Below are 115,343 nucleotides of genomic sequence, written 5' to 3'. Positions count from 1 at the left end.
ATCAGTGGCGATCAGGGGCTTTCTGTTGATCAAATCGCTGCCAATATTGCCACCAACCCTAAAACCTATTCAATGGCGTTTTTCGGCGCGATTATTTGGGCGGTCTACTGTAATTACACTCAGAAAGTGGCGAAAGGACAGAATGCGATCGTGCTGTTCTTTATCGCGACTGCAATCACCTTGTGGATCAAATACGCAGTGAGTAACGAAACCGGCATGGTGATGACAACCAGTGCTGCAATTGACTTAGTGTTAGCCGGTGTGTGTATGGGCGCAGGTTACGCACTTTGGAATACCGCGATACTTGGCGGCAATATGGTCTTCCTAGCGACCATGTCCTATTTCACGCCTATTTTTGCGACCTTACTGTCTTCTATGATTTTGGGGTTGTCACTGAGCATGACGTTTTGGCAAGGCGTTTGTATGGTGACGATTGGCTCTTTAGCTTGCTGGTGGGTAACCAGAGACAAAAAGCCGACGGTTACGGCGTCGGCTTCTAAAAAGGTTCAATCAGAGTCTTAGTTAACCAGAGGTTGATGGGTTAACTCTTGTTTTTTTTAACTCTCGATTCTTAACTCGCGATATTGAGATTCAATTGAAGCTCATAAGGCATCTTCGATAAGCGTCGCTTAAGTTGGCGGCGCGTACGTTCAATATCATCAACCGTAATTGCATCTTGGTCATTGGTATGAATATCAACGTTGATTCTTAGCTCAGGACCAACCTTAGTCACGCCCATTAGCTCTAAATCTTGATCCGCTTCTTTGTCTACCGCGACAACGTTTTTATCTACCGCATCACAAATGTCTTTGGTTGCCGACATCATCAGTAGTTCACGCATCGCTTCTCGTAACATGTCGAATGGCACTTTGATGAAGTAGAAAGACATCAGCAACATCATCATTGGGTCGGCATATACTGCGTATGATGCAAGAGGTGAGAATGTCATTGCCCACGCTACGACGAAACCAGCCGTTACCGCGACACTCAATAGTGTATCCATCTGCCACTGTTTAGATTCCGCTTGAATAAGACCTGAAGAGATACGTTTGCTCTTGTTCGCGATGTACCACCAAGCATAACCACAGCCCAACACGTTGAAAATACCAAACAGAGTTGCAATAGAAGCATCGACCTCACGACCGCCTGTCATCAAGGCACCAATCGCAGAGTAAAGCGAATAACCAACCACAAGTAGAATCACCACGGCTTTAATCGCAATCACAATCGGTTCGATGATAGCTCGACCGAACGGAAACTCTCTATCTGAAGGGCGGTTAATGTATTTTGAAGCAGCTAGTGACAATAAAGTTAACAGTAAGCTGATAAGAGAATAGACACCGTCAAATACTATGACCAGAGAGCCAACGATAAGACCCAACACCAATCCGCCAATAGCGAAGCCTGATGCTAAAAGGGCTGAGAACAATAGTACTCGATTTTCGTTTTGGCTTTTCCTGTCACACATAATATTTTCCAGATGTTTTTGATAACTTCATTGTTCTAATAATGAGCTAACTTTACAAACCTTATCTGATGACGTTTATATGTACTATTTAATTAGTTCATTTAAATCATTGTAATTCAGTGGTTTAGGTTGATTTTTAGGTGTCAATAAAGTTGACGATGACTGTTTTCTAAGGGATGTGTGCAACTGAGAATAGATGGTTTATGATTAATGAAATATATCAGTCATCAGTGTCGCACAGCTTTGTGAGCTCAATGTTTACATAAACTTAAGCATATCGATAAAGGGAACGCTAGCATTCGAATACGTCGCGTAAATCGTTCAGTTGTAACTGTATGACATCTGGGTCAAGGAGTGGATAAATATGAAGTTTGATAACCTCAATGACAGCGAGTTATGGGAGATTGCTACGCCTATCATGGATAACTTGATGGAAGGTTCAACCAAGGTTGACCATGCTCAACACTGCCGAGATTTTACGCAGCGAATGAAGGATATCGTTACGCCAGAATATTTAGAAAAGGTGTGTCACCATTATCAGCACAGTAATGGTTTTTTTGCTGAACGGGAGCAAGTTGCGCTATTTAGACGCTCAGATTCCATCGCCTTTGTATGGAAACAAGCGTACGCCATTGCAAAAGGCGAGTTTGTAGCCGAAATGGTGTTGGTTGAAGAAGACGGGCGTTACTTGGTTGATCACGTGATGGTTTTCTAGAGCAAGACTTAGGTATGGAGTAAAAGTCGTCCGTCTAGAAATCAAACAAGTAATCACTAAGCTGGTCGGCCAACCAATTCATTCCAGGGTGTTCTGCCATGCCCGCTGCAGTGAACATACAGTAGTCTTCTTGCGTTAAGCCGTAGGTGTGTTTGATCACGGCTAGCTCTTGTTCACGCAATAAATGGCGAATCAATGGCTCTGGCATTACACCCCACGCCTCTTCACGTAAAATTGTATCCAACATAAAGTCGAAGCTAGAAAAGCCGATGTAACGGCGAGAGAAGGGCTCAAGCTCAGGGTTGTCCTTTTCATTGAGATAAACCATGGTAGCTTGCATAGAATTTCTTAACACCTCATCAGAGACACGTCGCATCGCGCTCAGATCATGCCCTTTTTTGCACACAGACATCATTCGAATCTTACCAAGAGGGTTGTAGATAATTCTAGGGTCATCGACACGTTCATAATCTACACCAAATGCAAAATCGACTTGCTGAGTTTCGACCAGGTTGGCTAAGTCACCACTAGATGCGAGAACAAAATTGAATGAGGTAGAAGGGTACTTGTTATTTAAGGTGTGAGATAAGTCCTGCCACATTTCGTCAGGTAGGGAGTCGTCTCGTGCAATCCAAATTTCCGCGTTAAACTCCCCCGAAACATGCAAGCAGGTTTGCTTAATACGAGCAGCAGTCACCAATAGGCCTTCGCAATCCTTGTAAATCGCTTTGCCTGCTTCAGAAAGTTCAACGTGGTTTCCGCTACGTACAAACAACTCGACATCTAACTCTTTCTCCAAGGCTTTAATCGACATGCTGAGTTTGGTTCGGTTGCATTCTAACTGGCGTGCGGCTTCAGAAACTGATCCTAAATCAGCAACGGAACAAAAGGCTTGGACTTGAGAAAGGTTCATTTCATTTCCATATTAAGCGGGGGTTGGTGCATATTATCTGAATATTGTGCTGACTATCTTAGAAATAGTCCATCTTTGCATGATAACTCTATGACGAATTGACTAATTTGGTTTACTCTGTGGGGGTTCCGAACCTACAAGAAGTAAAGATGGAGGCCATGATGGCGAAACAATGGGACGAGTACGCCGTTGATTGGGATAAAGATCCCGCGACCGCAGTATTCGCACAGTCCGTATTTGACCAGTTAACACAGCTCGTTGATTTAAACGGAACCCGTGTCCTTGATTTTGGTTGTGGTACAGGACTACTCAGCCAGAAGATATCTCCTTTAGCAAAAGAGATCATTGCACTTGATATCTCCGAAGGGATGATTGAAGAGTTAGATAAGAAAGAGCTACCTAACGTTGAACCGGTTGTTGATATTTTATCGCGCGGACTTGCAGCGCAGCATCCAGCATTCAGAAACCAGTTTGATCTAGTGGTAGCCTCTTCGGTGTGTGGTTTTATCCCTAATCTACAAGACACAGTCAGTCTTATTTACACGCTGCTTGAGAATGACGGCACGTTTGTACACTGGGATTGGTACTTAGAAAACGATAGTGAAGACTATGGCGTAAGCCGACAGCGCTCAGAGAATGTATTGAGTGCAGCGGGCTTTGCAGTGGTTGAAGTCTCTACACCGTTCTCGATTGACACTCCACAAGGAGCGTTAAAGGTGTTGATGGGTGTTGGACGCAAGCAAGCGCTTCCTCACCTGTAATCGTTCGTAGCTTGAGTTAGCATTTAGAATACTCATTTAAAAGACTAAACCCACATTAACGGCTTTAAGGTCAGTTATGTGGGTTTTGTCTTTTAGGCGGTATACTTTCCACTAATGCTAAATCTTTATTAACTCTTCTTGTCCTTTATTGTTTATCTTTCGTGTACATCCCGTGTATTTCCATTTTGGAAATATACCATTGCATACATTTCACTAGTGGAAATCTAATGGCCAGATATAGAATAAGCCCATAACAATATCAAGGGTTTAATCATGAGCCACCAATCTGCTTCTCCACAACTTTCAGAGCAACAACAACGCTTTAGCAATATCATTTCAGATGCCAACCTGTCACCAAAACAGAAGTCGAGCTATCTTGCTCTAGAAGCTGAAGCTAGCCTGCCGTATATGTCGGTAAGCAATGAAGTAGAGCAAGCCTTACAACAAGGTGTGCTGTGTGACATGTTCGAAGGCCATGCACCATTTAAGCCGCGCTATGTGCTTCCCGATTATTCTAAATACTTACATCAAGGCTCAAAGTATTTAGAGCTTAGCGCGGCAACTAATTTCGATGAAGCATTGAACATGCTCACCATCCTCTACCACCACGTGCCATCCGTAACATCAATTCCGGTTTATTTAGGTCAGTTGGATGATGTGTTGATGCCTTTCGTTGGCGAGTTAACGGAAGGTCAGCTTTATCAAAAGCTTAAGCTGTTCTGGATCATGCTGGACCGCACGCTGCCAGATGCGTTTATGCATGTGAATATCGGGCCAACAGACAATGTTATCTGCCGTACTATTTTACGTGTAGATGCTGAACTCAAGCAGATTGCCCCTAACTTGACCTTTATGTATGACCCAGCCGTGACGCCTGATGATCTGCTGCGTCATGCGGCGAGCAACATCTGTGAATGCAGTAAGCCACACATTGCCAACTACCCAGCGCATGCTGCGGCTTATGGTGATAAACGATTTGGTATTGTGAGTTGCTACAACTCACTGCCTTTAGCTGGTGGTTCTAACACTTTAGTACGTATGAACCTTAAGCAGGTAGCATTGAAGTCTGAAGACAGTGCTGATTTTTTGCAGCAAGTGCTACCAAACTACAGCGCTGTCATGGTTGAGCTTATGAATGCGCGTAGCCGATTCTTACATGAAGAATCTAACTTTTTTGAGGGTTTCTTAACCCAAGAAGGCTTGATTGAAGAAGACCGTTTTGCGCCAATGTTCGGCATCTACGGTATGGCTGAAGCCGTGAACATCTTGATGGAGAAAGAAGGCCAAGCAGGACGCTATGGTCACGATGAACAGGCTAATCAGCTTGGCCATCGTATCTCTGAAAAGCTGGCTGAGATCGTTGAAAGCTCTGAAGTGAAGTATGGGTTAGAAGGTAAAGCTCTGCTGCATGCTCAAGGCGGTATTAGCTTAGATGAAGATGTGACGCCGGGTGTTCGTATTCCTTATGGTACCGAACCGGATCCAGTCTCTTACGTTCGTGCTACCGCTGGTCACCATAAGTTCTACACCTCGGGCATCAGTGACATTCTGACCATCGACGAAACAGTGAAATCTAACCCTGAAGCGATGTTCAACTTGTGTAAAGGTGCGATTCAAGCGGGTTACCGTGAGTTCACGGCTAACGTGGCATCAAACGATTTGGTTCGTGTGACGGGTTACATGATTAAGCTGTCTGACATTGCAAAATACGACGAGCAAGGCTCACGCACCAATACCACCTTCTTAGGTGCTGAAGCTGCGAAGAACACGGGCATACTAGAGCGTAAACCACGCGTGGTGAGCTTAGAGATGTCGCCGACATACGAATAGCTTTAACGTGCGTGCGTTATGTGTATGGTGCGTTTCGAATGCGAACAATGTGAATTATGAAAATTTCTGATCTAACAACTCAAATGGCTAGGGTTAAAAATAATAAGACAGAAAAACAAGCGAAGGTCAGCCGTGTGCTGACCTTTTCTTGTGTTGATGGCCCGGGAAACCGCTTAGTGCTGTTTCTTCAGGGCTGTAACTTTGACTGTATTACTTGCCACAACCCCCACACAATCAATCACTGTAACCATTGTGGTGACTGCGTTAGCGGCTGTCCTAGTGGCGCTTTGAGCAGTGTTGAAGGCAAAGTAAAATGGGATCCAGTTGCTTGCACCAATTGCGACCAATGCATCGATATCTGCGATCATAAATCGAGCCCGAAAATTACCACAATGACAGTCTCAGAGGTGCTTGAACTCGTTAGACATAATCAGTTTTTCTTAAGTGGCATTACTGTTTCTGGCGGTGAAGCGACCATGCAGTTGCCGTTTATCATCGAACTGTTTCAAGCGATTAAACGTGATCCGCAGTTAGCGTATCTCACGTGCTTTATTGATAGTAATGGCTCGCTGTCACTTCAAGGGTGGGGCAAGGTATTGCCTTATCTTGATGGCGCGATGATAGACCTAAAATCATGGCAATCGGAAACACATCAATGGTTAGTAGGCAGAGGTAATCATAGGGTGTTTGAGACCATCAAATACTTAGCTGATAAAGGGAGGTTACACGAGGTTAGGTTGCTGCATATACCGAACAAAAGCGACCTTGAGGACGAAATTGAACAGGTGGGGCGTTATTTAAAGGTGCTGCCAAGTGATGTTCGAATTCGACTCAATGCGTTTCAACATCACGGCGTGATTGGCGAAGCGCTAGATTGGCCGAAGTGTACAGAGCAACAAATGCAGAGCTTTTACGATAAGCTCTACGCCATAGTTCAAAGACCGATGCAAACCCCTGAGGTTTATACCTAATATCTTTAGATAATCAATTATGAAAAGACTTAGGTTTCTACTAAGAGCATTCAGTTTCCAAAAACAGGTCACACAACCATTTGATCGCCTGATCATTCATGTTCGGCTTGTTCCACACTAAGCTATAAGCCACTTTACCGTAATCAAAGGGAAGTGGCTTGCTCACTAAACCGTGCGCTTGTTTTGCATGTTCGGCCCACTGTTTAGAGCAGGTGAATAGGAAAGGGGTGTGATGACACAACACTGCCGCTGCGCCGAAATCCGCTACTGATATTGCCATCTCTCTTGGCTTATGGCATTGAACCAAGTTTTGCTCAAAATAAGGCTGAGACAGTTCGTTATCTAGAATTCCAATGTGCTTGTAATCTAAGTAGCCTTCAATCGTCAGCTCTTGCTGAGCAAGAGGGTGGTGTGCACCCATTAAACAAACCATCTCATCTGGAAGAATCGTCTCCCAAACCAGCTCTTTATTATCGGTCGGCGGTTGAGATATATCATGGGGTAATAAGATCAAGTTGACCTTGCCGCTGAGCAAAGCATCGAAGCCGAGCTGTTGCTTTGAATAGATGTTGAGTTTGGCTTTTGGCGCGAGTTTAGTGGTGATTTTGCTTATCTTAGACGCGAACACCTCGAAGGTACTTTCACGCATCGAAAGTGAAAAGCTGCCTTGATACTCATCAGGAGCAAAACTCTTCTGATGAAGCAATCCATTCATACTAGAAAGAATTGCGTGAACCGTTGGAGCGACTTGCAGTGCAAAGGGCGTTGGGATGAGCTTAGTACCATCTCGATAGAACAGCTCATCGTTAAGGATCTCACGAAGTTGAGACAGAGTCTTACTCACACTTGAAGGACTGACACAGAGCTGCTCAGAGGTTTGAGTCACGCTATGAGTGTTCAGCATAATATGCAGCGCAGTGAGGTGCTTAAGGCTCACCCTCGATAAGTGTAAGTAATCCATTTATGACTCACGTATTGAGATTGGCTTGTGATTTTGCATGAACGACAAAACCGAACAAGCCAAATTGTATAAAGGTTATTTACGAGCTAGCTTATGGTGCGCTCGTGAAAAGTGGCCTGCGCAAAATGCGCCTACGATTGATAGCTCACCCGCCAAACACAGTGCAGCACAAACTTCAGCGAGAGCTTGTGATTTACCGTTGCCATGCAAGCCAAGTAAATCTAAACAGGCTTTTTGACTTGGTAAGCCGGTACCACCGCCGACAGTCCCTACCATTAAGTTAGGCAGTGTCACGCTAGCGTATAAACCGCCTTCTTTGTTGAGTTCCATACGCGTCATACCAATCGCTGACTCAGCGACACAGGCCGCGTCTTGGCCGCAAGCGATATAAAGTGCCGCCAGCGCATTCGCATAATGAGCATTGATACCGATAGTACCACTCAAAGCGCCACCGACTGTGGTCATTTGACCAAATTGGACCATCTTCTCTGGCGTCGTATGTAGGTATTTCGCGACAAGCTCTGCAGGAATATTCACTTCTGCCGTTACCTTTTTACCACGAACGCTGCGTAAGGTTTGGGTATTGGCTTTCTTATCGCCTGACAAGTTGCCATCAAGGAACGCATGGTCGGGCTTCACTGGAGTATTTTCTATGATGTACTCAAATACAGCATTGGTAGCAATGGTCACCATGTTCTGACCAGAAGCGTCTCCGGTTAGAAATTCAAACACCAAGTAAACGTGGTTACCTTCGATGTTGATGTTGATGTCGGTAAGTTTGCCGTGCGAAGTTGTCGATTCTGCCAAGATCTTGAACTGGTCATACTGGGTAACTGCCCAAGCCACAAACTGTCCGGCTTCAACTAAGCCTTGGAATGCAAACCCAGGAGTGCGTGTTACCCCTTCATTGAGCAACATTGCACTTGCCCCACCACATGCGGTGATCAGTTTTGAGCCGCGGTTATAAGATGCGACAAGCGCTGCTTCGGTGGTTGCAAGTGGTACGAGGTAATCACCCGTAGCAAACAGGCCATTAACTCTTAGTGGGCCAGATACACCAACAGGGACTTTAACCGTGCCAATAAAGTGCTCAATGTTTTTCTCATAAGCTTGGATCTGGCTTTGTGTATGAGGGTCGAGCAGTTCTTGCTGTGAATCTGCATTATCGAGAGCTGTCCAACGACGTGTGAGATTCTTTTCTGTCAGGTAGGGGCTAGGTGTCAGCTTATTTGCTGGCTTTTCAAAATGAGGCTGAAGCTTTTTTTCTAATTCGTCTGCGGAGATGTCGCCTCCTAAAATAGAAACATAGTCACGGCGATGCAGATTTAGTTTTGGCATAAATAGTATGAAGTAAAGTTTGTGCAGCAAATTGGTTTGCGCTGATTCTACCGAGTAATAAACCAGAAACAAGCGCCTGATATAATGAGTTACAGTTTGTGTGGTTGTTGAAGCAAAAAGCAGCGAAGTTTCACGAAATATAGGCTGTATTTGAGTGAAATTTAGATATGAATGTCGAGAAGGCTACCGATAGCTTCGTTTTGACGATCAACCACACTCGCACCAATGCGGTTATAACTTGCGCTTTGTGTCAGTTTTATTAGGGCATCAGTTGAGGATGAAGTAGGCTCAGGTTCTTTGTCTTTAAACGAAATGGATTGCTCTGGCTCTATTTGATTAAAGCTGAAATCGCTAGTTTGGAAAGCGTCGTCGGATTCTAAGGAGTGTTTAGAGGCTTGATTAAGCTCGATTGCGGCTTCTTCAGCCATGTTGGTTGACTGCTGAATAATGGCGTAACCAGATTGAATACCAGATATCGACATAACAGAACCTTTTATTGACGTATGAAATGAGTCTAGGTGGACGATATTTTGAGCGCAATGGTGAACAGATGAAATTTACGGTGAAAATGTGAACTTAAGCTAAAATAGTGACGTCTGTCTATTAACTGAACAGGTCATTTAGTGCGTTTAACTCTTCATCAGTTAGCACAGAAGGTTGGTCTGTTTCAAGATTACCGTCGATCTCGCCTTGAAGCGCTTTCAATTGCTGTGGACTAAGAAGCTGTATTTGTTGCTTAAATGCTTCAAATTGCTGTGTATTCATATTGTGACCTTAGTTCAAATTTATATGCTCTATAGAGCATAGCCTACTGATACAGGAAATCAAACAAGATTAAGTGAATATTAAATGATGTTTGAAGTTTCCTAAAACTAGGACAACTATAAATTTATGTGGTCGTTTTTTGTCCGAGAAATGTTAGGCAAAGTTATGGCTTGGTCAATCAAAGTCAGAAAATTCCTACAATGTAAAATCTCTTTAACCCTTATGGAGTAAGGCTAAGCAAGTAGTTGCTCTATCAAGGTTGGGGTTTTGATAGAGCAATATATAAAAACATCTAGCGATCAATATCTGAGCAGTTTCTCTATCTTTTTGTTTTTACGGTATTTTGTTTGTTACTCAAGATACTTCCGTTTCAAACGGTTTATCTATCTTAACCTTAACCGCAAATTTGGTCGCTAAGGTATGCAGTTCTGGTAGCATTCTATAGATCAAATGTAGCTGCTGTAGGACCATTCTGACAGAGCTCTCATCTTCTTCACGCCATTCACTCAAACGTTTATCAAGCTCAGGGTCGTAAGCATTTTTCACTTCACATTGTTCTTGGTGGGAGTAGAGCTGATCATTTAGAGCATCTAGGTGCTCGTGTATTACTCTGTGTGCATCAAGAACTAGCTTATGCGTGGCTTCGTCATCGATACGCGTTCTGTGTGCTCCCAAAGCTGAGATATAGCTAAGTAGGGCATGATTGAGTGTTAGGAATCGGAAGCTCTCATCTTCAGATGTACGGTACTTGCCTGGCTCAACCAACATGCTACTGATCGCGGCAGTCAGATTTGCATCGTTATTGTGTGCACTACGACGAGCGATACGATAGTTGAGGCTGTCTTTCTTGCCTACGCGGTATTGGCCAATGATCTGAGCGAGATAGTTTTTATTGGAATCGAGCGCATCCGCCATTACTTTGTGCAGTCGCTTCGATTGCCAATCCGGCAATACATAAATGACAGCAAGTACGGCGAGGGCACAGCCAATAAAGGTATCCGCTAGTCTTGGTAGAACGACTGCGTAGCCTTCTCCTAACTGGTTAAAGCAGAAGAGCACAAGCAGTGTGATAAAACCGGTCGCGAAGCCGTAGTTATTGATTCTGAACGCAAAGAACATCACGCCACTGATCACAATGAACACCAACTGGCTCTCTTGGGAAGGGAAGAAAGTCAGTAGCGGTACGCCAATCAATAGGCCTGCAACCGTGCCTATAACACGGGCAGTTAGCTTTTGGCGGGTAGCGCTATAGTTAGGTTGGCAAACAAACAGTGTTGTTAGCAGGATCCAATAACCACGCTCAATATTAAACCCTTGGATGATTCCGTAGCCGAGTGTCAGCGTGATCGCCATACGAATCGCATGACGAAACAGCATGGAGTCGGTATGCAGGTTGGCTTTGATTTTATGCCACATTGCCGTCAACGTGTGTGGGTTTGTGTCGTCTAATACACCTTCTTCAATCTTCTCTGCATCTGGGTTACTGATATTTGAGAGCTGTTTTTCAACCGTTGCCAGGTTATTGAATAAGTAATCCAATTGGTTTAACAGCGATTTCCACTCGGGCTTGTTCTGTTGGTGTAGATGGTTAAGTGAAGACATAAGCTCATCAAGTGCCAGTACAGATTTATCACCATGTTGGTATTCCGCACCAACCTTTAATGAGCTCGCCACTTCTTTACAGGCTGTGGCTTGGGCTTCGAGTAGGTATTTAAAACGGAACAACACGTCAGAGCGTTCAAAGTGTTTTGCCAGCTCTTGATAGCGATAATGGCTTGAGCTTACGCGTTCATGAATATCTTGTGCGATGAAGTAAGTATTTAGGAATCGGTCACTTGGTCCATCAATGTGCCCGCGTTTAGAGCGATTAAGCAGCGTCGCTTTACACATGTTGAGTGCGTTAACAGTACTAGCGTTGAGCTTGGCTTCAATGATTCGGTGTGGTTGAGGAATTAAATCTGAAACGGGATAAAATAGTTCCGCTTTTGAATCAATGTAATTGCCGATTTGATCAAATACCGTAGCTAGGTTTTGCTGCACGGGCTGCATTGGCCATACTATCTGCCAAATCATCGACATAAAGTAGTACCAAGCGGCGCCAGTTAACAGTAGAAGCGGTTGAAACCAAAGGTTGGTGCTCTCGTGGGCACCGAGCATGGTATAGATAGCAACTAAGAGAGAACCAAACGCGATACTCGCGTATTTAGGGCCAATTGCCCCGAGTATGATAAAAGAGAAGGTTGAAACGAAAAGCCCTAACGCGAATAACCAAGGCGTATCGAAGAGAATCTCGATAGAGAAAGCCGCAACGGCGAAACAGATAAAGGTCAGTGTGAGTGCTTTTAAACGCCCAGTAAAGCTGTCATCACTTTCAGCAAGAGCCGCAGCAATAACACCTAAAATCAAAGGAGTGATCAGTGTGTTTTGTTCATAATACCAAGCAGGAACCACAACACCGAGCAGAGTGATGAGAATTAATACGCTGTAATTTATGGTTTTGTTCGCCCAATAGAGGCGTAATTTGGCTGAGAAGTCCACAGTTGCTCGCTTGACACACTAAAAACCATAATCCTAACAGAAATCAAGCACAAGAATTTGATACTTATCCATAATTGCCCTTAGGTGGTCATGAATGCGTCGATAAGATGTGAGATATTATTAATTCTCATTGCATCATGATATAAATTCAATATTCCTAATTAAGAGCACACTCCAATGCAGCTAAGCGCTAACAAGACTGCACAATTTTTTATTCAAAATGAATATCATCAGGTTGAACTTGATGGCCCACGCTTGCTGTTATCTTCAGTAGGCAGTGAAGAGCGTATTCCGTTTACTATTTGGAGTGGCAAGATCGCGATCAAACGCGGATTGTTTTGGGGATCGCTGCAATTCTTTGCTAATCAACAAGATGGAAAACAGCGCAGTTGGTTGGTACAAGGCCTACCTTGGGATCAATGTCGTCAATTTGCACGTGCGTCAGTTGCCGCTTATCAGAAGTGGCATGACACCCAATGTGAACAATTGGCTGAACACGTTCCTCAATGGGAAGCTGAATTAACTCGTTTAGAGCAATTGCCAGCTTTCCTACCGCATTCTAAGGTCAACACTTGGGTCGATATGGTCAACGCTGGTTTAGAAAGCATGACTATGACTCTGGATGAAGCCGCGCAGCGTATGCCAAACCGTATCGCGAGAATGCAGCCATGGTTATCTGAAACGGAAATCAAGCAAGCTGAAAGAAACCAGCAATGGCTAGAGACCGAGCGAAAAAACTGGGAAGTGTTGTTTGCACAATGTGAATCGTCACCACTAAACTTATCACAGCAATATGCGGTGTTGATGAATGATGATCACAACCTTATTTTAGCAGGCGCAGGCTCGGGTAAAACCAGTGTTCTGACGGCTCGCGTCGCGTATTTACTGCAAAGCCATCAAGCTCAAGCTGAAGAGTTGTTATTGCTCGCCTTTGGTCGAGAAGCAGCTGAAGAGATGAAGCAGCGCCTCGATAGTAAAATTGGTTTATCAGCAGAGAAGGTACAAGTCAGCACCTTCCACCAGTTGGGTTTAAAGATCCTCAATCAGGTAGAGCCTGAACGCGTGGTTATTTCTCCGTTAGCACTTGATGATAACCAACGTCAGGCGTGGTGTATTGATTGGTTGAAAAAGCACTGGATGACGCCGACTAACTTCAAACGTTGGCAGAAGCACTTGTCTAAATGGCCAATTGCTTACTTAACCGGTGACGATGAGCTAGGTAGTCATGTTTCAAACCTCAAACTGATTGGTTGGCTTGAAAAGCAGCTTGAACAGTTGAATGCATCGGGTTTATCGAAGAAAGAAGTACAACAACAGCTGATTGATCACCGAGACTATACGCGCCTCAACAGCGAGCTTTCACTGTGTTGGCCATGTGTGACGGCTTGGCAAAAAGAACTGAAAGAACAGAATCATATCGACTTCTCAATCATGATCAGTCGAGCGACTCAGTATGTCGAGAAAGGCAAATTTATTTCTCCTTGGAAATTCATCATGATCGATGAGTACCAAGACATCTCTCCAGATCGCCTTGCCTTGGTTGAAGCACTTTGTAATCAGTCGAAAGCTGAGCATCAAGCCTCTATTTTTGCGGTAGGCGATGACTGGCAGTCTATTTATCAGTTTGCGGGGGCGGATGTTGATTTGACCACCGGCTTTAAAGGTCGATTTGAAAGCTCGACCATTCATCACCTCGATACCACTTACCGCTTTAACAATCAGTTAGGTGCGGTTGCCAATCGCTTTGTACAAGAAAACCCGATTCAGATTCCGAAAGAACTTAACAGCTTCAAGCAACAGAAACAGAAGGCGGTGTACAGTGCGCCAAGCAAAGAAGTTGAGAAGATCCTTGATCAATTGAACCGCCAAGCTAAAGGCAAAACCAACAAGTCTGTGCTGCTACTTGGACGTAACCATTACCACAAACCAGAGTTGTTGGAAGACTGGAAGAAGATCTTCACCTCCATTGATATCAAGTTCATGACTTGCCACGGCAGTAAAGGTAAAGAGGCGGACTTTGTCATTATTCTTTGTGTTGACGAAGGACAGTTCCCGACCAAGAAGAAACAGCTGCATATTGATGGCGCATTGACCGAATCATCAGACGCGTTCCCTTATGCGGAAGAGCGTCGTTTGTTTTACGTAGCAATGACGCGAGCGAAAGAGAAAGTGTGGATTACGCACAGTGGCGACGGGTCTGGCTTTGTGCAAGAGCTGCATGGTTCTGATTACCAAGTGGTTCGTAAGAAGTAACCGCTTAGATTAGGTGTCGACTAAGGGCTCAAGTTGCTTTCGCTGTATTTTATTCGCAGACATAAAGTAGAAGGACATACATATGGAACATGGCTCAATCAATTACATCGAATTTGCCGCGAAGGATATCGCAGCGACCAAGGCGTTTTTCAGCCAAGTGTTTGCTTGGAAATTTGAAGATTATGGGCCTGAGTATTCTGCTTTTGAAGGGAAAGGCTTAATGGGCGGCTTCTATTTAGCAGATCTGGCGTCGAATACAGATAACGGCGCTGCGCTGATGGTTTTCTATAGCGAAGATCTTGAGCAAACTGAGCGCGATGTGATCGATGCTGGTGGTCAGATAAACCGCGAGGTCTTTAGCTTTCCCGGTGGCAGACGTTTCCATTTTAGAGAGCCAAGTGGCAACGAAATGGCGGTGTGGAGTGACAAATAGCCTTTACTAAGAATTTCTATATTTAGATAAACAAAAGCCTGCGATTAAGCAGGCTTTTTAGTCTGTTCAGTAGAGATAACATTTAACGTGCGATTACGTGCGCTCAGCTAGGTACGCTTCGTAGTCAGGGATCTCAATGATCACTTCTTCTTCAAGCAGTGAAGAGTTAAACAGAAAGTTTGCTGTAGCGCGGTTAGTCGCTACAGGAATGTTCCAAACACTTGCGATACGAAGCAGTGCTTTTACGTCCGGGTCGTGTGGAACGGCATTCAGTGGATCCCAGAAGAAAATCAGCATATCGATTTTGCCTTCTGAAATAAGCGCGCCAAGCTGTTGGTCACCACCCATAGGGCCGCTGATCATGCTCTTAATCGCTAAGCCTGTCTCTTTACTCAGTAGAGAACCCGTAGTGCCCGTTGCATAAAGGAAATGTTTTTGTAGTTTTTCTTTGTTCTCTTTGACCCATCTTAGTAGCTCAGGTTTGAAATGGTCATGAGCGACCAAAGCGATATTCTTATGCGTTGGCATAGTACGCGTCGTTTTTTGCATGAATGTTCCCTAAATTATTGTTTCGTTTTTATTGTTTTGAGTTCTTCAGCCAATATAGCACTATGGATTCACACTGAATACCGGTCGAAACTCAGAAGGTGACAATGAGTCGGCGATAATTTGATCTTTGAGTGTTGCCGGTGTTAGCGTTTCGATAGTTGGTGCGTTATGTTCTTCATAAGGTTGTCCGCGCAAGTAATTCGCGGCTTGTTTTACCGATAGGCGACCTTGCTCAACCATTTTATCTGTTGGCGCAAAAAGAACCTTGTTACGAAGTAAGCCACGGTAAGTTCCGTGACTTAAGTAACTCGAAACCAATCCAATTTCTTTGGTTTTACCTGCCGCTCTCAGCTCACTTATCGCGGCTTCAATAGCAACAGCGCTTCCAACAATATATTGAATATCCGGTTGCTCAATGACTTGCTGTACTAAGTTTCTTTGTAGTTCTTTATCGTTATCTGCCCAATAGCTGATCGCGATTTTGATATCGCTCGACTTGATAGCATCATAAAAGCCAAGTGCAACAGGCTTAGTGCCACCACTTGCTTGTGGGCCAAGTAACAGGGCGATAGGTGTTTCTCCTGACCCTTTAGGGTGTCTCTTCGACAAAAATTCTCCGACTTTGAACCCCATTTGATACCAATCGACTCCGACTGTGCCTTTCAATACCTTCTGTTGCTCTTCATTGATGGTTAACTCATTAACGGTCGCAAACACAGGGGTAGAGCCAACCCAATCTGTAAGATTGTCGTGATAAGCATTAGGCGAAACTGTGCCTAAAATAATGGCATCTGCTCCCCATTGTGTGCAAAGCACCAGTTGTGAGGCTTGTTTGGCCACGTTAGGGTAACCACCAGCTTCCAAAACTCGGAGTTCGACTTGCTGCTTTGCTGCTTCTGAGACCATGCCGTAGTTGACAGATAACCAGTAAGAGTCTTTTAAGTGCGGATAAATGGCGCAAATTTTCTCTTTGTGTGATGTGGCCTCTGCGGGTTTGATTGGGCTTAAAGGCTCGCTAGCACTTGCAACAGTGGTCACTGAGGCCAGTAGTGAGACAAGAATTTTTGAAGTGAAAGGTCTAGATAGCATGAATTGCCGTTTTATTGGTTTTAGATAAGAAACACTGCAAAATATAGCGTATTCTGCAGGGGTAAAGAAGAACGTTTTAAGGTTTAGAGTTTATGTTGTTAGCTTCAGCGAGTATTGGACGCAAGCTGCTGGCCTCATTCTTAGTGATGGCACTGTTGGTTCTATTGTCTGCATTGATCGGTGTTTCTGGTTTTAGCTTTGTAGCAAAAACGGAAAGAAACGTCGTTGATTCGGCGCTTCCTGCCATGATCGAAGCTCGCCAGGTTTCTGAGTTGAGTAATCGTATTATTTCATCGGTACAAACGCTTTCTAATGCGAGAAACGAGGCTGAGCGAAAAGAGGCTGGAACGGTATTGTTCGACCAACTTGAGTCGCTTCTTCAGCACATCAAAGAGCTTGGCGTCGACAGCTTCGATTCTCAACTCCTCAATAAACTCGAAAACAATGTCCAAAGTGTTATTAATACACTGGCTGAGTTGGGGGTGTCGGTTGAACGTAAGCTTTGGTTAAGCAAAGAGTTGTCGTCTCGTGTTGAAGAGATGCGCCTACTTGCCGAAGAGCTAGAACAGCTGACGCGAACCCAAGTTTTGAACACGGCGACCATTGCAGTTGCTAACGTAACGCACATTTACGACCTGCTAGAAACCAAAGAAACGGATAAAGCCTACCAAGCCCTAGATGCGCTTGTTGAGGTTGACCTTGATTTGTCTGAACGCCTACACGAATTGCATTTGCTGGCGTTTAAAATGCTTAATCAAATTGAAGAAACACAGACAGTTACCAATGTTGAGCGTATTCATCAAATCCAATCTGAATTTGAATCCAACCTAAGAATCATGGCACGTCGCGTTAAAGCGGTCGAAGATCCTACTCGTTCAGCGCAGATGTCTCAGCTTCTTGAAGAGCTAAGAAAACGCCAAGTCGTGTTTGATATTTCGTTAGAACAATATGAGAACACCAAGAAGTCAGAGTTTCTGATGCAAAACACGCTGGAGTTGTTCTCTCAGCTGAATACAACGGTTAACCAACTGGTTGATGATTCAAACCGAAGCACCAAAGAAGCGGTTGATGAGTTGACCAGTACACTGAATCTGGCTCAATGGTCGCTGTCTGTGATTTCGGTTATTGGTTTGGTAATCGTCGCATTTATCGTGTGGCGAGTGGTGTATATCTCGGTTGTTAAACGTCTTACTGAATACTCATCGGCTTTGATGTCTATCGCACAAGGTCGCCTGAATATTGATATCTCGGTTAAGGGTAATGATGAGTTGGCTCATATGGGCGAGGCGATCATTACCGCCAGAAACACCGCGCAGGCACTGCAAGTGGTCGCGGTGGGCGAAGCAAAAGCGAAACGCGAGCTTGAAGAGCACAAAGAGCATCTCGAAGAGTTGATTACTGATCGAACTTATCAACTGCAAAAAACCAATGAAAAGTTGAATATCGAGGTGGGCAATCACGCTAAAGCCCGCAACGCGGCAGAACAAGCAAGCCGAGCGAAATCCGCTTTCCTTGCGACGATGAGTCATGAAATACGAACGCCGATGAACGGTGTGTTAGGGACCGCAAGATTGCTCAAAGATACAGGGTTAGACCCTCTGCAATCAGGCTATGCTGACATCATTAACCGCAGCGGTAAGAACTTACTGGCGATTTTGAATGACGTGTTGGATTACTCCAAGATAGAAGCGGGGCATTTAGAGATACGCACGGCTTCCTTTGACCTTCATCAGATGGTTCAAGACACCTACCAGCTAATGGAAGGACGAGCCGCCGAGAAGAAGCTAAATTTTGATTTCCATATCGAAAGTGACGTGCAACGTTATTGGCGAGGCGACGTAACACGAATTAGCCAAATCTTAAATAACTTGGTCGGCAATGCGATTAAGTTTACTGAAAGTGGCTCGGTCGATATCTTCATTAGCTTAGATGTCGAAGATCAAAATCGAGTGATGTTTGAAGTGTCTGATACTGGTGTCGGAATTGATGCAAGCGAGCAAGCTTGTCTGTTTGACGCTTTTACCCAAACCGATAGCGGTCGTAACAAAACGGGTGGTACTGGACTCGGGTTAGCGATCAGCAAAAGTATTATGCTGGCAATGAATGGGGATATTGGTGTTCATTCTGAAGAAGGCGAGGGAAGCCAGTTCTGGTTCTCACTGCCACTTGAAGCCGGTGAGATGATAGAAACGAAAGTACCGGTCATTGAAGCGTGTATTCGAGCGCAAGTACTTCTAATTGAAGACAATCCGGTGAACTGCATTGTTGCCGAAGGCTTTTTGAATAACTTAGGCCATGATGTTGTGATAGCGACAACCGGGCAAGAAGCGAGAGCCATATTCAGTGAACAAGAGTTTGATATTGCATTGGTAGACATTAACTTACCAGATTGCGATGGGGTTGAGTTAATTCAACAACTTAAAGATGATGCGCTCCAGCATGTGCAAAGTGCCACCCGCAAAGTTCCACCTATGATTGCAGTATCAGCTCACGTATTCAAAGAGGAAGTCGAGAGCTATTTAGCATCAGGATTTGATGGTTTCCTACCTAAGCCACTTGAAAAAGAAGCACTTTCTCAGCTCATCGTTGCTCAACTTGATGGTAAAACACTATTGTTGCCACAGCCCGATCCAAATGATGCTGTTTGTAAGCAAAACGGTAACCGTATTATTACGAGCAACTATGATGAACTGCATTCGGCACAGGTGGCTGATGTTTTGGCAAAACACGCGACGACAACTGACGCTCAAGATGAAGGGGATGCTCCGGTGAAACTGATTGATTCAAAAGTGATCGAGGGTGACCTATCGATCCTTGGGTTAGAGAAAATGAAGCAAATCGTTGTGCTTTTCGAGGAGAGCAGCAACCTTACCTTGAATGAATTAGTCGAGGCGAGTGAAGCCGATAATGGACGAGAAGTGAAGTCTTTAGCGCACAAGCTTAAAGGATCTGCGGGTAGCTTGGGTTTATCAGCACTGTACAGTTTGTGTCAGAGCATTGAAGCAAGCGAAGATCCATTATTGCAGTATAGAGATAACGACCAAGCTTTGTCTGAATTGGTAAAAGGCTCGTTGGAGGCTCTTCTCCCTTATGTTTCTGCGTAATGGTATGAGTTTGTTTTAAACAATACCTAAGCTGCACACCAACAAAAAATCCTCTGTACGAATACTCGTCAGAGGATTTTTTATACCGTGCAAGTTAGCCTTCTTTCAGAACGACTAGCCTTTCAAAACTAATCTCTCCCAGAGCTAGAACTAAAACCAAGGCTTACCACTTATTATCTATTTTCAAAGCGGTTGTAATCTAATAAACCAAACTCAATCGGTTGGTTTTGTTGATACCAACGATGCACTCGATCACTGAACGGCCAGAACTCACTAGAACTGCGTCGTACCGCAAACTTGTCTAGCATCGCCACGTAGTCCTCTTCTGTGTTTAAGTTTTGCAGCGTTTTAACCAGAGCAGGTATCTCGCTCTCGGTTAATGAAAGGTAAGCGGCAGGGTAGCTTCCCACAACGCCTCGTACGAGTGTTAAGTCGTCGTTGGCGTAATCACGGTTACCTTCTTCATTAAAAAGGCTAGAAATGTTGCTGTGGGCGTTATTGTGAATCATGGTGAACAGTTGCTCTTCGCCGTTTTCACCTTCAATCATGATCATCACTAACTGAGGAACATGACGTAGGCCCTCTCCCTTAATCAAATTCACTTGATTAAGCAGTGCTTCATTCTTTCTACCCAAACCGGTTTCGACAATATCAAAGCGATTATCAAGCACAGGTGCAAGCTTATCTTTTATCATATTAAGCAGTTCACGTTTAGGATCGGCCGTTTTGTAAACCACACTGGTTGGTTGTTCAAAAGGTGCAATATTACGCTGCAAGTAGTCGCTTAATTGTGTGCTTTGGTTTTTATACCAACTAGAGTGCTCAATATGCCGAACGTCTTTAGGAAGAAGGGTTAAGAAATTACTCTCACCTTCAAGGCGCAAGAAGTCCATGAACATGCGTGTAATCAGTTGGTGGCCAAAGTTACCGTAAACATCGAAGCCTGCAACGAGAAGGTAATGAATGCGTTCTAGAAGAGCGTAATCAAGAATCCACGCTGTCTTAGGTTGTGTGCCAACTAACCCTTGCACAACAGATGCGCTATCAAAATGTCTAAAGATGGTGAGGGCTGCATTTGGGTTGACGCCATCGCCATCCCAAATGATGCCAGTGTCTAGGTTCACGCCACTTTCGAACCATTGATTAGTGAAGTCTGATTTCGCATTTAGGTATCGTGCTTGTTGTTTCGCATATCTTACCCAGTTTGTGACAGGCACAGTGTTGCTCTTGAGCTCACTAGGTAGCTTTAAGTTTTTCTTTTGGCTCGCGTAGAAGGCATTTATTTCTGGTAAATCGGCTTTCTCGGGGTCAATGAAGAAAATCCAAAAGCGGTCGTTAATCACATTTAGGGCAAGTTGACCACGGCACACTGGCCCCTTGATAAAGGCCATGATGGTGTTTTGAGCGTTGTCTAACATGAAATGGAAACGCGAGTTTACTGGCAGCGCTTCAAACGAAGTCATTGGGTTAGCAGAAACATCAATGTTGTAACTAGGAAGTTGTTTTACAGCGTAGTTAGCATCGACAAACCAGGTATTCCAGTTTTGTAGTCGTTCCTTATTGAGTGCGAAAGGCATGTGCGTTTTGTCGACAATGGTGCCTTGCTCTGGAATGAGGCGGTAGTAAACACGGTCTACTTTTGGGTCGTCATAAGGGCGACGAGTTGTGATGCGTTGTACCGCTTCACCTGGAGGTGTTGCAGAACGAACAAGGGTGAAGAAACGCGTTGGTTGTGCTAGATCAGAAAAATAGACGTGAGATAAAAACAGGTGCTCGTAGATGTAACGAGCTGAAAGTTGGCTCTTATTATCACTTTTATTTAAAAAGCTTTCGTAGACATTAACGAGCTCTTGTTCAGCATCATTCAGTGGAATGTGGTCGTTCATTAATGCGCCATTTTCCAACCAACTCATTAAAGTCGCGTATTCTGTTTTATCTAAATTCGGCATCCCATAAGGCATCCCCCAAGTTGGGTAATCTCTCTCATATTGAGCATACTCTTCAATCGTTGGGCACTGTTGGTCGCGATCGGTTGAAAAGTCGAAACCTTCAAGCTGTGTTTGATCGGGCAGAGGGTGATTCTCTTTCTGAATCAACATGCGAGAAACAAGGCCAGCATCTAGGTTCGCCGTTGAGTTTTGCATGCGCTCGTTGAGAACCGGATGAAAACCCGCATCGCGCCACTCTTGTGTGGTTAAAGCATCTTCAAATAAGCGAGTAGGGGCTGATGCAGTTAAGCGGGTGCCTTGATAAACGAGTGCCTTGCTCGCGCCTCGGTCTATGCCTTCTACTGAAGACATTTTGAGTTGGCAAGGAGCGTCATAACAAGCGTGACAAACCACGCAACGGTTATCAATAATAGGCTTTACTTCGTCAATAAAGTGCTGTGCTTGAGCCGAAAGAATAGGAGCTTGGCGATCGCGTACTTGTTGTTCGCCAAACAGTTCGTCGAAGTTTAAACCCGCGTAGACGGCACAACCTGAGAAGACACTAACAAAAGCTAAAATGAAGAGTTTTTTCAAATTCATACGTATTTATATATTAAGCATTTTCTCTAATTATATCGAAAATGATTGAAAATGCTCATGTTCTAACAATCTTATAGATAAGATCTTGATGGGACAGAGTAACTTGTCGATGCATGTCACTCGCTTTTGCTCGGAAATTAAGGCTTAGACCTAGCTAGATTCAAGTGCCAAGAGCTCACAGCCATGAGCCAAAAGTAAGACTCATTGATTGACGTAACAAACAGAGAAAGGGACGGACAATCGCTCAAACTCTTTGATCCAGCGCCATTGGTTGTCTTGCAGTTTATCTCCTGGGCCTTTGACTTCAATCCAATGAAACCCTTCGTCTTTGAACGCAATCAAATCGGGCATCCCGGTTCTAAATAGCTTTAAGTCACTCAATAACACTTTGAAGAGTTCGATAATCAAGGCGCTAGAAATAGCTTCCATACTGTGTTTGATGAGTACTTTAGGGAAATGATTCCAATGAACAAAGGGATTGGCGATGCCTTGCTTTTCATCGTAAATATCGAGCAAATGGTTCAGCCCATGTTTGGATATCGTCTGAAAAACAGCTTCAACTTGCTCGGCTCGCTTGTCTACAAAGTCTGAGTGATACAAGTCCAATGGCCGATGCTGGTAACGATTGATAAAAGCACCTTCGACATCAGAGAAAATGACATCCCAGAAAGCCAAACCGAACAAACCACACAGAAAGCTGTTTTCGGAAAAGTAGACATCCCAACCTTGGCTTTCAAAATGTTGTTTTACCGCGAGCTCGACTCGCGTTTGGCTGAGATCCAATTCTAGTTTTATCTGCGCGCAACTTGGCTTTGAAGGGCGAGGGACCTTGTGGCCCTGTTTCCGTAATAACCTCTGTTCAAGCTTAACCGCGACCTCAAGCTCTGACACATCCGATGGAGTAGCTTGCATTTGCGTGACAATGTCACACATTAAGTCTAATTCATCTTGCTTCCCATAGAGGCGCGCAAGTCGCTCTCTGCTCGGAGGAAGTGCAGATTGCTTGAACCAAAAAACAGCTTGGTCATTTTGGTTGAGCCTTTCTAGGTCACGTGCGAGGTCATTGATCAATCGCGATCGTTTTCTAGCAATGCTTCTGTGTTCTGATTCTGCTGGTATCGACTGTAAAAGTTGCTCAAAAAACTCACCGTCTTTGCGGTCTCCTTCTGAATACAAGCGTTGAATATCGCGTATCTGGAGCAATTGTTTGAGTTGATCTCTGGAAGTGAAGAAGCGGCGCTGCTTGCTTAATGGATAGTTCTCGAAGGTGTTGAGTCCAAGGTCACTTAACACAAACTGGCTTAGGTCTTGGTAAGTATTGGCGAAGAAGAGAATCAGCAATACATCAATTACTTCGGATTCGACCACGTAAATACAGTCGAAGGGTAGAGTTTGGAACTGATCAAAAGCTTGTGGTTCAAGGAACGCTAACAGTTGGTCTTTTTTAGCAGTTTTGTTGTTCTTAAGAGACGGGAATACATATAGCAGTTCAGGCTTGGTGAGCAGGTGCAATCCAAGTTCGATCTGAGTGATTTCCAAGTCATGTTTGTTAGTAGGGTGACTTAACGTAATGAAGCCAGAGGTGTTTAACTCTCGTAGTGCACTATTTAAATCAGGAATCTCAACATAGCTGAGTTTATCACTTCGAAACCAGCAGCCCTTGCGAGAAAGTAAACGAACCATTAAGCATTGGCTTGCAACAGAAAGACGCTTGTATGCGGACAACCAACGACATTCTTCGTCACTCAAAAGCTCGGGATAGAGCGTTTGAGCGTGTTCAACCAACCGATTGAAGTTGTCGAGATAATAAGTAGGGGAGAGCTGAAGAGTGGTTTCGGTCGTCAATGGAGAAGTCGCTGATACAAAAAGAGCCTAACCCTAAGGTTAAGCTCTTCAGTAACAAATTCAATCTTTTCTGATGATTAAGCTTGTGATGCTTTTAGTTCAGCAACTTTAGCTTCAGAGATTGGCTTAGTGATGATTGCTAGAACAATACACACCGCCATCATAACTGCAGAGATTGTGTAAGCTAGGCCGTAACCTTCGCCGTTTGCCATAGAGAAACCAACAACTGCTGCACCGATAGCGCCGCCGATACCCCATGCCGTGTAAAGCACGCCGTAGTTAGTACCGTAGTTTTTCAGGCCGTAGAATTCAGCTGTAAGTGTTGGGAATACTGCTAGAAGCGTACCGTAACCAACAGCTGCGATAGCCGTACCAATGATTAGCGTGAATTCAGAGTTGAACGTAGCGAATAGAGCCATGTTCGCGCCTTGAAGGATGAACGCTAGAAGTAGAGTGCGTACGCCACCGATTTTATCTGCAAGCATACCCGCAGCAACACGGCCGCCTGAGTTGAATACTGCAAGGATAGACGCTAGGTAAACTGCGTTTGGCAGGTTAGCTTGAACGCTAGCAATCGTAGTGATGTTACCGATGATCATTAGGCCAACAGATGCAGCGAACGCGTACATGATCCATAGAGAGTAGAACTGAGGAGTTTTCAGCATTACTTTCCAAGTTAGGTCTTCAGTCTTCTTAACCGCTTTAGGAGCTTGGCCTGCTTTTACTTTAGGTTCAGCTGGCGTGTAATCCGCTGGTGGGTTGTTGATTGTTGCTGCTAGAGGTACTGCGATTGCAAGTACACCAACACCAAGAATCATAAAGCTAGTTTGGATACCCATGCTGTCGATTAGCGCAGAAGTTACTGGTGCTAGGTAGATAGCTGCAAGACCGAAGCCTGCTGCGATAAGACCGTTAACCATACCTTTCTTAGAAGAATGGAACCATTTCATTGCTGATGGAGAAAGACATGCGTAACCGAAGCCGATACCTGCACCTGTCATAACACCGAACGTGATGTTCAGCATCATAGGTGTTGTAGCGAAACCAGAAGCAATCATGCCTAGGCCTGTAAGCGCTGTACCTAGGATAAGGATCTTACGTGGACCCATACGGTCTTGTAGGATGCCCGCAACAAGAAGACAAACAGAGAATGTGATAGTTGCAATAGCGTAAGGAGAAGATGCTTCAGCAGCACTCCAACCAGCTTCAGTTACTAGCGCTTTGTTAAATACACTCCAAGCATACAGGATGCCAAGACAAAGGTTGATACAGAAGCCTGCTAGCAGGATACGTGTTGCTTTATCAATCTTGCTCATTTTTATTCTCAGTTTTGTCATCGGTTAGTGGAGAGCCACTTAACTAAAGACGGGTTATTGTGATTGTTTCTTCAAAATTAGTTTGCGTTTATCAACAGATGGCGCAAAAGAGCGCGGATTATAACCAATAAAAATGTGATTGGAATCTCTTTTTCCATTTTTGGTAAATTAAATTCAGTTTGTTAATGGGTTGTTTTTCATTGGTTTTCAAAATGTTTTTAACACCTTTCTATTTTGTTCTTTTTCGCCCTGTCACCCAATTATTCCTGGGATTTCGAGGTGATCACTTTTTAGTAGACTCGTATTCCGTGCGGATATCACAGAGTTGCAAATAATTTTAATTAATTTCTAAGGTTAAATTTGTGTAACAAAATAAATCGAAGTAGTGCTTTTTTCATATGAGACAAGGAGTAACGGAGTTCTATTTGAAATGGGATGTTAACCAGTTGTTAATGGTGGTTTTTGTGGGTGCTTTTGCTTACATTTTGTTCGATCTGAGGGGTTGTGTTGTTGGGAAAAAGTGGGAAAATAGTACGTAAACTGAGATTCCAAAAATGAAAGGATGCGTTTCTAGTCTATTACGAGGCGAGTATTATGAAACTATTTTTAATTCTATTGATGTCGATTACTGGTGGTGTAGCAGCTGCTGATCATATTCATTCTTTCTTGTTCGGCTTCTACGTTGCGGCATTGGCTGTAGGCAGTTGTTACTGGCTTGCATTCCGCAGCACGCGTTTCCCACAGTTGGCATTAGTGCTATTGATGTGTGGCTTTTTTGCGAAGATTGCAGTGACGGTTATCGGTGTTTCTTGGGGTATCTCGAACGATATCATTCAATCGCCGTTCATTTTCTCATTGTCATACCTGTTCTTCTTAGTGGTTGTGTCTTATGTTTGGTTTGCATACCGCGATAAACTGACGATGAAAAAGCGCGCTAAACAGGTAGAAGAGTCTCGCAAACAAGCGGCAGCATAATTCGATTTGATTCTTAAAAAGCCTTCTTCGGAAGGCTTTTTTGATCCAGAGATAGTCTATATGGCTGCAGATAAAAGAAACCCCAGTATGGTGATATACTGGGGTTTCTTGTTTATTAATCCTTGATGAAGAACGTTTACTTCTTCATCATCTTAGCGAGATCGGCGAACGGGTTGTGTGTTGCTGACTGATGATCATCTAAACTCGCTTTTGCATCCACACCATAACGCTCATGATCAGTGTATTTTGAATGCTCATGATCGTGACAGTATAGGCACAGTAGCTCCCAGTTACTGCCATCTTCAGGGTTGTTTGTATGGTCGTGATCCACGTGGTGAACGGTAAGCTCTCGGAGGTTTGAGTAAACAAATTCACGCGCACATTTACCACAAACCCAAGGGTACAGTTTTAGTGCTTTTTCGCGGTAGCCTTTCTCTTGGCGAGCATACGCTGCACTCGAACCTGTGAAATCAGAAGACATTGCCAAATCCTTATCAATTGTAATATCCCGATTTTATCACAGCTTTCTTTAACCTGTAGGCATATCGTGACTAAATCATATTTCGTACTAACCGTTATGTGGCTTAGGTTTGATTGGGCACTTATCTTTTACGTGTGCTATCTCATAAAGCAGGTTATGTCTTTCTGGAATAAGCCATGCTTAACAGTTTGAAAAGAAATTGTATTTAGGGGTTTTAACCAAGGGAGCGTGACCTAATATCAGTTAAAGCTACCCTATATTAATAAGGAAATATCATGTCAGAACAATACACACCGCCAAAAGTTTGGGTCAACGATACTGATGGTGGTAACAAGTGGGCAAATATCAATAGTCCTGAATCTGGCGCTCGCTTTGATAAAGAGCTTCCTGTTGGTGACCATGCTTTTCAATTGTATTCTCTTGGTACACCTAACGGTCAAAAAGTCACTATCTTGCTGGAAGAGTTGTTAGCGGCAGGTGTTAAAGAAGCGGAATATGATGCGTATTTGATTAACATTGGTGAAGCTGAACAGTTCTCATCCGGCTTTGTTGGAGTGAATCCTAATTCTAAAATACCAGCACTTGTTGATAAGTCTGGTGCTGAAGACGTGAATGTTTTCGAATCGGCATCTATCTTGATGCACTTAGCTGAAAAGTTTGGTCACTTTTTGCCAAAAGAAGGGGCAGCGAGAACACAAACCATTAACTGGTTGTTCTGGGCTCAAGGTTCAGCACCATTCTTAGGTGGTGGTTTTGGCCACTTTTACTCTTACGCTGATGAAAAGCAAGAGTACCCAATTAACCGCTTTGCGATGGAAGCGAAGCGTCAACTAGACGTGCTAGACAAGCAACTTGCAAATAGCACTTTTGTGGCGGGCGAAGAGCTAAGCATTGCAGATATCGCGATTTGGCCTTGGTATGGCAACCTTGTATTAGGCAAAATTTACGATGCAGCTGAGTTCCTACAAGTTGAGTCTTACACCAACGTTGTGCGCTGGGCGAAGCTATTAGAAGCGCGTGAAGGTTTCCAACGAGGTCGAGTAGTGAACCGTTCATTTGGCGAAGAGTGGGAGCAAGTACCCGAGCGCCATTCCGCGGAAGACATTGATAAAGTTTTGAAACTAAAGCCGTAATATCGATATAGTTAGTTCTATATATCGTTAGATAGGAAGCGCCATGTATCGTTTTGTATATGGCGCTTTTTTGATCCTGTTACTTGGCAAATTGATTCAAATTTAAAGTTATTATTACAAATTAGTAAAAGTGATTTTATTTAAATTGGGATTATCATTAATTCTGTTATAAATATAATGCGCTCCATCAGAAAGATTTTGCCTTTTGGCATGGTGGGTAAGCGAATGTTGAAACAGAAAGAAAAAATTGTTGTGGTTGGTGGAGGTGCTGCTGGCCTTGAATTGGTTACGCGTTTAGGTCGTGACAAACGTTATGATGTGACACTCGTTGAGCCGTCGTCACATCACTACTGGAAACCGCGCTTGCACGAAATCGCAGCAGGAACATTCGACGAAGAGCTCGACGCTGTTAGCTACTTCCAGCATGCATCTTGTAATGGCTACACTTACGTTCAAGCTTCAATGAGTGGCTTAGAGCGTGCTAACAAAGTCATCCAGTTGAACCACTTTAGCGGTACGACTCAAGAGCTCGAATACGACTATCTCGTAATCGCTGTAGGTGCCATCAGCAATGACTTTAAAACAGAAGGCGTCAGTGAACACTGTTTATTCCTCGATTCAGCAGGGCAAGCACAGAAAGCTTGGCAGGAAATCAACCCTCTACTGAGATCAAGCAGTCAGCGTAAAATTTCAATTGTTGGCGCAGGTGCAACTGGTGTTGAGCTGGCGGCTGAGCTGGTAAAAGTGAGCGCCAAGCTACAGCGTTATCGCCAGGAAGGTAGCCTTGAAATTACTTTGATTGAAGCGGCAGATCGCGTGTTACCTGCTGGGCCAGAATGTATGTCGAAACGAGTTCATGAAGCTCTGGTAAAACAAGGCATTAACGTTAGAACTGGGACTCGAATTCAAAGAGCAGAAGAGGCGAAATTAGTCACTTCAGAAGAAGAGGTTATTTCAGCAGATCTGCAAGTATGGGCTGCTGGTATTAAATGTGCGGATTGGCTAAGTGAATTAGACGGTTTAGAAACGAATCGAATCAATCAATTAGTCGTTGAGCAGACACTAAGAACGACCAACGATAGCGATATTTTTGTGATTGGCGATAGTGCAGAGTGTCCGCAACCGGATGGTTCTTTTGTTCCACCAAGAGCTCAAGCTGCGAATCAAGCCGCAGGTCACTTGGCTCAGCAGTTCAAGCGTTTAGCGAAAGGCAAGGCATTACAACCATTTGTTTTCCACGATGGAGGCATGTTGGTAGCGGTTGGGCATGACTATGCAGTCGGTGCTCTCATGAATGACAAAGTGCTTTTGCGTGGCAGATTAGTGCGAAACCTTTACGACACAATTTTCCGTTTACATCAGCGAGTCTTGTTTAGTTGGGGTAGGGTGACAGCATTGGTTGTTCTGAAAAGGTTGAAATGCGCGTTGAATCCATACAGTAAAAAGATTTAGTCATCGCGTATTTGTTCTAGGAAGCAATACTCCTACTATTCACCCCTATAAAACGCCACGCTCAGAATTGAGTGTGGCGTTTTTTTTAGAGGTCGCTCTAGTTGCTCAATCGTGGCGAGTTTACTTTTCTATAGATATTGATTCTAAAGCACCCCCTAAAACAACAATTTAACTTCTCGTTAATGATCAAAATTTGTTTCTCAAGAATTAATTGTTATGTTATAACGTACCAATTAATTCTTGGTGAGTATTATAAAAGGAAAAATACAGTGAATAAAAAATTGGTTTCTCTAGCGATTGGTAGCATTCTTTCTGCCCCTGTTTTTGCTGATACGCTGTCAAACCCACAAATTGGCGTTGTACTTGATGGTTACTATCAGGACGGACAGCGTAATAATTCGGAACGTGATGAAGGCTTTGGTCTTGGCCATACCGAACTCAACATGTCTGCGAATATTGATGACAAGTTTTATGGCTCTTTGACTACAGTTATTGAAACTCACGATGATGAGACTGAATTACTGCTCGAAGAAGCTTTCATTGAAACACTGACGATGCCTTACGGTTTAAGCATTCGAGGTGGTCGTTTCCTATCAGATTTTGGTTACCTGAATAACCAACATATGCATACTGATAGCTTTGTTGAGCGTCCTGCGGCTTACCGCACGTTCTTAGGCTCTCATTATTACGATGATGGTGTTCGTGCGAACATCGTTCTTCCTACAGATCTGTATGTGAAGTTTGGTGTTGAAGCGCTAAGTGGTAGCAAGATGTCTTCTGTTGATGATGGCTCTGACGTTGGTGTTTACACTACAACTCTTAAGCTGGGTGACGACTTTTCAGAGTCATCAAGCTGGCAGTTTGGTCTGAGCTACTTACGAAATGAAAACGGTAAAGTTCGTGAGTTTGGAGACCATGATCACGGGCATGACCATGACCACGATCATAGCCACGGCGCAGCGGTAACGGGCTCAAACTTATACGGTGCTGATTTTGTATGGAAGTGGGCTCCAAACGGTAACTACAAATACCAAAACTTCACGCTTGCAGCTGAGTACATGCTGTTGGATGGCATCGTTGATGACAAATACAAAAATGATGCGGAATCACCAGATACGCTAGCAGGCTATTATGTATCGGGTGTTTACCGATTCAGCCCAAGCTGGTCTGCTGGCCTGCGCTATGGTGAAGCGGAAAGCTATGATGGACACGCACATGGTGACCACATGCACTTTACTGCAATGAACGACAAAGAAGCGGATGCAATGATCGCTTGGGACTCATCTCATTTTGGTACAGTTAGAGCGCAATACTCTCGTGTTGAAAACCAAAGTAAAGAGACAGATAACGTATTTACCCTTCAGTATGTGATGACCTTTGGGGCGCACGGTGCTCATGCATTCTAGGAAATCTCTACTTACAATGGCAGCAGGTGTTGCCATTGTATCCTCATCTATAATTGTATCTTCGCCTGCAATGGCGTTGAATATTTTCGTTTGTGAGCCTGAATGGCAAGCACTTGTTCACAGTCACGCTCCTGATGCCAACATCTACTCGGCGACTACGGCTAAACAAGACCCGCACTATGTACAAGCAAGACCGTCACTTATTGCCAAAATGCGTCAAGCAGATATGGCGATGTGCTCGGGGTCTGAATTAGAAGTAGGCTGGTTGCCAATGTTGCAAGTACGCAGTGGTAATCCTGCGGTTCAAGATAGCGCGCCAACCATGTTATACGCAAGCGGTATGGTTGGTATGCTTGATACCCATGAACATGTAGATCGGAGCATGGGAGACATCCACGCTCATGGAAATCCACATGTTCAGTTTGCTGCTGAGTATATGATTCCTATTTCCAGAGAAGTCACCAAACGTTTACAACTGGTTGATCCTGACAATGCACATATCTACATGCGAAATGGCATGAAGTTTCGTGCCAACTGGCGTAATAAATTGGCAGAGTGGGAAACCAAAGCTGAGCCGTTACAAGGTAAAAAAGTAGTCGGTTATCATGCCACGTATCGCTACCTCTTTGACTGGCTAGATATGGCGCAAATTGCTGATTTAGAACCAAAGCCTGGGATATCACCGACTACGTCGCATTTGCAGTCATTGACCAAGTTGGATCCTGCTTCGTTTGATGCGATTGTGTATTCATCACATCAAGATAAGCGTCCTGCTAATTGGCTCAATCAACAAACCGGTAAACCTATGGTTCAGTTACCACTTTCAGTTTCAGAAGGACAGAGCTTAGACGAGATGTACGATCAAGTGATTGATGATCTGTTGGATACATTGGTCGATTCAGAAACACCTAAGAGCTCGTGATGTGGATGGAATATAGCTGGCTGGCACCTGCCGTATTGTGTGGTTTGATTGCATTAGTCGGTAACATCGTGCTTGGAGAGCAAGTCCTCAAACGCCAGATCATCTTTATTGATCTCGCTGTCGCGCAAGTGGCTGCCCTTGGCGCTGCTTTGAGTCAATATTGGTTGAGCCGATATGCACTGTTTAGCGGCTCTTGGTTTGCAGAGATGATTGGCCCGTGGGTCATGTCATTGTTGCTATGCGGATTAATTGCGTTAATGGAAAAGCGTTACAAACAACACTTAGAACCAATGATAGGAAGTTTGTTTGTGGTATCGGCTTCATTAGCGATATTACTGGTAAGCAAAGATCCTCATGGTGCCGATTTTATTCAAGGCATTCTCAACGGGCAGCTGTTGTGGTCTACCTGGGATGACGTTTGGCCATTGGCAATAATCACGGCCGCGATGTTGGTGTTAATTAGCGTAAAGCCTGAATTTATGCAGGGTAGTGGCTTTTATCTTATCTTTGCTATTTTGATGCCGATCACCGTAAAGCTGACTGGTATATATTTGGAGTTCGCTCTATTGGTTATCCCTGCCTTGTGCGCAGCCGCGTTAAAAGGGCTTCGTTTTGTTATCGCAAGTGTCAGTATTGGTACAGTTGGTATTCTGTCGGGATTGGCCATGTCCGCTCATTATGATTTACCGAGCGGCGCAAGCATTGTCATTACGTTGTTCCTTGCAGGGGTAATATTTAATATTGTGATGCAGTTGCGCCGATACTAACGTGATACTAAATTGGCTAAGAGCTATTGAGTAGAAACGCCATATCTCAATCGAGATATGGCGTTTTTCCATTTTAAGGTAGGGAGAGGTTTTGCAATTGGAATGAGAGTCTCAATTATCATTTTGTTTATCTTATTCAATCGCTTATGAGAAATGGTCTTTGTGGTTAAGACAAAAAACAATAGTCATCGAGATGGAGTAAATCTATAAGATAACGGTCCACTTAAAATTACGATCAACTTCGCTCAATGAAAAAAAACTTAATTGCGCTGGCTATCATATCCGCGGCTCTTTCCGGGTGTAATCACGATTCACTAAGCTATAGTGACGGCCCTGATACGGTTCCTCCAACAGACATTATTCCACCAACGGATATTGTTCCACCGACAGATATTGTTCCACCAACGGATATTCTTCCGCCGACTGACATTATTCCACCAACAGATATTATCCCCCCAACAACTTACATAGGTTCACTGTTGTCGAGTGGGGCGTTTGTGTCTGGAGATGTATACTGTGACGGCGTTCATCTTGAAAACGGAACGTTCAGTGTTAAACAAGGCGTGAGTTTTAGTTGTACCTTGGGTCACCTTACTTTAGGTGATTTCACGGCTCCTTTCCCTGAAGTTACAGAAAGCACGATTTCAAATGATGCGCTTCATGCGGCATTTGAGTTGACAGAATTACATGGAGACAACGTTACTAAGGTACTCGAATCAATTGATGTTTGTGAGACTGAAAGTGCTATCTGTTTAAAAGAACTGGATGCTTTTGATATTGAAGATGTGTTCTCGCAACTTGATGATCAAGATGCTGTTGATGCGTACTTTTCATCGAAAGAAGAAGAGTCTACAGATGAAGTAGGTAAGGCTCCTAGTTCACACGTAGACACAACAGTTGTTCCTGCGGTTGACCCTAATGCGGACAATAACCTTAACGCTGGTTTTGTTTCTGCAGACGCAGAGTCTACCTATGCTTATAAGCCAAGTGTTGAAGGTAAGGTGTTAACTCGCAGTAAGCTTACAGACGCTAATGGTAAAGCGATTTCTGGGATCAGTTTCTTTTCGGTTAACGCGACGGGCGTGACGGATGAAGAGGGAATCTTTGAGTACCTGTGGGGCGACAGAATCGTTTTTGGTATTGATACGTTTGAGTTTGGCTCCATTACGGGTAATCAGATTGCTTATAAATTGTCTGATGTGACCAATAATGTGGTTGAGAAAGCGAATATCCAGTCATTACTAGAGCGCTACGCGCTTGATCATGTAAGTCATTATGAGATATCTGAAGAAGTCCAAGATACCTTTTCAAAGTACCCTAACGTTATAAATGAACTGATCAACCTAACTCTGCCAAATGGGGGATTAATAGAGGGTACAGACTTTGAACTTCCTAATGAGTTTGTTGGTCAGTTTAGCCAAGGGTTAACGGCAGTAATCGATGAGCAGCTGCGCCAAACGCCTCAGTTTATGGATTATGTTCGTCAACCTGCCGTTTTATCTATGGATTCTGGTCAGTATGTTACGGAGTCTCTGCAGCAAATCTTCCACAACGTCACCACATTCCATGTTTTCAATGACAATGGTAGTTTTTACGGTGCGACGGGGTATACCCGTGGTATGCGAGCTCTGAACATATCGAACAGAGCATTCCCTGTGATGATGCCAAGAACTGATAAAAACCGTCAGCTTTATTTTGGTGAGAAGCAGGCTTGGACTCGTGAAGGCAAACCTTACATCGCACAACACCTAAGTATCTCGATGCCTCCGATTCCTTTAGTCTCTGAAGACAACGCGACTTATGGTTTTCCATTCGTTACAGCAGGCGAGATAGGCAAAGGTAAAGTCGTGTTCATGGGTAATGGCTTATATCCAAGTATTCTGTCATGCCCTGAAAATTATTGGGCCAATCGAACATTGCATATCGATAGCAACAAACAACAGTGCACTGTTTCGACGTTCGAAAACCTACTGCATGATGACCAAGGCAGCATGAGCTTGTTTTTCTCGAACTTGTTTGAGTGGTTCAATAATGGTCTGCCTATTGCTGGGATGAATGCAGTCACCAATATTGACCAAGCTTATTCGGCTTATCACCACTCCACAATGGGTAAGCAGTACACATTTTTTGTTAGTCCTCAGTATGGTTTTGCATCAGTAGAAAAGCGTGGTTCAGGTGACTTTGATGGTTTGGATATGAGCACTACGCCGATTTTGATCCTTCAGGCATATCCCCCTAAGTTGGTTCAAGATGGTATGACTAACCAGTTTGTTGCTGACTTGGATAACCCGAACTTAAGCCAAGACGATATTACCGCTCTTATCAACTATGTTAATAATGGTGGCAATATCTTGTTTATGGATGCGATTCAAACGACAAACCCTGAACCTATTGGACGCTTGGCGGATGCCGCTGGTGTTTCACTAGGTGGTGAAAACGTTACGCCGACAAACCAAGCTTTCTGCGGTAGCTCTTATTATTGCCAAGCGCCGTATCCAAACCTTCACGTGAAGAGCGAAAAGGAAATGGTGGTTCTTGAGCGTTTTCAAGATAACCAAGGAGAGCCTCCATTCACGGTAAATCAAGATGGTACGGTTGAGTGGATCAAAGATGAATCCAAAATCAAGTTTGAAATCCCGACTTATGAGGTTACTAAGTTAGACGCTGAAGGGAAACCAGTGCTTGATGAGTCTGGCGTATCAGTCATGGAGACAAAATCCGCACGTATCTTTGTTGAATCGGCAGAAGAGCGTGAAGCGGCGATCAAAGAACTGCAGTCGGCATTCGTTAGCACTGAGCTTTGTAAGAACGAGTATGAATACGAATTTAACTGTATAGAGACTCGTTCTGGAGACGGCATCACTGTTCGTGGTGCTTATCATAGAGCCGATTTCGACCGCTATGAAGTGAGTAAAACCGTTGTCGACAGTATGGTGAAAGCAGCAAACTTGGGCTCTAACTTTACAGCGCTTTACGAGCACGAGATTTACTATCGCACGAAGGGCACTAAAGGTAAGCGTCTGTCTAACAGCGAATTGAATCAAGCGTTTGATAACCTGTCTGTTTGGATGTGGAATGACAACGCATACCGTTTTGAAACAGACATACAAGATGAGTTGGGGTTCAAGCAGGCTGTTCAGTTCCTAAACTGTTATACCGAAGACTTACATCAAACAGACACAATTGATGCACAGTGTCCTGTTGACCTAAAAGCGTCGTTAGTCGCTAATGGAATGATTCATGGCGAAGGTGAGTTATCGGGACAGTTGAATCCGAGCTATCCATTAAATTACATGGAGAAACCTCTGACTCGCATTATGTTGGGGCGCTCTTTTTGGGATCATGAAATCGTTGTTGATACCACAATGTATCCCGGTCGAACTTCAGGAGCATCTTCGTCAAGTTCGGTTCTTATCCAAACAGATGGCAAGGGCGTCACGTATTCGGCTGGGAACAATCAATCGACAGGTTTATGGGCTCCTCAGCTTCAAGATGTAACTATTAGTGATGGTGTAGCTGCAACGATCACTGTGATGATGGCGGATGACCTTACAGGTAAGCCGAATCATGAAACCAGTTTGAAGCGCCCTCCGCGTATGCAAACTAACTATGCGTACGACGGTTCAAACTTAACCTTCAAGGTTCCATATGGCGGCCTTATTTACATTCAACCGAAAGTAAAAGAGTTTGGTGAAGTCTCGTTTAGCATTGATGGCGCGTTAAAAGCGGCTTGGTGGAAAGAGGGTGAGTGGATTAACCCAGTTCAATCGGCAGAGGGGCCTATTGCGGAAGTCGATACGGGTTCATTTATTTATACGACACCAATCAGGAATCTAGAATCCGCTGATTTGAACCAATTCGCAACAGATATGAATCGATTCGCTGAAGCTGCAAGTAACTTCTACGGACGTGATGAGATACAAAACGATGGTTTACACCGTAGGTTCACTTATCCAGAACTGAAGGCGTTCCGCCATCGTTTTGTGAATGACGTGCAGATTTCGATTGGTGCGGCTCATTCTGGCTACCCAGTGATGAACTCAAGCTTTAATGCAAATCGAACACACATTCCAACCAACCCTGTGAACGACTGGCTGTTGTGGCATGAAGTTGGTCATAACTTAGCATCAGCTCCTTTCTTAGCGACTGGTAGTACGGAAGTCACCAATAACCTTCTTGCGTTGTATATGCAGGAATTAGAGGGTCGCAATTCAAACCCTGAAATGGATCGCATTAAATCGGATATTAAGAAAGCACCTAAATGGTTGGAGCTTAATAATGAACATGCGTGGTCACATGGTGATGCAGGTTTACGATTAGTTATGTTTGGTCAGCTAAAAATCTGGGCGAAATCGAACTTTGCAATTGATGATTGGTATACACGCGGCGCAAGCCAATCTGATGTGTATGGTGAAGATGAAGGCTGGAATATGTTCAAGCTTATGCATCGTAAAGCGCGAGGCGATAGAGAAGGTGACTCTAATACGAACTATTGTAGCGCTAGCGAGACTGGGCTTTCTGGTGGAGACCTAATGATGGTGTGCGCTTCTTATGTTTCGAGCTATGACTTAAGTGATTTCTTTGTTGCTTGGAACGTGGGCGAAACCTCAATGACTAATGCTGATGGCTCTAAGTCTTATAGTGGCGGAATTAGCTCTAAAGGTCTTAGTGCGGTTGAACAGTTAAAACTAGAGAAACCAAAGAACAGCCCTTTGAATGTTGATTCAATTTACTAACGCTAATTCTTGCTAAGGCATTTTATAGCCTAAATACAAACGCCACACTTAAATTACGTGTGGCGTTTTTGTCGCAATGTCCTAGAAATTATCAGCTAGATCAGTCTTCTATATGATGTTTAATACTTCGGCTGCCATTGGTTGGCTGTCCTTGTTAGAGAAAGCAGGTTAAACTGTTCGCATCATAATTCTAAAGGATGGTCCCATGTACCACGGTCATATCTATTTCCCTTTGCGATTTGCAGAGCAGGCAGAAACACTGCGTCAGAAAATCCTCTCAGAACGTAAAGATGTGTTAGAGACTTTCCCATTAATCCAGCGTTTGGTTGGCCCACATAAGATGCCGATGTTTGAAATTCACTTTGCTAACAAAGAGTCGGGTATTGTTGAGTGGCTTGAGCAAGAACGCGGCGATATGTCGGTGCTTATTCACCCGGTAACTGGCGGTGAAGAAACTTTGGATCACACAGTACGTGCGATTTGGCTTGGTCGTGAACTGGGTGTCTTTGAAGAAACGCTGAGTAGTTAATCAAATATACCAATATTGTACTTAACTCATTCCGACCGGAAAATGCACGAATAATAAAAAGGCTCCTCAAATGAGGAGCCTTTGTTTACTAATAAGCAGCTTTATAGAAGGAGCTTAACAGAGTAGGGGGATTAAGCCTCTGCCGTTACTTTAGAGCCGCTCATCTTTTTAAGTGCTGCGTAACCAAAGCCTGTTACTGCTGTACCTGCTGCAATCGCCACTAGGTACATAAGCACTGGAGAGATAGCGCCAGGAATCAGTAGTACGAACAGGCCGCCGTGTGGAGCCATTAGCTGTGCACCAAACATCATTGATAGAGCACCCGTTAGTGCACCACCTGCCATACATGCTGGGATAACACGCATTGGGTCTTTCGCTGCGAATGGAATCGCACCTTCAGAGATGAAACATAGGCCAAGAACGAATGATGCTTTACCCGCTTCACGCTCGCCTGCTTCAAACTTGTCTTTCACTAGGAAAGTCGCAAGGCCCATACCTAGAGCTGGAACCATACCTGCTGCCATGATTGCTGCCATTGGTGCGTAAGTTTGCGAAGCCAGTAGACCAACACCAAACGTGTAAGCCGCTTTGTTTACCGGGCCACCAAGGTCGAAACACATCATTGCGCCTAGAATTACACCCAGAAGAATCGCGTTAGACGTACCCATGTTGTTTAGGAAGTCTGTCATTGCGCTCATCACGCCAGAAACAGGGCCACCCACGATGTAAACCATCACAAGGCCAGTGAACAAACTCGCGATAAACGGAATGATCAGGATTGGTTTAAGCGCTTCCATAGATTGTGGAAGCTGAACTTTGTCGGCAATGAGTTTTGCAGAGTAACCCGCAATGAAACCAGCCGCGATACCACCTAGGAAGCCAGCGCCCGTTGAGCTAGCCAGCATACCGCCAATTAGACCTGGAGCAAGACCCGGACGGTCAGCAATCGAGAATGCAATGAAACCAGCAAGAACAGGAATCATCAGTGCGAATGCAGAACCACCACCGATAGTCATCAGTGCTGCTGCCAGTGTGCCTTCTTCTTTAAACGCTTCGATACCGAATACGAAAGAAAGAGCGATGATCAAACCACCCGCAACAACCACTGGAAGCATGTGAGATACACCTGTCATTAGGTGCTTGTACACGCCTTTCTTCTCGTCAGCAGGTGCTGAATTTGAAGAAGCAGTGTGTTGGTATGGTTTAGCTTCTGCGAATGCTTTTTCCATCTCTTGCTTTGTTTTCTTAAGCGCAGGACCCGTTGTCGTTTTGTACAGCGCTTTGCCGTTAAAACGATCAAGAGGTACGTCGATGTCAGCTGCGATGATAACAAGGTCAGCGTCTGCGATTTCTTGGTCTGTCAGTTGGTTTTTCGCACCTACAGAGCCGCGAGTTTCCACTTTAATTTGGTGACCTAGGCGTTTGCCTTCTGCTTCAAGCGCTTCAGCTGCCATAAAGGTATGTGCAACACCAGTTGGGCAAGCCGTAATCGCTACGATCTTTTTGCTGCCTGTAGCAGGTGACGTACCCGTCACTTCAACAGTGCTTTCAACTTGAGAAGCTTCTAATACCGTTGCCTCTGCTGCCGCTTTCTCTAGAAATGCTTTTGCATCTGCAGTGCACTCAGAGATAGCTGCTTGGTAAACTTTTTTGCCCACGAAACGTGTTTTATCCACGTTTGTGTTAGCTGCAATAACCACAACATCGCTGCTGTCGATAGCGTCTTGTGATACTGGAGATTCAGGTAACACGCTTGATTGACATTCAATAGCGGCGTTCCAACCCAGTGCTTTTGTTGCTTGCTCTAACAAGCCTGCTGCGATGATGCTGTTTGCTACGCCACTAGGGCAAGCTGTGATAATGGTAATATTCATAATAAACCTTTTGTCCTATTTGCTTGTGTCTAACTGGCTAGTTGGAGCACTAAGCGACTGTAATTGGATATTTTGTAGTACTGAATCCAGCTCTTGTTGGCTGGTGATGCCCACGCCTACCTGTGAAACTGCTAGAGCAGATAGGGCAGTGGCGAATTTAATAAGTTCTGGTTTTGGCATCTGTTGCATGTGACCCCAACATAGGCCAGCAACTAAGGTGTCACCTGCGCCTACCGTGCTCACCACTTGCATACGCGGCGGTTGAGCATGTAACCATTCACCTTGGTTTAGCCACATCACGCCTTCTGCGCCAAGTGATACCACGATGTTATCGATGCCTTTTTCACTTAGGGCTTGGCCTGCGTGTTGGCATTGGTCACGTGTTGTCAGTTCTGCGTTGAATAGTTGAGATAGCTCTTCATCGTTTGGCTTAATTAACCAAGGTTGTGCATTGATACCGGCTTTAAGTGCGTCACGGCTACTGTCGAACAGCACCTTTTTACCTAGGTCACGCAAGCGTTGTACCCAAGAAGCGCAAAGCTCTGGCGATACGCCTTGTGGCAAGCTGCCTGCAATCACGAAGTAATCGTGCGTTTCAGCCAGTTCTAACAAGGTTTCTTCAAACGCTTTAATCGCGTCAGCATCAACAGGAACACCTGGGAAGTTGATGTCGCTTACTTGGCCTGAATTCTCTACCAATTTCACGTTGATACGAGTCGCGCCATCAACTCGGATGAAGCGGTCAGTTGCGCCCATCTGTTCGAACAGTTGGCAGAAGGCTTCTTCGTTATTGCGACCAAGGAAACCTGTTACGGTCACTTTAGCGCCAAGCTCTGACAGTACTTTTGCTACGTTTACGCCTTTGCCTGCCGCATGTAGAGAGCCTTTGTTTACTAGGCTCACTGAACCCACGTTAAGTGCGTCGATAGCGCCAGTCAGGTCTAGGGCAGGGTTTAGCGTAACGGTAACGGCTTTGATTTGTTTATCAGACATATCGATTCCTTAACCTTCGCCAAGGCCTGAAGCGATAGCTTTGCCAATCGATTCAAGTGCTTGTGCTGCATCTTCACCTTCAGCAACAAACTGAAGCTGGTGGCCGTGTTTAACGCCAAGTGCGATCACTTTCATCAAGCTCTTCGCGTTCACTTCTTTTCCGTCACCATCTAGGTTTGAAACGCGGATAGTTGATTCGAATTTCTTCGCTTCTGCTACCAGCATTGCACCTGGACGAGCGTGTAGGCCGTGTGCGTTTTTGATTTTGAATACTGCGCAGTTGTCATCGTCTTGAGACGCTGTAGAAACCGCTTCACCTTTTAGAAGGCCAATCACTTGTGCAACGTCAGCAGTTAACAGTTGTTGCTGTTTACCTTCGAAAACCATCTTGCTTAGGTTTGCCAGAATAGATTGGTGCGCGCTGTTGCAAGCTGCGAATGCGACCAATGCTTTCACTGGTGTGCCTTCATACTCACAATGGTTTGCTGTTGAAACAAACGATACGCCAGTGCGAGTTACGCCTTTATCGCTGCCCAACAACCACAGGCCTTGGCCTAGGTGAGTTGGTGTTTTTGTTACTAGGTCGGCAACGAATGCGTTGTCTGTGCAACCTGTATTCTTAAGAAGGCCGCCTGCAACTGCCGACATTTGAACCATGTCGCTTGCAGGGAACAGTAGCTGAACCAAAGAAGCATCTAGGTCTGCTTCTAGCTGAACTTCGCCGTTAAGTAGGGCGATGATTTCGTCTTCTGATTTCGCTTGCTTTAATTTCTCTTCAACACCGTCAGCCGCTAGCACTTTCGTTAGCTGCTTAAGAATGCCTAAGTGCTCGTCAGATTTAGCTGCAATACCAATTGCTACGTAAACACGGTTGCCGTCTGCCCAATCAATACCTTCAGGGAAGTGGTGTACCGCTACGCCTGTCTTTTTTACTAGGTTGCGAGTGTCAGTCGTTCCGTGAGGAATCGCGATGCCGTTACCTAGGAACGTAGAGTTCTGGTTTTCACGGTTCAGCATTCCTTCAACGTAGCCAGAGTCAACTAAGCCTTTCGCGGTAAGGTCGCCAGCAATGTGTTGGATTGCTTTGAATTTGTCATCGGCCTTTTGACCAAGAGTGATGTCAGATTTTGATAATTTAAGCATGGTGCCTCTTTAGCGTATCGCTTGAGAATTTGTGTATCGCTACGATTCAGTCTAGAGCAAGATTCATGGAGCTTAACTCTTTGCCTTATGCTTGCTGAATCGGTTCAGCATTCAGTGTAAAAAAATTCAGCAAAGCCGATTTTGGTTTTCAAAATAGTTTTGCTGCGTGTCGTAATTTCAGTTTCGTTAATAACGAGAAGTTGAATCACAACAAATGACGCTCAATCCATTCAAAAGGATGATTGAAGTCACTTTTCAGATTTTGCTGAATCCTTTCAGCTTTTATACTGAATCGATTCAGCATATAATTCAACTAATCCGAGGATCAGATCATTGGTTATATGATCCTACGCACAAAATACAGGTCACCCATATGACACTTGATGAAATTGCTAAATTGGCTGGTGTATCGAAAACCACAGCCAGTTATGTCATCAACGGCAAGGCGCAGAAATACAGAATCAGTGAAAAGACTCAGCAGAAAGTCATGGCGGTTGTGGAAGAGTATAACTACCGACCAGACCATGCTGCTTCGTCGCTGCGTGCTGGTAATAGCCGTTCATTTGGTTTGATTATTCCTGATCTGGAAAACAGCAGTTACGCGCGTTTAGCAAAACTGATAGAGCAGAACTCACGTAAAGTGGGCTATCAGATTTTGATTGGTTGCTCTGATGATGATGCTGAAACTGAACGTAAAGTCGCTGAAGCTTTGGTGAGCCGTCGTATCGATGCCTTGCTGGTGGCTAGCTCAATGCCAGACGCCAATGAGTTTTACTTGAAGCTGCAAAACTCAGGTACACCCGTAATCGCGATTGACCGTCCGTTAGATGATGAGCACTTTGCGTGTGTGATCAGTGAAGATTTCGAAGCCGCATTTGAACTGACTCACTCGATCCTTGATGACAGCATTCATAGTGTTGGTTTAATCGGCGCGTTACCTGATCTGAACATTTCACGCGAACGTCACTTAGGTTTTGAAGCAGCCAACAAAGCGCATACTCAACAAACAGGGCTAACAGAAAATAAGCCGATGGTTGTGGGTTATGGAGAACACTTTGATAGAGAATCAGGGCGAGAGGTTTTTGAAGACTGGATAGCTAAAGGCACAGTTCCTGATGCGATTGTGACTATGTCTTACACCTTGTTAGAAGGTGTGTTGGATGTGATGGTCGAAAAGCCAGAGCTGATCAATCAAGTAAAGCTGGCAACCTTTGGTGATAACCGTTTATTGGACTTCTTACCTTTTAAAGTCCATTCACTGCCACAGCAATTCGAAGTGATTGCAGATAGTGCTTTTGCCTTGGCGTTAAATGCTTCCGCTAAGCGTTATCAAGCTGGTATTGAGCTAGTGCCGAGAAGCTTAGTTAGACGAGGCTAACTCGAGCTTTACAGTTAGCTAGAAGCCTCGCGTTTAGCTCGAACTTGGATTTAACTCGTACTCAGTAATAAGCCCATTTCTACAATGGCAACAATGCCGAGCAACAAGGCCAACACTTTCCAAAACTGGATTGGGTTTCGGTTTATCAAAGGTTGCTTGGCTTTGCTTTTTACCAAGCTTTGGTTCGGTGTGTAAAGGTCAGCGACAAAATCCCCCAACACTTGATGACGTTCGCTTGGCGATTCCGCACAGGCTTTTTGTAACACCAAATCCACCCAGCTTGGTAAGTCCGCTCGTTTCTGGGTGATGGGTTGGTATTCCCATTGATGGTGACGAGATTGATTAAGCGATTGTGCGGTCATCTCAGAGTAGGGCAATGTACCCGTTAGCATCTCATAGCCGATCACTGCGATAGAGAACAAATCTGAACTAGTGGTCGCCGTATTGTGCTTGATGGTTTCTGGCGCAATATAATTGACCGCGCCTAATGGTGTATCGTCTTTGTCTGTGAGCTCTCCCTCTTCAAGACCTCTCACTAACACTGCACCAAGGTCGATGATTTTTATCTCACCATCACGTTGAATCATGATGTTCTCGGGCTTTAAGTCTCGGTGCACCATGTCTGCGCGTTGTAATACTCGAATACCTTGCGTGATCTTTTCTAAGATTTCGCGCACTTCATTGAGTGACGGCTTTGGATTGTCGTACATCCATTGTCTTAGCGTGATGCCTTCAACCCATTCGCAGATTTGATATAAAAATTGCGAATGTTCTGGCGTCGGGTAAACCTTCATTACCTTCTTATTATTCAGCAAGATCCCCGCCCATTGTTCATTAAAGAAGGCTCGGAGTTGCGACGGGCTATCGTGATATTGAACGGAAGGGACTTTTAGCACGAACTCGGTTTGTGTCTCTTTCTGCATAACACGATACACATGGCTTCTTGAGCCTGCATACAACACCTCAAGTACCATAAAGTTGTCGATACTTTGCCCGAGTTTTAAAGCGGGTGGGATGGCACGTTTAGCCAGTTTTTCATGGAATTCAATGAGCGAAGGCTTAGGTAGGTGGTTAACTTGCACAATCAAGCAGCTTACGTTGTCTGAACTGTTGTAGCTTAAAGCGGTATTACAGATCGTTTGTGCAGCGTGTTCGAAATCAACGCCGGGTTTGTCGATATGTTCCTTGAATGTGTTGGGCGAGACAAACTCATGCACACCATCCGATGTGAGGATGAAGCAATCATTCTTCTTGATTGGCAAGGTTTGATAGTCAACGTTGAGCTGATTATCCATACCTAAAGCTCGCGTCAGGTAATGCTTCTGCCCCATGGTTTTACGAGTATGGTCTCGAGTAAGTTGGCGCAGTTCACCATCTCTTAATAGGTAAATTCGACTGTCACCCACATGGAATATATGCGCGGTGTTCGATTTCAATATCACGCTGCTAAAGGTGGAAACGAGCGCATTGTGGTTAACTTGTTGTGCGGGATGAATATTAGAAACAGAAGTGTTGAACAGCCAAGAGTTGAGCGAGGTTAGGACTTTTTGCGCTGAACGCTGAATGCTCCAGCTATTGGGCGTGGCGTAATAGTCGTCGATAAACTGCATCACGCTAGTGTGACTGGCTTTTTGGCCGTGCTCACTGCAACTTGCGCCGTCGGCTATACAAGCAACACTGCCTTTTAGCTCTTGCTCTGCACGAGTCTTAGGGTGCTTTACAATGATGGCGTCTTGGTTTTCATCACGTACGCCTTTATTGGAATAACCACCAAATTTAAGCATAAGCTGATTATTGGATTCAGGCGTGATGACTTGCCCTTGGCTGAATGAAATCGTCATAACTGGTCTGCTTCTTAACTGTCTTCTTCTTACTGTCTTCTTCTTAACTGGCTGTTTTCTCATCTGCTTGAGAGCACATCTGAGGAAGAACAAAAGCTCTAGTGAACGTAGAGCCTCTGAACGAAGCACCAAAGCGGTGATACCAACCTTGGTGCCTCTCCCGATTCAATAATATCAATGCTTCTTAGTACAGAGACTAATTTGAAACATTAATCAGCGTGACACTGCCATCGTCGTTTACTTCGGCGATTTGACCGTTAGGCTCTTCCATGAACATCAGAGTAACGAAGCCTAGTACCGCTGTTCCTGCAATCACTAAGAAGAAGGTTTGGTAACTTACGAATGAAAGTACCGTTAGGTAAACCACCGCACCCACGTTACCGTAAGCGCCAGTCATACCTGCAATTTGACCTGTCATACGACGTTTAATTAGAGGTACTGTTGCAAACACCGCACCTTCCCCCGCTTGTACGAAGAAAGAACACGCCATCGCAGCCACAACTGCTAGCCATACTGGCCATGTACTGTCGACTTGACCCATTGCAAAGTAACCCACAGCAAGACCAATCGTAAGAATAAGCAGTGTTGGTTTACGGCCGAATTTATCTGAAATCCAACCGCCACCAGGGCGAGACATTAGGTTCATAAAGGCATAAGCCGATGCAACCATACCGGCAAGAACGGGTGTTAATTCAAAGGTTTCAGAGAAGAACAGTGGCAGCATAGAAACAACAGCCAGTTCAGAACCAAATGTCGCGAAATACAACACGTTCAACACAGCAACTTGCTTGAATTTGTATCTGTGAATTTCTGGTACTTCTTCTTTGAATACGTTCTTATTTACCTTCCAAACTTGCGACACTTCGTACACGTAAAGTGCAGCTAAACCTGCATACACTGAATACACCGCCATGTCAGACAACATGTTGATGTTGCTCGGTGATAGCTTCCATGTCAGTAGCGCTAAAGCGGCATACATCGGGATCTTCATAATGAGTAGGAAGAAAAAGTCACCCTTTGATGTGACTTCCATTGCCGTTACTTGAGCTGGCTTGAAGTAAGTCGAACCTTTTGGCGTGTCCGATACGTTTTTGTAGAAGATAAACGAGAACGCTAAGCTCATAAGGCCAGTAATACCGACCGCATAACGCCAGCCGTCTTCACCACCAAACGCTATGGCTAGAGTTGGAAGTGTAAACGCCGCAGCTGCAGAACCGAAGTTACCCCAGCCGCCGTAAATACCTTCAGCGGTACCCAGTTCGTTGTGTGGGAACCACTCTGACACAAGACGAATACCGACAACGAAGCCTGCACCGATGAAGCCTAATAGGAAACGAGCAATCGCCGCTTGAATAAAAGAGTCTGCCATAGCAAACATAAAACAAGGGATTGAACAGACGGCGAGTAGCGAAGAGTAGACCAATCTAGGGCCGTATCGGTCGGTTAACATACCAATGGCGACACGTGCCGGAATGGTTAAGGCAACGTTGAGAATAAGGAGTGTTTTGATCTCTTCAGTAGAAAGACCAAGCGAGGTTTTTACCATTTGCAGTAGCGGGGCAAAGTTGAACCACACTACAAAGGTGATAAAAAAGGCCATCCAACTTAGGTGTAAGGTTTTCATCTTACCCGTAAATGAAAGCAGCGAAAATTTTGTGTTATCCATGGTTTAAATCCTTTAAATCTGGAAAATTACCCGGTTTTAGCTCGTGCGTTACTTCCGAAATTCGAACGCATTAATGTGGCTAAACCCTATGCCGAAATTGTTCACGCCTATAAAGCGTTTACATGATGATGTCGGCGTTTAGTTAACTGGCGATAGCAAGTGGTGCGAGAACCTGTACTTGCTCTCCTTGCTTGCGAACTTCAAATTTCACAAGCTTGAGTTCGGGTTGTTCAAGGCACGCGCCAGTTTCTAAGTGGTAATGCTGCTTGTATAAGGGCGAGGCTACGTAAGGCTCACCGCTTAATGAACCAATTATACCACGTGACATAACATTCGCCTTGCCGATAGGGTCGTAATTAGAGAGCCCATAAAGTGTGTCGCTGCGCTTGCAGTAAAAAATAGCCACTTGGTTATCGTCTACTTTGGCGCAAATTCCACCATTTGGGGTTAAGTCCCGGGTGCTACATACGGTTGTCCAATTTTCCATGACTTTCTCCTAGTCTAAAATTGAGTCTTTAATTATTTGTTTATTAACTTATTCAAATTCTTGGCTTTGCTGAGTTGTCGTTACTGTCTCTATTGGAGTGAGTAGGGAAGTGACTTGCTGAGCATGCCAGTCACTTCCTTGCGTTTTATGTCGAACGCTTTGTCTCACTCTGTTCTATTAACGGTTACGAAACCTCAGTCACTTCTATTTGGTCTGCGTTGGCTAGCTTTTCATCGCGTTGTGAATCAGCAGAAGAGCTCAAACTGGGCTTTGGAAAGCGTTGCTCTCGTTCTTTGATGAATGACAGGCTAGTGTCCATTTCTTCGCTGTTAATGTAGTGCTGGAAGCGTTTCATCTTTTCAGGGTTTTCGATGGTCGTTTTCCATTCACACTGGTATTTTTCGATGTTGAGGGTGATATCGGCTTCAAGTTCTTCAGCAACGTTGAGTTTGTCTTCAATCACGACTTGTTTGAGGTATTCAATGCCGCCTTCAAGGTTTTCCATCCATACCGATGTGCGCTGTAGGCGATCTGCGGTACGTGTGTAGAACATCAGAATGCGGTCGATGTATTGCAGCAGAGTGGTTTCATCAAGGTCGGTAGCGAAAAGGTCACCATGGCGAGGGCGCATACCACCGTTACCACAGATGTAGAGGTTCCAGCCTTTGTCGGTAGCGATAATGCCAAAGTCTTTCGATTGAGCTTCTGCACATTCACGAGTGCAGCCAGAAACCGCAAACTTGATCTTGTGGGGTGAGCGTAAGCCTTTGTAGCGGTTCTCTAGTCGAATCGCTAAGCCAACACTGTCGTCGACACCGTATCGACACCATGTGCTACCCACACACGATTTCACGGTACGTACTGATTTACCATAGGCATGGCCAGTTTCAAAACCTGCATCAATCAGCTTTTTCCAAATTGCAGGTAACTCGTTAAGCTGTGCGCCAAACAGGTCGACACGCTGACCGCCAGTGATCTTGGTATAAAGGTCGTATTCCTTTGCCACTTCACCCAGCACAATCAATTTGTCTGGTGTGATTTCACCGCCAGCAATTCGCGGAACCACAGAATAGGTGCCATCTTTTTGCATGTTGCCAAGGTAGATGTCGTTGGTGTCTTGTAGCTCGATGTGCTCATCTTTAAGGATGTAGTCGTTCCAGTAAGAGGCGAGAATCGAACCCACGGCAGGCTTACACACAGTACAACCTAGGCCTTGACCATGAGATTCAAGCAGCTCATCGAATGTTTTGATCTTGTTGACGCGAATGATGTCGGTGAGTTCTTGGCGAGAATAAGCAAAGTGCTCACAGATATCATTAGATACCTCGACACCCAAGTTGCTTAGTTCGCTGTCGAGCACTTGTTTCGCAAGGGCAGAACAACCGCCACAACCTGTCGAAGCATTGGTGGTTTCTTTCAGTGCAGCCATCGTGGTGCAGCCAGCAGATACCGCGTCTTTAATGTCGCCTTTAGTCACATCGAAACATGAACAAATCACTGCGCTATCAGGCAGAGCTTCAACACCCATTGCGCTGCCGGAGTCGTCCGCAAGGTTTGGAAGAATTAATACAGAAGGGTTCTCTGGTAGAGGCATATCATTTTGCTTAATTTGCAGCAGTGAGCCATACGCTTCTGCGTCACCCACTAACACGGCACCGACGATCTTTTTGCCATCAGCAGAGACAATCAAACGCTTATAAACCTGTTCGATTTCATCGTTATAGGTATACGACTGAGCGCCTTCGGTTTTGCCGTGTACTTCACCAATACTGGCTACGTCTACACCCAGTAGCTTGAGCTTGGTGCTCATGTCGGCACCGGTAAAGCTGCTCTCATCTTCACCATTAGAAAGGATATGGCTTGCAGCGACCTTCGCCATTGAATAGCCCGGAGCCACTAAGCCAAAGATCTTGTTGTCCCATAGGGCACATTCACCAATCGCGTACACGTTGTCGAGGTTGGTTTGGCAGTTGTCGTCGATCACGATGCCGCCACGTTCACCAATGGTAATGTCAGAGCTACGAGCCAGCGCATCCTGTGGGCGAATACCTGCAGAGAACACGATCATATCGGTTTCTAGATGTGTGCCGTCAGCAAAGTTCATGCGGTAGCGAGACGTTTCACCTGCCACAATTTCAGAGGTTGCTTTCTCGGTGTGAACTTGGACGCCAAGGTCTTCAATTTTTCTGCGTAAAAGTGCACCGCCACCGTCATCTAACTGTACGGCCATCAGGCGCGGCGCGAATTCCACAACATGAGTTTCCAAGCCAAGGTTTTTGACTGCGTTTGCGGCTTCTAAGCCAAGCAGGCCACCACCAATCACCACGCCTGATTTGCTGCCTTTACTTGATAGTTCAATGGCATCTAAATCTTCGATGGTGCGATAAACGTGACAGTGTTCTTGGTCGTTACCGGGAATAGGAGGAACAAAAGGAAAAGAGCCCGTAGCCAAGATTAGCTTGTCGTAACTTTCAACATGACCACTTTCAGTGATGACTTGTTGATTGGCTGTGTCTAGCTTGGCGACTTTCTGGTTCAACAAGTAGTTCACGCCGTTGCTTTGGTAATACTCTTCACTGGTTAATGACAGGTCATCAGCGGTTTTACCATTAAAGTAGGCGGTTAGCTGAACACGGTCGTACGCTAACCTTGGTTCTTCACTAAAAGTAATCACATCAAACTCATCACTGTCTGATTGTAGGATGTTGTCGATAAATTTGTGTCCAACCATGCCGTTACCCACAACGACGATTTTCTTCTTGCTCATAATCCATTCCTTATTCTCGGCGTCACCATCACTAGCATCTAATTTCTAGTCGTTAGCAGATGAATACCGGGCTGAGATTCCACTCAATTCATAATCATCAAGAAAAACAAAAATGTTTTTTCTAAGTCTTGGTTTCTAGTGGAGCAAGGAGGGTGCCAGATTACATTTCATCAAATTAAATAAAATTTAACTGTTATTTTTCAATTAATTAAAAATATTTAGTGGCACGCGGTTACCCCTAAAGTGGTATGTAAATTTTTTGTTAGATTCACATAAATGAGCATTTGTGGTGCAACTTTCTTCAAGATGGTGCAAAAATTAAGTTTCTATCTTGGTTAAGTTCTATTTTGTTCAGTGTTGATATTCTGTATTTAGTTAAGTTATTGTTTTTAATGTTAAATATTTCAATTTTTCCGACTGGTATTAAATGGCGTGTTATTTGCTTGGTTTGAGTTATTACAATTATGGATAATTGAGCGAGAAACGGATGACCGATTCAAACAGCGGCTGGATAAAATCAACCTGTGCTTATTGTGGTGTAGGGTGTGGAATAGAAGCGAGACCGACATCGCTAGGAAAACTAGAAGTGCGTGGTGATAAAGATCATCCATCAAACTATGGAAAGCTATGTACTAAAGGAATTGCGCTTGGTGATACTGTTACGCCTTTAGGTCGTCTTACACAGCCTGCTCATATTCAGAATGAGCAAAAACAAGAACTGGATTGGAACAGTGCCATTCAGTTGGTCGCAGACAAATTCAATCAAACGATCGAAGAATTTGGGGCCGATTCGGTTGCGTTCTATGTGTCTGGTCAGCTGCTTACCGAAGACTACTATGTCGCCAATAAACTGATGAAAGGCTTCATCGGTAGCGGCAATATCGATAGTAATTCTAGGCTGTGTATGGCTTCTACTGTGGTGGGACATAAGCGTGCATTTGGCGCAGACACCGTACCGGTTTGCTATGAAGATCTCGAGCAAGCAGAAGTGGTCGTCATCACTGGCTCAAATCTCGCTTGGTGTCACCCTGTGCTATTCCAAAGGTTAAGAGCAGCCAAACAAGCCAACCCTGCATTAAAAGTGATCGTGATTGACCCGCGTTATACCGATACATGTGAAATTGCCGACATGCACTTGGCGTTGGAGTCAGGCTCAGATGTGGCACTGTTCAATGGTTTGCTTGCCTACTTCGATGACAACGACCAACTCGATGCTGACTACATTGAAAAACACACCCAAGGTTTTACTGAAGCGATACGAACAGCCACAGATTACCGTTATACCGAATCAGGCTGGGGCAAAAAAAGCGTTCCTGAACTGACGGGGCTTAGCGAGCAACAACTCGAACAGTTCTACCAGTTGTTCGCATCTAACGAGAAAGTACTTACCATCTACTCTCAAGGCGTAAACCAATCCACCCAAGGGTGCGACAAGGTAAACGCCATTATTAACTGCCATTTAGCGACCGGGAAAATCGGTAAGCCGGGCATGGGTCCATTCTCTGTCACAGGCCAACCGAACGCGATGGGTGGGCGTGAAGTAGGCGGTTTAGCCAATACCTTAGCGGCACACTTTGAATTTGGCGATCCGCAATCACACCAAACCGTCAGTGAGTTTTGGCAAACTGACAGCTTGGCTACTCGCGCAGGCTTAAAAGCCATCGAGCTATTTGATGCGATGAATGACGGCAAGATAAAAGCCGTGTGGATCATGGCAACCAACCCAGTCGTGAGTTTGCCTGATAGCGAAAAGATCAAAACCGCATTAGAGAAGTGCCCGTTTGTGGTGGTGTCTGACTGCATTGCCGATACGGAAACCACACGCTTGGCCGATGTGGTGCTGCCCGCGCAAGGGTGGAGTGAAAAGTCCGGCACAGTAACCAACTCTGAGCGTCGAATCTCACGCCAGCGCCGCGTGTTACCAAGCCCAGGAGAAGCCAAACCTGATTGGTGGATATTAAAAGAAGTCGCGCAGAAAATGGGATTCAATGAACAGTTTGATTACCGCCACGAAGGTGAGATCTTCAAAGAGTATTGCGAGATGACAGCGCTCGGCAATGAAACGGGAAAAGCGCGCGATTTGTGCTTAATTGGATTAACCAAACTGGATGAAAAAGGCTATGGCGAGCTGACTCCACAGCAGTGGCCAGTACTTGAATATCAACCATTGATCATTGAACAGCGCATGTTTACCAATGGCGAGTTCTTTACTGAATCTGGCAAGGCGCAGTTTATTGCGGTTGAACACGATAAGCCGATTGCTGATACCAGTGTCGAATTTCCGCTCATCATGAACACAGGGCGAATCCGAGATCAATGGCACACCATGAGCCGAACTGGCTTGGCCGCTGGCTTAGGTGAGCATACACCCGAACCTTTTGTTGCCATGCACCCAGACACGGTCGCTGCACTTGGTTTAGAAGAATTTGGGCTAGATGCGTTTAACCACACGACTATAAACCCAGTGGTGAAAGTGCGCAGCGCACAAGGCGAGTGCCAAGCGCGCTTAGTGGTAACCAAAGAGATGCGCCGTGAACAGGTGTTTATGCCTATTCATTGGAATGCTCCGACCGCCAAAGATAGCAAGCCGTGTGACTTGATCTTGCCTCATACGGATGCAGCCTCTGGTCAGCCAGAATTCAAACACACACCTGTTGTGGTAGAGCCGTGTGGCTATCGCAGTGAAGCCGCGTTGGTCAGTGACAAGGTAATGGATTGTAGCGGATTTGATTACTGGGTTCGCCAAAGAGTGGAGGGTGGTTTTCTGTATCGCATATCTTCATCTAAGAACCCAATAGAACTAGTGATTCAGCTAGCCAACACCCTCGATGCTTTGCCAGAACCTAACGCGGAGGCAATAAAATCACTCCATTACCACGGCAATAAATCGTTCAAGAATTATGGTTCTGCTAAGCTGGATCAATTTGGTGTAAAGCAAGCTTTCGTGGTGAACAGTAAGCTCGACCATCAAAGCATCGATTGGCTGGTGGCATGCCTAACCCGAGAAGCCGATGAAGAGTTTGAAGCCGAGTTTTTGAGTACATTGGCGAAGTAGCTGACTACCTCTAACCTATTCATACTTAAAGTTAAGCGCCGACAATTACGTCGGCGTTTTTGTTTTTAAGTATGCAATACCGATTGATTAAATGACAAGTTTTATATATCATCTCACACACTGGAATGTCGTTCTGTAACATTTGGGTGGAGGTAAGTTGATGTCTAAGTTAGCCAACGCAAGAAAACCGTCCTTATCTCATACACTGGCGAATTCAGCGCTGCTTAGGGGTGACCATGTATAACCAAGGCGACCTGTGCCCACACTGCGGTTTAATCATCATGCTACCCACAGATCTAGAACCAAAATGCCTAGGCTGCGGCGAAGAAATCAACGAGCAAGATGACGACTAACTCACACATTGAGTCACTTTCTATATTTTGTCGAGACTATATGGAATTTTTCTGCTTTTCGTCATGTTTGATAAAGAAGTAACCAGGTAAGGTTCTGTTATTAAATAGGTTATTAGGCAGAGCCTGAACAGTTCAGATTACTAGTCGGAATTGTTTCAGGGACAAAATACAGAATTATTCTGTCTAATATAGCTGTTAGGTTTTGCCGCGGTCAAATGGAATTGAGGGGGTATCATGGATTATCAAACGAAGCTCCAATTTGCACATAAAGAGCTCAATGATAAAGGTGTTTGGAAGTCGAATTACAATCCACCAATAGCCAAGTTACTATGCAAAATGGGACTTAACTTCCCGCCGCCTTATTATCAGACCTTCATGGACAACTGGATTATTTCAGCCATCATGTTCGCTCCTGTTTGGGGTGTTTTAAATTGGTTTGTGGTTTGGAGTAAAGCAGATAAGCCAGTTCTCGAAGCTGTCTATATGTCTCTGATTGGTGGTGTTTTGTTTGGGCTAATTATGGCGACATTTTACTTTGTTAGACGAAAGCAATTGAATCTGTCGGAGTGGAGTTCTTTGGGAGAATAGCCCCAAAATCTAACAAAGTATTTAAGAAGGATTCGCAACGCTTGGCGAATTTCGTTTAAATTCAGCTTTAGTGTTTAAGGTGGCTTGTCGAGGCTATGGCGTCGCTCTCCTCTTAATACGGCGTTATGCTTCAAGGAGAGATCGGTGTATAAAAATGTTGAGCAGGCTATGAAGGCGCTTGCTGTCTGGAAAGAACGTCGGCGTGAAACGGTTAAGCCTTTAGCAAAAAATATCGCTATCAAACCTACTTTTGAAGCTGATTATTTAAGAGAGGCAGCATTACATCGTTTTATAGAGCTAATCGAGTCTTCATATGTACTTTATCGGTCAAATCACTTTATTGGTGCTGTTGTAACCGCACGTGGTGCGTATGAAACTTTAGCTCTCATCTGGTATATAAACTCCAAACTAACTCATCTAGCCGAAACAAAAGATCTCAAGCATTTTAGTGAAAGAATGCGTAGCCTAATTTTGGGTTGGTCAGATGATGATGAGTTTCCAAACAAGACCAATATCCTAACTTGTATAAGAGCTGTAGATAAAGAACTAGACGGTAAATTTGGTCGGCATTACGCTATGCTTTCCGAATACGCCCATCCAAATTACTGTGGTACTTTTGGCGCATATGCTTCAGCAGACAGAGAAGCATTAGAGGTTCAGTTAGGTGGTAATTCTCGGTCTATGTCTACTTTGAAAGTTCATATCGAAAATACCATAACTCTTAGTGTAGCTATGCTAGATAGCGTTCAAGAGTCTTACGAAAAGGTCATTAATGATGCGCTTGACGTATGTTTGGAGCTGCATGAGAAGGGGCTATTGAAACAGCAACTTATATGAAGCATAACAAATTGCTTAACAGGGACTCCTAACGCTTGGCCACTTTCATTCAAATCGGCTTCAGTGTTTAGGACGCAAATTTTAAGTTGGGTGATATAGCGTTATCGCCCGTTAGCAAGGCGTTAAGTTTCACCATAAATTAGGAGGTAAAATGGCAATATCAGATGGAGATGCGAAACTCCTATGGGGACGGGCAGCCGGTATTTGCTCGAATCCAGATTGTAGAGCTGACTTAACAGCAGTGCTGGAAGAGGCTAGAAGTTACAATGTTGGAGAAATGGCTCATATAATTGCAAGAAGTGAGCAGGGTCCAAGAGGAGCAACTGGCGGTGGCGCAGATACGTATGAAAATTTAGTTTTGTTGTGCCCAACTTGCCATCGACACGTTGATAAGTCCCCTGAGGGAACTTTTACAGTCGAACAGCTCCACGGTTGGAAAAATGACCACGAGCAGGCAATACGATCTTTATTTAGCGACAAAACATTTGAAACGTTTGAAGAGTTAAAGCGTCAAGTAGCAATGCTTTTAATTGATAACAACTCAGCATGGGAAAATTTTGGTCCTCAGTCAAAAGCTGCTGAAGATCCTGGCTCAAATACACATAAAGTATGGGCGTTGCGTAAACTAGATTTGATTATTCCAAATAATCGAAAAATCGTTAACATGATCGAAGCTAATAAACACTTACTTGAAGTCTCTGTTTTAAAGGTTTTTGCAACCTTTAAAAGTCATGTGAACTCATTTGAGCAGAATCAATATGAGCGAGTCGATCAATATGTAACATTTCCCAGTGAATTTTCAGAGGTGTTTGGGTTATGAGTAATGGTAATAATGATTGGGGTGTGCCTTTTAGCCAAATTACATGGTTTGATAGGTTGTTAAACAATCATAGCAATGTTCAAAGTGTTAACCGTAGTAAAGATATATTCTTCGAAATCACAAGGAAAGCACAGGGCGATACCCTTAAGCTTCTTTGTTTGCGTGAATATACTATGGGTCTAACAATGGTTCAAAGAGCTCAAGAAGAGTTTGGGGATCTTGATATTATTTATATTGGTGGTGGTTGGAATGCAAGTACAACGGATGCCAAACAATACGGTATAGATAATAATATTGGTATTTACGTGTCTGATGAAATGTCTGGAGCACTATGGAAAGATGACTTCTGGAATTACTTCAAGAAAGATCGTGACGGAAATAAGGTTAGCTTTATCCGCGAAGAATGATCTTTGGGGAGTGTATGGCTTTGGTTCATTTTTTCGTGGAGGGAACTATAATGACATTGATATCTTATTAGTTTCTACGCTGGATGCAATTTCACCTTTGAGCACATACAAAAGCTGTAGAGAAACATTGAAACAGCTGTCAAAAAAATGGAATGTTGAAATTGATATTACATTTTTGACATATGGTGAGCATCTACAAAAACCTTTACGTGAACATGACTCATTATTTGAAATATGGCGTCTATAAACTTAACAAAGCATTTAAGAATCAAGCTAACCAAACAGGGCGCCAATAACGGCGCCCTTTGTGTTAGTTGGAAACGCTATAGGTGTCGTAGTCACGCAGTAAGAAGAGTGCGATACAGGCTGCGAGCATTGGCCAAGAGGCAAAGAACAGTAGGTTATTGAACGGGTCTATGTACTTAGCGAAAGAGGCGAAGGTAGAACCTGCGTGCAGGACCAAAACCGCGCCGTAGGTGTACTTCTTCCACATGCCAACCACGAATGCGCCTAAAAAGCCAAGCTGCGCGACACCCAGCGCCATCATCGCGTTGTCCGAGATGTCGATGCCATAAAAACCAGACAGCACTTTTACAGCGTGTTCAGGGACAAGGATCTTATCCAACCCCCAGAACAAGAAGACGATAAAAATGCCGACTCTCAGCAGCAAAAGGCTTGTCGCCAATTTGGTTTGAAGTGTCTTTTCCATGATATTCCTTTTGTGCATTCAAGATGCGATGACGTTAAATGTTCATCAAAGGAGACCTATGGCTTTTGTGTTTTCTTTCGCGGTTTTTCAGTGACTTATGTAACAAGGAATGTCTGATTAACCTTTGTTTATATAATATGTCATTTTTTTGATGTGGTATCATTCGTGCAGTTGATTATTAATGGATATATAACGTGAAAAAATACCTACTATTATCGCTTTCGGTTTTAATTTTGGCAGGTTGTGGAGCCCCTCGTTACACAGGGAGTGCGATTCCAGAACCTACGACTGAAGTGGATGTTGTGATTGTTAAAGACGCTGAAACACGTGAAGGGTTCTTGAATACCATGGAAACGTGGCTGCAAGATAACGATTATACCTACACCGTCGTACCAGATAAGTCGCAGCACGATCTTGATAAGCTAACACTGGAGTATGAAGGCCATTGGAGCTGGGACTTGGCGTTGTTCTTAAAGCAAGCGGAGATCAATGCTTATCAGAACGGGCAAAGAGTCGGTGAAGTCGAGTTCAAAGTTCCATATACGGCTAACCCGAACAAGTTCGGTAATGCAACTAAGCGTATTGGTTTCATGATGGATACGATATTTGGTAAGAAAACCGCTGAAGAAGCGACGAAAGCGGCCAATTCATCTGATTCAAAAGCGACGAACTAGTTTAATTGGCTTACTAGTTCATCCCTTTATTCACTTTCACTTTCTATTTTTCTTTAAGCTCTGCTCGAAGAGACGAAGAGACGAAGAGACGAAGAGACGAAGAGACGAAGAGACGAAGATGTGAAGCCGTTCCTTTTACCGTTACGGCTTCACATCGTTCAGATTAATTAAAGCTCTTGTCTGAGGTGATACCTTACTAACCTCGCTTGGTATTCCGGCCTGGTATCAATAAACTTTGTTAGCTTTGCTTCTTTTCATTTCGAGCCAGCCAGATGAGCGGCAGTATGATCATCGCTGTGCCAATCGCCATTGCAATATCAGGCATTTCACCAAACCAGATCAACCCAACTCCCACCGCACCGAGTAAGCCGCTGTATTCAGCGCTGGCGATTTTATTGCTTTCTGCCGATCGGTAAGTGACGACACATATCGCCGCGTAGATGAGGATAAAACCGCTTGAACCTGCGGCAGTGATAAGTGGTGACCAATCCCATTCACGGCCTTCCCAAATGGCGAGTCCAAGTGATGCCGGAACTCCTGCTAAATTGGTTAACAACAACGTTTGTGCCACGGTTTGATGCTTCGGAAGTTTGCGAATTAACAAGTTATTACTGGCAATGGTTAACGCCACGATAAGCGCTGCAATGGCCGCCCAATCGATTTCTGTTGGGCGAATGATGACCAGAACGCCCATAAAGCCGAATATTCCAGCAGCAATGGAGTAGCGGCTGAGTTGTTCTTTGAAAAATACCAAGGCTAACGGCAGCATCATCAAGGGTGCGGCGTAGAAAATCGCGTTGGCGGTGGCCAATGGCATAGCATTGATGGCAAACACCATAAAGATTGCGCCCAGCAACCAGATATGCGCGCGCAGGGCATGCCATTTCAGCCCATCGGTGAAGCTCTTTTTACTCACACCAATACAAAAAGGCAGAAGGATCAACACGGCAGTTAGCTGTCTGAAGAAGACAAATTGAAACACAGCAGTGTCTTCACCCAAGGTTTTAATTAAGGCATCAGAGAAAACCGCAATGAGATTGCCGACAATGAGTAAACTCATTGCCATTCCAACAGACATTGTAGGCATGAAGAAGCTCCTATCATTGACTGACACGTGTTCAGTGTGAGTTAAAAGAAAATGAAGAAATGTGATGGCGTAATCTTAATGCATAAAATCGTTTCATATATAATGATAAAAATTCACTTAGTATGAGCTGAACTAATAATGAAATTACCACCTTTGAGATCAATACAATGTTTCGAATCGGTCGCTCGTTTAAATAGCTTTTCTCAGGCGGCTATCGCGCTTCATGTTACTCAAAGTGCGGTGAGTCATCAGGTTCGCTTGCTAGAGGAATACTTAGGTGAAACTTTGTTTGTGCGTCAGGGAAGGCGTTTATCGCTTACCCCGATAGGAGAGCGTTACTACGAAGAGGTGTCTCATTCATTGCAGAATATCGCGCAAGCCAGTTACCAGATCCGCGAAGGTGACAGTGGGAAAATTCGGATTGCAATGTACAGTTCTCTGGCGGTGAAATGGTTGGTGCCTAGGCTCGAAAACTTACGCCAACAGCATCCAGAAATCGACTTAACATTAAGTATGGTGGCCGATGAGCCTGAGTTCTCGGATCAAGTAGCCGATTGCTTTATCACTGCCTACCCGCCAAAGAAAAACTACGTTAGTGACTTCCTTTACAAAGAGCAGCTCTATCCGTTCTGTAGCCAAAAGGTGTGGCAGAGAATCGAAGATAAACCTTTGCCAGAGGCACTATGGGATCAGCAGTTACTTTCAGTAAGTTCGATCTTCAAGGATAGCGGTGAAGCGAAAGACTGGATTCAGTGGTGTGAACGTGGTGGTTTCAGCTTGCCAAAGGATGTGAAAATTAGCCAGTTCAGTCACATGGTACTGGCCGCCGAGGCCGTGAAATACCATCAAGGTATCGCGTTCCTGAACGACTACTTTCTTAACGACCAAGATCTTCAACAAAACTTGGTTCGTATCCCAATGCACGATTTGCCGACGGGCGACAATATGTATTTTGTCTACAAAAAGTCGAGAGCTAAGCAGTTTGAAATCAAGACTCTAGGCCATTGGCTTAAACAGCAATGCTTTGATTATGAGTAAACAGTGAAACATAGCGTTGAAAGAAACCGCTCACGCTCATACACATGCGTGGTATCTAGATACCACGCATGTATTTTAGGGGCGTGAACAAGGTTCTTATACTTATTTCTATTCTGGTTTTGAGGTGGACAAGATTTGATCGCTATAGTTCGTGGTCATGTGCTGCTGTCTGAGTAAGCTGACGGTCAGGTTTATCGGCATTGGCTTATAAAAATAGAAGCCTTGAATATAATCGACGCCCAGTTTAGACAAGATGTTCACTTGGGATTCGTACTCGACACCTTCAACGATAACTTGCATGCCCAGAGTTTGAGAAAGTTGCAGCATGGATTCAAGCAAAGGGATACCAAGGCTGGACTCGTCTGAAATGTTTTTCACGAATACACGATCAATTTTGAGAATGCTGAACGGGAATTGCCTGACAAAGTCTAACCCTGCGTAACCAGTACCAAAGTCATCAATCGCGACTCTTACGCCCATGTTCGATAGTTTGGTTAGGTTGTCTCTAATTTTGACCATGTCGGCATCAGAACATTCACCATCCTCTGTTACTTCAAATACCACCTGTTTGAGAATCTCAGGGTGTCTTTTAAATATGCTAAGCACCTTGTTAGAGAAGTTACTGTTAGACACGACGTTTCGGCTGATGTTGACGCTAATGTACTTTGACTCAAATACATCTTGATTGCTTTTCAATGTTATTAAGACTTTGCGTAATACGAAGTAGGTCAGCTCTTCAATCAAGCCTAAGCTTTCGGCAAGCGGTATGAAGATGGCAGGGGACACATTGCCTTCAATTGGGTCGTTCCACCTGAGCAGCGACTCACAGCCGACGATCTCGTTGGTGTTTTGGTTAACGATGGGTTGCATGTGTACATGTAGGTGTTTGTTTTTTAGCGCGCTTGAAAGTGAATACTCTAAGCTACGCTGGCTCTGCTTTTTGTGTTTAGCAGAGAGCAGGCAGATAGTGGTGATTCCCGCCATGAGAAAACCAAACCATGAAAAGCTCATGAGGAAGTGTATGTAGTACTGGTGTCCGATGTAGGAGGTAATGGCCAACGGGTAGGCATCTGATTGTATGCGTACTTCTGCGAGATATGGTCCGGGATCGGTAGGGTGGATATCTCTTTTAATCACTTCAACCTTAGAGTTTATACCATGGCTACTCAGGCTCGTTTCTACAAGGTCGTAGATGAAGTGTGGCGGTATCATAAGGCTCACCCCGGCTTCTTCTTTGTTCGAGAAAATGAGCATGATGGATTGTACTTTAGTAATAGCTGCACTCGAGTAAGACAGAGTGGTTAAATTTGGATCTTCATTGAGCCTTTCTCGAATGGTGCTATATAAGCGAAACGACACATCGCCATCCGTGGTGGAGCAATAAAAGCGGTTGTATTTGTTGAATACGGCGGCTTCTTTTACCCAATCGGCATTGAATACATTTTGACGAAGCTCGGTCACTACGGCATCGCAAGAAAGATCGGGCGTGATCTCTGAGAGAAAACTACCAAATCGAGCTTGGATCTCTTGAAGCTTTGTTTCTACTAACTGTGAAGACTTTTCGGTTAACGCATGATAATGAGACGGTGTAAAAGGTATGAGTAATGCCATCGACAAAATGAAAGAAATGGCAAAGTAGAATGTGGTCTTGGCAAAATGTTGGTACTTGATATCCATAGTAGGAAAAGCGTTACCGATTGGATGAGCATTCGGTTTAATTTATAAATTTAACGATTGAGTGGCAAGATAAATAATAATTATTGTGAATGTACGCATGTGTTATGCATTGAAATAGCGCATTTTATGCTCTTAGTATAAAAATCAGAGTGTTAGATATGCTTCAAAGGTTGAGTACGTCGTTTTTTTGTTCAGCACTTTTGAGGGGGTTGATGAGGCAGATTGTTGCGGGTTTTAAGTATCAAATTGAGGCCTGTAATTTTTGAAACAACGCGAGTGGGTGGATTTGAGCGTAATGATAAAAAATATGATTTGGATGTTGGTGCGTGTGTTCATCGCGTATTTAATGATTGCTCCTACCTACGCGATCTTTATCTTGTCTAATACCGCAGCCCCTCGCTTTTTAGAGACCAAACCAGAAGTGCTAGCTTGGCTTTCGTGCTTCCTTCTTTTGATTGGCTATGTACTCATCAGGTTTTCCAGAACGAGATATGCAGGGAAGTTATTGTCTCTGAGTGTGCTGGGAGCGGCAGTCTTAATCATGTACGTCGAGGAGCGTTATTGGATTTTTGAAGTCTATGCTAATGCGTGGAGTTTATTTTTGGCTGCTCTGTATTTGATGATGCTTTTGTATTTTATTTTTCCTGTTAAGCAACTTAAGCCTTTACTGAGCTTAGTTCCTGTCGCGGGCGTATCTTGGTTTTTGGTTTGGAGTTTTATGTGGCCAGCAAGCTTAACGTATGATTTGATAAGCAGTAAGGCAACCATTTCACCTGAGCGCTATCAAAAGGTCATCGACTTGCTACCTGAGGTGTACCTAGATGGTCTCCAGTCGGGTTTATTTTCCATGCTGCTTGCTCTGTGGTTATATGCCTTCGTCATCTTGTGTTACAACCCCAAACGTAGCTATCGGACATTGGCCGCTCATATAGATAAGATTCGCAACGCGCGGCATTAATAGGTCTCATATATATGCTTTGGGAATAGGAAAAGACAATGAAAAAGCTTTTATCGATCGTGTTATTAACGTTTATGCCTTTGCTAGCATTAGCATCAGATGATGTTGTCGATTGCGAGAATGCAATGAACACGCTAGAGATTAATCACTGTGCCGCACTTGAGCTTGAATCGGCGCAGTTGGAGCTTGAGAAATACTTAGCAGCCAGCTTTGAACACAACTCTTATGATGCTGAGCTAGTCAGTTCAATCAAAAGCGCGCAGGAGAGTTGGCAAGCCTATATGACAGCGCATTGTGACTCTGTGTATACCCAATGGCGTGACGGTTCTATCCGTGGGCTGATGGCGCTTTCTTGTAAGACTAAGCTAACCAAGCAACGCACACATGAAGTGTGGGAAAACTTCTTAACTTACATGGACAGCACGCCACCTGTATTACCTGAACCTAAGTTGGTGGATTAGATAAGCCAAACAGCCTTGAGAGTGTGCGCTTGCTTCAACGATTTGGCTTGAAGCAGGAAAGAGAAGGGGGATTCCCTTACTCTGCGTCTGATTTGTGTTACCCAGTAAGGATTCGATTTTGAATGATGTCAGTATCACTCTTGTTCAGCTTGAAGTTGAATACAAAAACAAACAGAAAAACCTCGCTCTGGTTTCGGATCTTTTAGATGCTCAAGCCTCTGTCGGTGACATTACTTTGCTACCAGAATTGTTCTCTACGGGTTACATCTTTAACCAAGCGTCAGAAGTTCATGAGCTGAGTGAAAACTTCGCCAATAGCCAGACTATTGATTCTTTGTCGCGATTATCAGCAAAGCATGAAACCTTGATTGTTGCTGGTATTGCAGAGGAAGACCAAGGTCAATATTACAATAGCGTTGCTGTTATTGATGGAACGGGGCTACGCCATAAATACCGAAAAGTCAGTCAAACCAAATTCGATAAGCAGTATTTCTCGAGAGGGGATGAACACCTAATGTTTGAGCACAAAGGCTTAAAGTTTGGTGTCGCGATTTGCTTCGATATTTGGTTCCCAGAGATCATGAGATCTTATCAGTCGGTCGACGTTATTCTTCATCCAGCCAACTTTGGTGGTCACCACAGTTTTGCCATTGGGCAGGCGAGGGCATTAGAAGAAGGTTGCCACATTGTAACGTGTAACCGTGTTGGGCAAGATGTGGTTGATGCGTTTACCGCAACGTACCGTGGTGGAAGCCGAGTTTATTCACCAAAGGGAGACTTAGTACTTCAATGTTCGGATAAACAGTCGGTTGAAACGGTGAGCATTCAAGACCTATCTCTTGCTCCTCAATATAACGGCGTTGATGTGTTAGAAGAAATAGAGCAGATAACGTCTGCGTTGAGTCGTTAGAATGGCGTAGGATCGAAAAGGGGCAAGGTTAGATAACCTTGCCCCTTTGTTGTTTTAGTCTGCTGCTTTGGTCTGTTGAAAGAGCGCTATATTGCTTTTACGCTGCTTCGTTCCACTAACGTCGGTTCCAGTTCAACAACTTGAGGATACGCATCCGGTGTTTCGAGTCGGTTTAATAGCGTGTCTACAGCGGCTTTACCCAAACGATGTTTTGGCTGGTGGACAGTGCTTAACGCCGGTGTCATGTACTTCGACAGGTGGATGTCATCGTAGCCAATAATAGACAGATCATTCGGAATCGATGTGCCATCTTGCGCCGCCGCATGAATCACACCCATTGCCATCATATCATTGCTAACAAACAGTGCGCTAGGCATTCCACCACGCGCTTTCAATGTTTGGTAAGAATCAAAGCCGCCATCACATTCGAAGTTCGATTCTACAATCCAATTAGGGTTGATCTCTAAATTTGCTTCTTCCATCGCTTGCTTGAAGCCTTGATAACGAGACGAAGCTTGGTTGCGGTGCAGTGGGCCTGTGATACAACCAATCTGAGAATGGCCATTATCGATTAGATGCTTCGTTGCCATGTAGCCACCTTGATGCGAGTTATCTTGGATCTTGTCGCTGGCAAACAGCATAGGGCCCCAGTCCATAACCACAACTGGCAGTTCTGGGTAACGTTCAAACACATCGATATGTTCACCTTCAAGGGTTGAACACATCAGCATTAAGCCATCGACACGCTTTTGCAGCAAAGTATCGATAGACGATTTCATACGCTCGCTGTCGCCTTCGGTGTTACATAATATGAGGTTGTAGCCTTTTTCGTAGCAACGACGTTCAACCCCTTTCACTACTTCACCAAAGAATGGGTTGGTCGAGGTAGTAACTAACATGCCCAAAGTTTTGGTTTGCTTCATTTTCAAGCTACGAGCTAATGCAGAAGGCGCGTAGTTGAGTTCTTTAGCCGCACTGTTAACACGCTCAGCTATCTCTTCACTGACAAAACGTGACTTGTTGATCACATGGCTAACGGTTGAAGTTGAAACCTTTGCTAGCCGAGCGATGTCTTTCATTGTTGCCATAAAAAATCCTTGTGGGAGTAACTTGCCACGCTGCGCGATATTCTGCCTGAAAACAGGGGCTTATGCTTAGTTATTTCTAGTTTGAAAACTAACGACTAAGCCGATAAACGTTCTGCTAAAAACACGTCTGTTTCAGCACGGCTTGGAATAGAGGTTTGAGCACCAAAACGAGTCACTGAAATTGCCGCCGCAGCGTGAGCAAACTTAATCGCTCGTTCTAATGGCATATCTTCAAGTAAGCCTGTCACTAACGCGCCGTTGAAGGTGTCTCCGGCTGCGGTGGTGTCTGTTGCTTCTACGCGGAAGCCTGCGATCAATTCACCTTCACCGTTTTTACTTACCCAAACACCTTTAGCGCCAAGCGTGATCATTACCGTCTCGATGCCTTTAGCGTGCAGAGCCAAAGCAGCTTGGTGAGCCGATTCATTGTCTGTCACGGTAATGCCAGTCAGAACTTCTGCTTCGGTTTCGTTAGGTGTAATCACATCAACACACGCTAACAAGGTATCCGATAGTGGGCGAGCAGGTGCAGGGTTTAGAATGACGCGAGTTCCGCTTTCTTTTGCCACTTTTGCTGCGTATTCAATGCCTTCAATCGGTGTTTCAAGTTGAGTCAGCAGGTACTTAGCACCACGAATTTTCTCTAGATGTGGTTCGATTTGATCGCAAGTCAGCTTGTTGTTGGCTTCAGCTGAAAGACAAATGCTGTTTTCACCTGTTGAGGATACTTGGATCATCGCAATGCCAGTCGGGGTGTTGTCTGCAACGATAACACCGTCGATGTTGATGCCGTCTTTGGCGAAATCTTGACGGATGTTGATGCCAAATGGGTCGTCACCGACACAAGCGATAAAGCCGATATCTGCGTTTAATCGCGCAGCAGCGACCGCTTGGTTTGCGCCTTTACCGCCAGGAATGACCTGATAGTTACCGCCAATCAAGGTTTCACCCGGACGAGGGAACGAAGGAACTTGCAGTACGTGGTCAGCGTTAACGCTACCTAAAACAATCAGTTGAGTCATGATACGAGCCTTATGATATATCGTATTTGAAAATGCATGGGTCTTTCTCATTACGTTAATTCACATTACGTTAATTCTCGTTACGTAAATCGCTCGCCTTGTTAGACGGCGTATGAGAAACAGCGATGCACTGTCGGTATTTTTGTTTTTGGTCTTGAGCCAGCGAGCTAATGAGCAGGGAGATAGGGGACTCCCTGCTTAAATTAGATTCCAGCGCTAAACTGAGTGATTAAATAGAGTTACTTAGCGATGATTTTTAGAGGTACTGGTACGTACTCGTCTACTGTTTCGCCTTTAAGCACTTTGTCTGCCATCTCGATACCTAGAGAGCCGATTAGGTCTGGCTGTTGTGCAACGGTTGCGCCAAGTAGGCCACGGTTAACTGCTGCGATGCCGTCTTCAGTGCCGTCGAAGCCAACGATCATTACGTCTTTACCAGATGCTTGAACTGCGCGAAGTGCACCTAGTGCCATTTCATCGTTCTGAGCGAATACTGCTTCAACGTCTGGGTTCGCTGCAAGTAGGTTTTCCATTACGTTCAGACCTTTAGTACGGTCAAAATCAGCAGGTTGGCTTGCTAGAAGCTCTAGGCCGCTGCCGTTTACCGCGTTCATGAAGCCTTCACCACGTTCACGAGCTGCAGAAGTACCTGCGATGCCTTCAAGTTGAATTACTTTCGCTTTTTCGCCCACTTTTTCCATAATGAAGTGACCCGCCATTTCACCACCGATTACGTTATCAGATGCGATGTGGCTCACTACGTCACCACGGCTTGCGCCACGGTCTAGTGTTAGTACTGGGATGTTAGAGCGGTTAGCCATGCGAATTGCGTTAGACACAGCATCTGAATCTGTTGGGTTAATCAGGATTGCCTTAACACCACGAATGGTTAGATCTTCAATGTTCGAAAGCTCTTTGCTTGGGTCGTTTTGAGAATCAAGAACGATAAGCTTGTAGCCTAGCTCTTCAGCTTTCGCTTCTGCGCCATCTTTCATGGTTACGAAGAATGGGTTGTTCAATGTAGACAGAACGATTGCCATTGTATCTTGCGCCTGTGCAGACACAGATACTGTTGTAGAAAGAAGAGCAGCAGAAATAAGAGTCGCTAATTTTTTCATGGTGTAAGTCCTTTGTGTAGGGTGAGCTAGGAGGTGAGTCCTAGCTCGTAGTTACATTATTTATAGATTCTAATATTTAAAGGTAAAGCAGGGTGTTACTTGTATTAACCTAGAGTGTGAATAGGTTTTATTTGTTTTTGTTGTCGACCAATACCGCCAGAAGAATAACCACTGCTTTTGCAATCATCTGGTAGTAAGAAGATACGTCTAATAGGTTTAGGGCGTTGTTTAGGAAGCCGATAATCAATGCACCAATCAATGTGCCCATGATGCGGCCACGACCACCCGCTAAGCTTGTGCCGCCAAGAACCACGGCTGCGATAGCGTCTAGCTCATAACCCATACCTGCGGTTGGTTGAGCTGATGACAAACGCGATGCCACGATGATGCCTGCGACTGCTGCTAACAGACCACAGATTGCGTAAACGCCGATTTTTACTTTGTCTACGTCGATGCCTGATAGGCGAGTTGCGGATTCGTTGCCACCAAGAGCGTATACGTAGCGACCAAAGCGTGTGTGGTTAAGTAGGTACCATACTGCTGCGAATACCACGACCATGATCCATACTGGAACTGGGATGCCCATTGCATAGCCGGTACCGAACCAAGCGAATGCGTCTGCTGTGTCTGTGAAGCCAGTTGAGATAGGACGACCATCTGTGTAAACCATGGTTACGCCGCGCAGTAGCGTCATGGTCACAAGCGTTGCGATGAAGGCTTGAACCTTACCCTTGGCAATAATTACACCACTGATAGCTCCCAATGCTGCACCTGCTACAAGAGCGGTTGGCACTGCGATCATCACAGGGATTTCCATACCAATCATGCTGGCTGCGAATGCACCACAAAGCGCAAGTACAGAACCAACACTCAAGTCGATACCCGCGGTTAGGATAACCAGCGTCATACCCACAGCGATGATCGCGTTAACCGAAGTTTGGCGCAGAATGTTCAGGATGTTGTCGACAGTAAAGAAGTTCGGGTTTAAGAAAGAAACGACAACAATCAGGAAGATCAAAGCAATCAATGACTTTTGATCAATCAGCCACTCTTTGCTGATTAACGGTTTTTTCTTTGGAGCTTCAGTTGTTTTGCTCATGGTTTTAGTACTCATGCTGCGTCCTCGTTGATCTTTTTACCGACCGCACACGCCAGTAATAATTCTTGGTTTGCTTCTTTAGCATCAAATTCACCGCTTACACGGCCTTCATGCATCACCATGATGCGGTCACTCATTCCTAACACTTCTGGCATTTCAGATGAGACCAAAATAATGCTCATGCCGTCGGCTTTAAATTTATTAATGAGTTGGTAAATTTCTTTCTTAGCACCGACATCGACACCACGTGTTGGCTCGTCGAGAATCAGTACTTTTGGTTTGGTCATCAAGCCCTTTGCGATAGCCACTTTCTGTTGGTTACCACCAGATAGGTTGCCAATAATTTGTTCGCGAGTCGGGGTTTTGATGTTGAATAGCTTGATGAAGTCATCAACCGCAATCACTTCGTCTTTATGTTGGATTTGACCGCTCTTTGTCAGTAGATCAAGCGAACATAGCGACATGTTCTCTTTAACAGAAAGCCCGAGAACCAAGCCGTCGCCTTTACGATCTTCAGAGATGTAAGCAATACCATTGGCTAAGCCATCTTTCGGGCTTACAGGGTTGATGGTTTTGTTTTCTAGGTTGATGACGCCGCGCTCACTTGGAAGGGCACCGTAAATCACTTTCATCAGTTCGGTACGACCAGCGCCCATCAGGCCAGATATACCTAAGATTTCACCGCGTTTTAGCGTAAAGCTCACATCGTGAACACCAGAGCCGGTCAAGCCGATCACCTCAAGGCAGGTTTCACCGTGGCTTTGTCCGATACGTGGATATTGTTCGTCTAGCTTACGGCCAACCATCATCTCAATTAGGCCGTCTTCGTCGGTGTCTTTTACTTCACACTGACCGATGAACTTACCGTCACGAAGTACCGTGATGTCATCGCAAATCTCAAAGATCTCTTTCAAGCGGTGAGAGATGTAAACAATGCCACAGCCTTCAGAACGCAATTCGTTAATGACCTTAAACAGAGATTCAGTTTCGGTATCAGTTAGTGCATCGGTCGGCTCATCCATAATGATGACCTTAGACTCAAACGATAGGGCTTTCGCGATCTCTACCATTTGCTGCTCACCAAGGCTCAATTGCCCTAAAGGTGTTTTCGAACTGTGTTTCACGTTAAGGCGTTTAAGTAGTTTGTCGGCTTCTTGGTACATCTCGTTCCACAAGATGCGACCCATGGTGCTCGTGATTTCACGACCTAAGAAGATGTTCTCGGCGATGGTTAACTCAGGGATTAGATTCAGTTCTTGGTGAATGATGCTAATACCTGCTTGTTGAGAATCACGCGGCCCTTTAAATGCTGCAGGTTTTCCTTGGTAGGCGATAGTGCCGCCGTCCAAGTGATAGATACCCGTAAGCACTTTCATTAGTGTTGATTTACCCGCACCGTTTTCACCCATTAACGCCATTACGCGTCCTGGATAAACGTTGAGGCTTGCCTTATCCAGTGCTTTAACACCAGGGAAGGCTTTCTCAATTGAGCTAAGTTCTAAAATGGCTTGAGTCATGTCGGTTCCTTTACTCGGGGCCAGTTGTATTTGGTTGTGTCTGTGTTTGGTTTAGCTTTTTTTTAAAACGTTACGCCAGCTTGGAAAATAACATTTGCGTATGGTGTACATTCCCCAGTGCGAATCACTGCACGGCTATCATGGGTGCGCTGTTTAAATTCTTCATGAGTGATGTAAGTAATCGAAAGCGATTTGCCACAACGTACTTCTTCTGTCTTGATTAAATCAATCAGTGATGCGTGATGTTCTGGGCTTACTTTCGCAAACTCTTCTGCAATCACAACGCCTTCAATTTGAGATTCATCTAATAGGGTTTTTACTGTTTGTTGAAAGCTCGGTACACCATGAGTCAGTGCAAGATCAATGCGAGTTACGTGGTCTGGAATCGGCAGGCCCGCGTCACAAATCGTGATTTCATCTGTGTGGCCAAGCGTCGCCACTAGGTAAGAGAGTTCAGAGTTTATTAGAGTACTTTTTTTCATATCACGACCTATCAAAAAATAACGCTTAATGGGTTGAGAACAACTCAAGAAAAAGCCATCGAAACGTTTCGATAGTGATAATAGTGTCTGATTTATCATTTGCACGTTTGATTGTTTTAGAGTGTGATAACGATCATCGAAACGTTTCGATGGTGTGTTTTTTGGTGATCTCAGTCAACGCCATTGATTGCATAAATTTGGCTACGTTGGTTCAATTGATAGCACATAGCCAAACTTACTGATGGTTATTATCTGGACATTTGGTGTTCTCAATCGCGCGAAGACATTGCGTAGGTTATAAACCACATTAGCCAGAGCATGAGGTGACGAGAGATGCCCGTCCCAACACACATCAACAATATGCTCTCTTGAAACCGGCCTTCCAATATTTTCTATCAGCAAACAGAGCACTGCCAAAAGGTGAGGGCGCAACGTTATTTTGTTTCCCTGTGAGTTAGTGATAGTTCGAGCGTCGATATCAAGGGTTAAGCCGTTGAGGTTTATGGTGTGGGTCATCGTGTTTCTGTTCGTCTTCTTTTGAATGGTGGAGATTGATTGGGTAGTTCGTTAGGGGTGCTAGTAATTCAAAGCGCGCGGATTATGCGAAATAACACCACTCTTGAAAGTAAGCGTTCGTAAGTCTGCGCAAATAAAATCTAAAAATGGGATGGTTTGAAAATTGAGTTGAAGGTTTTATTTAGAAAAGACGTATTTTTATTTCTTTATTATTCATGTGTTTATTTGGGTATTACTGATTGTGTTGTTTGAAATGACAAAGTGATTACATTTTTATTTATTTTTTTGTTTTCTGTGAGCTTAACCTGCTTGCGAATTCGACGGGGTGTCGGATAACTCTAACAAGATTGTGCAGCAGAGGAAGGCGTAACAATCTTGATTTGCAATAAGTAAGGTCAAGCAGTAATGAACAACAAATTAATTTTAAGCATCGCGCTGATGTCAGCCGTGGCGGCAAGCAATGTAATGGCATCCGATAGTGGTTTTTATCTAGGTGGTGCAATCGGTACTTCTGGTATTGATGATGGAGGGTTAATTGATTCTCAAGCTCCTGTTACTTTTAAAGCAGAAGACAATACTTACCGGTTAATTGCTGGTTACAAGTTTAACCGCATTGTGTCGATTGAGGCTCAATATACAGACTTTGGTGATATTGCTCTTAAAACCAATTCTGGAGACAAGGTTTTCACTTGGACACCTCAAATCTTTTCTGTAACGGCTAACCTTGGCTACACGTTTGATAATGGCGTGCGTCCATTTGGTACGATTGGTTTATCTACGATTGACTTAGATATGGAGCTTGCAGATGGATCGCGACCATCAGGTAATGGATTTGATGATACTGGTGATGGAATCCGCATGGGAGTTGGGGTTGAATACACGCCACCAACCATGTCTGCGTTGAGCTTCCGATTAGCGTATGAGGCTGATGCTTTTAATGTTGATAGTTATGACTATGGATATAAAACTGAAAAGACAGTTGTACTTGATTCGTTCTACCTTGGTGCGATGTACACCTTCTAAGTTTCACACTTTGTTAAACGGTAAATCGGTTTCTAAATGGGGCGTCGGTTGGCTCAACCCGTTTGGCTAAAGTGGAAAGCCGCAGTTTTGAACTGCGGCTTTTTTAATGCTTATCTTTGGTGAATCTTGAGTGAGAACATCATCGAATCGCTAGGCTTCACGGATATGCGCAGTAACAGAGACGACGGCATGATCAGTACTGAATTGGTCGTGTTCAAAGCTTGGATTGATCAGGTGATGCTCTAACACTGTGTAGCGAGAGATCTCCATCAAGCTTGATGAGTTCTGGCAATCAAACTCGTTCGACATCAAAATGTAATCTAGTACAGACCCTGAAGCACCGTAGTAATGGGTTGGTTTACGCTGCTCAAGCAAGTCTTCTTCATGCAGTTGATGATAGAGATCCCAACTGTCTCTTAATCGGAAATGTAATAGCCAATGTTTGCTCGCTTCATCTCGATTCAATGAATAGCTGAGTAACCCTTTGAACTCATCGTTGAATAGGGGCTTGTTAAAGTCGCCCATCAATACAACTGGTTGATCAGTTTGGTAGCGTTGATTGGTGATGTATTTATGCAGCATTTGAGCTTCTAGACCACGTTGAACACTCGATAACCACGATCCTAGTTGTTCCTGATGAAGCTTAACCAAGGCGTCGCTTTGCGGCTTTTTATCTGTTGAACTGCCACTGGAATCTAGCGGTTCAGATTTGGGTTCGGTCGGACGCTGAGATTTGAAGTGCACAACATAACAATCGGTCGCGCCTAAGTGAGGCAGAGTAATGGTCGCGTGGACAGGCGTTCGGTTGAATGAAAATTTGTCGCTAAGGTTGAATGCTGTCAGTAGTTTCGAATCTGGCGTAACAGGCTGCACGTTTTCAATTGGATAGCGCGATGCAATACCAACGACAGGAGAGGTGTACAGGTAATCATCTTCAACATGTGCGCTATCGACCACTGCAAAGTGAGGGTAACTAAGCTCATTCATCAATTGTTCTAAAGATTGCGGGCTAAATATCTCTTGGAAGCCGATCACATCACAATCTAATGAACGAATCGCTTCAGCCATCCAATGTTGCTTCTTTTGCCATTCTTCGAAGCTGTAGATGTTCTCAAAATCATAATAAGCATTCGGTGGCTCTAGATAGTTCAAAAGGTTGAACGTTGCGAATGTTATCTGGTTTGGTTTGTTCAAAGTGTCATTCCATTTAGACCTAGGCAGCAAGGATACTCCAGTAAAGTATAGTTTGTTGATTATTTAGAACCTAAATTTCACTTTAGAAGTGAATTAAAGAGAATTTAAGCCGTGGAGGCTTGTGTCATTCACGCTAGACTAATATAAGTGCTTCTGCCTTCCCCCGTACTTTCCAACGCCACTAAACTAATCAACGTAATCAAAGCTAACGGCATCCTATAACTTCGAGCGGTGACGAGTAATTTGTAAATAAACCGTCAGAGATGGAGTGCTGATGGTTTTATTAGTTATTACATGATGTTAGATTTGAACCTATACTTGTTTTAACGGTGTGCATTCAAAGCCGGTTAATCAAGTTGAATATCGAATTCATAACATTTGAAGGGAGAGTCAAATGGGAACAGATTTCCGAAGCAAAGCCTCGCAGCGCACTCAGTTTTTCAGGTCTAATTTGAAGTCATGTGCAGTCATGCTGCCGCTTATTGCTCTATATCCCTCCGTTACACACGCTTCTGATACCGAATCAACACCTGCTGTCACCGTAATTGAAACCACACAACTGGTTGGTTTTGGCGAAGCAAAATATCCAGCCGACTTCACTCACTTTGATTACGTTAATCCTGATGCGCCAAAGCAGGGCAAAGTGACTTATGGCAGCATAGGTACTTACGATAGCTTTAATCGATTCGGTTCTCGCGGCGTTGCTGCAAGTTATACTGGAGAGATCTACGATACCTTGATGTTTTCTCCGAGCGACGAGATTGATGCTTATTATCCATTGATCGCTTCAAAGGTTCGCTACGCCAGTGATTTCACTTGGATGGAAATCGATATCAACCCAAAAGCTAGATTCAATGATGGCGAGCCTATTACGGCTCATGATGTGGCATTTACCTTTAATAAGTTTTCAACAGAGGGTGTGCCTCAGTACCGTGTGTATTACAAAGAAATTAAATCAGTTACCGCGGTTTCTGATTTAGTGGTCCGTATTGAGATGGATAAGCCAAACCGCGAGAAGTTGTTTAGCTTTGCCCAAAGTACCCGCGTATTACCAGAGCATTATTGGAAAGACAGAAAACTGTCTGAGCCTCTAAGTGAGCCACCTGTAGGAAGTGGCCCATATAAGATCATCAGCTATAAATCGGGTCAAAGCGTGACTTACGGTTTAGATGAAAACTACTGGGCAGCCGATCTACCCGTTAACGTTGGTCGTAATAACTTCAAGCAAGTGCAATACGATTACTACCGTGACGACACCGTAATGCTGGAAGCCTTCAAAGCAGGGGAGTTCGATCTTCGAACTGAGAACTCGGCTAAGTTTTGGGCAAACTCTTATACAGGCGCGAACTTCGACAAAGGCTACATCATCAAAGAAGAGATTAACCATGAGAAGCCTGAAACGACTCAAGGTTTTGTCTTCAACATTCAATCCCCTGTGTTTTCTGATCCTAAGGTGCGCGAAGCATTAACCTACGCGATGGACTTTGAGTGGATGAACAAGAACATGTTCTACGGTCAATACAAACGTACTCGCAGTTACTTCCAAAACACCGACTATGAAGCGAAAGGCTTGCCAAGCGAAGCTGAAGTAGCGTTACTGTCTCAATACAAAGATCAGATTCCACCGAGAGTTTTCGCAGAAGAATTCCAACCTCCGGTCACCGATGGTAGCGGCCGTATTCGTAGCCAAATGCGTACAGCTTTCAAATTGTTGAAAGAGGCGGGTTGGGTGCTGAAAGACAAAGTCATGACTAACGAAAAGACCGGCAAGCCGCTGTCATTTGAGTTGTTGATTTACAGCCCAACTACGGAACGTATTGCAACGCCTGTTCAGAAGAACTTGAAGCGCATGGGTATCGAAATGAAGATCCGTACCATAGATACGACTCAGTACATCAAGCGCCTTCGTGATCGTGATTTCGATATGGTGTCTTCGTCATTTTCTGCAAACCCATATCCTAGCCCGAACTTAATGATTGTTTGGAACTCTAACTACATTGATTCTACTTACAATACTGCAGGTGTGATGGATCCAGTGGTTGACGCGTTGACAGAACAAATCGCGAGCAACCAACAGAACCCAGAAAAGCTCCTGACTTTAGGTCGCTCACTAGACCGAGTATTGCAGTGGAATTTCTACAACATCCCTCAATGGCACGTTGGCGAATATCGCGTTGCAATGTGGGACAAGTTTGAGCGTCCGGATGTATTACCTAAATACGATTTAGGCATCGATACATGGTGGATTTCGGAAGAGAAGGCAGCTCTGCTTCCTGAAAAACGTCGCTAGGAGTTAGTTAGCATGGCCGCGTATATATTTCGGCGTTTACTGTTGGTGATCCCCACGCTGTGGGCGATCATCACCATCAACTTTTTTATTATTCAGATCGCGCCAGGTGGTCCGGTAGAGCAAGCCGTGGCTCAGTTAGAAGGGCACAACTCCGGTATCATGGAGCGCTTTTCTGGTGGTGGACAAGAAGTTGATTTAAGCGAAAGTGACCAAGCGTCTGCCAGTGGTTATAAAGGCTCTCGCGGGCTTGATCCGGAAGTGGTAGAAGAGATCAAAAAGCAATTTGGTTTTGATAAGCCGATTCACGTCCGCTACTTCGATATGTTGAAAAATTACGCGACCTTTAATTTTGGTGAAAGCCTATTTAAGGGCGGCAACGTGATTGATTTAATCATCGAGCGTTTACCTGTCTCCATTTCCTTAGGGTTGTGGAGTACGTTAATCATCTATGTGATTTCGATACCCTTAGGCATCATGAAGGCGATACATCACGGCTCGCGCTTTGATATTTGGTCGAGTGCGGTGGTGATTGTTGGTTATGCGGTGCCGGGATTCTTGTTTGCGATTATTCTGATTATCTTATTCGCGAGTGGTAACTACTTCAGTTGGTTCCCATTGCGCGGGTTAGTCTCGAGTAACTTCGACCAGCTTAACTGGTATCAGCAAATTGGCGACTACTTCTGGCACTTAGCGTTGCCTATTTTCGCCATGGTCATCGGCGGCTTCGCCACGCTCAGCATGCTGACCAAAAACTCCTTCCTTGATGAAATCAATAAGCAATATGTGGTGACCGCGAGAGCGAAAGGTTTGGACGAGAGCAGCATTCTCTACAAGCACGTTTTCCGTAACGCGATGTTGATCATTATTGCCGGTTTCCCAAGCGCATTTATTAGTATTTTCTTCACGGGTTCTATGTTGATTGAAGTGATGTTTTCACTCGAAGGCATTGGTCTACTTGGCTTTGAGTCTACCATTCAGCGAGATTACCCCGTGGTATTTAGCTCTCTGTATATTATGACCTTACTTGGCTTGGTGCTGAGCATTATCTCCGACCTGACGTATACCTGGGTTGATCCTCGAATTGATTTTGAAGCGCGTTAATGGCGAATGAATAACAAGGTATTGATAATAAATGTTTAACAACCCTTTAGCTGAAGCTCGTTGGTTACGTTTTAAAGCAAACAAGCGTGGTTTTATCTCCCTTTGGATATTTACCATATTGTTTGGATTGAGCTTGTTCGCTGAGATCATTGCCAACGATAAACCATTATTGGTTTCGTATGATAATCAGTGGTTTGTGCCCGTCATCAATGAATACGCCGAGACGGAATTTGGTGGTGAGTTTGAAACCGAAGCCGACTACAAAGACCCGTATGTTATCGAACTCATTGAAGACAGTGGTTATATCGTGTGGCCAATCATTCCCTTTAGCTACGACACGATAAATTTCGATATTTCAGGCGCTGTGCCTTCGGAACCTGATTCAGTCAACTGGTTAGGAACCGATGATAAAGGGCGAGATGTATTAGCTCGCATCATTTATGGGTTCCGTATCTCTGTTTTGTTTGGTTTTATTCTGACGATTGTGTCGAGCGTGATAGGTGTGGTTGTCGGTGCAACACAAGGGTACTACGGTGGCTGGGTTGATCTATTCGGGCAGCGCTTCATTGAGGTGTGGTCTGGTATGCCGACCTTATTCTTGTTGATCATTCTGTCGAGTTTTATAGAGCCGAACTTCTGGTGGCTGCTTGGAATTATGGTGCTATTCAGTTGGATGAGTTTGGTTGGGATTGTTCGAGCTGAATTCTTACGCTGTAGAAACTTTGATTACGTACGAGCCGCGCAAGCGATGGGTGTTGATGACAAACGCATTATGCTTCGTCACATGCTACCCAACGCGATGGTCGCTTCGTTAACCATGATGCCGTTTATTCTTTCAGGTTCAGTGACCACGTTAACTTCGTTAGATTTCTTGGGCTTTGGTCTTCCTGCGGGTTCGCCTTCATTAGGTGAGCTATTGGCGCAAGGTAAAGCTAACTTGCAAGCGCCTTGGCTTGGCATTTCTGCTTTCGTCGTACTTTCACTGATGTTGACGTTACTTGTCTTCGTTGGTGAAGCAGTACGTGATGCCTTCGACCCACATCAACAGAAGTAAGGATAGGTTATGACTTCAAATACAACGCCTGCTTCTCCAGTTCTAACCATCGACAAATTGTCGGTAGGGTTTGGACGTAAAGATTCTATAGAACAAGTGACTCACGATGTCTCGTTGGAAATATTCAAAGGTGAGACATTAGCGTTGGTGGGCGAGAGTGGTTCAGGCAAATCGGTTACCGCTAATTCAGTGTTAAAACTGCTGCCTAAAGGCTCGTCGCACTACTTAAACGGTAAGATTAACTTCTCTGGTACCGATATTCTGAGTTGTTCAGAAAGGCAACTGCGCGGGATTCGTGGTGGTCGCATCGGCATGATCTTCCAAGAGCCTATGGTTTCATTGAACCCGCTTCATCGAATTGGAAAACAGCTTGTTGAAACCCTCGCGATTCACCGAGGTATGCGAACCAATAAAGCGCAAGCCTTGGCGATAGAGTGGCTTTCTAAGGTGGGTATTCGCTACCCTGAGCAAAAGATTTCAGCTTACCCGCATGAGTTGTCTGGTGGCGAACGTCAGCGTGTAATGATAGCGATGGCACTGATCAATGAGCCAGAGCTGCTTATTGCTGATGAACCTACAACAGCATTGGATGTGTCGGTACAAGCGCAGATCCTTGATCTTCTCAAAGACTTGCAGCAAGAACTCGGCATGGCGATGCTCTTCATTACTCATGACTTAAGTATCGTTCGTAAGATTGCCGACAGAGTCGCGGTAATGAAAGATGGTCGTTTGGTTGAAAGTAACGATTGCCAAACATTGTTCAACGCACCAACTCATCCTTACACTCAAAAGCTCATTAACTCTGATCCTAAAGGCTTACCTGTTCCTGTATCACCAGATAGCAAGCCTCTACTCGATGTGGATCAACTTCGAGTTTGGTTCCCGATCACGGGCGGTTTATTCAAGCGTACGGTTTCACACGTCAAAGCCGTTACCGATATGGAGTTTACCTTGAAAAAGGGGCACTCAATCGGTCTAGTAGGTGAGAGTGGTTCTGGTAAATCAACAACTGGAATGGCGATATTAAAGCTGGTGGATAGCGAAGGGTCGATTACCTACGCGAATGAACAAATTCAAGGTTTAAATCGACAACAAATGTTGCCGTTTCGAAGCCGTATGCAAGTTGTATTTCAAGATCCGTTTTCTGCGTTGAACCCAAGAATGTCAGTCGCTCAGGTGATTGGTGAGGGCTTGTTAGTGCATCAACAATTGGATGAGCATGAACTCGACCAACGCATCTGTGAAGTAATGAAAGAGGTCGACCTCGATCCTGAAACTCGCCATCGTTATCCGAACGAGTTTTCTGGCGGGCAAAGGCAACGTATTGCTATTGCTCGTGCTTTGATTCTTAAGCCAGAGTTTATCTTGTTAGATGAACCTACGTCCTCACTAGATAGAACCGTTCAAGCTCAAGTTCTGGATTTGCTGAAGTCACTTCAAGAAAAGTACGGTCTGACCTATCTATTCATCAGCCATGATTTGAATGTCGTGAAATCCTTGTGTCACTACACCATAGTAATGAAAGCCGGTGAGGTAATAGAGAAGGGTGACACTGAGACTTTGTTTGGCAATCCCCAACATGAATATACTAAGCAACTTGTCAGCCTCTCGAATGTTGGTGGTGCTCTATAGCGTAGGTGTTAGCACTAAAGTAAATGATGACCTGATCAATTCAACATGGTCATTTAGTTGTTTTAAGATTACACTGCGCCCAATATTTCAGAAGTACATATTTAGGTAGAGGTCACCATGGACCAAGAACATTACGAAGACGCTGATTACGAAGGCCAAGAGCTTGGCGAAGAAGGCGAAGAGATTGAGATTGAAGCAATTGGTATTGATGTATCGTCTCAGCCAATCGAACTCTACAAAGTGTTTAAAATTGCTAACCTAGTGAGTGGTGGCGGTGAAGCTAAGCACATCATCTCTGAAGGCTATGTAGCGGTAAATGGTGAGCTGGAAACGCGTAAGCGTCGTAAAATGTACGATGGCGACTTCTTTGAATTCAACCAAGAATACTATGTAGTGGTGTGTGATCAACCAGTACAAGAAGAATCAGAAAAGCCGAAAAAGAAAGACGCGCCTAAAAAAGACAACAAGGCGAAGAAAGGTCAGTCTAAAAAGGATTCTAAGAAGAAAGAGTCTAAGAAAAGCAAAGCTGAAATGCTAAGCGCAAAGGCTGAACCGAAGAAAGAGAAAAAAGAGAAGAAACCGAAAAAGAAAGCGGATACGCCAAAGCCAACTCGTGACGACAAAAGCGGCCGTAATTCGATTGAATTCTTCTAAGCTATAGCTCTAAATTGCTGCTCTAAAACTATTCGTTTGAAAATCAAGCAACGTTAAACCTAGGTTTTTCGTTAAGCAGATATCAAAAGGCTCACTATTTAGTGAGCCTTTTTTGTATTTGTTTGCTAGCACAGCTAACGGCCAATAACGCTTATTCTCAGTGTCGAGTGCGAGAAGACGTCAGTTCTGATGCGCGAAGCTGAGCAACGGCTTTTGCTAGTTCAAGCTGAGCTTGTGCAAAGTTGATGTCTACATTGCCCTTATTGATATTTTCTAGAGCTGCATATTTCGCTTCTTCTGCACGAGCGCGGTCAATGTCTTTACCATGCAAGGCAGTATCGGCCAAAACTGTTACCACATCGGGTTGAACTTCAAGCATCCCACCAGAGACATAAAGCACTTGCCCCTCTGATTTAGGGTCTGTGACAAACACTGTTACGCCCGGTTTTATTTTGCTGAGAAGCGGGGAGTGACCGGGGCGGATACCCAGCTCACCATCCGAGCCAGAAACGGCTAGAGCATACGCTGGACCTGAAAACAGCGTACCTTCCGCACTTACAATATTAAGTTGAAATGTATTATCTGTAATTCCGATAGCCATGGTGCACCTACCTCTTAGAGTGATTTTGCTTTTTTAAGCACTTCGTCGATAGAGCCACAGTACAAGAACGCTTGCTCTGGGATGTCGTCATACTCGCCGCTTAACAGACCTTTAAAACCTCTTAGTGTTTCGCTTAGCGGTACAAAGACACCTTTCTGACCGGTAAACACTTCTGCTACGTGGTAAGGCTGAGTTAAGAAACGTTCAATCTTACGAGCACGAGATACAATCTGTTTATCTTCAGTTGAAAGCTCATCCATACCAAGAATCGCGATGATGTCTTTTAGCTCTTTGTAGCGTTGCAACGTTGTTTGAACTGTTTGTGCAATGTCGTAATGCTCTTGACCAACCACGAGAGGATCCAATTGACGAGACGTCGAATCTAACGGGTCAATCGCAGGGTACAGACCCAATGCAGCGATATTACGAGACAGTACAACGGTCGCATCTAAGTGAGCAAAGGTTGTTGCAGGTGAGGGGTCAGTCAAATCATCCGCTGGTACGTATACTGCTTGGATAGACGTGATAGAGCCCTGTCTAGTTGAAGTGATACGTTCTTGAAGCACACCCATCTCTTCAGCCAGCGTTGGTTGGTAACCTACCGCGGAAGGCATACGACCTAATAGTGCTGAAACCTCTGTACCCGCAAGCGTGTAACGGTAGATGTTATCAATGAACAACAGTACGTCACGACCTTCATCACGGAAGCGCTCAGCCATAGTCAGGCCAGTAAGTGCAACACGTAGACGGTTTCCAGGTGGCTCGTTCATTTGGCCATAAACCATGGCAACTTTGTCTAATACGCCAGCTTCTTTCATCTCGTAGTAGAAATCGTTACCTTCACGAGTACGTTCACCAACACCAGTAAATACAGAAAGACCTGAGTGAGCTTTAGCGATGTTGTTGATAAGCTCCATCATGTTGACGGTTTTACCTACACCCGCACCACCGAACAGACCGATTTTACCACCCTTAGCGAAAGGACAAATAAGGTCAATAACCTTAACACCTGTTTCCAGAAGCTCTGTGCTGTTGGCTTGCTCTTCATAAGAGGGGGCTTCTCGGTGAATTTCGTAGCTTTCTTTCTGACCGATCTCACCACACTCATCGATAGGTTGACCAAGCACGTTCATGATTCGGCCTAGCGTTTCTTCGCCTACAGGGACTGTGATTGGAGAGCCTGTGTTTTCAACGGTTAGGCCGCGGCGCAAGCCATCAGATGTACCCATAGCAATACAACGAACGATGTTGCCGCCAAGTTGTTGCTGAACTTCCAATACTAGCGAGCTTGCTTCGTCGCTGGTGACTTTCAATGCATCATAAACGCGAGGGCTGTTGCCGCCGCTGAATTCGACGTCAACCACAGCGCCGATTACTTTAACTATTTTTCCAACACTCATTCTTAAATCCTCAAATTCTGTTCTGACCCACTCTTTTCTGCCCCTAGACAGCTTGGGCACCTGAGACTATTTCACTCAGCTCTTGGGTAATCGCAGCCTGTCTCGCTTTGTTATATACCAACTGCAAATCATCAATGAGTTGGCCTGCATTATCGGTTGCCGCTTTCATGGCGACCATTCGGGCTGCTTGCTCACAGGCTATACTCTCAACGATGCCTTGATACACTTGTGATTCGATGTATCGATGTAACAGTTCTGAGAGTATGTCTTTGGGCGCTTGCTCATAGATGTAGTCCCAACGACGCGCTTTTTTAGGCTCACTACCAGCCTCAGCTTCTGAAGGGTGGGGGAGCAATTGTAACGTCGTTGGCGCTTGAACCATGGTGTTGACGAATTGGTTGTAAACGAGATACAAGCTATCGATTTTGCCTTCGTCGTAATGCCCTAACATCGCATTTACCGTACCTAAAATGTCTTCTAGTTTAGGTGTATCGCCAAGGCCTGACGTTTGCGCGATGACATTGCCGCCGCGTTGGAAGAACGAGATAGCTTTCGAGCCAATTAAGGTTGTCTCTACCTCGACTCCTTTAGTGCGCCATTGCTCCATTTCCTCTAACACTTTCTTGAACAAGTTTGAGTTCAAGCCACCACACAAGCCTCGATCGGACGAGATAATGATGTAAGCAACACGCTTTGGTTCACGCTGTTGCAGGTATGGGTGCTGGTACTCCAGTGAACCCGATGCGACATGAGAGATAACTTGGCGCATGTTCTCGGCGTAAGGCCGCGTTTGCGTCATGTTGTCTTGAACTTTGCGCATCTTACTTGCTGCAACCATTTCCATTGCACTGGTGATTTTCTGAGTGTTACTAACACTGGCTATCTTGGTGCGAATTTCTTTAGTACTTGCCATAATCTGCTCCTATTTGTTTTGATTTCCAGCTAACAAACCGGAGCACTTACCAAGCTTTCATTCCAACAAAACCATCTAGAATCTCTTTAAGAGCACTCTCGATGTTGTCGTTGTAATCGCCAGTCGCGTTAATTTTGTCGAATAATGCTGGGTTTTGACCTTTGGCGTAAGCGATCAGCTCTTCTTCAAAACAGGCTATGTTGTTTAGTTCAACACCCGCGAGATAGCCTTTCTCTGCTGCGTAAATAACCGTTGCTTGCTCAGCGACCGACATAGGAGAGTATTGCTTTTGTTTCATTAATTCGGTTACACGCTCACCATGGTCGAGTTGTTTTCGGGTCATCTCATCTAAATCAGAAGAGAACTGAGCGAATGCCGCTAGCTCGCGGTATTGAGCTAATGAAGTACGGATACCACCAGACAATTTCTTGATGATCTTGCACTGTGCCGCACCACCCACACGAGATACTGAGATCCCCGGATCGACTGCAGGACGTAGACCTGAGTTAAACAATTGGGTTTGTAGGAAAACCTGACCGTCAGTGATTGAGATTACGTTGGTTGGTACGAACGCAGACACGTCACCCGCTTGAGTTTCAATGATAGGAAGCGCGGTTAATGAGCCAGTTTGGCCTTTAACTTCACCGTTAGTGAACTTTTCTACATACTCTGCATTCACTCTTGCTGCACGTTCTAGTAGGCGTGAGTGAAGGTAGAATACGTCGCCAGGGAAGGCTTCACGACCCGGTGGGCGTTTAAGTAGCAATGAGATTTGACGGTACGCTACCGCTTGTTTGGATAGATCATCATAAATGATCAGTGCATCTTCACCGCGGTCACGGAAGTATTCACCCATGGTGCAACCCGCGTAGGGTGCTAGGTATTGCAGCGCTGCTGATTCTGATGCTGATGCAACAACCACGATGGTGTTTTTAAGTGCATCGTGCTCTTCGAGCTTGCGAACAACGTTAGCGATGGTTGATGCTTTCTGACCAATTGCCACATACACGCATTTGATGCCAGAATCTTTTTGGTTGATGATCGCATCGATTGCCAAAGCGGTTTTACCTGTCTGACGGTCACCGATGATCAGCTCACGTTGACCACGACCAATAGGTACCATGGTATCTACAGCTTTATAGCCAGTCTGAATTGGCTGGTCTACAGACTTACGTTCAATTACCCCTGGTGCAATGACTTCTACTGGGTCAAGACGGTCACAACTTATTGGGCCTTTACCATCAATCGGTTCACCTAAGGTGTTCACTACACGTCCCAGGAGTCCGTTACCTACCGGTACTTCTAAGATGCGACCCGTGCCTTTCACTTTCATGCCTTCAGAAAGGTCAATGTAAGGACCCATTACCACCGCGCCAACAGAGTGGGTGTCTAGGTTAAGTGCAAGTGCGTACTTGCCACCAGGTAGTTCAATCATCTCGCCTTGCATGACGTCAGCAAGGCCATTGATTGTGATGATGCCATCACGAACCGATACGATAGTGCCTTCGTTGCGAGCTTCGGTGCTCACATTAAATTTCGAGATGCGTTCTTTGATTAGATCGCTGATTTCATTTGAATTTAATTGCATAATTGTTACCTATCTCGCGTGAAGTTGATGAGCCAATCGGTCAATTGATGTGTTTAACGAACCATCGATCACGGTTTCACCCGCCTTGATGACCATTCCACCCACTAGCGTGTCATCAATAACCTGCTTCATTTCAACCTGACGCTCTAATTTCTTTTCAAGTGCAGCTGTTAATGACGTAACTTGATCTTGTGTCAGCATTTCTGAACTGGTGACAGTGACAGGCACTACACGTTCATGTTCGTCCTTTAGCTCGCAGAACAATTCAAACAGGTCTCTTACAACAGAAAGGCGGCCGTTCTCGGCCAAGACTCGAATGAGATTAATGACGTGGTCATCAACGAGGCCTTGGCAAATATGAATGATGAGGTTTGCCAACTCTTCGGTTTGTTGTGTAGGAGCACCTTCTGCAGACGAAATCTGACTAGCGATTGTTTCTTCTTCCGCGACAGTCACAAGAATGGACAGCATTGAGTGCCACTCTTGTAACTGGTTCTCACCTAAAGCAAATTCAAACGATGCTTTGGCGTAGGGATGAGCAATATTGGTGTAATCTGACATATTGCCTCTCCTTAGAGTTCGCTAATCATTTGGTCAACCAGCGCGCGGTTCGTTGCGGAATCTAGATTTTTGCTAATCAATTTCTGTGCACTTTGAATCACTGCGTCTGCCATATCCGCCTGAAGTTCACGGCGTATCTTTTGGCGTTCGCCTTCTAGCTCAGCTCTACCTTGTTCTAAGATGCGTGCCTTTTCTTGTTCGGCTTCTTGTTGCGCTAAGCTGATGATTTCGTTGCGGCGTTTTCGGCCTTGTTCAATCAGTTCAGTCACATTCTTTCTTGCATCTTCGATGAGTTGTGCGCCATTGGATTTTGCTAGTTCTAGCTCTTTCGCAGCGTTCTCTGAGTGGCGTAAACCATCAGCGATTTCTTTTTGGCGCTCGTCTAACATCGCGGTGAGAGGGGGCCATACATATTTCATGCAGAGCCAAACAAAAATCACGAATGAGATTGCTTGTCCAAACATGCTTGCATTTAAGTTCATACCTTCCTCACTAAATCTTGATTATGTATAAATCGATCTTTTCAAAGCTGTTTGATTAAGCCACAGCGAAGATGATGTATAGACCGATACCAACACCGATCATCGGTACAGCATCCACAAGACCCATCATGATGAAGAATTGAGTACGAAGCATTGGAGTTAGGTCTGGTTGACGCGCAACACCTTCAAGGTATTTACCTGCTAAGTTACCAATACCAGATGCTGCACCTGCTGCACCTAAACCGATCAGTAATGCACCTGCTACATATAAAACTGCGCTTACGATATCCATTTGTATCTCCGATAAATAATTTGTTAGTTAATTTTTGTAGTTATTAATTAGTGGTGTTCTTCTGTTGCCATTCCTAAATAAACAACGGTCAGTACCATAAATATAAATGCTTGTAAGAATACGATTAATATGTGGAATAAGGCCCAAGGTACACTCAGTGCCCACTGCATCCACCAAGGCATTAGTGCAATAAGGATGAATATCATCTCGCCTGCATACATATTTCCGAATAATCGTAAACCTAGTGATATTGGCTTTGAAATTAATGTTATTAATTCAAGAACTAAGTTAACAGGATATAAAAGAGGGTTATCAAATGGCTGAGTAGTTAGCTCTTTGATAAAGCCTTTCAAACCTTTATTTTTAAATGTATAGGTTAACAGTAGAATAAAAACACCGAGTGCCATCGACATTGGTATATTTACGTCTGCTGTTGGTAGGTCTCTAAAGTGCTCTAGACCTACAGCTCGGGTTAACCCCGGGATTAAATCAATGGGTAATAGGTCGACTGCATTCATTAACAACACCCAAACAAAAGTGGTTAATGCCAGTGGTCCTATTAATTTATCTTCTGCTTGAAAAATTTCTTTGACGAGATTATTAACGAAGTCAAAGACAAGCTCGATAAAACATTGAAAACGACCTGGAACGCCGCTAGTGCCACGAGTGGCTACATACCGAAATGCACCGATGAAAAGTAAACCTGTAATCCAAGATACCAACATCGAGTCAATGTTAAACGCCCAGAACCCATCACCTGTAGTTAAGAAGGTTAAGTGATGCTCTATGTATTCGTGAGCGGTAGTGACTTGATCCATACTACGCGTACTCCGATCTATTAGAGGCGGTAATAAATGGTGTTAAGAAGTATCCAACCATAGTAAATATGTACGCATATAATATTACTGGGTTATCCAGTTTGAAGAACTGGAATGCCAAGATAAACATTAAAAACGTATATGTTATTTTTACGACACGACTCATTTGCATTAAGTCACGTAAACTATAATTAGGGTTCTTACGCACCTTTAGGCTTGCATATATAAATCCAAACAGCGGTGGCAACATCGCAATTACGATGCCCAAAGCTGATGATTCCATATCTACCTTATTACCAAAAAACACTTCATATAAAACTACACCGATGGCTAATACTATTTGGCAGAGAACAACTCTTTTAGCGGCAACAAGGATGTCGCTACTAATCCCATTAAGCCTCATAATAAAACCTTATGTTAAACAGTGTAAGTTAATATAAAACACAGTTTAAATTTAACTTGTTACTACATTTCACTTGTTAATAACACTTGATTTGCTTTAAAGAAAAACCCTTGCTGGTTTTATATCTCCTGACGAAATGAAACGAATTAAACTAATTCGCTATCGTTTCGACAAAATATAAATTACGCCTAAAATTATGTGATCAAAACGACAAATATTGATATCAATAATTCCATTTTTGAAATGAGAGTTTTTCATTTATGAAAGTAATCGTTTTATTACTTTATTCATGAATATTTAAGATGCTTTATCCATATGAAAAAGAGGGACTTTTGGGAAGGGTTCTGCGAGCGAAATTATCAACTTATGATCTTATCAATTAAGACTATTCAAACACTTAGGCTCATTTGTAAGCTGAATTGCCAAGTGTGGTTTGAGAGAGATTACGCTTGTTTGAGGCAAGGATGGAAGGTTTCGTTTGTCTGGGATATTAAGCGTACGTCGCTCCTTATCAATAAACGAATATTTTTTATATTGTTGTCACTTTGTCATTATTTGCGTACGCGAGCGTGAAAATTCAGCGCCTAAATGTTGATGTTATAGGAGTGATGGTGATGATTGGGTGTGTGAGAAGCATGGTTGGGAGAAGAGACACCGAGTTTTGAGGAAGTAAATAGCAGCAAAGTGCTGCCTAATTTACTTAATCTAGGCTCTCTTATTACTCTTCATAACTGAGGTATTGAACACATAAGTCATGGAAAGCCTGTGCTTGTGGCGAGATCGTACGGTCAGCCAGTCTGAAAATACCGATTTGACGCTGTAAAGGTGGGTCAATCAATGGAATCCACACCAAGCGGGTTTCATTGGTTGGGAAAGCCAGTTTAGGCAGCGTGGTCACGCCTATCCCGAGCTCTAACACCGAAAACAGCGAAGTAATGTTCTCTACTGAATACAAAGCTTGTTCGCTGAGCATTCGTGCGGGTGTTGGGTCAAGTAGGGTACAAGTACCGTTGCGAATGAAGGGTTGTTTTAACAAAGTTTGCCACTCGATTCCCTCTTTTTGAGAGGCGATAGGGTTGTCTTTGAGGCACACCACACCTATAGGATCGGAGAGTAATGGCGTGAAATCGATGCTCTCTTCTTCTAAATGGGAGCTATTTCCGAGGGCAACATCCACTTCTCCTGAGAGTAATCTTGCTTCCACACCTGCCGCATTATCATCAATCAAGCTGACTTCTACATTCGGGTATTGCTCACAAAAAGCCCCTAAAACACTAGGGATTAATTTTGCGGCGACCGATGGCACGCTCGCTATTCGAACTCTTCCTTGTTGTCCTGCCGCGGCTGCGCGTAGATCATTGTCTAATGCTTTGTAAACATTCAGAAATTGAATGATTTTTGGAAGGCATATATCCCCGAAAGGTGTCAGCGTTGATTTGTTACCTGTTTCAAACAGTGGCTGGCCAAGTATTTTTTCCAGCTCTTTTATCGATGTAGAAAGTGCCGCTTGCGATCGATTTGCACGGTGAGATGCCGCTCGAAATCCGCCTTCTTCGACCACTAAAACAAAATGTTTTAACTGTTGTAGCTTAATACTCATGGCACTGATCCTTCTCTAGCCCTTGCTATACCTTACTTTTTGAAAGGTGATAGATTTTATTTATCAAATGCACAAAATTTACCGTTAGATTTATCAGTCGTCAAGGTGCAGTATTTAACCATCTTGAAACATAGTTGTTACAAAGTTGGATGGAATCGTGAACGCACAAACTAAAAAACACCCAGTAAAAACCGCTCTTTTTGCTTCAAAAGCACCACTAGAGTGGGCAATCGTAAATAACGGCACTCTATACACCGCGCAGATTCCAATTGATGAAACGGGCGCAGTAGTAGAAGGCGGTATCGAAGCGCAAACGCGTCAGACTTTTAACAACCTTGTTCATACGTTGGAGTGTGCAGGCGAATCTATGGATTCCGTGCTGCAAGTTCTGATTTACGTGACAGACCGTGAATATCTAAAAACGGTCAACAGCGTATACGGAGAATACTTCAATGCACCTTATCCAAACCGTGCTGCGGTCGTCGTTGCAGGGTTAGCAAGGGAAGAGATGTTAGTCGAGTTTGTGGTTTATGCATCGGCGTCTCAACCTGAATAATTCGACTGTGAACTAAGGCTATTTGCGGATCAAAACTCTTTTGAATTAAAGCGGTTTATTGATACAAGCGATCGGGTTTACTTTAGATACAAAATGTACGACTTATTTTAGCAATTAATTGCCTGAATATTAACAGTTTATTAATCAACCAGATGGTTGCCAGACTCAACCGCAACCTAACCGTTACAAGGACAGAATGATGACTCAATTACAGAATGTTCAAGCAGAGAATGCACTTTACATCGGCGGCGAATGGCAAGCGGGTGTAAGTACCGTTGCGAACATTAACCCATCAGATATTTCTGAAAACATCGGTAACTTTGCACAAGCAAGTGCGGAACAAGTTCAACAAGCGATTTCAGCGGCGAAGCACGCTCAACCAGAGTGGGAAAAAACGCCGATTGAACGCAAGCAAGCGGTGCTTCAAGCGATTGGTGATGAGTTGATTGCACGTTGTGATGAGCTAGGCACGCTTCTTTCTCGTGAAGAAGGTAAGCCTTTTCCTGAAGGTCGTGGTGAGATTTACCGTGCTGGTCAGTTCTTCCAATACTTTGCGGCTGAAGTGCTTCGTCAAATTGGTGACAACGCGGATTCAGTACGCCCAGGCGTTTCTGTAGAAGTGACTCGTGAAGCGGTAGGCGTTATCGGCATCATCTCTCCTTGGAACTTCCCGACAGCAACGGCTGCTTGGAAAATTGCTCCTGCATTGGCTTTCGGTAACAGCGTTATCTGGAAACCAGCAAACCTAACACCAGCAAGTGCGGTTGCGCTTACTGAGATCATCCACCGCCAAGGTATCCCTGCAGGTACGTTTAACCTTGTACTAGGTAGCGGTTCAACGGTAGGTGATGCACTGATCAACTCTAAAGAAGTGAACGGTGTGAGCTTTACTGGTTCTGTTGATACAGGTCGTAAGGTTGCAGCTGCTACAGCGCCAAACTTCGTTCGTTGCCAACTAGAAATGGGCAGTAAGAACGCACTTGTGGTTGCTGATGATGCTGATATCCAAACAGCTGTTGATGCGACTATCGCAGGTTCGTTCTCTGGTGCGGGTCAAAAATGTACAGCATCTTCTCGTCTAGTGGTTATGGATGGCATTCACGACCAATACGTTGAAGCACTGATCAAACGTATGAGCGAACTGAAAGTCGGTCACGCACTAGAAGACGGCGTGTTCATGGGGCCTGTTGTTGACGGCAACCAACTTGAAGCAAACCTAGGTTGGGTTGAGAAAGCACGTCAAAGCGGCGGTGAGCTAGCATTTGGTGGCGAACGCCTAAGCATGCAACACGAAGGTTTCTACATGTCTCCAACGCTGTTCTTGAACACTAAGAACGATTGGGAAGTGAACCAAGAAGAAGTGTTTGCACCAATGGCAAGTGTGATTCGTGTTGCTGACCTAGAAGAGGCTATCGCGACAACCAACGATACTCGCTTTGGTCTAACGGGCGGCATCATCACTCAGAGCCTACGTACTAGCGCGATGTTCAAGCAACAAGCGCAAACCGGTTGTGTGATGGTGAACCTACCAACAGCAGGCACGGATTACCACGTACCGTTTGGTGGCCGTAAAGAGTCTAGCTTCGGTCCTCGTGAGCAAGGTCAATACGCGAAAGAGTTCTACACAGTAGTGAAGACAGCTTACCAGCGTCCTTACTAATCCACTTTCTAAATAAGAATTGGATAGCTGAAGATATTAACTTCCTAGCTATCCAGCTATCGAATTGGCCTGATTCACAGAGTCAGGCCAACATTAAAACCAAAGCAGCAACGAACTTATATAAGTGATTTAACCCATTTTTGAAAACATGTTATTTGAGCGTGTTTTCAAAACCGAGCTAGAACACTGAGCTTTCAATAGGAGTGGTTATGTACCAGCAACGGATTGTTATAGATGGATTGCAATACTGCAATTGGAACAGAGAGTATTTCCAAACACTAAAGGCGAGCGGCATTACAGCAGTTCACGCTACCGCGGTTTACCACGAGACAGCTCGTGAAACCTTATCTCGCTTTGCAGAGTGGAACTTAAGATTCGAGCAGAACGCAGACCTTATCATGCCGATTCACTCAATGGCTGATGTAGAGGCTGCAAAAGCGACTGGCAAAGTCGGCATTTTCCTTGGTGCTCAAAACTGTTCTCCAATCGACGATGAGATTGGTCTTATCGAGGTGATGCGTAAGCAAGGTCTTTTGATCATGCAATTGACGTACAACAACCAGAGCTTATTGGCGACGGGTTGCTACGAAAAGAACGACACCGGTATTACTCGCTTTGGTAAACAAGCTATCGAAGAGATGAACCGAGTGGGCATGATCATCGATATGTCTCACAGTGCCGAGCGTTCAACGCTTGAGGCGATTGACTTGTCTTCTCGTCCTATTTGTATCAGCCATGCGAACCCAACGTTTGCTCATGATGCGCTACGAAACAAATCAAATGATGTGATTAAAGCCCTAACTGCACGCGGTGGCTTAATCGGATTCAGCTTATACCCATTTCACCTACCAAACGGCAGCCAATGTACGTTGGAAGACTTCTGCCAAATGGTTGCGACTACCGCTGACATGGTCGGCGTAGAGCACCTCGGTATTGGTAGTGACCTATGCTTAAACCAACCTCAAGCCGTTCTTGAATGGATGAGAAATGGTCGTTGGTCTAAAGCAATGGACTATGGCGAAGGCTCTGCGAACAACTCAGGTTGGCCAGATGCGTTGCCTTGGTTCTGCGGTAGTGCGGGTATGGAAAACATATATAACGGATTGATGCGTCATGGTTTCAGCGAGTCTGAAGCTGGGCAAGTCTTGGGAGAAAACTGGTTTAACTTCTTGAAAGGTGGCCTAGAGCCTCAAACCAAGGGTTAATGGTTTCTCGCGAGCCATCATCGAATTAGCAGCCTGGTAACAAACGTTCAATGAGCAAGTGCTGCTTACACCAATTTCACTATTCAAAAGGAACAATGGTCTATTTCGCAACGCGGTAACCCAAACATGGATTAGCCTGCCCAACACAAAAAACAATAGGGCAGGTGTTAAATACACCCTTGTAGTCATCATTCAAATGACAGCTGCAAAGAAACCTCTGGAGTCAGAGTATGTCTGATTTAACCAATAGCGTGAAATCCTCTAGCTTAAATGCGGGTCAAGCACACACAGCAATTAATGCAAAAAGCAACACAAACGAGTCTGAGTCTACGTCAGACAAATTAGGACTATCCAACCCAGCACTTTGGTACAGCGGCGGTTTTATCGCTCTGTTCGTGGCACTTGCTCTATTTGATGGCGAGCTGTTATCAAGCCTAGTAAATGCGGGCTTTGCATGGTCTGTAAAAGTATTTGGTCCTTACTGGCAAATGCTTCTTCTTCTGACTTTTCTTATTGGTCTTGGCTTAGCTGCAGGGCGAACAGGCAAGGTTATCCTAGGCGGCATCGCTAAACCGGAAATGGATGGTTTCCGTTGGATGGCTATCATCTTCTGTACGCTACTTGCAGGCGGTGGTGTATTTTGGGCCGCAGCAGAGCCTATCGCTCACTACGTTAGCCCACCACCATTGTATGGTGCGCAAGAAAATGCGCAGCAAGGCGCGGTGAATGCTTTATCGCAATCATTCATGCACTGGGGTTTCCTAGCATGGGCTATTGTGGGTAGCTTAACGTCTATCGTGGTTATGCACCTTCACTACGACAAAGGCTTACCGCTTAAACCTCGTATTCTGCTTTACCCTGTATTAGGTGAGCGTGCTCTGAAAGGCCACACCGGCGCACTGATTGATGCATGTTGTATTGTCGCAGTAGCGGCGGGAACCATTGGTCCTATTGGTTTCTTAGGCTTGCAAGTGAGCTACGCACTGAACGCACTGTTTGATATTCCAGATGGGTTCACAACGCAGTTGATCATCATCCTGTTCGCTATCGTTCTATACACATTATCGGCATTAAGTGGTCTTAACCGCGGAATGCAAATGCTAAGCCGTTACAACGTAATTTTGGCAATGGCATTGATGGTCTACATCCTGATCTTTGGCCCAACAAACTTCATCTTCAATGGCTACATCCAAGGTGTAGGCAGCATGATTGATAACTTCATCCCAATGGCAACATACCGTGGTGACGAAGGTTGGTTGAGCTGGTGGACAGTGTTCTTCTGGGGTTGGTTCTTAGGTTACGGCCCAATGATGGCTATCTTCATCGCTCGTATTTCACGTGGTCGTAGTATCCGTCAATTGGTGACAACGATTAGTCTAGTTGCACCGTTTGTAACTTGTTTCTGGTTCACAATTGTTGGCGGCTCTGGCCTTGCGTTTGAAATCGCAGATCCAGGCAGTGTGAGTAAAGCGTTTGAAGGCTTTAACTTACCAGGTGCGCTACTGGCGGTAACTCAGCAGCTACCAATGCCAATGCTTATCTCAATTCTGTTCTTGATCTTAACCACGATCTTCATCGTAACGACTGGTGACTCAATGACTTACACTATCAGTGTGGTGATCAGTGGTGAGACAGAACCGAATGCAATTATTCGTACCTTTTGGGGTGTGATGATGGGGGTAACAGCGTTAATTCTGATTTCCCTAGGAGCCGGCGGTATTTCAGCGCTGCAATCCTTCATTGTTATCACCGCGGTACCGGTGTCCTTAATCTTGCTGCCATCACTTTGGAATGCGCCTCAAATCGCAATCAAGATGGCAAAAGAGCAGGGACTCTAAAGATAAGGCTCTGTAAGAAAGAGCTCTGTAAAACAAGAAACTGATTAAATAAGAACAAATCAGCCTTTGAAAGAAGGCTGATGCAAGATTCCGAAAGGAACAGAAAAACCGTACTGGTGAAGATACATCGGGCGGCACGTATTTAGGTCAATCGATCTAGTCAGGACAAATAATAAGGGGTGAGTTTGCTTGCCTCGATAACTATCAAAAACGTGAAAGCTAACCAACATACTGTCGCAACAATGCTTCAAATGACGCCAACGATCGGTTCTGAATGGCTAGCAAAATCCTATAACTATAAGGTGGTGAGCAAAATGGATGCACATCGTTCTACTTACACTGAATCAGTACTACGTGACGCAACCGTCGTCATGGCACCGGAAAGGCTAGGTGCAATGCACCAAACACGCATCAGCTTCGTGAGAACTCTGATTCGTAAAATGGCACAACAGCAATGGAAAGTGACTAAGCATGAGTGGCAACTAGACACTCAAGGTTTTGGTCATGTTATCTATAAGCTAGAGACGCCAAATCATGTTTATCATTTGGTTGTGTTCTGTGATGAGATTGCAGACGACGAACGAAATGACCGTGTAATTGCTGAAAAGTGGGACGTAACGTTTGCTCTTGTTCTTGGTGATGTTGATGTCACCCTACTTGAGAGACTTCGTGCGAATGTACCGCTACAAGAAGCCGGCCGTAATCCAAATAACGTGCTTGTTTTAGCGCGTGCAAATAAAAGTGTACGTGTGTTTGAACACATCGTGAGTCACCTGGCTAAAGGTGTTCAACCAACACCAAAAGAGCTGGCTGAAGTGGGTTACATCCTGCGAACGACAGCGGTATACGGCAACGGAAAATTTGGAATTGCTGACTTTAAAGTCTTAGAAAAAAATGAAGATTTTAATCAGTCGTTTAGTGCGCAAATGTGTGCAGTTTATATGCTACGTGAGTTCAGCCTAGATTGGGTTCACTACCTAGCTGAGCAACAAGGCGGAGAACAGGCGATTACCTTGCACAGAGGTTTACAACGCTACCTAGGTGTGGGTAATGCTACTGGTTTAGGCATGGCGCCATATTTGATTAACCACCCAAGTATTGTCGATCAATGGATGACTACTCGTGAACATGCATTAGCTGACGTGTTAGCTAGTCACACGGATACCGCATTGATTGAACCGTTGCGCGTTTTAATGAACAAAGCCGTTTGCCATCTAGAGCAAGTGGTCACCATTAATGAAACCCAGCAAGAGTTAAACAAAGCGGCGGTTGATGACCTTAAAAAGGCTGAGCAATCGCTTGAAGCGTCTGTCAGCCAATGTGATACGTGGGCGCAGTTAGTTGAACAATCTAAGCACATGAGTATGGAAGCCCAAGAAATCCTTATCTCATGCTTGATGGAATTGTACCCAGAATTAGTGGACGCCCATCAAGAGCATATGAATTGCAGCGAAACACTGTCGCTTCCTAGTGGCAAAAAGATTCAAGACCTTCTTGTTGTATTAGAAGAAAAGTACCGTTGGGCGATCACGACTGATTTTACCAAAGCACAGAACAACTACTGGTTTTGGTATCGCTCTCAAGACAAAGAAGAGCCAAGGCTTGGAGTGCGAGGTGAGGAGCTAGGTGAAGAGCGTGAACTGCCGTTGGATATAGGTCGTCAAGCTTACCGTTTGTACCATGCTTTATTGCAGTTTGCGCCAGAGCTTTCATTAGCTGAGTTCCTTGTTAAGCAACCTCAGCACCGTGCGATAGCTCGTCGTGTATGGACGCTAGGCAACAAGGCGATGGGCGACATTCAAATGAATGTGCTGCATCAAGATTCGCCACCAATGCATTTACTGCGTTGCAAGCTTGCGATGTTTGGCGCGACTAAGTTTGATCCTCGCTCAGACCGTTGGGTACGAGTGACGTTTTTCCAAGGTGCACCACTGCTTGATGAAATTCATCAGGACGAATGGGTGTTCCCAGTCTTACCAAGTGAAGCGGAGCTTGCTGACTCTCAAAAATCTACTACACACATCAACGCTCAACATGGAGGTAAATCGTTATGATCGTTTCTCACAATGAACTGGTAGCGGCCGTCAATAAAGCCTTTCTGGGTATGCGTCGTACATGTGGTGAAGCCGATGTGATAGCGAACATGGTGGCAGATTTACAAATGGTCGGTTTGGATGGTGTTCGTCATTTTAACAATGCGAGCAACTTCATTGGGCTAGAAGACGATTGCCCAGTGGACATTCAAGTGCTTAGTGATAACACGGTTGAAGTTGATCTGCACAAGGCAAGTTTGGCGTGCCACCTTCCAGTGGTGATGGATTACGCGATTGAAAAAATGGTCGGCAAGAAGACGTTGAAAATTGAGCTCAACAACTGTCATAACCGCTGGCTAGCGTATAGCGAGCTTGTGAAACTGGCCGCGAAAGGCATCGCGTGTACTGCACGTTGGGACAACGGATCCAACCCTAAGAGCACTTTGTATGTGCTCAACCGTGGTTGCGTTGCACCAGAACTGTTTTTATCAGATTTGCCTCTGGCATCGGACGATCATATCCACAATATGACCATCGAGCTTTCCGTCCAGGATTTCGATATCGAACGTTTGTCAGATGGCTACCAAACACACATTGAATCGGAAGCGCTTTTTAAAACTCAAGAGAAGGCGTGGAATGAAGGCATTGAAGTTGACGATGGAGAGTGGGGCGCGTTGAAAGAAACGGCGACGGCTATCCTTGTTGAAAACAGCCAACGTTCAATTCAAGGTGCAGGTGAACTAGAAGCTTCTTAGCTATAAGTTATAGAAACTAAGTTTATAGAGCTTTAGTTTATAGATATTTAGCTTATAGAAACTGAGCCTATAAAGCCTGAGCTTATTGAACTTAAAAGCATCATCTACAACAGATAAAACCAAAGAGCTTAACGTATCCTCACCTCGTTAAGCTCTTTTTATTTGTGCCGCATTTTTATTCTTCCTCTCAATAGATCAAACCTTAAACTCTCTGTTTTGACACAAGTTGTTACGCGTTGAAGGTAAATTAAGCGATTAGATGAAGCACCTTCACATTCATGTTAAACAAACGGTTTCTTTTACAAGCCACTATGCGTATCTTGCTAACTAAAGGTGCCAATGGGCGCCGTTTTTATTCGTACCGATGACTTTAGAATCAGATAAAAAGGAATGAAGCGTGCAAGCTAACTTTATTGATGGAACCACCCTGTATCGTCAGCACTCTTTTGAGTTGCCACTCGATTACCAAGCAAAAGATGGACAACAGATCCAAGTCTTCGCACGCGAGCTGGTTGATCTCGCTAAAGATGCGCAAGAGCTGCCGTGGTTGATCTACTTTCAAGGCGGCCCGGGTTTTCCTTCTCCACGTGTTAGCGGCCAATCAGGTTGGCTAAAGCGTGCATTGCAAAACTACCGTGTTCTGCTTCTTGATCAACGTGGTACAGGCAACAGTACGGTGATCAGTCACGAAACATTGGCGCACCTGTCTCCAGAGCAGCAAGCTGAATACCTAACTCATTTCAGAGCCGATAACATCGTTCGTGACGCGGAAGCGATTCGTGAGCAGTTCGGTGTTAAACAGTGGTCGACGATTGGCCAGAGCTTTGGTGGCTTCTGCACATTGAGCTACTTGTCGCTGTTCCCACAAAGCCTAAAGTGCTGTTATGTCACGGGCGGTATACCTTCTATCGAACGCGAAGCTGACGATGTGTATCGTGCGACCTACAAGCGTGTAGAAGACAAAAACAAAGCTTTCTTTGCTCAGTTCCCGCAAGCGCAAGCTATGTGTCGTGAGATCTCTGATTACCTACTTAACAACGACGTGAGACTGCCAAATGGTCAGGTGTTTACGGTTGAACAGTTCCAGTTGATTGGTATTAATCTTGGCGGCGGTGAAGCAAACCTTCCTATGTATTTCACATTAGAGACTGCGTTTGTTGAAGTGAACGGTAACAAACAGCTGAGCTACAGCTTCCTAAACCAAATGCAGCAAGAGCAGGGCTACCTAACAAACCCTATCTACGCGATTCTACATGAATCGATTTACTGCCAAGGTACAGCGTCTAACTGGTCGGCACATCGAGTTCGTCAGCAGTACCCACACTTCAACTACCAATCGGGTCGTGAGTTCTGGTTTACCGGAGAAATGGTCTACCCATGGATGTTCGACCAACTAGAAACGTTGAAGCCACTGCGTGAAGCAGCCAATCTATTAGCTGAGAAATCGGATTGGGGTACTTTGTACAACGCGGAGCAGCTGATCAAGAATACGGTTCCTATGGCGTGTGCAGTTTACGCAGATGACATGTACGTAGAACTGGATTACAGCCGCGAAACACTGGCTAATATTCCAAACTCGAAAGCGTGGATTACCAACGAGTATGAGCACAATGGTTTGAGAGTGGATGGTGAACGAATCGTCGATAAGTTAATAACGATGGTTGATGCATTAGAAAACTTGCCAAAATAATTAATTTTTCCCTGCCAGAAACAAGAAAACGCTGCATCCGTGCAGCGTTTTTTTATGTCATCGAACTATTCGATTTAAGGAACTAGGAGGGGTAGCCCTTGAAGCCATTAAGGTTGGATGACGATATCTTGATTTTCAGTGGTCGATAAGCTGGCGCGGTTCTGTTCGATAAGCTGAGCCGCATAAGAGGGAGTCACAGCTTGAATTTCGCCTTTTGAACGAATCGTTAATGCTTCCCACGCATGGTCACGATATTTGCCTGTTTGTGTATATTCAATTAGTACTCTCATGATTCTTTCATCCGATGTGTGGTTAACGTGCTACTAACATTAGCGCCATTATTGAGGTTGCACACCTGTTAAAAATGGAACATAAGATTAACCAAATGAGAATGCGAGTAACTTGAAAAAAAGGCCCTATTGCACTTATCTTACTTAACCGTACTTATCGTAACCAAGCGTACCTATTGTAAATAGCTCTCATAAAAAACGCTGCACAATGGCAGCGTTAAAGTAGAGATAGGTTGAAGATTGATTAGCTGTTTTCTAGGCCAACAATCTTTCGTGCAGACATCACTGCACTATCTAAATCGGTCAATCTACCAGCACTGGCTGGACCAAGAACTGATGAATACAAAGCCAACTGCTTCTCAAATGATAAATCTAATTGGTTATATAGATTTTGGCGGATTTGAGCGTGTTGCTGTGGCTGTGCGCTCGACAGGCCTTCCAACGTATCGTAGATGAGTGTAGTTGTATCCATAACTGTCCTTAGTACATCTTTAGAAAATTTTGCATATTATGCACTTGGTGTCATCTTTGTTCTGCGAGATTGATCGCATTATGTGCAGCTCTGCTTAATTGTGTAATCAGTTAGTTACAATTGTGTTGTTTGGCAAAGTGTCGAAAGGGTGCGTTTAGACAAAAGAAAAGGAGACACAGTGGTCTCCCTTTGGTTTATTGCAACTCACTTTCTAAGCCATTTGTCTGTTACCGGATATTGATGGTGTTGTCTCTGCGGTCATACATGTCTGGAGTGGTATGTAAGCCACCTGCGTAACCTGCCGCTTCAAGTGTTTCTCTTACCTCACGAACATGCTCTGCGGTTACTGGTTCTTGCCTGTCTCCAAGGTACAATCGGACGAAGGTGATCAACTCAGCCAGTCTCTGATCCGATAGGACATCTTCAAAGCTTGCCATTGGCATGAAGTTTCTATCCTTGTCAAGGTAGGTCGGTTGTAAACCGCGAACAGTTACCGCAATGGTGTTGAATGGGTCGCTGTGCATGATGATACCGTTGTTCAACAGAGTAGGGGCGATAGGGTCGCGACCTTTACCATCGTCACCATGACACGCCCCACAGGTTTGACGATATGTGGCGTAGATTTCTCTGTTATACGCGGCCTCATCAAACCCTTTAGGTTGTAACGGTACTGCGTCACTAGCGATGGTGTTGTTGACGTCTCCGCTGAGAAGGTAATAAGACATCGATTCAACGTCTTCACGCGTCATCAAACTCAGACTGTTCTTTACTACGTCAGCCATACCCGCAAAAGCAGTTCCTTTGTCTGAATGACCTGTGTGTAAGAAGTCGGTGAGTATTGCTTCATCCCAACCATCGATATAGAGCTCATTGGCTGTGATATCAGGCGCATTCCAACCATCAATTAAGTTACCTTGGAAAATACGTTCTGGTATTAGAGCTTGGGCAATATTCCGTGGGGTATGGCACTCAGAACAGTGACCAAGACCTGCGACCCAATATTTGCCTTGTTGCCATTTATCGACATCATCAATTTCTCCCTTAAGTTCCTCTGGTACTTCGTAATCAATAGGGTCTGTATCCATAAAGACGATGTTCCAGCCAAGCAAACCTAGGCGAATATTGGATGGAAACATCATGCTGTTGTCATCATTGCGTCGCGGCACGGCGGTGATTGACTGCATGTATTCCCATAAATCAACCATGTCTTGGTCGGTGAGGTATTGATAAGAGGTGTAAGGCATTGCAGGGTACAGGTAACCATTCTTACCTTTACCTGCAACTAACGCGGCTCGGAAATCATCGAAGTCATAAGTCCCAATACCTTCGGTGGTGTGTGGCGTTATGTTGGTTGAATACACGGTGCCGAAAGGGGTAACAAAGGGCAGGCCGCCAGCAAAGGGTTCTCCACCTTCTGCACTATGACAAGCCACACAGTCACCGGCATAAGCGAGATATTCTCCGCGCTCAACAGATGATGCTTTCAAACTCGCGAGCCTTTGTTGCTCTACTTCACCAGCGTGTCGTATATAAGCCCCAAGCGCGAGTATTTCGTTCTCGGTGAGCTGCTTATCAAACGCAGGCATTAGGTTGTTCAAACCGTAATTGATGGTGTGCTGAATCTCTTCAATACTTCCGCCGTGAAGCCAGATATCATCGGAAAGATCAGGTACGCCAATCGCTGGATTAGCGACAGCACCATCGGCATGACAAGACGAACAGTATTTGACGAACAAGGTTTTACCGAGCTCGACTTTAATCTCCGGCACATCGGTATGACGTTGGTTGAGAGAGGCTAGATAGTAGGAGACTTTTGCCACCTCATCTGGGCGCATGATTTCACTCCAACCCGGCATAGCACCGTTCCGACCTTTAGCTATCGAATGAATCACAGCTTCATCACTGCCACCATAAAGCCATTCTTGGTCTATCAGATTGGGAAAGTGCTTTTGTCCCTGAGCATTATCTCGGTGACAAGCGGCGCAGTGAGTTTGGAACAGGATTTGACCGCTGTTAACTATCTCAGGAATAGCAGCCAACCCCTCTAGCGTGGTTTCAGTGGTTTGTGCAAATTGCTCATTGAGAGTGGTAGATGGTGAACTGAGCTTATCGTCGCTCTGCTCCCAGTCGACCAAGCCTTCCCATTCACCAAGCCCCGGGTAGAGCACCAAGTAACCGGCTGAGAGTAAGAACGCGACCGCATAACTGACAAACAGCAGTTTAGGTGGTGGTGCGTCTTTCTCTTCAATGCCATCAAAGGTGCCAATGGTGTGGTCGTGATCGGCCTTGTGATTGCTACGCCAGTATTTAACGACAACAGACACCATCAGAACAAAGAATATTAAGGTTAAGAGTACCGCCCATAGATTCCAGAATGTGCTCATTGTGATACCTCCTGTGACGTATCTTTACCCAGGCTTTGTAAATAGCGAATCAGCGCTTCACCTTTGGTTTTGCCTCTTACTTGCAAACGGGCTTCACCAATTTCTTGATCGGTATAAGGCACTCCTAAGGTACGTAACACTTCCATTTTGGCGCTGATATCATCGCCAGTCAGAGTCTGCTCAAACAGCCACGGGTAAGAGGGCATGATCGATGTCGGTACGACTTTTCGAGGATCAATTAAGTGAATAACATGCCATTGGTCAGAATACTTTCTACCTAAGTTAGTGAGGTCTGGGCCAGTACGTTTAGAGCCCCACAAGTTAGGAAACTCATAGATATCGTCTGCTTCTTGGTTCGGGCGACCATTTCGTTTCACTTCTGGCTCAAGAGGGCGAACCATTTGTGTGTGACAAACATGGCAGCCTTCACTGATGTAGATGTCTCGGCCTGCTAACTCAATAGGTGTGAGCGGCATCGCTAAACTGCCTTTGGCAATATCGTCTCCACGGACGATGCTTGGCACTACCCAAACCAATAAAGAGAAGGAGGCGACAACAACGGTAGTCAAAATCAAAATGACGATTGAATGTGTAAAGTCTTTACTCATCATTTAAGCCCCCTCATTAACGGTGTGTTTAGCGTTATGTACGGCGGGCATACGAACCGTTTTGTACAAGTTGAATGCCATTAAGAACAATCCAAGGACGAACAGCGCGCCACCAAAGAATCGTAAGAACAACCAAGGTGCTTTGAAGTCCATTGCCTCTACAAAACTGTAAATCAGTTCGCCATTTTCATTTTGAGCGAGCCACATATAACCTTCACCGATGCCTGCGACCCAAAGTGCTATCGCATAAAGAGCGACGCCGGCATGAGCGAGCCAGAAGTGCCATTTAATAAGTCGTGGTGACCAAAGATCGGTTTGGCCCCATAAGCGTGGAATGAAATAGTAGAAGACTGCTATCCCAGACATCCCAACCCAGCCTAGTGCGGCGGAATGTACGTGACCGATTATCCATTCGGTGTTGTGTGCCACCATGTTGAACCAGCGAATGGCAAGCAATGGGCCTTCAAATGTCGCCAAGCAGTAGTAGAGAATTGCTGAGAAGAAGAATAAAAGAATGTAGTCGGATTTCAGCTTTTCTTTGTTTTGAAGCAGGGTCATTGCGCTATTGAACGCACCAGCCCACGAAGGAAGCCATAGGATCAATGACATCACGATGCCGATATTCTGAATCCAGATCGGTACGGAAGAGTAAACGAGATGGTGTGTCCCTGCCCATGTGTAGAAACCGACCAAGCCCCAGAAGTGGATCACAGACAATCGGTACGAATAGATAGGTCGATCCGCTGCTTTGGGTATGAAATAGTAATTCATACCAATGATACCCGCGGTCAGTAGGAAACCAACGGCATTGTGTCCCCACCACCACTGAACTATCGCATCTTGAGCTCCTGCAAATACAGAGTAGGACTTCATCGCTAACACTGGTATCGCGAGGTTGTTGACGATGAAAATCATGGCCACGACGATGATAAAAGCCGCAAAGAACCAGTTTGCCACGAAGATATGGCTGACCTTCCGCTTAGCAAGCGTGCCAAAGAACAACACCGCATAAAGCACCCAAACCAGCACTATCATTAAGTCGATTGGCCATTCAAGCTCTGCATACTCTTTTGAGGTGGTGTGGCCTGCGGGTAGCGAAATGACTGCAAGTAACAAGATGAGTTGCCAGCCCCAAAATACCATCCATGAAAGGCTTTTGTTGAACAAGTCACAGTGGCCCGTTCGCTGGGCTATGTACAAAGAAGTACCCATTAAAATATTCACGACGAAGCCGTATATCACACCAGAGGTATGTAGCGGGCGCAGTCGACCAAATTGGAAATATTGGGAATCGAAGTTTAAGACTGGCCAATATAATTGCGCGGCGAGAATCACGCCGATGATCATACCTACAATCGCCCACACTAAGGATGCGACGATGAAGTACTTCACGACCTTAATGCTGTACTGCGTTGTCACTTGTTCCATAACAAGGCTCCTTGCCTAGAGGTTTTGAACCGCTGACTTAATTTTATTCGTTGACTTCATTTGATTCGCCGAGCGAGCTTGAATCATTACCCAGCATTGAATAGAAATAGGAAATATCACGGATATCTTGGTCTGAAAGCGTGTCGGCTTGTTGCTGCATGAGAATCGCTAAGCCACTGGTTCTTTCGCGTGTCTGATAATCTTTCAGTGAAGAGATCAGATATCCCACTTTTTGACCGCGTAGGTTCGGGTAGGGATCTTGTGTTGAAATGCCATCAACGCCATGACAGGTCATACACACTTTGGCTTTTTGTTTACCTAATTCGAATTGCTCTTTGTTAACTTCAGCAGAAACAGGAAACATGACCAACGTCATTACTAGGGTAGAAAGTGTCGCCATGGGGTTAAATTTTTTTATATTCAAACTCATTCTCGATTCCCTTGATTATGAAATGAGTAAGCTTTTTAAGATCAACGCACGAGATCAACTGGTGAAGTAGAAACGACTGGAACCCGTTATTAAGTCTCTTAAAGCTGCTTACGTTCGATTAAAGGTTATGCAGCAACCAGCATTCTCGCTACTCGCAGACTCATTTTTATTGTCAACTTTATTGGCCATTACGTATTCAGTGGCTGGATTGGATTACTCAAGGTGTTTAAAAAGCAGAGATTTCTACTAGATAAACGTGAGCGAATGATTATCTGGGAAGGAGCAAAGGTTGTGTTCGCGCTGGATTATAAGGTGAAATGTTATTTAGTCAGGGTTGAGTTGTACGAATCAAAAATAAGGCAATGTCTAAGCAAGTCAAATGGCCAATATGGACTAAACTCAGGTTAGTGACTTTTTTAAAACGGAGTTTAAAATGAGAACTGCACTGTTGTTTGTACTTTCATTGTGTTCATTTTCTATTTTCGCTGCATCGCAACTCACTGTATTTGACCATCTAGGTCAAAAGCACCAGTTAAGCCGAGAACAACTGTTACAACTTCCCCAACAAGAGATTGTTACATCATTACCTTGGGTTGATGGAGAGTTGGTTTATAGCGGTGTAACTCTGCAAACAGTGCTTGAAACAATGGATTTACCTATTACATCTCAGGTAACTTTCGTGGCGTTAAACGACTATAAAATCGCGGTGCCTAAAGAAGATTTTTATGATTATCAGCCAATCATTGCGATAAAACAAAATGGAAAATTCATGTCGGTTAGAGACAAAGGACCTTATTGGTTGATATATCCTCTTTCTTCGACGCCTGATATTGATAACACAGACTTCCATGCCAAGATGATCTGGCAGATACGCGATATTCACTTATAAGGGCTTAGTATGAAAAAGCTGTTGTCATTGACTGCCATTAAAGTCGTCGTGTTATCTTTGGCTGCGGTGGTACTCACCGTTAATATTTACAGTGTCACTCGCATTAACGACATCAACAAAAGCTTTTCGACTCGACAAAATGAAGCCACCTGGTTTGTTTTCCAGTTAGTAAAGGAATATGCCAACTTTTTGATGGTGAGCCGTTCTGAAAACATTGATTATGAAGAGTTATGGCTAGCATACGATATTACGTGGAGCCGTTTTGATATATTAATTAACAGTGCCGAGTCTTCTAATTTTATTAAGTCAGCAAACTTTAAGCCTTATTTTACTGCGGAGTTTGAGAAATTTAAGAGTTTGGAAGCTTCAATTAAATTGGTTGAACGAGGAGTGCTACCGAAGGGTTCTTTACAGAAAAAGGTCGATATTTGTTACCACACACTCGTTGGTTTTATTAACGACAAGTTTCGCTTACAAAGCCCTGTGATTGAAGAAAATACTTCAATGGTTGATAAATTAGTTATCGTCCATCTAATCAGTAGCGTGTTTCTAGTTGCCATCTTGTTGATTACAGGAATTATTTTCTATGTGGATTTCTCTATCAAAAGAAAACTCTATTCTACGGATTTTATTACAGGGTTTCGTAATCGAATCTCATTGATGAAATTTGTGAAGAATAGCTACTCAAAGGATAACAACTTTGATCTCTATTTTGTCCGAATCAGAAATCTTAGCGAAATCAATCAAAAATATGGACTTGAATATGGCGACCTTGTCGTGAGTTCGGCAGCTAAGTCTTTGACCGCTAAGATACCGGAAAGCACTATTTCATTTCGCAGTAGCGGAAGCCAATTCTTATTTTTTATTCCTGACCATTTGTATGCGAGTGATGAAATTCAGGAAAGGTTCAATGATGTGCTTAGTGATTACATATCAGCGGGAAATTTAGAGTTGATGATTGACGCTGTAGTAAGGCATAAGAAAAACATAAGCTCTAAAGACATGATGGAGTTATTGACTACCATCAAGGGATAAGATTGTTTAAAAGCTTAGTTCTAATTTCTTACTCCTCATTAATATCGATGTCTCTACCTTTGACTAGGTGTACAGCCTTACATAACAATCCTTATCTGAACGTATTTTATTCGCTTCGGATGAAACTTATGTCTGTTTAATAAACGTTAATCCCAATACACCTAATGTTTATTACTGCGCTTGATTTCTGGTGGTAGCTCAGGTTAAAAATAGATTAACAATTATTTTTGGTTCAGCGCTATGATCCTTTTGTTAGGGACCGATTTTAAAATATCTTGCTGATCTAGAATTGTTTGTGGATTATGGTCACGAACAAATTCGATAAACTCAATGTAAGTTAATGGTTGGCTGAAATAATAACCCTGTATTAGATCGCAGTTGGCTTTTCGAAGGTGATGATATTGCTCGATAGATTCGACTCCTTCCCCAACAACTAAGGTGTCACAAGAGTGGCCCAAGTTAACCATGGATTCGACCATCTTACGGTCAGCTTTGTCGGTGGCGATATTGTCGATAAAGCTCTTGTCAATTTTAAGCTCATCGACAGGATAATGAAGAAGTTGGTTAAATGCTGTGTAACCCGTACCGAAGTCGTCGAGGGAAACTTTTAAACCCAAGCTTCTAATGCTCTCGATTGTCTGTACGGTCAATTTGGTGCTTTTTACATAGCTGGTTTCAGTAATTTCAATGATGATGTTGCCAGGCGGAACTTTATAACGCTCGAGTACCTTACGAATGTTGCCGGCAAAGTTGCGATTATAGAGCTCCATCGCTGATATGTTTATGGATAATGTACCTTTGTAGTTGTGAATCTCTGAGAGCTCTTTATAGCTCTTGATTGCGGTGCTGATGACCCACATGTCGAGTTTGGAGATTAAATTGCTCTTCTCCGCGACTGGAATGAACTCATCTGGCCCTGCTTTGATATCAAAAAGAGCAGGGCAACGAATCAGACATTCCGCGCCGTCGATATGCAGTGTTTGAGCATTGAAGATAGGCATAAAACGAAGTTCAAAGTTGTCACTCTCACAGCACTCCAATAGCCTTTTCTCGATAACATCATGCCTTTCAAGTGAGTGAAGCAACTCTTCGCCATAAACAATTCGGCTCTCGCCGTCACTATGATCCTTAGCATTAATCAACATCTCATCGATACATCGGTGCCATATCTCTTCAAATTTCGGGGTATCTACGGGGAGAACACCCGTTGCAATCGAGAGCCTGAAACCATAGTAATCGAGGAAAGCCGTACCCGTGAGGGTGTTGTTAATGTTCTCAATCTCTTCATTTATTGATTGATGCCCGCCTATTTCTAAGATGGCGATGAACTGGTTTCCTCCCAGCCTTGCTAAAGAATAGTCACTGCAACTAAAGCCGAAAGAGGATTGTTGGTTTTGCAACGTTTCTCTTAGTGTTTTGGCTAGACTAACGAGTACATTGTCGCCCACCTTTGCACCGTATAAATCATTGATTTTACGGAAGTCGATAATGTCCCAACATACTAGGTAACAGTGTGGGCTCATAGAGCTTTTTAAACGAACATCAAGATGTCGAATGAACGAGCGCCTATTGGCTAACTTGGTTAATTGATCAAATTCGGCTTCGAATTTCAATTCCGTCAATGAATCAATATAGGCGTTCTTGAGTCCGTCAATTTCACTTTGTCCGGATGAGCGTTTAAAGTATCTAAGTTTGAGTCCACCAATGGAGATTTCGTGTAACAAGTCTTTGAGTGGACGGACTAATTGGTAGCGTACGACCATGTGTACGATGAGCATAATAATGAATAATATCGTTAAGCCACCAAGTAAGGTCTCCTGAGCGATGAGGGATTTTTCTGGATTGAATTTCTTTTCACGAATATTAATTTGAGCGAGAAAATGTCGACTATTCATCTCAACGTTGATGCTGTCTTTAGTTTGTTTAAAGGATTTAATAACGAATTGCGTGTTGTCAATATGCTCGGTATTTGATGATGGTTCAATTAGAAGTTGCGTATTGTCATCATCGTTATATTTGGTGAGTAAATTAGAGAGTTGTTTTAATGGGCCATCTGCAATCAATATATATCGATTCAAACTCATTTTTGCGCGTTTGTCCTGGGGGAGTAAATAAGGGTCTATTGCAGCAACATAAGCGTATCTGAGTTCACCACTCACAGAGATATAAGAAAAGCCTTCGTGGGAGAGTTCATTCTTATTGATCAAAGATGTATAGATATCGAAAACTTTCTCGTAGATATTATCGGGGATTTTTAGGCCTTCAAAAGGGTCAACTCGTAAAGTAGATAGCGTTAATTGGAATTTAGGATCAACAATATAGATATTACGTTGACCAAATTGATTTACGTGACTTTGGTTTAAGACTCGAAGTACTCTTTTTTCCAATAGGGATAAGGTGGTGTAGTCTCCGGGGTTTTGAATATATCGTAAGAACTGTAAGGATGAACCAATATCTTTTACTAGTAAAGACAAGCCGAGTTGTTCGTACTCAGCCGCAACTAGGGCGGTATTTACATCGGATTGTACTTCGTCTAAATACAGGTGTTTAGTGTGGTTAGAGGCTAAGTTATAGGTAACCACTCCGCCTATTGCAAATACGAACAATAACGTAGGAATGAGTACAAAATAGAGCTTCTTCAATAATGGCATTGATTATCTCAAACTGTCGACAATACGGTTACGGATTTGAATACTATTGGGCTCGAGTTGCTCATATAGATAGCTGCGTTCTAATACCTCTTTGCTAGGGAATAGCTCCGGATCGTTTTGATACTCTTGAGTGGTCAGTACTTTTGCTTTCGAGCTTGGAGTTGCAAACCAGGAGTCCATCGCGTTTTGAGCGGCGATCTCGGGTTGAGATAAGAATAATAGAATCGTGGTCGCTTGTGGAGATAGCTCACCGTTGTTAATTGCAGCAATACATTCCAACCATAACGTAGTACCTTCGTTAGGGACAATATAAGCCCAAGAAGCATTAGGTTCCGCATCGTTCAGTACATAGCTATCGCCTGAGTAGCCGTAGGCGAGGTTGATCTCAGCGAGACGTTCAGGTTGGTGGATATAGTCAATGACGTACTCACTGCTTTCAATATGAGGCTTTTGAGCTTGCAGGGTTTTGTAAGCTACGCGAAGTTCTTGCTCGTTATTAGTGAATGGCTCAAATTCATTTGCTAACAATGCGGTACTCACCAAATCGGTTGGTTCGTAATACATACTTATGCGACCACGGCTGTTCGCGTCTGGTTCGAGAATAGCTTTCCAAGAGGTGGGAGTGCTTACTTTGTCACTTCGATATAAGATTCCCGCTGTCCCCCAAGCATAGGGGATACCATGCTCTCCACATCCTTCAACCCACCTTGAATCGATGTTGCCAGCAATGGATTGTTGTAGTTCATGAAGGTTATGAAATAGATTCTGTTGGGCTAGTGCCTTGAGCTTTACGCTTTCTATAATCACCAGCTCAAATGCGCCCCGACGTTCGCTTAATAGCACTTCATCTCTGATCGATTCGTCAGAAAAAAACTGTTGTTTCAAAGAAATGCCGTATGTGTCACTTAATTGGGTCACGACGCTGTCAGAGAGAAATTCGTCCCAATTGTAGAGATATATGTCATTCTGTTGGCCAAATGCCGTGCCAGTCAAAATGGATGATGACACAAGAACTGAAGCATAAAGTGATTTCACTGGCGGATTCCTTTCCTACTTTACCTAACTCAATCGTAGACCAAAATTTGCGACATGGTTCAAATTTATCTCTCTAATTTCACTTCAACTTTATGCATTGCATGCAGATACCCAATTCTTGCGATCCAGTTAGAACGATAAACTAGCTTTGGTTACAAGATAATTAAGTTAAATCATGGTGATATTACGCTTTAGTGAACGAAAAGCTGAAAAAGCGCTTACATGAGGCCATAGACTTCTGATTTGGATTGATGAAAACGCGTAGTCTGTCTAATTATTTGAAAATGGGCAAATAAATATGCAATTGACCGCGTGCTTTTTCGTTAATTATGCAATAGTAAAGCATTAATTGAGCTACAAGGAAGTTAGTTTATGGATGCAGGTTTAGTTGGTGTATTTGTTACCGTGGCGATTGCCCACTTTTTGGCGTTGTTAAGTCCCGGGCCAGATTTTGTGATTGTGGTGAAGAGTGCTGTTCGAAATAAGGGAAGAAAGGCGTTAGGTGTTGCATGCGGTATTGCCAGTGCAAATGCTGTTTATATTGCTTTATGCCTAGTTGGTGTCGGCTCGATTTTGGCGGCATCCGTTTCTGTTATGATTGCATTGAAGATTATTGGTGGAGTATTTCTCGTTTATCTTGCTGTTCAAGCGATAAGAGCCAAAAAATGTAATTACAGCAATATTGATGTTGCTGAAGAAAGTACCTCCAATCAAACGACTTTTCTTAAAGAATTCGTCACGGGTTTTCTATCTGGAATTCTTAATCCTAAAAATCTTTTGTTCTACTTGAGCTTATTCACGGTTGTACTGAATAATGAGGTGGGTTTCATGTTCAAATTGGGGTTAGGTATTTGGATGACAGTGGTTGTGTTTGTGTGGGATGCCGCGATTATATTCCTTTTATCTGCACCTAAAGTCCGCCGAGAATTTACGCGTGTCGCTTACTACATTGATAAAGTGACTGGTGTCATGCTAGGCCTACTTGGCTTGACTATTGTGAAATCTGCTCTAGTACGCCATTAGATTTAATTGAATCGTAATTACTCCATAAGCTTACGTTCGTAGCTCAATATGATGTCGGTGTGCCGCGAACGTGCGCTTATTTGTTCTCTAATTAGGGATTACCAACCCTTATCTGTGGTTTAAGCCATATACTCAACGTTCTGTTGAACTCGTAAACTCTTTTGATAACGCCTAGTTTATCAATCCATACTTATTGAATAAGCAATAGTAAAGTTGCTGTTAAACACTTGTAGCACAGAGTGTTTGTGCTTATTGTAGTCAGCAATATTTAATCAATACCAGAGCTAGGCAGTATTGTGAGTTTAGAGATATATCAAGTAGATTCGTTTACAACTCAAGCGTTTAAAGGGAACCCTGCTGGGGTCTGCATCTCCAAAGAGCCATTGGATGAGTCGCTAATGTTTTCAATCGCTGAAGAGATGGCGGTATCCGAAACGGCTTTTCTTTCGCTTAGCACCATGACGCTTAAATGGTTCACTCCCGAAGTAGAAGTGAAGTTATGTGGGCATGGTACACTGGCAACTGTTCATGTAATGAAAGAACAAGGGCTGATCAATCCAGGTGATAGAGTTGTGTTCAACACATTATCAGGGGAGTTATCAGCCGCAGTTTGTGAATCGTCTATTGAGCTTGATTTCCCAAGTACTCAGTTATCATTGTGTTCCGAACCCAACCTCACGTTACTTGAATATCTTGGCTTAGAGCCGCATCAAGTCGTTTCATTCAGAGAGTTTGAGTCTAAGCAGTTAATTGAAGTTTCCAACGAACAAGTGCTATTGGAGCTTTCACCGAACTTTGATGCTTTAAAAGGCATTCAAGGACGAGGTGTTGTGGTGACAGCGCTATCATCAAATGCGGAGCTTGATTTTGTTTCTCGCTACTTTGCACCCTGGGTTGGGGTTAATGAAGATCCTGTGACTGGCTCGGCACATTGTGCATTGACGCAGCACTGGGCTGAAAAGCTAAACAAAAGCTGCTTCAGTGCTTATCAGGCGTCTCGTCGTGGTGGTTATATGTCGACAGAGTTATTAGCTAACGGGCGAATCAAGCTGATTGGTTCGGCTATTACTGTGATTAGTGGTGTGTTGAAGCTTTAGAGCTTTGTTGAATCTTTAGAGCTCAGTTGAATCTATAAAGCATTGTTGCCGTATTTTTTTGACTAACCAAGTGAGTTTTCTTAGGCCATTTATGGTTGAGCAAAACGGCTAGGGTGTAATGTTATTATTGAAGGAATCACAATGTCAGCCTTTTATCTTTCTCAAATACTCGTCGCGATTGCTATCTGTTTCGATCTTCTGTCTTTTCAGTTTAAAGAAAGGAAGAAAATTGTAACCTGTCTATTCTTTGCTGGCGTGCTTATCTCTAGTCATTTTATTTTGCTCGAGCAATGGACAGCGGCGAGTTTAATGATCATTGCAACAATCCGTTATTTAACGAGTGTATTTTCTACATCGTCTAAGTTTAAATATTTGTTCTGTTCCATGTCGGTGATCGCAACGGTTGTGACTTACTCAGGGCTGACTAGCATATTGAGCTGCTTTGCTTCCGTGTTTCAAACCTTTGCTGCCTTTAACAAAGATGACCGCAGATTAAGAGAATTGATGATCATCGGAACCAGTTTTTGGTTGGTTCACAATTACTTAGTTGGCTCGCCAACAGCGGTTCTTATGGAGGCGCTGTTTATCTGCAGTAACTTGGTGGGCTATTACCGTTTTTATTTCAGAAAGAGTGCTGCTGCTTAGGTTTTACAATGCAGTTCAAGTCCAGGTTGTTAATCAATTCAATGCTAGCTAGGAGAGCTTGATGCCAAACATTTACAATGATGTTCCTTCGTCAATGCCCAATGAAATATTCAATGACCTGCTTGCGAACGACAGTGTTCGAATCGAAAGGATATTGTCGCATGGACATAGCTCACCAGAAGAGGGTTGGTATGACCAAGATGAGAATGAATGGGTGATGGTGATTGAAGGTAAAGGTGTGATTGAGTTTGAAGATGGACGCGTTGTTACTTTATCAAAAGGGGATTACATCAACATCGCTGCACGAGAAAAGCACAAGGTCATTGGTACGGATAAAGACATGGTGACGATCTGGTTGGCTGTGTTTTATCGTTGATCTCTTGATCGAAAGCTGAGGTTGTTGAGTTTGGATTATAGAGCCTGTTGATTCAGCTGTTTATTTGCCACTTTGAAAGGGCTTAGGACAAAAAGGAGTATGTCGTGGTTAGAATTCGAAATTATCAAACGAGTGATGACAAAGCACTGTGGGAGATCTTCTTTCATACTGTACGTAATGTGAATGTTCGAGATTATTCTCAACAGCAAGTCGAAGCTTGGGCACCTAGTAGCTTTGACTTTGCGTTATGGCAAAAGCGTATGAATGGGTTACAACCCTTTGTGGCTGAGCTAGATGGTTGCGTTGTTGGCTATACTGACCTGCAACCCAATGGCCTGATTGACCACTTTTTCTGTCATCATGAATATCAAGGCAAAGGCGTCGCTAGAGCTTTAATGGAGCATGTATTTGAGGTTGGTCGGGCTCGTGGTCTCTCTCGATACTTTTCAGAGGTGAGTATTACCGCTAGGCCTTTCTATGAGCACCTTGGTTTTGCAGTCGTTAATGAGCAGCAAGTCGAAATGCGTGGCGTAAAACTCACCAATTACGTGATGGAGAAGGTAGTGCCTTCAGAGGAACGGTAATCTCATTTTTGTTACAGTTTTTGCCTGCTTTTTTGTTCTCCTCTTCGAGAAAAATCATCACTTTAGAGATAATATTCACTTCAACTAATATCAGTGAAGGAAGAAAAGTGGGTATTGAAGCTTTAGCGTTTGTGATGGACGCATTAATCACCGCATGTTGTATGTATATCGCCTCTAAAATGTCATTCGTGGTCGCAGATTTTAAATCCCTTCTTACTATTGCTGTAATCGTTGCTTTGGTGTCATTGATTCCGACAGTGGGCTGGGTGTTAGGGTTGATTCTATTTGTGTTCCTACTGGGGAAAGCGACGCACTCTAGTATTGGTGATTGCATATGGGTGGTGGTTTTCACAAAGGTGGTATCGATGGCGGCCTTTCTGATATTCGGGCGCTTGTTTATGTAATCCGGGTTCTTACTTATATAAAGGCAGGCTCGGCTAATTTGATACCGATCTTAACTTGGTATTTAAACATGAAAAGGGTGTGAACCTGTCACACCTCTAAGAACCTTTGATTTGTGTTCGTCTGTGTTATTTAGGCAGTAATACAGCGTCAATAACATGAATAACACCATTGCTCGCTTCAACATCTGCCATCACGACCTGCGCTTTGTTGATCATCACATTGCCGTGATCAATTCCTACCATTACCGTTTCACCTTGCACTGTTACGGCACTATCAAGTTTCATCACTTCAGACGCCATTATTTTTCCTGGCACCACATGATAGGTCAGTACTGCGATTAGCTTGTCTTTGTTTTCTGGCTTCAACAGCATATCAACCGTTCCTTCAGGTAGTGCAGCGAACGCTTCATCCGTTGGCGCAAACACAGTGAACGGGCCATCACCTTTCAATGTTTCAACTAAGCCTGCCGCCTTTGCTGCAGCTACCAAGGTATTGAAAGAGCCATTTTCAGCCGCCACGTCAACGATATCTTTCTTCATTCCGTGGTGATCAGCGTGAGCAAAAGCTGCAAAAAGAAGCGTCGCAACTAGCACTGACATGGTTTTGATTAGTTTATTAAACATATTGTCTTCCTTTAAGTTGTGTCCGTTATTTTCGAGAGGTATTACGAGAGCTCAATCGTGATAGATCAATTTGTTGTGTCTTTGATTGAATGGTTAGCGATATCGACTGCGCCAAGCGAGTAAATTCACATTGTTAAATGCTTGTTATAATTTTATTTTGATGCTTATAGTTACTTGATGATTATTCAAGTAATGGATGTGAATATGAGGTTTGTTTTACCAGTTGTCTTTTCTGCATTGGCTTCAATGCCTGCATACAGTGGTCTCGCTCCAAGTGAAGGTTTCAGCGGTAACTTCAGTGTATTGGCCGGTTTCTACTCTGACAGTAGTAATTTGAGTACTGAACAAGATTCGAATCAAGCAACTAACACCCAGGAAGGGGAGAGTGAAAACCAAGGGTTACTCGGCTTTTTGGGTACTGTTCAATATACTTTTGGCGAATCGCTGACTCACCAAGTGTATGCGGGTACGACGCGAGAGGATATTGCAACAGGTACCATTGCGTTTGAGATCGGTTATAGATACCAACTTTCTGGAGGCACCATATTAGACTTTTCTGTTCTTCCTACCCTTATCTCAGGTAAGGCTTGGTCTGACCCATATGCGGTTGGCGTCAATCGAAACGAAACCGATGTAAAAGGTAATGTTGGGCGATTGCAAATGACTAATATAGGCGGTACTGGCTTTCGAACGGATTTCGCGATTGGTGAATCTGACGTTGATGATGAGTTATCGGGCACCCAAGGCTTATCTCCGGAAGAAGCTGTGCTGCTTGATAGAGAAAGAACCTATTTATACGCCAAAGCAGGGTACCGCTTTATCTTGCCAAACCAAGCAGGTCTATTTGTTCCTTCAATGGTGTATTTCCACTCAGACGCAGAAGGGGGAGTACTCAGCTTCGATAGCTATGGCATAGAATTAAACTACGCTAAGCGAATCGGCCGTCATGGTTTCGTTGTTACGCTCGATGCGAGTGATCGTCAGTACGATGAAGCCAACCCTATTTATGGTAAAGCGCGCGAAGATAATGAATATGGTGCCTTTTTAGCGTACGAGTTTGGTGGCTTGATGGGCTATAAAGATTGGTCGTTTGTCACGTTACTTGGCTTAAGATCTATTGATTCAAATATCGATTTTTATAATTCAGAACAAGTATTCACAAGTGTTGGTGTGGACTATAAATTCTGACATTCACACTACGTATAAAATTAATCAAACAGGCTCTTAGGCTCAGGTTTTCTATTTTTTAAATATTCAGGAGCTTACATCTATTAAGGGTTGTAGATGTTCGTTGCTGTCCGTAATATAAAAAATTAGATGATGGATAGAAATAATATATAAGGAAGCGCTTTAGAAATACAAATAAGACATCTTGAAACGACAGATAGCCAAGATATGTTTGATATCTATCGACACCCATCAGTATCAGAAAATACTTCACAAAAGCCTTTCCTTAGCTCTGATCAGGTAGAGCGGTTGTTTGGTCATTCAGACCATTTCACTTTAGTTGCTGAAGTGTCTGGCAAAGCAGTAGGCCATATTACTTTATTTATGACCACCAAGGTGAGAGACAAACATTGTGCTGGCCTTGCGATAACGATTAACCCGGATATGCACGGCAAAGGGGTTGGTCAAGCGTTAATGCAAGAAGCTATTAATCAATCCGATAATTGGCTTAACCT

General features: G+C 44.2%; 100 protein-coding genes (2 of these 100 cut by a window edge). 50 read left to right on the top strand and 50 right to left on the bottom strand.

Going from position 1 to position 115,343, the window contains the following annotated elements; all coding sequences use genetic code 11:
* Positions 1-522, top strand: the 3' portion of a protein-coding gene (gene yddG, locus QQ041_RS17665) for an aromatic amino acid DMT transporter YddG (protein ID WP_146490112.1). 411 nt of this gene lie to the left of the window's left edge; 522 of the gene's 933 nt are visible here — the last part of the coding sequence; its start codon lies beyond the left edge, outside the window; it ends in the stop codon at positions 520-522.
* A 49-nt stretch (positions 523-571) separates the two neighbouring features.
* On the opposite strand, the gene QQ041_RS17660 is transcribed toward yddG, so the two are convergent.
* A complete protein-coding gene (locus QQ041_RS17660) occupies positions 572-1,468 on the bottom strand; it encodes a cation diffusion facilitator family transporter (RefSeq protein ID WP_285954638.1) in 897 nt (298 codons plus the stop codon).
* A gap of 364 nt (positions 1,469-1,832) precedes the next feature.
* Between QQ041_RS17660 and QQ041_RS17655 the strand changes: the two genes are divergently transcribed.
* Positions 1,833-2,183, top strand: coding sequence for a hypothetical protein (locus QQ041_RS17655; RefSeq protein ID WP_285954637.1), 351 nt, complete (start codon positions 1,833-1,835; stop codon positions 2,181-2,183).
* A 34-nt stretch (positions 2,184-2,217) separates the two neighbouring features.
* On the opposite strand, the gene QQ041_RS17650 is transcribed toward QQ041_RS17655, so the two are convergent.
* A complete protein-coding gene (locus tag QQ041_RS17650) occupies positions 2,218-3,096 on the bottom strand; it encodes a LysR family transcriptional regulator (protein WP_146490114.1) in 879 nt (292 codons plus the stop codon).
* Between the two features lie 161 nt (positions 3,097-3,257).
* Here QQ041_RS17650 and QQ041_RS17645 point away from each other — a divergent pair, with 161 nt between their 5' ends.
* The 3 genes from QQ041_RS17645 (at position 3,258) to QQ041_RS17635 (ending at position 6,658) form a co-directional block, all read left to right on the top strand.
* Entirely contained in the window at positions 3,258-3,857 is a 600-nt protein-coding gene (locus QQ041_RS17645) for a methyltransferase (RefSeq protein WP_060981529.1), read from the top strand.
* 273 nt (positions 3,858-4,130) lie between these two features.
* Positions 4,131-5,687, top strand: a complete 1,557-nt coding sequence (locus QQ041_RS17640) for a YjjI family glycine radical enzyme (RefSeq protein WP_285954636.1) — start codon at positions 4,131-4,133, stop codon at positions 5,685-5,687.
* Positions 5,688-5,743: 56 nt separating this feature from the next.
* A complete protein-coding gene (locus QQ041_RS17635; RefSeq protein ID WP_285954635.1) occupies positions 5,744-6,658 on the top strand; it encodes a YjjW family glycine radical enzyme activase in 915 nt (304 codons plus the stop codon).
* Positions 6,659-6,698: 40 nt separating this feature from the next.
* Here QQ041_RS17635 and QQ041_RS17630 read toward each other — a convergent pair whose 3' ends face one another.
* From QQ041_RS17630 to yccS, 5 genes are all read right to left on the bottom strand, one after another.
* On the bottom strand, positions 6,699-7,619 hold the full coding sequence (locus QQ041_RS17630) for a LysR family transcriptional regulator (RefSeq protein ID WP_285954634.1): 921 nt from the start codon (positions 7,617-7,619) through the stop codon (positions 6,699-6,701).
* A 75-nt stretch (positions 7,620-7,694) separates the two neighbouring features.
* Positions 7,695-8,957: a hydroxymethylglutaryl-CoA reductase gene (locus QQ041_RS17625; protein WP_146490118.1), complete on the bottom strand. Its 1,263-nt coding sequence runs from the start codon at positions 8,955-8,957 to the stop codon at positions 7,695-7,697.
* Positions 8,958-9,118: 161 nt separating this feature from the next.
* Complete coding sequence (locus QQ041_RS17620; RefSeq protein ID WP_060981525.1) at positions 9,119-9,439, bottom strand: hypothetical protein; 321 nt, start codon at positions 9,437-9,439, stop codon at positions 9,119-9,121.
* A gap of 121 nt (positions 9,440-9,560) precedes the next feature.
* On the bottom strand, positions 9,561-9,722 hold the full coding sequence (locus QQ041_RS17615) for a hypothetical protein (protein WP_179946897.1): 162 nt from the start codon (positions 9,720-9,722) through the stop codon (positions 9,561-9,563).
* A 354-nt stretch (positions 9,723-10,076) separates the two neighbouring features.
* Positions 10,077-12,260, bottom strand: a complete 2,184-nt coding sequence (gene yccS / locus QQ041_RS17610; RefSeq protein ID WP_052880058.1) for a YccS family putative transporter — start codon at positions 12,258-12,260, stop codon at positions 10,077-10,079.
* A 177-nt stretch (positions 12,261-12,437) separates the two neighbouring features.
* Between yccS and helD the strand changes: the two genes are divergently transcribed.
* Entirely contained in the window at positions 12,438-14,513 is a 2,076-nt protein-coding gene (helD, locus tag QQ041_RS17605) for a DNA helicase IV (protein WP_285954633.1), read from the top strand.
* 82 nt (positions 14,514-14,595) lie between these two features.
* Positions 14,596-14,946, top strand: a complete 351-nt coding sequence (locus QQ041_RS17600) for a VOC family protein (protein ID WP_146490120.1) — start codon at positions 14,596-14,598, stop codon at positions 14,944-14,946.
* A 93-nt stretch (positions 14,947-15,039) separates the two neighbouring features.
* On the opposite strand, the gene QQ041_RS17595 is transcribed toward QQ041_RS17600, so the two are convergent.
* Both QQ041_RS17595 and torT read right to left on the bottom strand, forming a co-directional pair.
* Entirely contained in the window at positions 15,040-15,495 is a 456-nt protein-coding gene (locus QQ041_RS17595; RefSeq protein WP_052880060.1) for a methylglyoxal synthase, read from the bottom strand.
* Between the two features lie 60 nt (positions 15,496-15,555).
* Positions 15,556-16,584 carry a TMAO reductase system periplasmic protein TorT gene (gene torT, locus QQ041_RS17590; protein WP_285954632.1) on the bottom strand — a complete coding sequence of 343 codons (1,029 nt, stop codon included), beginning with the start codon at positions 16,582-16,584 and terminating at the stop codon, positions 15,556-15,558.
* 92 nt (positions 16,585-16,676) lie between these two features.
* Between torT and torS the strand changes: the two genes are divergently transcribed.
* A complete protein-coding gene (torS, locus tag QQ041_RS17585; RefSeq protein ID WP_285954631.1) occupies positions 16,677-19,688 on the top strand; it encodes a TMAO reductase system sensor histidine kinase/response regulator TorS in 3,012 nt (1,003 codons plus the stop codon).
* Positions 19,689-19,861: 173 nt separating this feature from the next.
* Here torS and QQ041_RS17580 read toward each other — a convergent pair whose 3' ends face one another.
* From QQ041_RS17580 to QQ041_RS17570, 3 genes are all read right to left on the bottom strand, one after another.
* Positions 19,862-22,216: a fatty acid cis/trans isomerase gene (locus tag QQ041_RS17580; RefSeq protein WP_285954630.1), complete on the bottom strand. Its 2,355-nt coding sequence runs from the start codon at positions 22,214-22,216 to the stop codon at positions 19,862-19,864.
* Between the two features lie 201 nt (positions 22,217-22,417).
* On the bottom strand, positions 22,418-24,061 hold the full coding sequence (locus tag QQ041_RS17575) for a VRR-NUC domain-containing protein (RefSeq protein ID WP_285954629.1): 1,644 nt from the start codon (positions 24,059-24,061) through the stop codon (positions 22,418-22,420).
* A 77-nt stretch (positions 24,062-24,138) separates the two neighbouring features.
* Positions 24,139-25,377 carry an OFA family MFS transporter gene (locus QQ041_RS17570; protein WP_061017387.1) on the bottom strand — a complete coding sequence of 413 codons (1,239 nt, stop codon included), beginning with the start codon at positions 25,375-25,377 and terminating at the stop codon, positions 24,139-24,141.
* A 594-nt stretch (positions 25,378-25,971) separates the two neighbouring features.
* Here QQ041_RS17570 and QQ041_RS17565 point away from each other — a divergent pair.
* Positions 25,972-26,352: an NADH:ubiquinone oxidoreductase gene (locus QQ041_RS17565; RefSeq protein WP_146490125.1), complete on the top strand. Its 381-nt coding sequence runs from the start codon at positions 25,972-25,974 to the stop codon at positions 26,350-26,352.
* Between the two features lie 136 nt (positions 26,353-26,488).
* On the opposite strand, the gene QQ041_RS17560 is transcribed toward QQ041_RS17565, so the two are convergent.
* Complete coding sequence (locus QQ041_RS17560; RefSeq protein ID WP_017060876.1) at positions 26,489-26,833, bottom strand: YajD family HNH nuclease; 345 nt, start codon at positions 26,831-26,833, stop codon at positions 26,489-26,491.
* 275 nt (positions 26,834-27,108) lie between these two features.
* On the opposite strand from QQ041_RS17560, the gene yghU reads away from it, so the two are divergent.
* From yghU to QQ041_RS17525, 7 genes are all read left to right on the top strand, one after another.
* The gene (yghU, locus tag QQ041_RS17555; RefSeq protein ID WP_285954628.1) at positions 27,109-27,966 is read left to right on the top strand and encodes a glutathione-dependent disulfide-bond oxidoreductase; all 858 of its coding nucleotides are present in this window, start codon (positions 27,109-27,111) and stop codon (positions 27,964-27,966) included.
* Between the two features lie 225 nt (positions 27,967-28,191).
* Positions 28,192-29,418, top strand: coding sequence for an NAD(P)/FAD-dependent oxidoreductase (locus QQ041_RS17550; protein WP_285954627.1), 1,227 nt, complete (start codon positions 28,192-28,194; stop codon positions 29,416-29,418).
* Positions 29,419-29,687: 269 nt separating this feature from the next.
* Entirely contained in the window at positions 29,688-30,824 is a 1,137-nt protein-coding gene (locus QQ041_RS17545) for a hypothetical protein (RefSeq protein WP_146490128.1), read from the top strand.
* Between the two features lie 16 nt (positions 30,825-30,840).
* Entirely contained in the window at positions 30,841-31,746 is a 906-nt protein-coding gene (locus tag QQ041_RS17540; RefSeq protein WP_285954674.1) for a zinc ABC transporter substrate-binding protein, read from the top strand.
* Entirely contained in the window at positions 31,746-32,513 is a 768-nt protein-coding gene (locus QQ041_RS17535) for a metal ABC transporter permease (protein WP_285954626.1), read from the top strand. Before QQ041_RS17540 ends, QQ041_RS17535 begins: the two co-directional genes overlap by 1 nt.
* Before the next feature lie 248 nt (positions 32,514-32,761).
* Entirely contained in the window at positions 32,762-37,249 is a 4,488-nt protein-coding gene (locus tag QQ041_RS17530) for an SslE/AcfD family lipoprotein zinc metalloprotease (RefSeq protein ID WP_285954625.1), read from the top strand.
* 205 nt (positions 37,250-37,454) lie between these two features.
* Entirely contained in the window at positions 37,455-37,778 is a 324-nt protein-coding gene (locus QQ041_RS17525) for a DOPA 4,5-dioxygenase family protein (RefSeq protein WP_052880068.1), read from the top strand.
* Between the two features lie 131 nt (positions 37,779-37,909).
* Here QQ041_RS17525 and fruA read toward each other — a convergent pair whose 3' ends face one another.
* The 3 genes from fruA to fruB are packed head-to-tail and all read right to left on the bottom strand — an operon-like array spanning position 37,910 to position 41,788.
* Entirely contained in the window at positions 37,910-39,652 is a 1,743-nt protein-coding gene (fruA, locus tag QQ041_RS17520; RefSeq protein ID WP_285954624.1) for a PTS fructose transporter subunit IIBC, read from the bottom strand.
* A gap of 15 nt (positions 39,653-39,667) precedes the next feature.
* Positions 39,668-40,645 (bottom strand): 1-phosphofructokinase, encoded by a 978-nt coding sequence (gene pfkB / locus QQ041_RS17515; protein WP_280604129.1) that lies wholly within the window; start codon positions 40,643-40,645, stop codon positions 39,668-39,670.
* A gap of 9 nt (positions 40,646-40,654) precedes the next feature.
* Positions 40,655-41,788, bottom strand: a complete 1,134-nt coding sequence (fruB, locus tag QQ041_RS17510; RefSeq protein ID WP_285954623.1) for a fused PTS fructose transporter subunit IIA/HPr protein — start codon at positions 41,786-41,788, stop codon at positions 40,655-40,657.
* 373 nt (positions 41,789-42,161) lie between these two features.
* Between fruB and cra the strand changes: the two genes are divergently transcribed.
* A complete protein-coding gene (gene cra, locus QQ041_RS17505) occupies positions 42,162-43,166 on the top strand; it encodes a catabolite repressor/activator (RefSeq protein ID WP_285954622.1) in 1,005 nt (334 codons plus the stop codon).
* Positions 43,167-43,216: 50 nt separating this feature from the next.
* On the opposite strand, the gene QQ041_RS17500 is transcribed toward cra, so the two are convergent.
* From QQ041_RS17500 to nirB, 4 genes are all read right to left on the bottom strand, one after another.
* Positions 43,217-45,007: a bifunctional protein-serine/threonine kinase/phosphatase gene (locus QQ041_RS17500; RefSeq protein WP_285954621.1), complete on the bottom strand. Its 1,791-nt coding sequence runs from the start codon at positions 45,005-45,007 to the stop codon at positions 43,217-43,219.
* 196 nt (positions 45,008-45,203) lie between these two features.
* Entirely contained in the window at positions 45,204-46,673 is a 1,470-nt protein-coding gene (locus tag QQ041_RS17495) for a NarK family nitrate/nitrite MFS transporter (RefSeq protein WP_285954620.1), read from the bottom strand.
* A gap of 142 nt (positions 46,674-46,815) precedes the next feature.
* Positions 46,816-47,160, bottom strand: coding sequence for a nitrite reductase small subunit NirD (nirD, locus tag QQ041_RS17490; protein WP_102541672.1), 345 nt, complete (start codon positions 47,158-47,160; stop codon positions 46,816-46,818).
* Between the two features lie 184 nt (positions 47,161-47,344).
* Positions 47,345-49,927: a nitrite reductase large subunit NirB gene (gene nirB, locus QQ041_RS17485; RefSeq protein ID WP_285954619.1), complete on the bottom strand. Its 2,583-nt coding sequence runs from the start codon at positions 49,925-49,927 to the stop codon at positions 47,345-47,347.
* A 472-nt stretch (positions 49,928-50,399) separates the two neighbouring features.
* On the opposite strand from nirB, the gene QQ041_RS17480 reads away from it, so the two are divergent.
* From QQ041_RS17480 to QQ041_RS17460, 5 genes are all read left to right on the top strand, one after another.
* Positions 50,400-52,982 (top strand): molybdopterin oxidoreductase family protein, encoded by a 2,583-nt coding sequence (locus tag QQ041_RS17480; protein ID WP_285954618.1) that lies wholly within the window; start codon positions 50,400-50,402, stop codon positions 52,980-52,982.
* Between the two features lie 587 nt (positions 52,983-53,569).
* Positions 53,570-53,923: a DUF6404 family protein gene (locus QQ041_RS17475; protein ID WP_146490142.1), complete on the top strand. Its 354-nt coding sequence runs from the start codon at positions 53,570-53,572 to the stop codon at positions 53,921-53,923.
* A gap of 144 nt (positions 53,924-54,067) precedes the next feature.
* On the top strand, positions 54,068-54,760 hold the full coding sequence (locus QQ041_RS17470; RefSeq protein WP_285954617.1) for a hypothetical protein: 693 nt from the start codon (positions 54,068-54,070) through the stop codon (positions 54,758-54,760).
* A 151-nt stretch (positions 54,761-54,911) separates the two neighbouring features.
* Positions 54,912-55,580, top strand: coding sequence for an HNH endonuclease signature motif containing protein (locus QQ041_RS17465; RefSeq protein WP_285954616.1), 669 nt, complete (start codon positions 54,912-54,914; stop codon positions 55,578-55,580).
* Entirely contained in the window at positions 55,577-55,987 is a 411-nt protein-coding gene (locus tag QQ041_RS17460) for a hypothetical protein (protein ID WP_285954615.1), read from the top strand. The genes QQ041_RS17465 and QQ041_RS17460 overlap by 4 nt, the downstream gene beginning before the upstream one ends.
* Positions 55,988-56,297: 310 nt before the next feature.
* Here the strand turns inward: QQ041_RS17460 and QQ041_RS17455 are convergent, their stop codons facing one another.
* Positions 56,298-56,696 (bottom strand): hypothetical protein, encoded by a 399-nt coding sequence (locus QQ041_RS17455; protein ID WP_285954614.1) that lies wholly within the window; start codon positions 56,694-56,696, stop codon positions 56,298-56,300.
* 194 nt (positions 56,697-56,890) lie between these two features.
* Between QQ041_RS17455 and QQ041_RS17450 the strand changes: the two genes are divergently transcribed.
* Positions 56,891-57,370 carry an Sbal_3080 family lipoprotein gene (locus tag QQ041_RS17450; protein ID WP_061017327.1) on the top strand — a complete coding sequence of 160 codons (480 nt, stop codon included), beginning with the start codon at positions 56,891-56,893 and terminating at the stop codon, positions 57,368-57,370.
* 238 nt (positions 57,371-57,608) lie between these two features.
* Here QQ041_RS17450 and QQ041_RS17445 read toward each other — a convergent pair whose 3' ends face one another.
* Positions 57,609-58,457 (bottom strand): DMT family transporter, encoded by an 849-nt coding sequence (locus QQ041_RS17445; protein WP_285954613.1) that lies wholly within the window; start codon positions 58,455-58,457, stop codon positions 57,609-57,611.
* Positions 58,458-58,595: 138 nt separating this feature from the next.
* Between QQ041_RS17445 and QQ041_RS17440 the strand changes: the two genes are divergently transcribed.
* Positions 58,596-59,495 (top strand): LysR substrate-binding domain-containing protein, encoded by a 900-nt coding sequence (locus QQ041_RS17440; RefSeq protein ID WP_285954612.1) that lies wholly within the window; start codon positions 58,596-58,598, stop codon positions 59,493-59,495.
* Between the two features lie 108 nt (positions 59,496-59,603).
* On the opposite strand, the gene QQ041_RS17435 is transcribed toward QQ041_RS17440, so the two are convergent.
* Positions 59,604-61,172 carry an EAL domain-containing protein gene (locus tag QQ041_RS17435; RefSeq protein ID WP_285954611.1) on the bottom strand — a complete coding sequence of 523 codons (1,569 nt, stop codon included), beginning with the start codon at positions 61,170-61,172 and terminating at the stop codon, positions 59,604-59,606.
* Between the two features lie 310 nt (positions 61,173-61,482).
* On the opposite strand from QQ041_RS17435, the gene QQ041_RS17430 reads away from it, so the two are divergent.
* From QQ041_RS17430 to QQ041_RS17420, 3 genes are all read left to right on the top strand, one after another.
* Complete coding sequence (locus QQ041_RS17430; protein ID WP_285954673.1) at positions 61,483-62,130, top strand: hypothetical protein; 648 nt, start codon at positions 61,483-61,485, stop codon at positions 62,128-62,130.
* Between the two features lie 38 nt (positions 62,131-62,168).
* Positions 62,169-62,591, top strand: coding sequence for a lysozyme inhibitor LprI family protein (locus tag QQ041_RS17425; protein ID WP_285954610.1), 423 nt, complete (start codon positions 62,169-62,171; stop codon positions 62,589-62,591).
* Positions 62,592-62,709: 118 nt separating this feature from the next.
* Positions 62,710-63,501, top strand: a complete 792-nt coding sequence (locus tag QQ041_RS17420; protein ID WP_285954609.1) for a carbon-nitrogen hydrolase family protein — start codon at positions 62,710-62,712, stop codon at positions 63,499-63,501.
* An 86-nt stretch (positions 63,502-63,587) separates the two neighbouring features.
* Here QQ041_RS17420 and QQ041_RS17415 read toward each other — a convergent pair whose 3' ends face one another.
* The 7 genes from QQ041_RS17415 to QQ041_RS17385 form a co-directional block, all read right to left on the bottom strand.
* Entirely contained in the window at positions 63,588-64,589 is a 1,002-nt protein-coding gene (locus tag QQ041_RS17415) for a substrate-binding domain-containing protein (RefSeq protein WP_285954608.1), read from the bottom strand.
* A gap of 95 nt (positions 64,590-64,684) precedes the next feature.
* The gene (gene rbsK / locus QQ041_RS17410) at positions 64,685-65,611 is read right to left on the bottom strand and encodes a ribokinase (RefSeq protein ID WP_285954607.1); all 927 of its coding nucleotides are present in this window, start codon (positions 65,609-65,611) and stop codon (positions 64,685-64,687) included.
* Positions 65,612-65,850: 239 nt separating this feature from the next.
* Positions 65,851-66,729: a ribose ABC transporter substrate-binding protein RbsB gene (rbsB, locus tag QQ041_RS17405; protein ID WP_048660336.1), complete on the bottom strand. Its 879-nt coding sequence runs from the start codon at positions 66,727-66,729 to the stop codon at positions 65,851-65,853.
* A gap of 127 nt (positions 66,730-66,856) precedes the next feature.
* A complete protein-coding gene (gene rbsC, locus QQ041_RS17400; protein ID WP_017082395.1) occupies positions 66,857-67,843 on the bottom strand; it encodes a ribose ABC transporter permease in 987 nt (328 codons plus the stop codon).
* On the bottom strand, positions 67,840-69,345 hold the full coding sequence (rbsA, locus tag QQ041_RS17395) for a ribose ABC transporter ATP-binding protein RbsA (protein ID WP_285954606.1): 1,506 nt from the start codon (positions 69,343-69,345) through the stop codon (positions 67,840-67,842). Before rbsA ends, rbsC begins: the two co-directional genes overlap by 4 nt.
* Before the next feature lie 62 nt (positions 69,346-69,407).
* The gene (gene rbsD / locus QQ041_RS17390; RefSeq protein ID WP_146490154.1) at positions 69,408-69,827 is read right to left on the bottom strand and encodes a D-ribose pyranase; all 420 of its coding nucleotides are present in this window, start codon (positions 69,825-69,827) and stop codon (positions 69,408-69,410) included.
* A 201-nt stretch (positions 69,828-70,028) separates the two neighbouring features.
* On the bottom strand, positions 70,029-70,343 hold the full coding sequence (locus QQ041_RS17385) for a winged helix-turn-helix domain-containing protein (protein ID WP_285954605.1): 315 nt from the start codon (positions 70,341-70,343) through the stop codon (positions 70,029-70,031).
* Between the two features lie 405 nt (positions 70,344-70,748).
* Here QQ041_RS17385 and QQ041_RS17380 point away from each other — a divergent pair, with 405 nt between their 5' ends.
* Positions 70,749-71,366, top strand: a complete 618-nt coding sequence (locus tag QQ041_RS17380; protein WP_048663435.1) for a porin family protein — start codon at positions 70,749-70,751, stop codon at positions 71,364-71,366.
* Positions 71,367-71,516: 150 nt separating this feature from the next.
* Here QQ041_RS17380 and QQ041_RS17375 read toward each other — a convergent pair whose 3' ends face one another.
* Positions 71,517-72,560, bottom strand: a complete 1,044-nt coding sequence (locus tag QQ041_RS17375; RefSeq protein WP_285954604.1) for an endonuclease/exonuclease/phosphatase family protein — start codon at positions 72,558-72,560, stop codon at positions 71,517-71,519.
* 394 nt (positions 72,561-72,954) lie between these two features.
* Between QQ041_RS17375 and QQ041_RS17370 the strand changes: the two genes are divergently transcribed.
* From QQ041_RS17370 to QQ041_RS17350, 5 genes are all read left to right on the top strand, one after another.
* A complete protein-coding gene (locus QQ041_RS17370; RefSeq protein WP_285954603.1) occupies positions 72,955-74,850 on the top strand; it encodes an extracellular solute-binding protein in 1,896 nt (631 codons plus the stop codon).
* Between the two features lie 12 nt (positions 74,851-74,862).
* On the top strand, positions 74,863-75,951 hold the full coding sequence (locus QQ041_RS17365; protein WP_004730359.1) for a microcin C ABC transporter permease YejB: 1,089 nt from the start codon (positions 74,863-74,865) through the stop codon (positions 75,949-75,951).
* 31 nt (positions 75,952-75,982) lie between these two features.
* The gene (locus QQ041_RS17360) at positions 75,983-77,005 is read left to right on the top strand and encodes an ABC transporter permease (protein WP_048608646.1); all 1,023 of its coding nucleotides are present in this window, start codon (positions 75,983-75,985) and stop codon (positions 77,003-77,005) included.
* Positions 77,006-77,014: 9 nt separating this feature from the next.
* The gene (gene yejF / locus QQ041_RS17355; protein ID WP_285954602.1) at positions 77,015-78,637 is read left to right on the top strand and encodes a microcin C ABC transporter ATP-binding protein YejF; all 1,623 of its coding nucleotides are present in this window, start codon (positions 77,015-77,017) and stop codon (positions 78,635-78,637) included.
* A 117-nt stretch (positions 78,638-78,754) separates the two neighbouring features.
* Complete coding sequence (locus tag QQ041_RS17350; protein WP_137000968.1) at positions 78,755-79,291, top strand: RNA-binding S4 domain-containing protein; 537 nt, start codon at positions 78,755-78,757, stop codon at positions 79,289-79,291.
* A gap of 157 nt (positions 79,292-79,448) precedes the next feature.
* On the opposite strand, the gene QQ041_RS17345 is transcribed toward QQ041_RS17350, so the two are convergent.
* From QQ041_RS17345 to QQ041_RS17300, 10 genes are all read right to left on the bottom strand, one after another.
* The gene (locus QQ041_RS17345) at positions 79,449-79,892 is read right to left on the bottom strand and encodes a F0F1 ATP synthase subunit epsilon (protein ID WP_285954601.1); all 444 of its coding nucleotides are present in this window, start codon (positions 79,890-79,892) and stop codon (positions 79,449-79,451) included.
* Between the two features lie 14 nt (positions 79,893-79,906).
* The gene (gene atpD / locus QQ041_RS17340; RefSeq protein ID WP_086713776.1) at positions 79,907-81,292 is read right to left on the bottom strand and encodes a F0F1 ATP synthase subunit beta; all 1,386 of its coding nucleotides are present in this window, start codon (positions 81,290-81,292) and stop codon (positions 79,907-79,909) included.
* Positions 81,293-81,335: 43 nt separating this feature from the next.
* A complete protein-coding gene (gene atpG / locus QQ041_RS17335; protein ID WP_239718946.1) occupies positions 81,336-82,205 on the bottom strand; it encodes a F0F1 ATP synthase subunit gamma in 870 nt (289 codons plus the stop codon).
* Positions 82,206-82,251: 46 nt separating this feature from the next.
* Entirely contained in the window at positions 82,252-83,793 is a 1,542-nt protein-coding gene (gene atpA / locus QQ041_RS17330) for a F0F1 ATP synthase subunit alpha (protein ID WP_285954600.1), read from the bottom strand.
* A 9-nt stretch (positions 83,794-83,802) separates the two neighbouring features.
* Positions 83,803-84,354, bottom strand: coding sequence for a F0F1 ATP synthase subunit delta (locus tag QQ041_RS17325; protein ID WP_285954599.1), 552 nt, complete (start codon positions 84,352-84,354; stop codon positions 83,803-83,805).
* 11 nt (positions 84,355-84,365) lie between these two features.
* Entirely contained in the window at positions 84,366-84,836 is a 471-nt protein-coding gene (locus tag QQ041_RS17320; protein WP_086713780.1) for a F0F1 ATP synthase subunit B, read from the bottom strand.
* 55 nt (positions 84,837-84,891) lie between these two features.
* Positions 84,892-85,128, bottom strand: a complete 237-nt coding sequence (atpE, locus tag QQ041_RS17315; protein WP_004730405.1) for a F0F1 ATP synthase subunit C — start codon at positions 85,126-85,128, stop codon at positions 84,892-84,894.
* Positions 85,129-85,175: 47 nt separating this feature from the next.
* Entirely contained in the window at positions 85,176-85,946 is a 771-nt protein-coding gene (atpB, locus tag QQ041_RS17310) for a F0F1 ATP synthase subunit A (protein WP_048608583.1), read from the bottom strand.
* Position 85,947: 1 nt separating this feature from the next.
* Positions 85,948-86,349 carry an ATP synthase subunit I gene (locus QQ041_RS17305; RefSeq protein WP_048608582.1) on the bottom strand — a complete coding sequence of 134 codons (402 nt, stop codon included), beginning with the start codon at positions 86,347-86,349 and terminating at the stop codon, positions 85,948-85,950.
* A gap of 718 nt (positions 86,350-87,067) precedes the next feature.
* Positions 87,068-87,949 (bottom strand): LysR family transcriptional regulator, encoded by an 882-nt coding sequence (locus QQ041_RS17300; RefSeq protein ID WP_285954598.1) that lies wholly within the window; start codon positions 87,947-87,949, stop codon positions 87,068-87,070.
* 157 nt (positions 87,950-88,106) lie between these two features.
* Here QQ041_RS17300 and QQ041_RS17295 point away from each other — a divergent pair, with 157 nt between their 5' ends.
* From QQ041_RS17295 to QQ041_RS17265, 7 genes are all read left to right on the top strand, one after another.
* Positions 88,107-88,505, top strand: coding sequence for a RidA family protein (locus tag QQ041_RS17295; protein WP_004741170.1), 399 nt, complete (start codon positions 88,107-88,109; stop codon positions 88,503-88,505).
* Between the two features lie 199 nt (positions 88,506-88,704).
* Positions 88,705-90,165, top strand: coding sequence for an aldehyde dehydrogenase family protein (locus tag QQ041_RS17290; protein WP_285954672.1), 1,461 nt, complete (start codon positions 88,705-88,707; stop codon positions 90,163-90,165).
* A gap of 209 nt (positions 90,166-90,374) precedes the next feature.
* Positions 90,375-91,370: a membrane dipeptidase gene (locus QQ041_RS17285; protein ID WP_285954597.1), complete on the top strand. Its 996-nt coding sequence runs from the start codon at positions 90,375-90,377 to the stop codon at positions 91,368-91,370.
* A gap of 230 nt (positions 91,371-91,600) precedes the next feature.
* Complete coding sequence (locus QQ041_RS17280; RefSeq protein WP_285954596.1) at positions 91,601-93,208, top strand: BCCT family transporter; 1,608 nt, start codon at positions 91,601-91,603, stop codon at positions 93,206-93,208.
* Positions 93,209-93,459: 251 nt separating this feature from the next.
* Positions 93,460-95,262, top strand: a complete 1,803-nt coding sequence (locus tag QQ041_RS17275) for a hypothetical protein (RefSeq protein ID WP_285954671.1) — start codon at positions 93,460-93,462, stop codon at positions 95,260-95,262.
* Entirely contained in the window at positions 95,259-95,996 is a 738-nt protein-coding gene (locus tag QQ041_RS17270) for a DUF3726 domain-containing protein (RefSeq protein ID WP_048660319.1), read from the top strand. Before QQ041_RS17275 ends, QQ041_RS17270 begins: the two co-directional genes overlap by 4 nt.
* Positions 95,997-96,393: 397 nt before the next feature.
* The gene (locus QQ041_RS17265; RefSeq protein ID WP_285954595.1) at positions 96,394-97,686 is read left to right on the top strand and encodes an alpha/beta fold hydrolase; all 1,293 of its coding nucleotides are present in this window, start codon (positions 96,394-96,396) and stop codon (positions 97,684-97,686) included.
* Positions 97,687-97,793: 107 nt separating this feature from the next.
* Here QQ041_RS17265 and QQ041_RS17260 read toward each other — a convergent pair whose 3' ends face one another.
* The 6 genes from QQ041_RS17260 to QQ041_RS17235 all read right to left on the bottom strand — a co-directional run bounded on the left by QQ041_RS17260 (position 97,794) and on the right by QQ041_RS17235 (position 103,298).
* The gene (locus tag QQ041_RS17260) at positions 97,794-97,976 is read right to left on the bottom strand and encodes a hypothetical protein (RefSeq protein ID WP_004730424.1); all 183 of its coding nucleotides are present in this window, start codon (positions 97,974-97,976) and stop codon (positions 97,794-97,796) included.
* A 244-nt stretch (positions 97,977-98,220) separates the two neighbouring features.
* Positions 98,221-98,448 carry a PAS factor family protein gene (locus tag QQ041_RS17255; protein WP_285954594.1) on the bottom strand — a complete coding sequence of 76 codons (228 nt, stop codon included), beginning with the start codon at positions 98,446-98,448 and terminating at the stop codon, positions 98,221-98,223.
* A gap of 227 nt (positions 98,449-98,675) precedes the next feature.
* Entirely contained in the window at positions 98,676-100,832 is a 2,157-nt protein-coding gene (locus QQ041_RS17250; RefSeq protein ID WP_285954593.1) for a cytochrome c, read from the bottom strand.
* A complete protein-coding gene (locus QQ041_RS17245; RefSeq protein WP_146490171.1) occupies positions 100,829-101,443 on the bottom strand; it encodes a cbb3-type cytochrome c oxidase subunit II in 615 nt (204 codons plus the stop codon). The genes QQ041_RS17250 and QQ041_RS17245 overlap by 4 nt, the downstream gene beginning before the upstream one ends.
* Positions 101,444-102,868, bottom strand: coding sequence for a cytochrome-c oxidase, cbb3-type subunit I (gene ccoN, locus QQ041_RS17240; RefSeq protein WP_285954592.1), 1,425 nt, complete (start codon positions 102,866-102,868; stop codon positions 101,444-101,446). It lies immediately after the preceding gene.
* Positions 102,869-102,911: 43 nt separating this feature from the next.
* Positions 102,912-103,298 carry a cytochrome c gene (locus tag QQ041_RS17235; RefSeq protein ID WP_285954591.1) on the bottom strand — a complete coding sequence of 129 codons (387 nt, stop codon included), beginning with the start codon at positions 103,296-103,298 and terminating at the stop codon, positions 102,912-102,914.
* 433 nt (positions 103,299-103,731) lie between these two features.
* Here QQ041_RS17235 and QQ041_RS17230 point away from each other — a divergent pair, with 433 nt between their 5' ends.
* Positions 103,732-104,187 (top strand): hypothetical protein, encoded by a 456-nt coding sequence (locus QQ041_RS17230; RefSeq protein WP_239718955.1) that lies wholly within the window; start codon positions 103,732-103,734, stop codon positions 104,185-104,187.
* 9 nt (positions 104,188-104,196) lie between these two features.
* Positions 104,197-105,222: a diguanylate cyclase gene (locus QQ041_RS17225; RefSeq protein ID WP_239718956.1), complete on the top strand. Its 1,026-nt coding sequence runs from the start codon at positions 104,197-104,199 to the stop codon at positions 105,220-105,222.
* A 221-nt stretch (positions 105,223-105,443) separates the two neighbouring features.
* On the opposite strand, the gene QQ041_RS17220 is transcribed toward QQ041_RS17225, so the two are convergent.
* On the bottom strand, positions 105,444-107,873 hold the full coding sequence (locus QQ041_RS17220) for a bifunctional diguanylate cyclase/phosphodiesterase (RefSeq protein ID WP_285954590.1): 2,430 nt from the start codon (positions 107,871-107,873) through the stop codon (positions 105,444-105,446).
* Positions 107,874-107,876: 3 nt separating this feature from the next.
* The gene (locus QQ041_RS17215; protein ID WP_239718958.1) at positions 107,877-108,908 is read right to left on the bottom strand and encodes a PotD/PotF family extracellular solute-binding protein; all 1,032 of its coding nucleotides are present in this window, start codon (positions 108,906-108,908) and stop codon (positions 107,877-107,879) included.
* A gap of 372 nt (positions 108,909-109,280) precedes the next feature.
* On the opposite strand from QQ041_RS17215, the gene QQ041_RS17210 reads away from it, so the two are divergent.
* The 6 genes from QQ041_RS17210 to QQ041_RS17185 all read left to right on the top strand — a co-directional run bounded on the left by QQ041_RS17210 (position 109,281) and on the right by QQ041_RS17185 (position 113,037).
* Positions 109,281-109,931 carry a LysE family translocator gene (locus QQ041_RS17210; protein WP_061017223.1) on the top strand — a complete coding sequence of 217 codons (651 nt, stop codon included), beginning with the start codon at positions 109,281-109,283 and terminating at the stop codon, positions 109,929-109,931.
* 296 nt (positions 109,932-110,227) lie between these two features.
* Positions 110,228-111,028 (top strand): PhzF family phenazine biosynthesis protein, encoded by an 801-nt coding sequence (locus QQ041_RS17205; protein WP_146490178.1) that lies wholly within the window; start codon positions 110,228-110,230, stop codon positions 111,026-111,028.
* 141 nt (positions 111,029-111,169) lie between these two features.
* On the top strand, positions 111,170-111,673 hold the full coding sequence (locus tag QQ041_RS17200) for a YgjV family protein (protein WP_285954589.1): 504 nt from the start codon (positions 111,170-111,172) through the stop codon (positions 111,671-111,673).
* A 61-nt stretch (positions 111,674-111,734) separates the two neighbouring features.
* Positions 111,735-112,049: a cupin domain-containing protein gene (locus QQ041_RS17195; protein ID WP_285954588.1), complete on the top strand. Its 315-nt coding sequence runs from the start codon at positions 111,735-111,737 to the stop codon at positions 112,047-112,049.
* A gap of 104 nt (positions 112,050-112,153) precedes the next feature.
* Positions 112,154-112,633, top strand: coding sequence for a GNAT family N-acetyltransferase (locus QQ041_RS17190; RefSeq protein WP_285954587.1), 480 nt, complete (start codon positions 112,154-112,156; stop codon positions 112,631-112,633).
* A 107-nt stretch (positions 112,634-112,740) separates the two neighbouring features.
* Positions 112,741-113,037 carry a hypothetical protein gene (locus tag QQ041_RS17185; protein ID WP_017064710.1) on the top strand — a complete coding sequence of 99 codons (297 nt, stop codon included), beginning with the start codon at positions 112,741-112,743 and terminating at the stop codon, positions 113,035-113,037.
* Between the two features lie 126 nt (positions 113,038-113,163).
* On the opposite strand, the gene QQ041_RS17180 is transcribed toward QQ041_RS17185, so the two are convergent.
* Positions 113,164-113,661, bottom strand: a complete 498-nt coding sequence (locus QQ041_RS17180; protein ID WP_146490182.1) for a fasciclin domain-containing protein — start codon at positions 113,659-113,661, stop codon at positions 113,164-113,166.
* Positions 113,662-113,865: 204 nt separating this feature from the next.
* On the opposite strand from QQ041_RS17180, the gene QQ041_RS17175 reads away from it, so the two are divergent.
* Together QQ041_RS17175 and QQ041_RS17170 are read left to right on the top strand one after the other, a co-directional pair.
* The gene (locus QQ041_RS17175; RefSeq protein ID WP_285954586.1) at positions 113,866-114,849 is read left to right on the top strand and encodes a DUF2860 family protein; all 984 of its coding nucleotides are present in this window, start codon (positions 113,866-113,868) and stop codon (positions 114,847-114,849) included.
* A gap of 168 nt (positions 114,850-115,017) precedes the next feature.
* Positions 115,018-115,343, top strand: the 5' portion of a protein-coding gene (locus tag QQ041_RS17170) for a GNAT family N-acetyltransferase (RefSeq protein WP_285954670.1). Its footprint extends 166 nt past the window's final position; 326 of the gene's 492 nt are visible here — the first part of the coding sequence; its start codon is at positions 115,018-115,020; its stop codon lies off the right edge, out of view.

Source organism: Vibrio sp. TMPB1044, assembly GCF_030442075.1.
GTDB classification, from domain to species: Bacteria; Pseudomonadota; Gammaproteobacteria; order Enterobacterales; family Vibrionaceae; genus Vibrio; species Vibrio satsumensis.
The sequence above is the reverse complement of the archived record's forward strand: the minus strand, read 5'-3'. Positions and strand labels throughout refer to the sequence as shown.

What these genes read in the sequence shown, in the direction of transcription:
- QQ041_RS17385 (WP_285954605.1), bottom strand. Translation starts at nt 70,343, where the DNA reads ATGACCCACACCATAAACCTCAACGGCTTAACCCTTGATATCGACGCT.
- cra (WP_285954622.1), top strand. Translation starts at nt 42,162, where the DNA reads ATGACACTTGATGAAATTGCTAAATTGGCTGGTGTATCGAAAACCACA.
- QQ041_RS17175 (WP_285954586.1), top strand. Translation starts at nt 113,866, where the DNA reads ATGAGGTTTGTTTTACCAGTTGTCTTTTCTGCATTGGCTTCAATGCCT.
- QQ041_RS17230 (WP_239718955.1), top strand. Translation starts at nt 103,732, where the DNA reads ATGAGAACTGCACTGTTGTTTGTACTTTCATTGTGTTCATTTTCTATT.
- QQ041_RS17300 (WP_285954598.1), bottom strand. Translation starts at nt 87,949, where the DNA reads ATGAGTATTAAGCTACAACAGTTAAAACATTTTGTTTTAGTGGTCGAA.
- QQ041_RS17655 (WP_285954637.1), top strand. Translation starts at nt 1,833, where the DNA reads ATGAAGTTTGATAACCTCAATGACAGCGAGTTATGGGAGATTGCTACG.
- QQ041_RS17600 (WP_146490120.1), top strand. Translation starts at nt 14,596, where the DNA reads ATGGAACATGGCTCAATCAATTACATCGAATTTGCCGCGAAGGATATC.
- QQ041_RS17200 (WP_285954589.1), top strand. Translation starts at nt 111,170, where the DNA reads ATGTCAGCCTTTTATCTTTCTCAAATACTCGTCGCGATTGCTATCTGT.
- QQ041_RS17210 (WP_061017223.1), top strand. Translation starts at nt 109,281, where the DNA reads ATGGATGCAGGTTTAGTTGGTGTATTTGTTACCGTGGCGATTGCCCAC.
- QQ041_RS17475 (WP_146490142.1), top strand. Translation starts at nt 53,570, where the DNA reads ATGGATTATCAAACGAAGCTCCAATTTGCACATAAAGAGCTCAATGAT.
- QQ041_RS17530 (WP_285954625.1), top strand. Translation starts at nt 32,762, where the DNA reads ATGAAAAAAAACTTAATTGCGCTGGCTATCATATCCGCGGCTCTTTCC.
- QQ041_RS17440 (WP_285954612.1), top strand. Translation starts at nt 58,596, where the DNA reads ATGAAATTACCACCTTTGAGATCAATACAATGTTTCGAATCGGTCGCT.
- QQ041_RS17550 (WP_285954627.1), top strand. Translation starts at nt 28,192, where the DNA reads ATGTTGAAACAGAAAGAAAAAATTGTTGTGGTTGGTGGAGGTGCTGCT.
- rbsA (WP_285954606.1), bottom strand. Translation starts at nt 69,345, where the DNA reads ATGACTCAAGCCATTTTAGAACTTAGCTCAATTGAGAAAGCCTTCCCT.
- pfkB (WP_280604129.1), bottom strand. Translation starts at nt 40,645, where the DNA reads ATGTCTGATAAACAAATCAAAGCCGTTACCGTTACGCTAAACCCTGCC.
- QQ041_RS17570 (WP_061017387.1), bottom strand. Translation starts at nt 25,377, where the DNA reads ATGAGCAAGATTGATAAAGCAACACGTATCCTGCTAGCAGGCTTCTGT.
- rbsC (WP_017082395.1), bottom strand. Translation starts at nt 67,843, where the DNA reads ATGAGTACTAAAACCATGAGCAAAACAACTGAAGCTCCAAAGAAAAAA.
- atpD (WP_086713776.1), bottom strand. Translation starts at nt 81,292, where the DNA reads ATGAGTGTTGGAAAAATAGTTAAAGTAATCGGCGCTGTGGTTGACGTC.
- QQ041_RS17275 (WP_285954671.1), top strand. Translation starts at nt 93,460, where the DNA reads ATGACGCCAACGATCGGTTCTGAATGGCTAGCAAAATCCTATAACTAT.
- rbsD (WP_146490154.1), bottom strand. Translation starts at nt 69,827, where the DNA reads ATGAAAAAAAGTACTCTAATAAACTCTGAACTCTCTTACCTAGTGGCG.
- QQ041_RS17370 (WP_285954603.1), top strand. Translation starts at nt 72,955, where the DNA reads ATGGGAACAGATTTCCGAAGCAAAGCCTCGCAGCGCACTCAGTTTTTC.
- fruA (WP_285954624.1), bottom strand. Translation starts at nt 39,652, where the DNA reads ATGAATATTACCATTATCACAGCTTGCCCTAGTGGCGTAGCAAACAGC.
- QQ041_RS17435 (WP_285954611.1), bottom strand. Translation starts at nt 61,172, where the DNA reads ATGGATATCAAGTACCAACATTTTGCCAAGACCACATTCTACTTTGCC.
- atpA (WP_285954600.1), bottom strand. Translation starts at nt 83,793, where the DNA reads ATGCAATTAAATTCAAATGAAATCAGCGATCTAATCAAAGAACGCATC.
- QQ041_RS17280 (WP_285954596.1), top strand. Translation starts at nt 91,601, where the DNA reads ATGTCTGATTTAACCAATAGCGTGAAATCCTCTAGCTTAAATGCGGGT.
- fruB (WP_285954623.1), bottom strand. Translation starts at nt 41,788, where the DNA reads ATGCTTAAATTATCAAAATCTGACATCACTCTTGGTCAAAAGGCCGAT.
- ccoN (WP_285954592.1), bottom strand. Translation starts at nt 102,868, where the DNA reads ATGGAACAAGTGACAACGCAGTACAGCATTAAGGTCGTGAAGTACTTC.
- QQ041_RS17325 (WP_285954599.1), bottom strand. Translation starts at nt 84,354, where the DNA reads ATGTCAGATTACACCAATATTGCTCATCCCTACGCCAAAGCATCGTTT.
- QQ041_RS17565 (WP_146490125.1), top strand. Translation starts at nt 25,972, where the DNA reads ATGAAACTATTTTTAATTCTATTGATGTCGATTACTGGTGGTGTAGCA.
- QQ041_RS17255 (WP_285954594.1), bottom strand. Translation starts at nt 98,448, where the DNA reads ATGGATACAACTACACTCATCTACGATACGTTGGAAGGCCTGTCGAGC.
- QQ041_RS17635 (WP_285954635.1), top strand. Translation starts at nt 5,744, where the DNA reads ATGAAAATTTCTGATCTAACAACTCAAATGGCTAGGGTTAAAAATAAT.
- QQ041_RS17540 (WP_285954674.1), top strand. Translation starts at nt 30,841, where the DNA reads ATGGCAGCAGGTGTTGCCATTGTATCCTCATCTATAATTGTATCTTCG.
- QQ041_RS17305 (WP_048608582.1), bottom strand. Translation starts at nt 86,349, where the DNA reads ATGAGGCTTAATGGGATTAGTAGCGACATCCTTGTTGCCGCTAAAAGA.
- atpE (WP_004730405.1), bottom strand. Translation starts at nt 85,128, where the DNA reads ATGGATATCGTAAGCGCAGTTTTATATGTAGCAGGTGCATTACTGATC.
- QQ041_RS17415 (WP_285954608.1), bottom strand. Translation starts at nt 64,589, where the DNA reads ATGGCAACAATGAAAGACATCGCTCGGCTAGCAAAGGTTTCAACTTCA.
- QQ041_RS17365 (WP_004730359.1), top strand. Translation starts at nt 74,863, where the DNA reads ATGGCCGCGTATATATTTCGGCGTTTACTGTTGGTGATCCCCACGCTG.
- QQ041_RS17615 (WP_179946897.1), bottom strand. Translation starts at nt 9,722, where the DNA reads ATGAATACACAGCAATTTGAAGCATTTAAGCAACAAATACAGCTTCTT.
- QQ041_RS17455 (WP_285954614.1), bottom strand. Translation starts at nt 56,696, where the DNA reads ATGGAAAAGACACTTCAAACCAAATTGGCGACAAGCCTTTTGCTGCTG.
- QQ041_RS17535 (WP_285954626.1), top strand. Translation starts at nt 31,746, where the DNA reads ATGTGGATGGAATATAGCTGGCTGGCACCTGCCGTATTGTGTGGTTTG.
- torT (WP_285954632.1), bottom strand. Translation starts at nt 16,584, where the DNA reads ATGCTATCTAGACCTTTCACTTCAAAAATTCTTGTCTCACTACTGGCC.
- QQ041_RS17350 (WP_137000968.1), top strand. Translation starts at nt 78,755, where the DNA reads ATGGACCAAGAACATTACGAAGACGCTGATTACGAAGGCCAAGAGCTT.
- QQ041_RS17620 (WP_060981525.1), bottom strand. Translation starts at nt 9,439, where the DNA reads ATGTCGATATCTGGTATTCAATCTGGTTACGCCATTATTCAGCAGTCA.
- QQ041_RS17225 (WP_239718956.1), top strand. Translation starts at nt 104,197, where the DNA reads ATGAAAAAGCTGTTGTCATTGACTGCCATTAAAGTCGTCGTGTTATCT.
- QQ041_RS17235 (WP_285954591.1), bottom strand. Translation starts at nt 103,298, where the DNA reads ATGAGTTTGAATATAAAAAAATTTAACCCCATGGCGACACTTTCTACC.
- rbsK (WP_285954607.1), bottom strand. Translation starts at nt 65,611, where the DNA reads ATGACTCAACTGATTGTTTTAGGTAGCGTTAACGCTGACCACGTACTG.
- QQ041_RS17270 (WP_048660319.1), top strand. Translation starts at nt 95,259, where the DNA reads ATGATCGTTTCTCACAATGAACTGGTAGCGGCCGTCAATAAAGCCTTT.
- yghU (WP_285954628.1), top strand. Translation starts at nt 27,109, where the DNA reads ATGTCAGAACAATACACACCGCCAAAAGTTTGGGTCAACGATACTGAT.
- QQ041_RS17500 (WP_285954621.1), bottom strand. Translation starts at nt 45,007, where the DNA reads ATGACGATTTCATTCAGCCAAGGGCAAGTCATCACGCCTGAATCCAAT.
- yejF (WP_285954602.1), top strand. Translation starts at nt 77,015, where the DNA reads ATGACTTCAAATACAACGCCTGCTTCTCCAGTTCTAACCATCGACAAA.
- QQ041_RS17220 (WP_285954590.1), bottom strand. Translation starts at nt 107,873, where the DNA reads ATGCCATTATTGAAGAAGCTCTATTTTGTACTCATTCCTACGTTATTG.
- QQ041_RS17625 (WP_146490118.1), bottom strand. Translation starts at nt 8,957, where the DNA reads ATGCCAAAACTAAATCTGCATCGCCGTGACTATGTTTCTATTTTAGGA.
- QQ041_RS17445 (WP_285954613.1), bottom strand. Translation starts at nt 58,457, where the DNA reads ATGCCTACAATGTCTGTTGGAATGGCAATGAGTTTACTCATTGTCGGC.
- nirD (WP_102541672.1), bottom strand. Translation starts at nt 47,160, where the DNA reads ATGGAAAATTGGACAACCGTATGTAGCACCCGGGACTTAACCCCAAAT.
- QQ041_RS17525 (WP_052880068.1), top strand. Translation starts at nt 37,455, where the DNA reads ATGTACCACGGTCATATCTATTTCCCTTTGCGATTTGCAGAGCAGGCA.
- QQ041_RS17645 (WP_060981529.1), top strand. Translation starts at nt 3,258, where the DNA reads ATGGCGAAACAATGGGACGAGTACGCCGTTGATTGGGATAAAGATCCC.
- QQ041_RS17360 (WP_048608646.1), top strand. Translation starts at nt 75,983, where the DNA reads ATGTTTAACAACCCTTTAGCTGAAGCTCGTTGGTTACGTTTTAAAGCA.
- QQ041_RS17650 (WP_146490114.1), bottom strand. Translation starts at nt 3,096, where the DNA reads ATGAACCTTTCTCAAGTCCAAGCCTTTTGTTCCGTTGCTGATTTAGGA.
- QQ041_RS17495 (WP_285954620.1), bottom strand. Translation starts at nt 46,673, where the DNA reads ATGGATAACACAAAATTTTCGCTGCTTTCATTTACGGGTAAGATGAAA.
- QQ041_RS17260 (WP_004730424.1), bottom strand. Translation starts at nt 97,976, where the DNA reads ATGAGAGTACTAATTGAATATACACAAACAGGCAAATATCGTGACCAT.
- rbsB (WP_048660336.1), bottom strand. Translation starts at nt 66,729, where the DNA reads ATGAAAAAATTAGCGACTCTTATTTCTGCTGCTCTTCTTTCTACAACA.
- QQ041_RS17460 (WP_285954615.1), top strand. Translation starts at nt 55,577, where the DNA reads ATGAGTAATGGTAATAATGATTGGGGTGTGCCTTTTAGCCAAATTACA.
- QQ041_RS17320 (WP_086713780.1), bottom strand. Translation starts at nt 84,836, where the DNA reads ATGAACTTAAATGCAAGCATGTTTGGACAAGCAATCTCATTCGTGATT.
- QQ041_RS17250 (WP_285954593.1), bottom strand. Translation starts at nt 100,832, where the DNA reads ATGAGCACATTCTGGAATCTATGGGCGGTACTCTTAACCTTAATATTC.
- helD (WP_285954633.1), top strand. Translation starts at nt 12,438, where the DNA reads ATGCAGCTAAGCGCTAACAAGACTGCACAATTTTTTATTCAAAATGAA.
- QQ041_RS17560 (WP_017060876.1), bottom strand. Translation starts at nt 26,833, where the DNA reads ATGTCTTCTGATTTCACAGGTTCGAGTGCAGCGTATGCTCGCCAAGAG.
- QQ041_RS17180 (WP_146490182.1), bottom strand. Translation starts at nt 113,661, where the DNA reads ATGTTTAATAAACTAATCAAAACCATGTCAGTGCTAGTTGCGACGCTT.
- QQ041_RS17425 (WP_285954610.1), top strand. Translation starts at nt 62,169, where the DNA reads ATGAAAAAGCTTTTATCGATCGTGTTATTAACGTTTATGCCTTTGCTA.
- QQ041_RS17595 (WP_052880060.1), bottom strand. Translation starts at nt 15,495, where the DNA reads ATGCAAAAAACGACGCGTACTATGCCAACGCATAAGAATATCGCTTTG.
- QQ041_RS17630 (WP_285954634.1), bottom strand. Translation starts at nt 7,619, where the DNA reads ATGGATTACTTACACTTATCGAGGGTGAGCCTTAAGCACCTCACTGCG.
- atpB (WP_048608583.1), bottom strand. Translation starts at nt 85,946, where the DNA reads ATGGATCAAGTCACTACCGCTCACGAATACATAGAGCATCACTTAACC.
- QQ041_RS17290 (WP_285954672.1), top strand. Translation starts at nt 88,705, where the DNA reads ATGACTCAATTACAGAATGTTCAAGCAGAGAATGCACTTTACATCGGC.
- QQ041_RS17465 (WP_285954616.1), top strand. Translation starts at nt 54,912, where the DNA reads ATGGCAATATCAGATGGAGATGCGAAACTCCTATGGGGACGGGCAGCC.
- QQ041_RS17380 (WP_048663435.1), top strand. Translation starts at nt 70,749, where the DNA reads ATGAACAACAAATTAATTTTAAGCATCGCGCTGATGTCAGCCGTGGCG.
- QQ041_RS17345 (WP_285954601.1), bottom strand. Translation starts at nt 79,892, where the DNA reads ATGGCTATCGGAATTACAGATAATACATTTCAACTTAATATTGTAAGT.
- QQ041_RS17195 (WP_285954588.1), top strand. Translation starts at nt 111,735, where the DNA reads ATGCCAAACATTTACAATGATGTTCCTTCGTCAATGCCCAATGAAATA.
- QQ041_RS17285 (WP_285954597.1), top strand. Translation starts at nt 90,375, where the DNA reads ATGTACCAGCAACGGATTGTTATAGATGGATTGCAATACTGCAATTGG.
- torS (WP_285954631.1), top strand. Translation starts at nt 16,677, where the DNA reads ATGTTGTTAGCTTCAGCGAGTATTGGACGCAAGCTGCTGGCCTCATTC.
- nirB (WP_285954619.1), bottom strand. Translation starts at nt 49,927, where the DNA reads ATGAGCAAGAAGAAAATCGTCGTTGTGGGTAACGGCATGGTTGGACAC.
- QQ041_RS17245 (WP_146490171.1), bottom strand. Translation starts at nt 101,443, where the DNA reads ATGATGAGTAAAGACTTTACACATTCAATCGTCATTTTGATTTTGACT.
- QQ041_RS17640 (WP_285954636.1), top strand. Translation starts at nt 4,131, where the DNA reads ATGAGCCACCAATCTGCTTCTCCACAACTTTCAGAGCAACAACAACGC.
- atpG (WP_239718946.1), bottom strand. Translation starts at nt 82,205, where the DNA reads ATGGCAAGTACTAAAGAAATTCGCACCAAGATAGCCAGTGTTAGTAAC.
- QQ041_RS17580 (WP_285954630.1), bottom strand. Translation starts at nt 22,216, where the DNA reads ATGAATTTGAAAAAACTCTTCATTTTAGCTTTTGTTAGTGTCTTCTCA.
- QQ041_RS17660 (WP_285954638.1), bottom strand. Translation starts at nt 1,468, where the DNA reads ATGTGTGACAGGAAAAGCCAAAACGAAAATCGAGTACTATTGTTCTCA.